This is a genomic window from Pseudomonas brassicacearum, from assembly GCF_003732265.1.
GTDB lineage: Bacteria > Pseudomonadota > Gammaproteobacteria > Pseudomonadales > Pseudomonadaceae > Aquipseudomonas > Aquipseudomonas brassicacearum_D.
Map to the genome: position 1 here is coordinate 1 of NZ_MOBK01000014.1, position 112,949 is coordinate 112,949.

General features: G+C 59.2%; 106 protein-coding genes and 2 pseudogenes. 59 read left to right on the forward strand and 49 right to left on the reverse strand.

All coding sequences use genetic code 11. The annotated features are described in order from the left end of the window. Positions 1-122 (reverse strand): annotated as a pseudogene (locus tag BK660_RS27770) (glutaminase); the annotation flags it as partial. 348 nt (positions 123-470) lie between these two features. Between BK660_RS27770 and BK660_RS27775 the strand changes: the two are divergent. The 3 genes from BK660_RS27775 to BK660_RS27785 are packed head-to-tail and all read left to right on the forward strand — an operon-like array spanning position 471 to position 2,001. Continuing rightward, the gene (locus BK660_RS27775) at positions 471-674 is read left to right on the forward strand and encodes an HvfA family oxazolone/thioamide-modified RiPP metallophore (protein WP_123436033.1); all 204 of its coding nucleotides are present in this window, start codon (positions 471-473) and stop codon (positions 672-674) included. Between the two features lie 57 nt (positions 675-731). Further along, positions 732-1,247, forward strand: coding sequence for an HvfX family Cu-binding RiPP maturation protein (locus BK660_RS27780; RefSeq protein WP_123436150.1), 516 nt, complete (start codon positions 732-734; stop codon positions 1,245-1,247). A 55-nt stretch (positions 1,248-1,302) separates the two neighbouring features. Continuing rightward, positions 1,303-2,001 (forward strand): dienelactone hydrolase family protein, encoded by a 699-nt coding sequence (locus tag BK660_RS27785; protein WP_123436034.1) that lies wholly within the window; start codon positions 1,303-1,305, stop codon positions 1,999-2,001. A gap of 72 nt (positions 2,002-2,073) precedes the next feature. Here BK660_RS27785 and BK660_RS27790 read toward each other — a convergent pair whose 3' ends face one another. Together BK660_RS27790 and BK660_RS27795 are read right to left on the reverse strand one after the other, a co-directional pair. Next, on the reverse strand, positions 2,074-3,042 hold the full coding sequence (locus tag BK660_RS27790; RefSeq protein ID WP_123436035.1) for a nitrilase-related carbon-nitrogen hydrolase: 969 nt from the start codon (positions 3,040-3,042) through the stop codon (positions 2,074-2,076). Positions 3,043-3,129: 87 nt separating this feature from the next. Then, the gene (locus tag BK660_RS27795; protein ID WP_123436036.1) at positions 3,130-4,068 is read right to left on the reverse strand and encodes a GlxA family transcriptional regulator; all 939 of its coding nucleotides are present in this window, start codon (positions 4,066-4,068) and stop codon (positions 3,130-3,132) included. 524 nt (positions 4,069-4,592) lie between these two features. On the opposite strand from BK660_RS27795, the gene BK660_RS27800 reads away from it, so the two are divergent. Further along, on the forward strand, positions 4,593-8,153 hold the full coding sequence (locus BK660_RS27800; protein ID WP_123436037.1) for a hypothetical protein: 3,561 nt from the start codon (positions 4,593-4,595) through the stop codon (positions 8,151-8,153). A gap of 39 nt (positions 8,154-8,192) precedes the next feature. On the opposite strand, the gene BK660_RS27805 is transcribed toward BK660_RS27800, so the two are convergent. The 3 genes from BK660_RS27805 to BK660_RS27815 are packed head-to-tail and all read right to left on the reverse strand — an operon-like array spanning position 8,193 to position 11,301. Continuing rightward, positions 8,193-9,272, reverse strand: coding sequence for a putative urea ABC transporter substrate-binding protein (locus BK660_RS27805; RefSeq protein ID WP_123436038.1), 1,080 nt, complete (start codon positions 9,270-9,272; stop codon positions 8,193-8,195). Between the two features lie 39 nt (positions 9,273-9,311). After that, on the reverse strand, positions 9,312-10,259 hold the full coding sequence (locus BK660_RS27810; protein ID WP_123436039.1) for a hypothetical protein: 948 nt from the start codon (positions 10,257-10,259) through the stop codon (positions 9,312-9,314). 1 nt (position 10,260) lies between these two features. After that, a complete protein-coding gene (locus tag BK660_RS27815) occupies positions 10,261-11,301 on the reverse strand; it encodes an isopenicillin N synthase family dioxygenase (RefSeq protein WP_123436151.1) in 1,041 nt (346 codons plus the stop codon). 321 nt (positions 11,302-11,622) lie between these two features. Between BK660_RS27815 and BK660_RS27820 the strand changes: the two genes are divergently transcribed. Next, positions 11,623-12,117: a PaaI family thioesterase gene (locus BK660_RS27820; protein WP_123436040.1), complete on the forward strand. Its 495-nt coding sequence runs from the start codon at positions 11,623-11,625 to the stop codon at positions 12,115-12,117. A 27-nt stretch (positions 12,118-12,144) separates the two neighbouring features. On the opposite strand, the gene BK660_RS27825 is transcribed toward BK660_RS27820, so the two are convergent. Beyond that, positions 12,145-12,765 (reverse strand): cell wall hydrolase, encoded by a 621-nt coding sequence (locus tag BK660_RS27825; RefSeq protein WP_123436041.1) that lies wholly within the window; start codon positions 12,763-12,765, stop codon positions 12,145-12,147. 139 nt (positions 12,766-12,904) lie between these two features. Between BK660_RS27825 and BK660_RS27830 the strand changes: the two genes are divergently transcribed. Next, entirely contained in the window at positions 12,905-13,756 is an 852-nt protein-coding gene (locus BK660_RS27830; protein WP_123436042.1) for a CAP domain-containing protein, read from the forward strand. Between the two features lie 31 nt (positions 13,757-13,787). Here the strand turns inward: BK660_RS27830 and BK660_RS27835 are convergent, their stop codons facing one another. Next, the gene (locus BK660_RS27835; RefSeq protein WP_123436043.1) at positions 13,788-14,024 is read right to left on the reverse strand and encodes a hypothetical protein; all 237 of its coding nucleotides are present in this window, start codon (positions 14,022-14,024) and stop codon (positions 13,788-13,790) included. Between the two features lie 200 nt (positions 14,025-14,224). On the opposite strand from BK660_RS27835, the gene BK660_RS27840 reads away from it, so the two are divergent. Then, complete coding sequence (locus BK660_RS27840) at positions 14,225-15,988, forward strand: L-lactate permease (protein ID WP_123436044.1); 1,764 nt, start codon at positions 14,225-14,227, stop codon at positions 15,986-15,988. A gap of 102 nt (positions 15,989-16,090) precedes the next feature. Next, complete coding sequence (gene yghX, locus BK660_RS27845; RefSeq protein ID WP_123436045.1) at positions 16,091-16,978, forward strand: YghX family hydrolase; 888 nt, start codon at positions 16,091-16,093, stop codon at positions 16,976-16,978. 172 nt (positions 16,979-17,150) lie between these two features. On the opposite strand, the gene BK660_RS27850 is transcribed toward yghX, so the two are convergent. Then, the gene (locus BK660_RS27850) at positions 17,151-17,939 is read right to left on the reverse strand and encodes a DeoR/GlpR family DNA-binding transcription regulator (protein WP_123436046.1); all 789 of its coding nucleotides are present in this window, start codon (positions 17,937-17,939) and stop codon (positions 17,151-17,153) included. Between the two features lie 126 nt (positions 17,940-18,065). Here BK660_RS27850 and BK660_RS27855 point away from each other — a divergent pair, with 126 nt between their 5' ends. Further along, positions 18,066-18,947, forward strand: a complete 882-nt coding sequence (locus tag BK660_RS27855; protein ID WP_123436047.1) for a serine hydrolase domain-containing protein — start codon at positions 18,066-18,068, stop codon at positions 18,945-18,947. 34 nt (positions 18,948-18,981) lie between these two features. Here the strand turns inward: BK660_RS27855 and BK660_RS27860 are convergent, their stop codons facing one another. Continuing rightward, the gene (locus BK660_RS27860; RefSeq protein ID WP_123436048.1) at positions 18,982-19,650 is read right to left on the reverse strand and encodes an ATPase; all 669 of its coding nucleotides are present in this window, start codon (positions 19,648-19,650) and stop codon (positions 18,982-18,984) included. Positions 19,651-19,822: 172 nt separating this feature from the next. Here BK660_RS27860 and BK660_RS27865 point away from each other — a divergent pair, with 172 nt between their 5' ends. The 4 genes from BK660_RS27865 (at position 19,823) to BK660_RS27880 (ending at position 22,645) form a co-directional block, all read left to right on the forward strand. Then, positions 19,823-20,299: a DUF2059 domain-containing protein gene (locus BK660_RS27865; protein ID WP_123436049.1), complete on the forward strand. Its 477-nt coding sequence runs from the start codon at positions 19,823-19,825 to the stop codon at positions 20,297-20,299. Positions 20,300-20,356: 57 nt separating this feature from the next. Further along, positions 20,357-21,265 (forward strand): alpha/beta fold hydrolase, encoded by a 909-nt coding sequence (locus BK660_RS27870; RefSeq protein ID WP_123436050.1) that lies wholly within the window; start codon positions 20,357-20,359, stop codon positions 21,263-21,265. A 170-nt stretch (positions 21,266-21,435) separates the two neighbouring features. After that, positions 21,436-21,684 (forward strand): hypothetical protein, encoded by a 249-nt coding sequence (locus BK660_RS27875; protein WP_123436051.1) that lies wholly within the window; start codon positions 21,436-21,438, stop codon positions 21,682-21,684. A gap of 220 nt (positions 21,685-21,904) precedes the next feature. Next, positions 21,905-22,645 carry a hypothetical protein gene (locus BK660_RS27880; RefSeq protein WP_123436052.1) on the forward strand — a complete coding sequence of 247 codons (741 nt, stop codon included), beginning with the start codon at positions 21,905-21,907 and terminating at the stop codon, positions 22,643-22,645. A 39-nt stretch (positions 22,646-22,684) separates the two neighbouring features. Here the strand turns inward: BK660_RS27880 and BK660_RS27885 are convergent, their stop codons facing one another. Together BK660_RS27885 and BK660_RS27890 are read right to left on the reverse strand one after the other, a co-directional pair. Beyond that, positions 22,685-23,488, reverse strand: coding sequence for a hypothetical protein (locus BK660_RS27885; RefSeq protein ID WP_123436053.1), 804 nt, complete (start codon positions 23,486-23,488; stop codon positions 22,685-22,687). Positions 23,489-23,678: 190 nt separating this feature from the next. Continuing rightward, positions 23,679-23,879 carry a YbdD/YjiX family protein gene (locus BK660_RS27890; RefSeq protein ID WP_123436054.1) on the reverse strand — a complete coding sequence of 67 codons (201 nt, stop codon included), beginning with the start codon at positions 23,877-23,879 and terminating at the stop codon, positions 23,679-23,681. A 47-nt stretch (positions 23,880-23,926) separates the two neighbouring features. Between BK660_RS27890 and BK660_RS27895 the strand changes: the two genes are divergently transcribed. From BK660_RS27895 to BK660_RS27970, 15 genes are all read left to right on the forward strand, one after another. Next, positions 23,927-24,142, forward strand: coding sequence for a hypothetical protein (locus BK660_RS27895; RefSeq protein WP_123436055.1), 216 nt, complete (start codon positions 23,927-23,929; stop codon positions 24,140-24,142). A gap of 154 nt (positions 24,143-24,296) precedes the next feature. Then, positions 24,297-24,902 carry an SCO family protein gene (locus tag BK660_RS27900; RefSeq protein ID WP_123436056.1) on the forward strand — a complete coding sequence of 202 codons (606 nt, stop codon included), beginning with the start codon at positions 24,297-24,299 and terminating at the stop codon, positions 24,900-24,902. Beyond that, complete coding sequence (locus BK660_RS27905; RefSeq protein ID WP_123436057.1) at positions 24,902-25,375, forward strand: copper chaperone PCu(A)C; 474 nt, start codon at positions 24,902-24,904, stop codon at positions 25,373-25,375. Before BK660_RS27900 ends, BK660_RS27905 begins: the two co-directional genes overlap by 1 nt. 122 nt (positions 25,376-25,497) lie before the next feature. Further along, entirely contained in the window at positions 25,498-25,923 is a 426-nt protein-coding gene (locus BK660_RS27910; protein ID WP_123436058.1) for a hypothetical protein, read from the forward strand. Between the two features lie 143 nt (positions 25,924-26,066). Beyond that, positions 26,067-27,413 (forward strand): flavin-containing monooxygenase, encoded by a 1,347-nt coding sequence (locus BK660_RS27915; RefSeq protein ID WP_404942961.1) that lies wholly within the window; start codon positions 26,067-26,069, stop codon positions 27,411-27,413. Between the two features lie 20 nt (positions 27,414-27,433). After that, positions 27,434-27,850, forward strand: a complete 417-nt coding sequence (locus BK660_RS27920) for a RidA family protein (protein ID WP_027925290.1) — start codon at positions 27,434-27,436, stop codon at positions 27,848-27,850. Between the two features lie 165 nt (positions 27,851-28,015). Then, positions 28,016-28,693 (forward strand): DUF1028 domain-containing protein, encoded by a 678-nt coding sequence (locus BK660_RS27925; RefSeq protein ID WP_123436060.1) that lies wholly within the window; start codon positions 28,016-28,018, stop codon positions 28,691-28,693. Beyond that, complete coding sequence (argE, locus tag BK660_RS27930; RefSeq protein ID WP_123436061.1) at positions 28,690-29,838, forward strand: acetylornithine deacetylase; 1,149 nt, start codon at positions 28,690-28,692, stop codon at positions 29,836-29,838. The genes BK660_RS27925 and argE overlap by 4 nt, the downstream gene beginning before the upstream one ends. 485 nt (positions 29,839-30,323) lie before the next feature. Continuing rightward, positions 30,324-31,739, forward strand: a complete 1,416-nt coding sequence (locus BK660_RS27940; protein WP_123436063.1) for a purine-cytosine permease family protein — start codon at positions 30,324-30,326, stop codon at positions 31,737-31,739. Between the two features lie 171 nt (positions 31,740-31,910). Beyond that, a complete protein-coding gene (locus tag BK660_RS27945) occupies positions 31,911-32,822 on the forward strand; it encodes a phospholipase D-like domain-containing protein (protein ID WP_148057469.1) in 912 nt (303 codons plus the stop codon). 7 nt (positions 32,823-32,829) lie between these two features. Then, positions 32,830-33,606, forward strand: coding sequence for a phospholipase D-like domain-containing protein (locus BK660_RS27950; protein WP_123436065.1), 777 nt, complete (start codon positions 32,830-32,832; stop codon positions 33,604-33,606). Between the two features lie 174 nt (positions 33,607-33,780). Continuing rightward, positions 33,781-33,999, forward strand: coding sequence for a PLD nuclease N-terminal domain-containing protein (locus BK660_RS27955; protein WP_123436066.1), 219 nt, complete (start codon positions 33,781-33,783; stop codon positions 33,997-33,999). 687 nt (positions 34,000-34,686) lie between these two features. Further along, complete coding sequence (locus BK660_RS27960; protein WP_123436067.1) at positions 34,687-34,971, forward strand: fructose-bisphosphate aldolase; 285 nt, start codon at positions 34,687-34,689, stop codon at positions 34,969-34,971. Positions 34,972-35,290: 319 nt separating this feature from the next. Next, positions 35,291-35,989, forward strand: coding sequence for an HNH endonuclease (locus BK660_RS27965; RefSeq protein ID WP_123436068.1), 699 nt, complete (start codon positions 35,291-35,293; stop codon positions 35,987-35,989). 2 nt (positions 35,990-35,991) lie between these two features. Continuing rightward, a complete protein-coding gene (locus BK660_RS27970) occupies positions 35,992-36,390 on the forward strand; it encodes a hypothetical protein (protein WP_123436069.1) in 399 nt (132 codons plus the stop codon). A 512-nt stretch (positions 36,391-36,902) separates the two neighbouring features. On the opposite strand, the gene BK660_RS33195 is transcribed toward BK660_RS27970, so the two are convergent. Then, a complete protein-coding gene (locus BK660_RS33195) occupies positions 36,903-37,601 on the reverse strand; it encodes a hypothetical protein (RefSeq protein ID WP_259698542.1) in 699 nt (232 codons plus the stop codon). 464 nt (positions 37,602-38,065) lie between these two features. Between BK660_RS33195 and BK660_RS27985 the strand changes: the two genes are divergently transcribed. Then, the gene (locus BK660_RS27985) at positions 38,066-40,096 is read left to right on the forward strand and encodes a hypothetical protein (protein ID WP_148057470.1); all 2,031 of its coding nucleotides are present in this window, start codon (positions 38,066-38,068) and stop codon (positions 40,094-40,096) included. Positions 40,097-40,279: 183 nt separating this feature from the next. On the opposite strand, the gene mauJ is transcribed toward BK660_RS27985, so the two are convergent. From mauJ to BK660_RS28015, 5 genes are all read right to left on the reverse strand, one after another. Then, positions 40,280-41,608: a methylamine utilization protein MauJ gene (gene mauJ, locus BK660_RS27990; protein ID WP_148057471.1), complete on the reverse strand. Its 1,329-nt coding sequence runs from the start codon at positions 41,606-41,608 to the stop codon at positions 40,280-40,282. Between the two features lie 328 nt (positions 41,609-41,936). Beyond that, a complete protein-coding gene (locus tag BK660_RS27995) occupies positions 41,937-42,485 on the reverse strand; it encodes a cupin domain-containing protein (protein ID WP_007946335.1) in 549 nt (182 codons plus the stop codon). Between the two features lie 409 nt (positions 42,486-42,894). Then, positions 42,895-44,178, reverse strand: a complete 1,284-nt coding sequence (locus BK660_RS28000) for an NAD(P)/FAD-dependent oxidoreductase (RefSeq protein WP_123436153.1) — start codon at positions 44,176-44,178, stop codon at positions 42,895-42,897. Positions 44,179-44,249: 71 nt separating this feature from the next. After that, the gene (locus tag BK660_RS28005; protein WP_123436072.1) at positions 44,250-45,740 is read right to left on the reverse strand and encodes an aldehyde dehydrogenase; all 1,491 of its coding nucleotides are present in this window, start codon (positions 45,738-45,740) and stop codon (positions 44,250-44,252) included. 195 nt (positions 45,741-45,935) lie between these two features. Beyond that, a complete protein-coding gene (locus tag BK660_RS28015) occupies positions 45,936-47,312 on the reverse strand; it encodes a glutamine synthetase family protein (RefSeq protein ID WP_123436074.1) in 1,377 nt (458 codons plus the stop codon). A 284-nt stretch (positions 47,313-47,596) separates the two neighbouring features. Between BK660_RS28015 and BK660_RS28020 the strand changes: the two genes are divergently transcribed. The 5 genes from BK660_RS28020 (at position 47,597) to BK660_RS28040 (ending at position 52,928) form a co-directional block, all read left to right on the forward strand. Continuing rightward, positions 47,597-48,358: a gamma-glutamyl-gamma-aminobutyrate hydrolase family protein gene (locus BK660_RS28020; protein ID WP_123436075.1), complete on the forward strand. Its 762-nt coding sequence runs from the start codon at positions 47,597-47,599 to the stop codon at positions 48,356-48,358. 370 nt (positions 48,359-48,728) lie between these two features. After that, positions 48,729-49,871, forward strand: coding sequence for a polyamine ABC transporter ATP-binding protein (gene potA / locus BK660_RS28025; RefSeq protein ID WP_123436076.1), 1,143 nt, complete (start codon positions 48,729-48,731; stop codon positions 49,869-49,871). 29 nt (positions 49,872-49,900) lie between these two features. Beyond that, the gene (locus tag BK660_RS28030; protein WP_170219144.1) at positions 49,901-50,782 is read left to right on the forward strand and encodes an ABC transporter permease subunit; all 882 of its coding nucleotides are present in this window, start codon (positions 49,901-49,903) and stop codon (positions 50,780-50,782) included. After that, positions 50,779-51,663 (forward strand): ABC transporter permease subunit, encoded by an 885-nt coding sequence (locus BK660_RS28035; RefSeq protein WP_123436077.1) that lies wholly within the window; start codon positions 50,779-50,781, stop codon positions 51,661-51,663. Before BK660_RS28030 ends, BK660_RS28035 begins: the two co-directional genes overlap by 4 nt. 167 nt (positions 51,664-51,830) lie before the next feature. Beyond that, positions 51,831-52,928, forward strand: a complete 1,098-nt coding sequence (locus BK660_RS28040; RefSeq protein ID WP_123436078.1) for a polyamine ABC transporter substrate-binding protein — start codon at positions 51,831-51,833, stop codon at positions 52,926-52,928. Between the two features lie 256 nt (positions 52,929-53,184). Here the strand turns inward: BK660_RS28040 and thpR are convergent, their stop codons facing one another. Then, positions 53,185-53,724: an RNA 2',3'-cyclic phosphodiesterase gene (thpR, locus tag BK660_RS28045; protein WP_123436079.1), complete on the reverse strand. Its 540-nt coding sequence runs from the start codon at positions 53,722-53,724 to the stop codon at positions 53,185-53,187. A 61-nt stretch (positions 53,725-53,785) separates the two neighbouring features. Here thpR and BK660_RS28050 point away from each other — a divergent pair, with 61 nt between their 5' ends. Then, positions 53,786-53,980 (forward strand): hypothetical protein, encoded by a 195-nt coding sequence (locus BK660_RS28050; protein ID WP_123436080.1) that lies wholly within the window; start codon positions 53,786-53,788, stop codon positions 53,978-53,980. Between the two features lie 14 nt (positions 53,981-53,994). On the opposite strand, the gene BK660_RS28055 is transcribed toward BK660_RS28050, so the two are convergent. Next, positions 53,995-54,348, reverse strand: coding sequence for a DUF1428 domain-containing protein (locus BK660_RS28055; RefSeq protein ID WP_123436081.1), 354 nt, complete (start codon positions 54,346-54,348; stop codon positions 53,995-53,997). A gap of 2 nt (positions 54,349-54,350) precedes the next feature. Then, on the reverse strand, positions 54,351-55,436 hold the full coding sequence (locus BK660_RS28060; protein WP_123436082.1) for a hypothetical protein: 1,086 nt from the start codon (positions 55,434-55,436) through the stop codon (positions 54,351-54,353). A gap of 425 nt (positions 55,437-55,861) precedes the next feature. Between BK660_RS28060 and BK660_RS28065 the strand changes: the two genes are divergently transcribed. After that, positions 55,862-56,131, forward strand: a complete 270-nt coding sequence (locus BK660_RS28065; RefSeq protein WP_123436083.1) for a hypothetical protein — start codon at positions 55,862-55,864, stop codon at positions 56,129-56,131. Here the strand turns inward: BK660_RS28065 and BK660_RS28070 are convergent. The 3 genes from BK660_RS28070 to BK660_RS28080 all read right to left on the reverse strand — a co-directional run bounded on the left by BK660_RS28070 (position 56,128) and on the right by BK660_RS28080 (position 59,121). Then, positions 56,128-56,766 carry a Vgb family protein gene (locus BK660_RS28070; RefSeq protein WP_123436084.1) on the reverse strand — a complete coding sequence of 213 codons (639 nt, stop codon included), beginning with the start codon at positions 56,764-56,766 and terminating at the stop codon, positions 56,128-56,130. The two genes, BK660_RS28065 and BK660_RS28070, sit on opposite strands and share 4 nt — an antisense overlap. Before the next feature lie 36 nt (positions 56,767-56,802). After that, positions 56,803-58,014, reverse strand: coding sequence for a helix-turn-helix domain-containing protein (locus tag BK660_RS28075; protein ID WP_123436085.1), 1,212 nt, complete (start codon positions 58,012-58,014; stop codon positions 56,803-56,805). A gap of 276 nt (positions 58,015-58,290) precedes the next feature. After that, on the reverse strand, positions 58,291-59,121 hold the full coding sequence (locus tag BK660_RS28080) for an AraC family transcriptional regulator (RefSeq protein ID WP_123436086.1): 831 nt from the start codon (positions 59,119-59,121) through the stop codon (positions 58,291-58,293). A gap of 135 nt (positions 59,122-59,256) precedes the next feature. Between BK660_RS28080 and BK660_RS28085 the strand changes: the two genes are divergently transcribed. From BK660_RS28085 to BK660_RS28095, 3 genes are all read left to right on the forward strand, one after another. Next, the gene (locus BK660_RS28085) at positions 59,257-59,775 is read left to right on the forward strand and encodes a carboxymuconolactone decarboxylase family protein (RefSeq protein ID WP_123436087.1); all 519 of its coding nucleotides are present in this window, start codon (positions 59,257-59,259) and stop codon (positions 59,773-59,775) included. A gap of 30 nt (positions 59,776-59,805) precedes the next feature. Continuing rightward, entirely contained in the window at positions 59,806-60,057 is a 252-nt protein-coding gene (grxC, locus tag BK660_RS28090; RefSeq protein WP_123436088.1) for a glutaredoxin 3, read from the forward strand. Positions 60,058-60,173: 116 nt separating this feature from the next. After that, complete coding sequence (locus BK660_RS28095; protein ID WP_123436089.1) at positions 60,174-60,605, forward strand: nuclear transport factor 2 family protein; 432 nt, start codon at positions 60,174-60,176, stop codon at positions 60,603-60,605. Positions 60,606-60,670: 65 nt separating this feature from the next. Here BK660_RS28095 and BK660_RS28100 read toward each other — a convergent pair whose 3' ends face one another. Next, complete coding sequence (locus BK660_RS28100) at positions 60,671-61,873, reverse strand: NAD(P)/FAD-dependent oxidoreductase (RefSeq protein ID WP_123436090.1); 1,203 nt, start codon at positions 61,871-61,873, stop codon at positions 60,671-60,673. A gap of 247 nt (positions 61,874-62,120) precedes the next feature. On the opposite strand from BK660_RS28100, the gene BK660_RS28105 reads away from it, so the two are divergent. Next, positions 62,121-62,690 carry an RrF2 family transcriptional regulator gene (locus BK660_RS28105; RefSeq protein WP_123436091.1) on the forward strand — a complete coding sequence of 190 codons (570 nt, stop codon included), beginning with the start codon at positions 62,121-62,123 and terminating at the stop codon, positions 62,688-62,690. Between the two features lie 49 nt (positions 62,691-62,739). Next, entirely contained in the window at positions 62,740-63,141 is a 402-nt protein-coding gene (locus tag BK660_RS28110) for a hypothetical protein (protein ID WP_123436092.1), read from the forward strand. A 12-nt stretch (positions 63,142-63,153) separates the two neighbouring features. Here the strand turns inward: BK660_RS28110 and BK660_RS28115 are convergent, their stop codons facing one another. The 5 genes and pseudogenes from BK660_RS28115 to BK660_RS28135 form a co-directional block, all read right to left on the reverse strand. After that, positions 63,154-65,583, reverse strand: a complete 2,430-nt coding sequence (locus tag BK660_RS28115) for an efflux RND transporter permease subunit (RefSeq protein WP_123436093.1) — start codon at positions 65,581-65,583, stop codon at positions 63,154-63,156. Between the two features lie 27 nt (positions 65,584-65,610). Beyond that, positions 65,611-66,559: pseudogene (locus tag BK660_RS28120) on the reverse strand (WD40/YVTN/BNR-like repeat-containing protein). A 137-nt stretch (positions 66,560-66,696) separates the two neighbouring features. After that, entirely contained in the window at positions 66,697-68,061 is a 1,365-nt protein-coding gene (locus BK660_RS28125) for a DUF1329 domain-containing protein (RefSeq protein WP_123436094.1), read from the reverse strand. A gap of 32 nt (positions 68,062-68,093) precedes the next feature. Next, a complete protein-coding gene (locus tag BK660_RS28130; protein ID WP_123436095.1) occupies positions 68,094-69,923 on the reverse strand; it encodes a DUF1302 domain-containing protein in 1,830 nt (609 codons plus the stop codon). A 353-nt stretch (positions 69,924-70,276) separates the two neighbouring features. After that, complete coding sequence (locus tag BK660_RS28135) at positions 70,277-71,326, reverse strand: AraC family transcriptional regulator (RefSeq protein ID WP_123436096.1); 1,050 nt, start codon at positions 71,324-71,326, stop codon at positions 70,277-70,279. 212 nt (positions 71,327-71,538) lie between these two features. Here BK660_RS28135 and BK660_RS28140 point away from each other — a divergent pair, with 212 nt between their 5' ends. Genes BK660_RS28140 through BK660_RS28150 form a run of 3 tightly spaced genes read left to right on the forward strand, consistent with a single transcriptional unit; the run spans position 71,539 to position 74,681 of the window. Beyond that, positions 71,539-73,200, forward strand: coding sequence for a GMC family oxidoreductase (locus tag BK660_RS28140; protein WP_123436097.1), 1,662 nt, complete (start codon positions 71,539-71,541; stop codon positions 73,198-73,200). Continuing rightward, entirely contained in the window at positions 73,169-73,525 is a 357-nt protein-coding gene (locus tag BK660_RS28145; protein ID WP_123436098.1) for a hypothetical protein, read from the forward strand. The genes BK660_RS28140 and BK660_RS28145 overlap by 32 nt, the downstream gene beginning before the upstream one ends. 37 nt (positions 73,526-73,562) lie before the next feature. Continuing rightward, positions 73,563-74,681 carry a CaiB/BaiF CoA transferase family protein gene (locus tag BK660_RS28150; RefSeq protein ID WP_123436099.1) on the forward strand — a complete coding sequence of 373 codons (1,119 nt, stop codon included), beginning with the start codon at positions 73,563-73,565 and terminating at the stop codon, positions 74,679-74,681. Between the two features lie 302 nt (positions 74,682-74,983). On the opposite strand, the gene BK660_RS28155 is transcribed toward BK660_RS28150, so the two are convergent. The 4 genes from BK660_RS28155 to BK660_RS28175 form a co-directional block, all read right to left on the reverse strand. Then, positions 74,984-75,535 (reverse strand): DUF2889 domain-containing protein, encoded by a 552-nt coding sequence (locus BK660_RS28155; protein ID WP_123436100.1) that lies wholly within the window; start codon positions 75,533-75,535, stop codon positions 74,984-74,986. Between the two features lie 2 nt (positions 75,536-75,537). Beyond that, a complete protein-coding gene (locus BK660_RS28160) occupies positions 75,538-77,319 on the reverse strand; it encodes an arylsulfatase (RefSeq protein ID WP_123436101.1) in 1,782 nt (593 codons plus the stop codon). A gap of 269 nt (positions 77,320-77,588) precedes the next feature. Then, positions 77,589-79,043 (reverse strand): coniferyl aldehyde dehydrogenase, encoded by a 1,455-nt coding sequence (locus tag BK660_RS28170; RefSeq protein WP_123436102.1) that lies wholly within the window; start codon positions 79,041-79,043, stop codon positions 77,589-77,591. Between the two features lie 10 nt (positions 79,044-79,053). Continuing rightward, positions 79,054-81,105 (reverse strand): alkyl/aryl-sulfatase, encoded by a 2,052-nt coding sequence (locus BK660_RS28175; RefSeq protein WP_123436103.1) that lies wholly within the window; start codon positions 81,103-81,105, stop codon positions 79,054-79,056. 379 nt (positions 81,106-81,484) lie between these two features. Here BK660_RS28175 and BK660_RS28180 point away from each other — a divergent pair, with 379 nt between their 5' ends. The 5 genes from BK660_RS28180 to BK660_RS28200 all read left to right on the forward strand — a co-directional run bounded on the left by BK660_RS28180 (position 81,485) and on the right by BK660_RS28200 (position 87,195). Beyond that, positions 81,485-82,270 (forward strand): enoyl-CoA hydratase/isomerase family protein, encoded by a 786-nt coding sequence (locus tag BK660_RS28180; RefSeq protein ID WP_123436104.1) that lies wholly within the window; start codon positions 81,485-81,487, stop codon positions 82,268-82,270. Between the two features lie 33 nt (positions 82,271-82,303). Beyond that, on the forward strand, positions 82,304-83,551 hold the full coding sequence (locus BK660_RS28185; RefSeq protein ID WP_123436105.1) for a thiolase family protein: 1,248 nt from the start codon (positions 82,304-82,306) through the stop codon (positions 83,549-83,551). A gap of 10 nt (positions 83,552-83,561) precedes the next feature. Further along, positions 83,562-84,719 carry an acyl-CoA dehydrogenase family protein gene (locus BK660_RS28190; RefSeq protein WP_123436106.1) on the forward strand — a complete coding sequence of 386 codons (1,158 nt, stop codon included), beginning with the start codon at positions 83,562-83,564 and terminating at the stop codon, positions 84,717-84,719. A 72-nt stretch (positions 84,720-84,791) separates the two neighbouring features. Then, complete coding sequence (locus BK660_RS28195) at positions 84,792-85,568, forward strand: SDR family NAD(P)-dependent oxidoreductase (RefSeq protein ID WP_123436107.1); 777 nt, start codon at positions 84,792-84,794, stop codon at positions 85,566-85,568. Positions 85,569-85,608: 40 nt separating this feature from the next. Then, the gene (locus BK660_RS28200; RefSeq protein WP_123436108.1) at positions 85,609-87,195 is read left to right on the forward strand and encodes a class I adenylate-forming enzyme family protein; all 1,587 of its coding nucleotides are present in this window, start codon (positions 85,609-85,611) and stop codon (positions 87,193-87,195) included. Between the two features lie 133 nt (positions 87,196-87,328). Here the strand turns inward: BK660_RS28200 and BK660_RS28205 are convergent, their stop codons facing one another. Both BK660_RS28205 and BK660_RS28210 read right to left on the reverse strand, forming a co-directional pair. Further along, the gene (locus BK660_RS28205; protein WP_123436109.1) at positions 87,329-88,180 is read right to left on the reverse strand and encodes a hypothetical protein; all 852 of its coding nucleotides are present in this window, start codon (positions 88,178-88,180) and stop codon (positions 87,329-87,331) included. 16 nt (positions 88,181-88,196) lie between these two features. Beyond that, positions 88,197-89,015, reverse strand: coding sequence for a DUF2092 domain-containing protein (locus tag BK660_RS28210; RefSeq protein WP_123436110.1), 819 nt, complete (start codon positions 89,013-89,015; stop codon positions 88,197-88,199). 320 nt (positions 89,016-89,335) lie between these two features. Here BK660_RS28210 and BK660_RS28215 point away from each other — a divergent pair, with 320 nt between their 5' ends. Together BK660_RS28215 and BK660_RS28220 are read left to right on the forward strand one after the other, a co-directional pair. Continuing rightward, positions 89,336-90,007, forward strand: coding sequence for a DUF3313 domain-containing protein (locus tag BK660_RS28215; protein ID WP_123436111.1), 672 nt, complete (start codon positions 89,336-89,338; stop codon positions 90,005-90,007). Positions 90,008-90,051: 44 nt separating this feature from the next. Next, positions 90,052-90,510, forward strand: coding sequence for a glycine zipper 2TM domain-containing protein (locus BK660_RS28220; protein ID WP_123436112.1), 459 nt, complete (start codon positions 90,052-90,054; stop codon positions 90,508-90,510). 9 nt (positions 90,511-90,519) lie between these two features. On the opposite strand, the gene BK660_RS28225 is transcribed toward BK660_RS28220, so the two are convergent. Next, positions 90,520-91,332 (reverse strand): transporter, encoded by an 813-nt coding sequence (locus tag BK660_RS28225; RefSeq protein WP_123436154.1) that lies wholly within the window; start codon positions 91,330-91,332, stop codon positions 90,520-90,522. A 228-nt stretch (positions 91,333-91,560) separates the two neighbouring features. Here BK660_RS28225 and BK660_RS28230 point away from each other — a divergent pair, with 228 nt between their 5' ends. From BK660_RS28230 to BK660_RS28240, 3 genes are all read left to right on the forward strand, one after another. After that, positions 91,561-93,174 carry an arylsulfatase gene (locus tag BK660_RS28230; protein ID WP_123436113.1) on the forward strand — a complete coding sequence of 538 codons (1,614 nt, stop codon included), beginning with the start codon at positions 91,561-91,563 and terminating at the stop codon, positions 93,172-93,174. A 77-nt stretch (positions 93,175-93,251) separates the two neighbouring features. Continuing rightward, positions 93,252-94,520 (forward strand): OmpP1/FadL family transporter, encoded by a 1,269-nt coding sequence (locus tag BK660_RS28235; protein WP_123436114.1) that lies wholly within the window; start codon positions 93,252-93,254, stop codon positions 94,518-94,520. Positions 94,521-94,570: 50 nt separating this feature from the next. Further along, positions 94,571-95,245: a DUF3313 domain-containing protein gene (locus BK660_RS28240; protein ID WP_123436115.1), complete on the forward strand. Its 675-nt coding sequence runs from the start codon at positions 94,571-94,573 to the stop codon at positions 95,243-95,245. A 150-nt stretch (positions 95,246-95,395) separates the two neighbouring features. Here BK660_RS28240 and ligD read toward each other — a convergent pair whose 3' ends face one another. The 4 genes from ligD to BK660_RS28265 all read right to left on the reverse strand — a co-directional run bounded on the left by ligD (position 95,396) and on the right by BK660_RS28265 (position 101,430). Further along, positions 95,396-97,975: a DNA ligase D gene (gene ligD, locus BK660_RS28245; protein ID WP_123436116.1), complete on the reverse strand. Its 2,580-nt coding sequence runs from the start codon at positions 97,973-97,975 to the stop codon at positions 95,396-95,398. Continuing rightward, positions 97,972-98,967, reverse strand: coding sequence for a methyltransferase (locus BK660_RS28250; protein WP_123436117.1), 996 nt, complete (start codon positions 98,965-98,967; stop codon positions 97,972-97,974). Before BK660_RS28250 ends, ligD begins: the two co-directional genes overlap by 4 nt. A 10-nt stretch (positions 98,968-98,977) precedes the next feature. Continuing rightward, the gene (locus BK660_RS28255) at positions 98,978-100,354 is read right to left on the reverse strand and encodes an iron-containing redox enzyme family protein (RefSeq protein ID WP_123436118.1); all 1,377 of its coding nucleotides are present in this window, start codon (positions 100,352-100,354) and stop codon (positions 98,978-98,980) included. A gap of 350 nt (positions 100,355-100,704) precedes the next feature. Further along, positions 100,705-101,430 carry a tellurite resistance TerB family protein gene (locus BK660_RS28265; RefSeq protein WP_123436119.1) on the reverse strand — a complete coding sequence of 242 codons (726 nt, stop codon included), beginning with the start codon at positions 101,428-101,430 and terminating at the stop codon, positions 100,705-100,707. A 261-nt stretch (positions 101,431-101,691) separates the two neighbouring features. Between BK660_RS28265 and pcsA the strand changes: the two genes are divergently transcribed. Beyond that, on the forward strand, positions 101,692-102,414 hold the full coding sequence (gene pcsA, locus BK660_RS28270; RefSeq protein WP_123436120.1) for a phosphatidylcholine synthase: 723 nt from the start codon (positions 101,692-101,694) through the stop codon (positions 102,412-102,414). A gap of 6 nt (positions 102,415-102,420) precedes the next feature. Further along, on the forward strand, positions 102,421-102,807 hold the full coding sequence (locus BK660_RS28275; protein WP_123436121.1) for a DUF488 domain-containing protein: 387 nt from the start codon (positions 102,421-102,423) through the stop codon (positions 102,805-102,807). Positions 102,808-102,937: 130 nt separating this feature from the next. Here the strand turns inward: BK660_RS28275 and BK660_RS28280 are convergent, their stop codons facing one another. Together BK660_RS28280 and BK660_RS28285 are read right to left on the reverse strand one after the other, a co-directional pair. Beyond that, the gene (locus tag BK660_RS28280) at positions 102,938-103,750 is read right to left on the reverse strand and encodes a class I SAM-dependent methyltransferase (protein WP_123436122.1); all 813 of its coding nucleotides are present in this window, start codon (positions 103,748-103,750) and stop codon (positions 102,938-102,940) included. A gap of 36 nt (positions 103,751-103,786) precedes the next feature. Continuing rightward, positions 103,787-104,056, reverse strand: coding sequence for a DUF4242 domain-containing protein (locus BK660_RS28285; RefSeq protein WP_123436123.1), 270 nt, complete (start codon positions 104,054-104,056; stop codon positions 103,787-103,789). Between the two features lie 181 nt (positions 104,057-104,237). Here BK660_RS28285 and BK660_RS28290 point away from each other — a divergent pair, with 181 nt between their 5' ends. Beyond that, a complete protein-coding gene (locus BK660_RS28290) occupies positions 104,238-105,230 on the forward strand; it encodes an AraC family transcriptional regulator (protein WP_123436124.1) in 993 nt (330 codons plus the stop codon). A 9-nt stretch (positions 105,231-105,239) separates the two neighbouring features. Here BK660_RS28290 and BK660_RS28295 read toward each other — a convergent pair whose 3' ends face one another. From BK660_RS28295 to BK660_RS28305, 3 genes are all read right to left on the reverse strand, one after another. After that, complete coding sequence (locus BK660_RS28295; RefSeq protein ID WP_123436125.1) at positions 105,240-106,451, reverse strand: cytochrome c biogenesis protein DipZ; 1,212 nt, start codon at positions 106,449-106,451, stop codon at positions 105,240-105,242. 151 nt (positions 106,452-106,602) lie between these two features. Then, positions 106,603-106,815 carry a hypothetical protein gene (locus BK660_RS28300; protein WP_123436126.1) on the reverse strand — a complete coding sequence of 71 codons (213 nt, stop codon included), beginning with the start codon at positions 106,813-106,815 and terminating at the stop codon, positions 106,603-106,605. A gap of 48 nt (positions 106,816-106,863) precedes the next feature. Then, complete coding sequence (locus BK660_RS28305) at positions 106,864-107,127, reverse strand: DUF2790 domain-containing protein (protein WP_123436127.1); 264 nt, start codon at positions 107,125-107,127, stop codon at positions 106,864-106,866. 307 nt (positions 107,128-107,434) lie between these two features. On the opposite strand from BK660_RS28305, the gene BK660_RS28310 reads away from it, so the two are divergent. Further along, positions 107,435-108,175 carry a response regulator gene (locus BK660_RS28310; protein WP_123436128.1) on the forward strand — a complete coding sequence of 247 codons (741 nt, stop codon included), beginning with the start codon at positions 107,435-107,437 and terminating at the stop codon, positions 108,173-108,175. Beyond that, a complete protein-coding gene (locus BK660_RS28315) occupies positions 108,172-109,482 on the forward strand; it encodes an ATP-binding protein (protein ID WP_123436129.1) in 1,311 nt (436 codons plus the stop codon). The genes BK660_RS28310 and BK660_RS28315 overlap by 4 nt, the downstream gene beginning before the upstream one ends. A 154-nt stretch (positions 109,483-109,636) precedes the next feature. Here the strand turns inward: BK660_RS28315 and BK660_RS28320 are convergent, their stop codons facing one another. The 3 genes from BK660_RS28320 to BK660_RS28330 form a co-directional block, all read right to left on the reverse strand. Next, entirely contained in the window at positions 109,637-110,386 is a 750-nt protein-coding gene (locus BK660_RS28320; RefSeq protein WP_123436130.1) for an HvfC family RiPP maturation protein, read from the reverse strand. Further along, positions 110,379-111,218 (reverse strand): HvfB family MNIO-type RiPP peptide maturase, encoded by an 840-nt coding sequence (locus BK660_RS28325; protein WP_123436155.1) that lies wholly within the window; start codon positions 111,216-111,218, stop codon positions 110,379-110,381. The genes BK660_RS28320 and BK660_RS28325 overlap by 8 nt, the downstream gene beginning before the upstream one ends. Positions 111,219-111,362: 144 nt before the next feature. Further along, the gene (locus tag BK660_RS28330) at positions 111,363-112,685 is read right to left on the reverse strand and encodes an acetamidase/formamidase family protein (protein ID WP_123436131.1); all 1,323 of its coding nucleotides are present in this window, start codon (positions 112,683-112,685) and stop codon (positions 111,363-111,365) included. Positions 112,686-112,949: the final 264 nt, after the last annotated feature.

A 112,949-nucleotide genomic window follows, 5' to 3' on the forward strand; every position in this document is an offset into this window, starting at 1 on the left:
ACGGTGCCGAGGGCAGGAATGTAGTCCGCCACCTTGCCCTGCCCGATCAGCGGCCGGACAGCGTCGAGGATCTCGTTCAACAGCGCTTGCATGCGAGGTTCCAAAGTCACGCCCCGTGGGATTGCGGGGACTCTGAGGCTAGACGCTGCGGGGCGACGGCGAATCACAGCGGCCCCTTCCAAATCCCCGATCCACCCTAAATCTAATGTGGGAGCGGGCTTGCTCGCGAATGCGGTGTGTCAGTCAACATCATTGTTTAAATGACACACCGCATTCGCGAGCAAGCCCGCTCCCACATTAGATATTTGGTGGCTGTGTATCACCGTGTGTACAAACCCGCCCCTGACACACCCCGCCCACAAAACCCCGCGCAAACGACACATCGCAGATACACCCGCTTGGTCAACTGCACCTGTCGATTGGCCAAGCCGATCAAAGCGCTCAACTCACTCACTGTACGGAGTATCACCATGTTCAAGCTCTCGACTTCTTCCCTGACCCTCGGCCTGCTCATCGCCGGTGGCCTGGCCCTGTCTAACGTCGCTTCGGCCTCCGAATCCGAAGCGTTCAGCATGAAACAGCTGGCCCACGGTTACAGCCAGGTCCAGGCCGACACCGCGGAAAAACCCGCCGAAGGCAAATGTGGTGAAGGCAAGTGCGGCGCCGCCGAGTAATCACCTTGCGCGGGGCACTCGATGCCCCGCATTCCTGACCTGACGGAGATCAAGCCCGTGAACACTTCAATCTCTTCGGCCGTGAAAGGCCTGCACCTGAACCTAGACCGTGCCGGTAGCTGGCTTGCGCCCCTGACCTTGCGGTTGTTTATCGCCTGGGAATTCTTTGAGTCGGGTCTGGAAAAATGGAACGGCGAGAACTGGTTTGCCGACATCCAGGACCGTTTTCCGTTTCCGTTCGACCAACTGCCGGCCACGCTGAACTGGGAACTGTCGATGTGGGCCGAACTGATTTGCGCCCTCGCGATTCTGGTGGGTCTGGGTACGCGGGTCTCGGCGATCATCCTGATCGTGGTCACGGTTGTCGCCACCGCCGCCGTTCACTGGCCGGCCGATTGGTCTACATTAAATGAGCTTGCCCAGGGTTACGCCATCAGCAATAAAGGCCATGGCAACTTCAAACTGCCGGTGATCTACCTCGCCGCCCTCCTGCCCTTGCTGCTCTCGGGTGCCGGCAAGCTGAGCCTCGATACGCTGTTGGCGCGAATTTTCTGGCGCCGTCACACTCGCTGAAATGCTACCGTGACACACTTCAACCTCCACCTCACTTGCGTAGACAGGAGCCACCATGAGCGTGACCACCCAATGGATCGAGATCGACAGCGACGACGGTAAATTTGGCGCTTACCTGGCCATTCCGCATACCCAGCGCGGCCCGGGGATCGTCTTGATCCAGGAGATTTTCGGCGTCAACGAGCACATCCGCTCGGTCGCCGAGCAATACGCCGCTGATGGTTATCTGGTGATCGCGCCGGACCTGTTCTGGCGCAGCGGCCACCGCATCGAGCTGACCTACGACGAAGCCGGCTGGAAACGCGCCGTCGAGTTGATGAACGCCACCGACATCACCAAGGCGCAGGCCGACATCAAACTGGCCATCGACGCGCTCGATGCCCAACCGGGGCTGGATGGCGGCATCGCTTCCATCGGTTACTGCTTTGGCGGCCTGTTGTCGTACCTCACCGCCACCAATGGTTTCGTGGATGTGGCGGTCGCCTACTACGGCGGCGGCATTCAGAATCACCTGGAACGCGCCGATGACATCCAGGTGCCATTGCTGATGCACTTCGGTGAACAGGACAGCCACATTTCCCTGGAAGCCGTGGAGCAAATCGCCGAACGTTTCGACACCAACGACAACGTGGAAATTGTCGTGTACCCGGACGCCGAACATGGCTTCAACTGCTCGCACCGCGACAGCTACAACCAGCGCGCAGCGGCTGAGGCGCATGGCAATACGTTGATCTTCCTCGGTCAGGAACTGTAAAACCGCCCTCAACGAAAAAGGCCCCTTCATCGATTGATGAAGGGGCCTTTTTTGTAGGTCGCGTTTACCCGATCACACTTCTTCCGGTTGACCAGTGACCGCCAGCGCCGGCTGAGCATTGCGCTCATGCACATGGCGATGCGGTGTGCGGTCGATGTTCAGGCTGAGGATTTCCGGACGGCTGTAGTGACCGCGGCCATCCATCTGACGCTTGCGGATCTCGATCTGGAACAGGTCGATGTCAGCAATCACCTCGCCTTCGCCTTCAGTCAGCGCGCCGACGACTTCGCCTTGCGGGTCGATGATCGCGGTGTAGCAACCGCCGGAGATCGGGCCGATATCGCACCCGGTGTCGGCCATGATTTGCGCTTGCTGTTCCGGGTACAACCACGCCGTCGAGTTGACCACGAAGCACGCCGATTCCAGCGCATGCATGCGGATGCTGACTTCCATCTGCCGGGTGAATCGCTCACCGGCGAACGAGCCGGGGTACATCGAGGCGTGGATCTGTTCGCCGTCTTCGATCAAGGCATAGCGGGCCAGCGGGTTGTAATGTTCCCAGCAGGCCAGTTGACCGATACGGCCGACGGCGCTGTCGATGGCGCGCAGGCCGGAGCCATCGCCCATGCCCCAGATCATGCGTTCGTGATAGGTCGGCGAAATCTTGCGACGTGCCTGGATCAGCGTGCCGTCGGCATCAAACAGCAGTTGCGTGTTGTACAGCGTGCTGCCATCGCGTTCGTTGACGCCGATGGACACGACCATGTTGGCTTCCCGGGCAGCCTTGCCGATTGCATCGGTGGTCGCCGACGGCACGACCACAGCCTGATCGAGCAACTTGTAGTGCTCGGAACCCATTTCGAAAGGCGACTGCACAAAGGAAAAGTACGGGTAATACGGCACGACGGTTTCCGGGAAGACGGCGAACTGCACGCCCTTCTCGCCGAGTTCGCGAATTTTGTTAACGACCTTCTCTACCGTGCCTTCACGGCTGTAGAGCACAGGTGCGATTTGGACGGCAGCGGCTTTTACGATGGTCATGGCGGTGATCTCACTGAGGGAATGGGCTTCAACGAGATCAAGATTACGTCAATCATATTCTGTCTTAAATGTCGAATACACCACCTTTCAGGACATGGCCCGATTCGCCCGCTGGATCACCTGTGGCGGTTGGCCGAAGGCGCGGAGAAAGGCCCGGCGCATACGCTCGCGGTCACCAAAACCGGTTTCGGTAGCGACCACATCGATGGCATGACGGCCGGTCTCCATCATTAACCGTGCGGCTTCCACGCGCAGATTTTCGATGGCTTTGGCTGGCGATTGGCCGGTTTCCGCATGGAACACCCGACTGAATTGCCGAGGACTCAAATTCGCTGCTCCGGCCAACTCTTCGACCGACAACGCGGATTTCAGGTGCTGTTTGGCGTAGGTCAACGCCGCCTGGATGCGATCGGTCTTCGGCTCCAGTTCCAGCATCACCGAAAACTGCGACTGCCCACCCGCGCGGCGGTGATACACCACCAATTGCCGGGCCACCGTGCGCGCCACTTGGGCACCGAGGTCCTTTTCCACCAGCGCCAACGCCAGGTCGACACAGGCACTCATGCCGGCGGCGGTCCAGAGGTTACCGTCGTTGATGAAAATGCGGTCCTCTTCGACCAGTACGTTTGGATACGCCCGCTGCAAGGCCGGCGCATGACACCAGTGCGTGGTCGCCCGTCGGCCATCGAGCAAGCCCGCCTCGGCCAGCGCAATCGCACCGGTGCAGATCGAGCCCAGGCGCCGGGTGGACTCGCTGGCACGGCGCAAAAACGCCACCATGCCCGGCGACGTGGGCCGGATCAGGTTGTCGCCCATCACCAGCAGCGTATCGAACACGCGCTGATCGAAGGGCTGGGTTTCCACGCCAAATCCGGCGGAGGTCTGCACCGTGCCGCCGTGCTCGGACAGCAGGGTAAGGCTGTACACCGGTTCTTCGGCGGTGTTGTTGGCCAGTTCGAAGGTGGCGCACATGGCGAGGCCGAGGACCTGGAAGCCGGGGTAGACGATGAGTCCGATGTGGTGCATGACGGTGCCTTTGACAAAAAAGGTGGCATGAGAGGTTTCAGGTCATTTGCCGACGACTTTACACCTGCACTGACTGCACCGGTCATATTTAAAACCATCGATCAGTTTATTCTTAGTGTATTACCCGCATTACAACTTTTCCTAGATGCACATCATCCTCCCGGTAGTTACAAGCAATTTAACAACTAACACTTCAAATGAGGAATGGATTATTTCGAAATTTAATATTGGATCCATAGCGCGGAATGGCATTAACCCAAAAAAACCGGTTAACTTAATTCGCTCCAACCAGGGGACTTTAGCGCCTCCCACCAGACTATGAACGCTCTCAATCCTGCGGGCTAGGCGCCTTGGCATATTCGTTACGCACTACCTCGCACGCCTTTGCTTTCATCATGACAACTTATACCTCGTACGCCACGTTTGCCCTTTCTGATTAACAGATTTATGCGGTGACAATACGGACTCTTTATTAGGTCTATACATAACCTTGAACACTCGGCCGACAATACGAGGTTTAGGCCATGGACAACAACAAAGACTCGGGCACCAACCTGGCGTTCTGGCTGCCCGGCGGCGCTGTTATCCTCAGCTTGGTATTGTCGACGCTGGCATTAACTCGCGAACCTTTCCTGGAACCTCGACCGATTGGTGCGCAATTTCAATCGCAACTACCAATTGAAGCTCGGTTATGGCAGGACCCGTTTGATGCTCTGGAACGCTATCGTAAAAAGCTTACGGACAGTGAGGAGGCCAAGCATCTATGCAACCCCGATATCATCCCGTTGCCTGAAGAGAAATCGACTCCCGACATCATGGTAGTTCTTGTAGAAGGGGGCCCATACGCCGATGAACTGGAGCGACGGCGGCGTATTCGGTATGCATTACTCGCAGGATTCAAAAACTCCCAACGGGTGCCAGATCAGGAGCAATACATACATTGCTTGAAACTTCAGCACGACCTGTCAATTGATCCCCTTGATAACGATCCACAAGCAGTAGATCTACCTTATGAAATGTTTATTTCCAATCAGTTCGACAGACCTGCTTCTGATGTTGAAGGGGGGCCACCACCTTCAGAACGAACGATTGTGTTCTGGCTAAAACAGGACTTGCTGACCTCACAACCGCTCCAGATGCTGGAAAAGCTGCGCAAGGATTTACACTTCAAGGCCTACAAGGCATGCGCTTCCGGAGGGTGCATCGAAGGAATCGACACCGCCACCCTGAAAGTTATCGGCCCTTCTACTTCAACTGTGTTGCTCGACATGTACCAAGAAGAGGCCAACTTCCAGGCTACAAAAAACGTAGAAATCTATTCGCCTCTGGCAACGGCAGATAACGAAGCGCTCAGGAAGAGCCTAAAACCCTTGAAAAAAGAAAAGGACAAGGACAAGGACAAGGACAAGGATGTGGCAGCGGACAAAAACACCACGACAGAAACGCAAAATAAAGAGGCAATGAAAATTCTGCGTACGGTCAGCGACGATGGCACCATGACCAAACTGTTGTTGGATGAGTTAAAGCTGCGAAGAGTAGATCCAGCCGCAGATATCCGCTGCAGTCAGGGCAAGCTGCGACGCGTCGGAACACCCTGCAACCGTGCTGCTTGGCTAAATGCCAACCGCATCGCATTGATTTCCGAATGGGACAGCTTCTACAGTCGCGCCCTGATCGAAAGCTTTAAGGACCAGGTTGCTCTTGATGCTCGCTTGGGTGACGACGAAAAAGATAAAAAAGGAGTAGTTGAACAGTGGGTATTGCGGTTCAGCTATTTGCGTGGCCTGGATGGTCGCTTGCCGGAGGAGCCCGCCAGCAGCGACAAAGCCACTAGCACCGACACCAGCAAAAATAACAAAAACAGTAGCCAAATCGATCTCAGCCCATTGGAAAAAGCTGACGGCAACTCCCAACTTGACTACTTGCGGCGACTCGCTGATCACATTGCACAGCAAGATGAAGACTATCGAAAGGCAGGTCAGAGCGGCATTGGCGCCATCGGGGTGTTGGGTGTCGACACCTACGACAAACTGCTTGTGCTGCAAGCGCTGAAAAGCCGGATGCCTTACAAACTTTACTTTTCAACTGATCTTGACGCACGCATGTTGCAACGCGGTCAGGCCGAAGCCACGCGCAATCTGATTCTCGCGGCGCCTTATGGACTGGCACTGACACGTGCATTGCAACAGGACATTCCACCGTTTCGAGACAGTTTACAAAGCTCGGTTTTTATATCGGTGCTTGCGGCATTGGCGCCACAGCCCTTCGTCGTCAAACGAGCGAAGTTTGACTACTCCAGATCGGAGCTGCTCTCGCCGGGGATATATGAGGTTGGGATCAGCGGCTTCATTCCACTGGCGAGCAATCTGACCGCTTCGCGCCCGGAAAGCTGTGCCGCTCCTACCCAATCTCAATCAAATCGAGGCATACGCCCCCACGACCTCATGGCATTACGCTGCCTTCAGGATCCATCACCCCCACCCTACCCGGAACCGTCCGACGCACTTCGAAATGGCTTCAAGAACACGCAGTCGTTTTTCTGGGCAGGACCACTGACATTCATGCTGCTGCTAACAGCTGCCTTCATCGTCTGGTGGTGGATCGAGGGTTCGCAAATCAAAGGAAAAACACCTTTCTCCTGGGTACGTGGTGTGCCAATGGCGCTGTATATCACTGCAGCAGCCTGCGCTTTCTTTGCCGCAAGGTTCTGGCATGCGGAACTCCTATGGGTCTGTTTCGCACTGATTTTGCTGGGCACTCTCACTTCAAAACTCGTCCGTCGATCCGAGCGACAGTTATCACTCACGAACAATTCACCTGTTGACCCGGACAGTGGTTTTTTTGACGCCTCGGCGTGGTACATCATCGTGCCATTGGTGATATTCGTCCTCGTGTTACTGCTCGGCTACCAGATGCGCAGTACATTGACGAAGGACGGTTTAGGCGAGCCAATGTTTCTATTCGAAGGAATCAGCGCCTGGCCAACCGTCGCACTGCGATTGCTCGCCGTATTGATTTCACTTTCGGCTGTGGCATGGGGTTGGCGCAACCTGAGGGTCAATAGATTCGAGATCGAAACGGCCTACCATTTACGGCCTCACATGCGTAAGTACCATCTGAGTTTGTGGGGGCAACTGCCACGTCTTGTTCGCGGAGGACAAAAAAGAACCCTCGGACAATGGTGCAAAGAGCTGGGGCAGTGCCTGTTTCTGGTTCTTTTCCCACTGTCGACCGCTAGCATCGACTGGTCAAAATCAAAATCGCTCGCCAGAGATCAAGCGAAGAGCACGGATGGTCGAACAATGATTTCCATCTCACGCTTCTGGGGAGAACATTGTGTATGCGGTACGTTCGGTGCGCGAATGGTGCGCGCCCTGCTCGCCACATGGATTTTCGTCGTGGTAACCAGCCTGCTCTTTGTTGTCTGGCCAATGGAAGGGATTCCCGTGCGTGACACTTCACCTCTCTGGAAGTGGACCTGGCTGATTCCGACTGTCGTGTTCCAGCTGCTGGTGTTCTGGGTGATCGACGCCAATCTCTTGCTGACCCGGTTTATCCGCCATTTGAGTAACTATCACGCCATCTGGCCAATCAGATTGCAAAATGAACATCAAGCCATATTCGGCATCGGAAGACACTCGTGCATCGACGATTGGGTGGACATACAACTGATTGCCAAACGTACCTCAGCGGTCAATCGACTGATCTACGCCCCCACAGTGGTGATGTTGATTCTGATTGCTTCGCGCAGCAGCGTTTTCGATAACTGGCCGACGCCACTCAGCATGATCATTTCATATGCGCTGACAGCACTACTGTTACTTGCCTCAGCCCTGTCACTGCGTCGGGCAGCAGAAAAAGCACGTATGGAGGCGTTACAACGCATCGACGCATATTTGTTGAAAAATCCCACTGATACTAAGGGCTACGATAAATTTCGGATGATTCGCGAGCGTATAGCGACGCTCAATACCGGTTCCTTCTCACGTTACTCGGAAGAACCATTGGTACGCGCGCTGTTGCTGTCGCTGACCGGCATCGGCGGCTCAGCCATTGTCGATGCCTTGAACTACGCCAAGTTCTGACCGCCAATAAGGGGGCGTTCCTCGAACGCCCCCGCCCGATCACAGTTGATTGGCCACCGCCATATTCACAAACTGCGTATCAAACCGCAGCTTGATGTTGTTCGTGTCACCCAGGGTCGAGCCATCGGCGAATTGCATGCCCACGGCATCGGCGCTGGTCGCGGCCTGACCGAGCAGGCCCTTGGCGAAGGAGAAGGTGCGGACCTTTTCCATGGTGTGGCGGATCGCGTCGGAATTGGCGAACTCAAACGCGGTGCCCGGCGTGTAGAACAGCATGGTTTGCGTCAGTTGATCCTCGTAGCCTTTGAGGTCGGTGCCCGAACGTTCAGCCATCGAGGTGCGTGCGGCGATCGCCTGGCCGTTGTCGCCGGACATCAGTTGCAGCGTTTCGAACCAGGCACCGACCAGCGCCTTGCCCAGTTCCGGGTTGGCCTTCAGGGTCTCGGTGTTGACCGCCATCATGTCGATGATCTCGCCTGGGATTTCCTTGGAGGTAAACACCTCGACCGCCGTCGGTGACTGTTTCATCACCGTGCTCAGTTGCGGGTTCCACAGCGCCGCTGCGGTTACGCCGGGGGTGGTGAACGATGCCACGGCATCGGCGTCCGAGGTGTTCATGATCTTGATGTCCCGCTGCGACAGGCCATGAATATCCAGTGCGCGGGACATCAGGTAGTCGGAGACCGACAGCTCCACCAGATTGACCTGCTGGCCCTTGATGTCGGCGAAGGTCTTGCCGTGTTTGAGCACGATGGCATCGTTGCCGTTGGAATAATCGCCGAGGATCAGGCCGGTGGTGTCCACGCCGTTGGCACTCGGGATGGTCAGGGCGTCCATGTTGGTCATGCCGCAGGCATCGAACGCGCCGGCCGCGTATTGGTTGATCGACTCGATGTAGTCGTTGAGCTGCACCAGTTCGATCTTGATCCCGTACTTCTTCGCCCACTTGTCGATGATCCCGTGTTCACTGGCGTAACCCCAGGGCATCCAGCCGGAATAGATCGACCACGCCACCTTGAACTCCTGCTTTTTCTCCGCCGCCGAAGCGCCGAACGCGAGACAGGACACGGCCAGCAACACCGCTGCGAAACGGTAAAACACGCACGAGAATGCCTTCATGGAAACCTCACGGGTTATGAAATGGGTGACGCGTTGATGTCAAACGAGCGGCTGGGTGTAGCGGCTCAAGGTCGGGGATTCACGTTCGTACCATTGCGCGGCGCTGGCGGTGAATCCGCTGGTTTGTGCGTAGCTGATGTCGGGTTCCAGGGTGTCGATGACGAACAGCCGTTCTCGGGCAACGCCCTCGACGGTGATCAATTGCGAGACGTGCTTGCCGTCGGCCCGCCGCTCGAAACCCTCCAGCGAAATCAATGGCTGACCGACACGGCCAGCGCAGGTAGAAAGCGTCACTTTGTAGCCTGCTTCGAGAGAACCTTCGGCAATCGATGTCTCGAAGTTGAACGCGCGCTTGAGCCACTGCGGGTCTTCACCGTGGCGGGCGACCAGATCCCGCAGCGGCTCGCCCTCAGGACCGGACTCGAGCGGATCAGCCCGCCCCAGCACCATCGCCGCATGCTCACCACAGACGATCAAGCCACCGCCACGGTGATGCACAAAACCGTTTTCGACTTCTCGTTCCTCCAGCAAGCGCAAGCCGATCAAGACACCCGGCTTTGATAACTGAAGTCGCCAGTCTTCGACATAGGCACCGCTGGGGGCAAACTCGATCATGCAGTTGCCGATGCGCTTGAGCACACCGGGCTCGGGCCAACGGTTATGCAGCTGAAACGAGGTGTCGGTGTGCCAACTCAACACGTCGCCTTGCCATGAACACAACGCTTCCCAGCCTTCGTAATTGGCCAGGGTCTGCAACTCTTCGGCGCTGTATTCCAGCAGCGGTTTGGCCGGCACTTGTTGGCCTTCCAGCGGCAGGCGCAAATCGATGGTGAAGTGGCGGCTTTGAAACCAGCAGACGTGGGTGCACACGTCGGTCAGGCCGTCAGCGAAACTGATCGACCGGCGTTTGTAGAAGCCGAGCATCCAGTCCGGTACGCCACCAGCGGCGGGTTGCGGATATTGGGTAACAAGATCCAGCAGATTCATTTCAAACCTCCCCGGCCATGGCGGCGCGACCGAACGAGGACAACCCCTTGGCGCCGTCAGGCAAGCTCAACTCGCCGGCGGCCAGTCGCTGCTTGAGGTAACGGAAGGTTTGCAGGGTTTGCGCGTAGAGGTGATCGCCGCAGACATGCGGCCCATAACGGCTGGGGGTTTGCAGGTCGAGCAACTGCGCGATGGGCTCGATGAGCGTGTCGTAGTCACAGGCGCAAAACATCGGGAAGGCGTAGCGTTCCTGAGCGACTTTGCGCACCCGGTGAGCGGTGGCGACGTAACGGCCGTTGCTCAGCACTTCCATCATGTCGCCGATGTTGATCACAAACGCACCGTCCACCAACGGCACGTCGATCCACTGCCCTGCCCCGTTCAACACTTCAAGGCCCGGTGCGGTCGGCAGCAGGATGGTGAAGCATTCGTAGTCAGTGTGCGCGCCTATGCCAGGGCGATCCACCGGGGCATTCGGCGAGAAGGGATAGTGGATCAGCCGAAGTTGACTCGGCGGGTTGTTCACCCGTTGGCTGATGGCGTTTTCCGGCAGGCCCAGCGCCAGCGCGAAGCCACGAAACAACGTGAGGCTGAGGTTGAACACGGCGTCGTAGTAGGCCTTGATGTCGTCCTTGAAACCCGGCAAGACCGGCCAGCGATTGGGCCCGAGCATCGGCCGTCGCCCTAATGCCGGCGCGTAATCGAAGCCGACGTCGAAGGCTTCCTTGTGGTCGATAGTTCCCTCGACAAATTGCTCCTCACCTTCGGGCACATAGCCGCTGTGGTTGCTCGACAGTCCAATGTAGTCCTGCATCTTCTGCTCGTTCGACTGGGCGAAATAGTCCGCTGCCCGTTGCTTGAGCCGATGGATGATCTGCGGGTCGATACCGTGACCGGTCACATAGAGAAACCCGGCCTGCGAGGCGGCGTCGCCCAAGGCACTCGCCGCGTTTATACGTTCGGATTCGAGGCTCGAAAACAGCCCGCTGATGTCCACTAGGGGCAAGGTTTCGAAGGCTGAATGAGGGGTAATTCGAGGCATGGCCGCCATAAGTAACCTCCTGATGATTAGTCAAAATGTCACCTGGTCGTCCAGATATCGCAGAGCCGTGAGGCCTCCGGGTCGTCCCGGATCAATCGCACCGAAAAAGGTGCGCTAGGACAGCAGCAATGTGCATGCCACGTTTGCACGTGGCCTGCATCACAGCGCTATCTCGTTGATTTGAAAGCACCGGCTCCCATTCGGGGAAGCTGGGGGCGCTCGGCGTGCGATGTTAAACAGGCACCAGGATGGCGCAATGGACTTCCCCTCGTTCCGGCGTTTTAATCGCAGGCGGACTTCAAGGCACAACAAGGGATCACTATGCTCGATATCTCCATGCAGGACCGCGCCGCACCGGATGGCGTGTGCTACGGCTGCGGCAGCCGCAACCCTCACGGGTTGCACGTCAAGAGCCACTGGCACGAGGACGGCGTGCACGTCGTCGCCGAGCACCTGCCCGAGGCCAAATACTGTGGCTGGCCGGATCTGGTGTATGGCGGCTTGATTGCGATGTTGGTGGATTGCCATTCGAACTGGACGGCCATGGCGTATCACTACCGGACCGAAAACCGCGAGCCGGGCTCCCAGCCGCGGATCGACTGCGTCACCGGCAACCTGGGCATCAAGTTCATCAAACCGACACCGATGGGCGTTGCGCTGACTTTGCGCGCCAGGGTCGAGGGCGACGTCGGGCGCAAGACTCGCGTCATCTGCGAGGTGTACGCCGACGGCGTGCTCACGGCCGTGGGCGACTCAGTGTTTGTCCGGGTCGATACCGGGCAACTGGCCGCCGCAGCGCATGGTCGTGAGGTTTAGGTGTTGTGAGCCTCAGGGTCGGCCGAGCTACTTCGCCGACCCGTCATGGGGCTTGTAGAACACGAACAAACCGATGCTCGCCGTTTTGATGTACTTCTTGGCCCAGACCGGTTTTACCGTCTTGTCATGGAAATACATCGCGCCGCCGGTGTGATCCGGCAGTTGCTTGTTCAGCGCCTTGCGCGCGATTTCCTTGGCCAGCGCATATTGGGTTTCTTGCTGGGCAGTGTCCGGTTTCCCGTCGCACCACCAGGAGAACTGGCAGCTTTTGGTTTCGGAACCTTGCTTGACCACTGCGCACACCGTATCGGGAAAACCCTCGTGGCCGAGGCGGTTCATCACCACGTTGGCCACCGCTTCCATGTCGTCCGTGTCCTTGCCTTTGGCTTCCCAGTAAATGGAGCGCGCCATGCAGGTAATCGCGTCGTCCAGCGGCGCCGTGCCGGCCGGGTCGACGGCCTGGACTTCGGACTGGGTGATGGCCTCGGACTTGGGCACCGGCACATTGCTGCTCTTCTCGGCAGCCTTCTGCTCAAGCACCTGCGCCTTGTCTTCCGCGACCTCCTTTTTTTGTTGTTGATCGTCGGCCATGGACTGACCGGCAAGTAGACAAAGGGCGAGAAACGCGGCGATCCAATTCAAGGACATGGTGCAAGCACTCAAGGGGGTGTTGATTCAGTGTAGTAGCCAAATCATGTCAACTACTGACCAACAAACTGCAAAAACCCATTGCCTTGTACGGGGGGAATTCGCGCATCATGGGCGCAGTCCGTCCAAGGGGGTTTCCATGCACGTCTTTTCATCCGCTATGCGCTTGTCGGGGTTGTCGTTGGGTCTGGTGCTTGCCACAACGGCCATGGCGTCCGATGAATCGCAACTGGCCGATTCGATCAACGCCTTTCGCAGCCTGCCGCAGAGTTGCGCCGGTCAGGTCTCGCCGGAGTTGCCACCGTTGACCAGCGATCCGCGCCTGATTTTGCCGGCCAGTGGGCAGGTCGACTTGCAGCAGGCCATGGTGCGTGCGTCGTACCCGATGCTCCATGTGCAAGCGATATCCCTGACCGGCCCGCGTGATGCGCAAGCGGCGATGATGGCGGTCCAGGAAAGCTTCTGCCAGGTGGTGCTGAACCTGAAATTCGTCGACATCGGCGTCAGCCGCCAGGGCAACGACTGGCGCATCGTACTCGCCCGCCCGCTGTTGACCGCGCGCCTGGGTGATGCCGCCGCCGAAGGCCAGAAGCTGTTGGTCGAGCTCAATGCCGCGCGCAGTAAACCCCGTCAGTGCGGCGCCCAGCCCTTTGCCGCGACCACCCCGCTGGCCTGGAACGCCACCCTCGCGTCCGCCGCCGAAACCAACTCGCGGGCCATGGCCAACGGCAACTATTTTGATCACAAGGACCGCGACGGTCGCACGCCGGGGGATCGCGCGGAACTGGCGGGTTATGTCTATCAGCAGATCGGCGAGAACATTGCCGCCGGGCAAGACACCGTGCGCAAGGTGGTCGACGGCTGGCTGGCCAGCCCCGGTCATTGCGCCAACCTGATGAACCCACAGTTCCGTGAGCTCGGCGCGGCTTACGCGAACGATCCAAAAAGCGATGCCGGCATCTACTGGACGGCCATGTTCGGTACGCAATAAGGACGATGACCAGAGCGGTGACGAGCCGTTCTTACAACGTTTGCTGACTGTTGCCGATGGTCTTGGCTTTTTCGATGGCCCAGTCCATCGCCGCCTCCATGTCCAGCAAGTGCGGGGACGGATGGTGGTCCTCTTCAATCACCGAGCCATCCGGCCGGTACACACCGATGAGCATTTTCAGGGAGCCGTCCTTCAGTATCTCGGCCGTGACCTTGATCGAGCATCCGTTGGAAAGCGTCTCCTTGTGTTCCTCATGGCGTTCAGTCATCGCTGTCTCCCCCGCGTGGTGGATGGATCGAGTCCGGCATCCTTCTGAGCGTAGTAGAAGTTCGCCCGGGGTCATCGCCGGCCATGGTTCGTTTCAATGGCAACGAACCTGCCGAGACAGCGGCGTAATGCCACCTATACTGCATTTCACCAACCCCGCCCGGGGCCTGCGCTACTTACAATAAAAAGCAGAGGTGGAACATGGTCTGGCAGCAAATCTACGATCCCTTCGGTAACCCGGTCATCTCAACCCTCATGGCCGCCGTGCCGGTGGTGGTGATGCTGGCCTCCCTGGCGTTTTTCCACATCAAGGCGCACATGGCGGCGCTGCTCGCGCTGGCGTCCGCCCTGCTGATCGCGATCTTTGCCTTCGGCATGCCGGCCAACATGGCGGGCTCGGCGGCGTTATTCGGCGCGGCCAACGGCTTGCTGCCGATTGGCTGGATCGTGCTCAACATCATCTTCCTGCACCGACTGACCACCGAGAACGGCTCGTTCAAGGTGCTGCAGGATTCCCTGGCACGCATCACCGACGATCGACGCCTGCAATTGCTGCTGATCGCCTTCTGCTTCGGCGCGTTTTTCGAAGGCGCGGCCGGCTTCGGCACACCCGTGGCGGTGACCGGTGCGATTCTGATCGGGTTGGGCTTCTCGCCACTGGCCGCCTCTGGCCTGGCCTTGATCGCGAACACGGCGCCGGTGGCGTTCGGCGCGCTGGGTACACCGATCATTACCCTGGCCAAAGTGACCGGGCTGGACGAAATGGAACTGTCGATGATGGTCGGTCGACAACTGCCATTCTTCTCGGTGCTGGTGCCGTTCTGGTTGATCTGGGCGTTCGCCGGTTGGCGCAAAATGCTCGAGATCTGGCCGGCGATCCTCGTGGCCGGGGTCAGCTTCGCGGTCCCGCAATTCCTCGTGTCCAACTACCACGGGCCGATGCTCGTCGACGTGATCGCCGCATTGATTTCCATGGCCTGCCTGACCGGTTTCCTCAAGGTCTGGAAACCGGCCACGGTGCACACCTCGGCCGCCCTGACCGGGCGCGTCGACAACTCGAAAATCGATGCCGAACATGAGCAGGCACCGGCGGCCGGCGGGACCTTTTCCGGCGATGCGAAACCGGCGGTGATGCGCGCCTGGATGCCGTGGATCATCCTCACGATCTTCGTCTTCGCCTGGGGCACCCAAGGTTTCAAAAACATGTTCGATACCCGTCCGGCGATCGATCCGCAAACCCAGTCGGTCAAGCTCGACCCGCAGGGCAAACCAATGCGTGAAGCCAACCCGGTTTTCGCGCCAGCCCTGACCTTCACCACCTTGCACCAGCAAATCGAGAAGGTGCCACCGGTGGTGCCGGCACCGAAAACCGAAGAGGCGATTTACAAATTCACCTGGTTCACCGCCACCGGCAGCGGCATCTTGCTGTCCGCCATCCTCGGCGGGCTGCTGATGGGCTACTCGATCCCGCAACTGGCCCGCCAATACCTGCGAACGCTGTGGGTGGTGCGCTACTCGCTGATCACCATCGCGGCGATGCTGGCCCTGGGTTACCTCACGCGTTACTCGGGACTGGACGCGACCATGGGCCTGGCCTTCGCCGCGACCGGTATTTTCTACCCGATGTTCGGCACCCTCCTCGGCTGGCTCGGCGTGGCGTTGACCGGCTCGGACACCGCGTCCAACGTGTTGTTCGGCGGCTTGCAACGAGTCACGTCCGAACAGCTCGGGATCAGCCCGGTGCTGATGGCGGCGGCGAACAGCTCTGGCGGGGTCATGGGCAAGATGGTCGACGCGCAGTCGATTGTGGTCGCGTCCACGGCAACACGCTGGTACGGGCATGAGGGGGAGATTCTGCGGTATGTGTTCTTCCACTCGATCGTGCTGGCGATTCTGGTCGGCGGGCTGGTGACGTTGCAGGCGTATGTGGCGCCGTTCAGTCACATGGTGGTGGGTGGGCATTAGTCCCCTCGGCACACCGTTTGCCACAACCCGGACGAATGGCCCGGGTTGTGGGCCAAACGCTGCTTTACTGGTTCAAATCCTGAACCTAAGGAAAGCGCCCCGATGGATCGTCTCACCGCCAAAGACTTCGCCCCCGAACTGCTCGAACTCTACGACTACTACGTCCATGGCAAGATCAACCGCCGAGAGTTTCTCGACCGTGCGGCGTTGTTCGCCTTGGGCGGTTTGACCGCCAGCGCACTGCTGGCGTCCCTGAGCCCCAACTACGCGCTCGCCGAACAAGTGGAATTCACCGACCCGGACATCCTGCCCGAGTACATCACCTACCCCTCACCCAAAGGCCACGGCAATGTGCGCGCGTATCTGGTGCGCCCGGCCAAGGCCAGCGGTAAAGTCCCGGCGGTGGTGGTCGTGCATGAAAACCGTGGGCTAAATCCCTACATCGAAGACGTCGCCCGACGCGTCGCCAAGGCCGGGTTCATCGCCCTCGCCCCTGACGGTTTGAGCTCCGTGGGCGGCTATCCCGGCAACGATGACAAGGGCCGCGAACTCCAGGCGAAAGTCGATCCGGAAAAGCTCATGAATGATTTTTTCGCCGCCATCGAATGGCTGATGAAAAATGACACGACCACCGGCAAAGTCGGCATCACCGGCTTCTGCTACGGCGGCGGTGTCGCCAACGCGGCGGCCGTGGCGTATCCGGAACTGGCGGCAGCCGTGCCTTTTTATGGCCGTCAGCCAAAGGCTGAAGACGTGCCCCGGATCAAGGCGCCCTTGCTGCTGCATTACGGTGAGCTGGACAAGGGCATCAACGAAGGATGGTCGGCGTATGAAGCGGCGTTGAAAGCCTCAGGCAAAACCTATGAGGCTTACATTTATCCGGGCTGTAATCATGGCTTTCATAACGACTCGACGCCCCGCTACGACGAGGCCGCCGCGAAACTGGCGTGGGACCGTACGCTGGCGTGGTTTCACAAGTACCTGGCTTAGGTATCAATTCCTTCGATCTTTTACATCACGAAGCCGAATTTTTTATTTGCCCACGGCTTATTCAAGATGTCGCCATCTCGGATAAGTCGGACGACACCCCCATGAACCTGAATTTTGCCTTTGCCTGCTTCATCGTCGTGTCGTTCGCGATTGCGCTGGGGCATGCTTGAACTCAAGCGTCGACCTGAACCACTTCAATGCCCAACCGTCGATAATCCTCAACATTGCCCGACGCCACCTGTTGCTCGGTAATCAGCGTGTTGATGCGATTGCACGGCGCGACCACGAACGGTTCCACCGCCCCCAGTTTGTCCGCCATGGTCACCGCCACCACGTGTGATGCGCTGTCGAGCATCGCCTGCTTCACCGGCACCTCATCGAAATGCAACGAGCTGATGCCGACGTCCGGGTGAATCGCGCAGACGCCGGTGAACAGCAAGTCAGCCTTGATCCCTTCAATCAGTCGCAAAGTTTCCTGCCCGCTGGCCGACATCGTCGCGGGGTTGAGTTGCCCACCGGCCAGGATCACTTTGATGCCTTTGTAGTCGGCCAACGCGATAGCGATCATCGGCGACGCGGTAATTGCCGTGATGGAAATCTCCGCCGGCAACGACCGCGCGATCTGCAGCGTGGTGCTCCCTGAATCGAACAGCACAATCTGGCCATCCTGCACCCGGCGCGCGGCGAGTTGGGCCAGGCGCGTTTTCACCTCATCGGTTTCACCGACCCGGGTGAAGAAATCCTTGCCCGTGTCTTTAGGACGCGGCAACGCCCCGCCATGCACCCGTTGCACCAGTCCTGCACTGGCGAGCTCTGACAAATCGCGGCGGATGGTGTCTTCGGACACCGCAAAATGCTGGCTCAACTCAGAGGCCATGACCTTGCCGTCGCGCTCAAGGATCAGGAGGATTTTTTGCCGGCGCACGGAAGGTAGCTCGGATGCAGCGTGCTGATCGTGCATGTTTATGCCTGTTTTTGCGTGTTTGTGCGAGATTAGCCAAGCCACCGGAAAAACACAATCGAGGCGGTGATTGATGAGGTTTCTGGCAAACTCCCATGGTGCCTTCGCCCAGAGCAGCCATCACCCATGCTTTTCGCCCTTGTCTCAAACGGTTCAACACTTACGCCTGCACACCCGCAGGTAACGGTTCCCTGGTGGAGTTTCACCAAGACCGTGCTCAGCGCCGCCGCGCTGTCGCTGGTGCGGGATGGCCTGTTCGACCTGGAAGAAACGCTGCCGGAAGGACCGTTCACCTTGCGCCAAGTGCTGCGGCACGAAGCCGGGCTGGCGGATTACGCAGAGTTAGCGGAATACCACGCCGCCGTTGCGCGGCACGAAACACCGTGGCCCGCCGAGGAAATGCTGCGCCGACTGGACGCTACCCGGTTGCGCTACACACCCGGTGACGGCTGGCGATATTCCAACGTTGGCTACCTGTATGTGGCGAAACTCATCGAGCGCCTGACCGGTCTTGCACTGGAGAAGGCACTGAACCGACTGGTTTTTGCGCCCCTCGGTTTGTCAGGTGTACGCCTCGCCAAAACGCCTGCCGATCTGCAGGCCGTGAACATGGGCACCGCACAAGCGTACGACCCGTGCTGGGTTTATCACGGCCTGCTGGTCGGTCCGCTGGATCAAGCCGCGGCTTGTCTGGATCGTCTACTGGCCGGCCAGACCCTACCGCCGGCGTTACTGCGCGAGATGCATTCGGTTCGTACGCTTGGCGGGCCGATCACCGGGCGTCCGTGGATTGCGCCGGGTTACGCGCTGGGCCTGATGCAAGGCGCGGTCGAGGGTGGATTGGTTTTGAGCGGACACACCGGCGGCGGACCGGGCAGTGTGATCGCGGTTTATCGATGCGGTGAAGGTGACAACACCGCGAGTTGCGCGGTGTTTGCTGAGGGTGGCGCCGAAGGGGCTGTCGAGGCGCAAGCCGTGAGTCGCTTGATGAACGCGGTGATTCAATAGTCCCCGATTCCACTTTGCACGCCGAACGTCGAAGTCAGTTACTCGCCACCTGCGCCACGTTGCCCGAGGTCACCAGCGCCTTCAGCGAAGCATCAAACTGCTTCAGCGCAGTCACCTGCAATTGGGTTTGCCGGTCGATTTGCGCGGCAATTTCCGGGGCCGCTTTGCCGTGCACCCAAACGGAAGGCATTTGTTGTGCGCGTGAGCCTTCGGCCTGGCCAATGTACTGCAGGTTCGCATCGTAGAACTTGGCCATGAAACGCGCTTCGACCTGCGTATTGCGCTTGGACACCAGGCGGCTGTAGGTGTCCAGCATCACCACCACGTCGGGGTGGGCTTGCACCAGTGCATCGAGGTTGTCGTAGACCGTCACCGAGCCGAACTGTTTTTGCAGCGAGCCTATGAGCCAGTTGATCGCAAGTTTCGGATCGGAGCTGTTGACGAACGCACTGCTGATACGCGAATCCAGCTGCGGGTTCTTCGCGCCGTTCACCGCCACCGCATGGTATTGCTCGAGGTATTGCAGGGTGTTGACGGTGTTTTCGCTGTAAAGCACACCCACCGATTGGGCGTGTTGCAGGCTGGCTGTGCTGTCGGCTACAGGGGGGAAATGGCAAGCCGAATCAGCCGCGTAGGCCGGCACGGTGGCGGCGACGCTGCCGGTGAAGACGGCGATAAAAGCCAGCAAGGTAGACATTCTCATCGCACAGGTTCCTTCAAAGGCGAATTCGGTATGTGCCTATCCTCCTCCCATGGCGAAAAAACAGAACTTGCATTCGTTGATGGTGATTATTGATTAATCGAATGGTTGGACGATGAGCCTCGGTCTACGCTGTTCTGACGCGCCTTTTCCCTGTCGCCCATGGAGCCCACCTGTGAACCGGATGCCTTCTGCCGCCCTCTTGTTGACCGTGTTATTTGCCCTGTCGAACCCAGCCTCTGCCGATGCGCCGGCCCTGAATGAAGCGCGCACCTTGGTCGCCAAAGCGCACATGGGCAGCAATCTCCCGGTCATCGCCCTGTCGGCGGCGCAGGGCACGGTGTCCTGGTCGGTAATTGCCGAGAAGCTGGGGGCTGATGACACCAACCGCATCGTGTCCGAGGAAATCTCCGCGTTGCTGCCCAAGTACCAACCGGAATGGGACGAGAACCTGGCGCGGGCCTATGAGAAGTCGTTCTCCGAAGAAGAGCTGTCATCACTGGTCGCCGATGGACCCGCGTCGCAATACGTGGAAAAGGTCAAAGCCCAACAAGCCACCGTCGCTGGGGATATGCGTTCGACGTCGGAGCCGATTGTGATGGCGCTGGTGACGGAAGCGCTGAAGGCGACCATGGAGAAACGCGTGCCGTAAAGCGGTCTACGCTGCTTCAGGTACGCCACTTCCCACGCGTACTTGGGAGAGACCACTATGCTGCGCACCTTGCTGACCGCTTCGTTATTGCTTGCATTCAGTCTCCCGGCACTGGCCGGGGTTACGCCGTTCCCCGCCGCTTTTCATACGCAGGACATCAGCGTCGAAGGCGTAAAGATCCATGTGCGCGTCGGCGGCAAGGGGCCAGCCGTGGTGATGCTGCATGGTTTCGGCGACACCGGCGATATGTGGGCGCCCCTGGCGGCGGACCTGGCCAAGGACCACACCGTCGTGGTGCCGGACTTGCGCGGGCTGGGTCTGTCGGCGATCCCGCAGAGCGGCTATGACAAGAAGACCCAGGCCGGCGACGTCCGTGGCGTATTGGCCGCGCTGGGCATCGAGCACTCGGTGGTCATCGGCCACGACATCGGCACCATGGTCGCCTTCGCCTACGCCTCGCGTTATCCGCAACTGACCGATCGCCTGGTGGTGATGGATGCGCCGGTGCCCGGCATTCCGCCCTGGAACGACATCGTCCGTTCGCCGATGCTCTGGCATTTCGACTTCGGCGGACCGGACGCCGAGCGCCTGGTGGCGGGTCGTGAACGCATCTACCTGGACCGCTTCTGGAACGAGTTTGCGGGCGACCGCAGCAAAGTCGATGAAGCCACCCGCCAGCATTACGCCAAGCTCTATGCCCGTCCCGGCGTGATGCACGCGGCCTTCGCGCAATTCCGCAGCATTCGTCAGGACGCCGTGGACAACGAAGCGTCAATGAAGACACGGCTGACCATGCCGGTGCTGGCCATCGGCGGTGAAAAATCCTTTGGGGCCAATGAAGCCATCGTGATGCGCAACGCCGCGGACAACGTCACCGAAGTGGTGATCCCGGGCGCCGGGCACTGGCTGATGGAGGAAGCGCCGACAGCGACCATTCAGGCGATACGCGCTTTCATTGCGCCGTGATACGCCATTGATACGTGGCTGATTCCGGCGATCTCCACGCTGTTACCTTAGCGACCGTGTTGTCACTTCTGCGGGGCCTGGCCGGCCAATAAAGTAGTGCCTTCGGTGTGCCGGCTCGGGTTTTCCGCCCGGCTGCCCGCCGATCCCCCCATCACGGAAGAGGTGACACCATGTATTTCGTCATTGTTGAAAAGAATCAAAGCAGCGTCCCATCGGAAGCCGATCTGAAAAAGGCCATGGTCGAGTCCGGCGGCAAGCCAGGTGAAGTGACCGGCGACAATGCCCGCCGAAAAATGACCTATATCGGCGAGGTCAGTCAGACGGTGTTCGAGAACAAGCTGATCGAGGTCGCCAAGGGTAAACGCACCAGCTGGAACTTCACCTTTGCTGACGCACCGGTGAGTGCGGCGGCGCACTGAGGCCACGGCGGGGCGGTCGAAGGGCCGCCCCGCTGTTGCATCGTTTGATACTCCGCCGTTACACACGCTGTTACCTGCCGGGCTGAAACCGGGTTGATGCGCCCTCTGACTGTAACGCCAAGACACTTCGCCGCCCCGCTCCGCCCGCCTAGAGTGAAGCCGTCAATGTGCCAATGAGCCATTGATTGCCCGACACACCACACCAAGGAATAGGGAAACCATGAGCAAATCCATTGCAGTAAGCGAGCAGCAACAAACACTTCATGACAACGTGCAGGCCGCCGTCAAATCGCTGCTGGCCGCGCCCACGGCCTTGAAAAGCACTGACTACAGCAAGGTCCTGATGTCGACGCTGGCGGCGACTCAAAAGTCGGTCAAAATCCAGATTGCCGCCGGCGACCTGACCACGCTGAAGCAATCAGGCTACAAGTTGTGTTTCGCCAAGAAGGTCGGTAACGAAGCCTTCAACGTGGTCTGGCAGTCCTATGTTCAATACCTGAGCAACAACACCTTCAGCTGGACCCCGCAGTATCAGCTGTTCGGTTCCAATACGTTCCAGGCCAACGTGCAAGTGGAAGTCTCGACCAACATCGTCACGATTGGTCTGGGTCAACAGTCAATACTCGACAATTCGGGGTTGATGGGCCCGGCGACGACCGGCGGCCCTGACACGGCGATCACTCTGATCAACAATTACGGCAACATCCACCCTGGCGTCAGCCAATTGTCCACCGGCATCGATGGCAAGCAGGTCAGCACGCCGATCTATGTGGCCTCCAACCCAGTGGTCCTCGGCTCCACGGCGCTGAACCCGGTCGAAACCATATTGGTATGGTTCGAACAGAACGTGCAGACCAGCACCATGTTCAGCACCTCGCGCTCTCAATCCGTCGAAATCGACCTGACGTTCGACAACAATGCCGCCCGCCTCTACTCCGGAGGCAGCTGGACCGTCGTGTAAAACCTGCATCCGGGGCAACCTTGCGGTTGCCCCCTCTACTCAGGCGTCACTGCCACCACGGGCGAAATACCCGGTCAATGAACGGCAGATCGACTCCGCCAGATCTTCCTGGGTGGCGATGCCGTAAGGTCGATTGCGATCAAACTGTTCTGACCAGCGAATCCGCCCCTGCGCGACATCAATCAGGCGCACAGAAGCCCGAACCCGGGTCGACTCAACCCGCACACTGCCCTCCAGCGAATAATGGCCGCGCCCGGCCCGCACCAGGTCCGAGGCTTTGACGCTGCTGCGCGGCACCTTCATCAATACGTGGTTGCCACGGTTTTGCGTCTGCTCGAACGATTCGAACAGCCTGCAGCTCAACTCTTCACACAAGCCCCGGGCAAAGTCGTCGCCGTCGCGAGTAATGCAGGTGAACGGCTGAATCTGCAACACCGGGTGGCGCGTCGCGATTGTTTTGGGCCGCAGCCGTTGACAGGCGAGGCGATAACATCCGGCCGGAATACTCAGGTGTACAGGGTCTTGCTGACCGCTGCTGGCGTAATGCGCCGCGAGTTTGCGGCGCAATCGCCCCACCTGCACGCGCACCACCGGATCGTCGCCGGTGCAGTAGATCGCCGGATCACGGTGAAACACCGCCAGGCCGATGGCGTGCTCGGTCAGTGCAATGTTCGGATGTTGAAGGTCATGATCGACCAGGAAGCGCAACAGGTCGCCCATCCGCCTGGACTTGGCAAACACCGGGCTGGCCAACAGTTGTGCCAACACCCGCTGCATTTCTTCACGATCCAGCGGCTCGGGAACACCCTCGGCACTCGAATTGCCAACGTGCTTGATCACCATTGCCTGCCTCCGTGCAGGTTACCGACAATCGCTCGCCACCTCTTTTGAGGTGGAATTGATACTGAAGTCGTACTCCTTGACCCTCTACAACGCCCCCGCAGGGGAAGGCTCGGACGCTGCAAGGTCGAAGCTTAGCAGCCGTAACGCAACGGCGAGGAGATTGTGCTGAACGCGGCGATCACGCAGGCGTTCAGCAGCAACGCGTGGTGCATTGCTTGCCGCCGTAGCGGGCTTCCTGGCGCTCACGCAGAAACATCGAATGGCTCAAGACGGGCTGGTCCGGGTATTTGAGCGCCATCAGGGCGACGTAGTTGTCGTAGTCGGGGACGCCGACCATCAAACGTGCGCCCTGGCTGAGGAATCGGGCGGCTTGTTGCAGTTTGCGGTACATGGCAATGGTCTCTTTGTGGTGGTGGGCAGCCCCATGAAACCGCACTTATGTATCTGCAATGTGTCCGCACCACCGCGACACCAGACTTCAACGCCGTCCCTGTAGCAGCTGACGAGCAGCGCGAGGCTGCGTTCGGCGGCGAAGTCGTCGTGAAATCAGACAATGCGGTGAATCAGGTACACCGCGTACTCAGGGTTTACGACGACTTCGTCGCCGAACGCAGCCTCGCGCTGCTCGTCAGCTGCTACAGGGATCGCGTCTGATCTGTAGTTTTTTGCTGGTTCTGGCTCTGTGCTGCCACCCGCGCCGGTCCGACAATGACCAGCAGACCGCTACAGTTTGTTAATATCCACGCGCTTTTTTCGTCTGATTCATCAGCCGCCCAAGATTTCACGTCGCTACACAGGATTTTCCCCCATGAGTACGTTGTATACCCGTCGCACTGTCCTGCGCGGCATGAGCCTGTTGAGCCTCGGCCTGCTGGCCGGTTGTGATGACAGCAGCAAGCTGTCGTTCAAGTACGGCAAGGACCTCAGCGACAAGATCATGGGCCGCACCTTCAAGCTCAAGGACGTCGATGGCGAAACCCGGATGCTGACCAGCTATCGCGGGATGATGCCGATGATTTTCTTCGGTTTCACCCAATGCCCGGCCGTGTGCCCGACCACCCTGGCCCGCGCCGCCCAGGCGAAAAAACTGATGGGCCGCGATGGCGAAAAGCTCCAGGTGATTTTCATCACCCTCGACCCTGAACGCGACACGCCGCAAATGCTCGACACATACGTCAAATCCTTCGACCCGACGTTCGAGGCACTGCACGGCACGCTGGAAGAAACCGCCGCCACCGCCAAGGAGTTCGGCGTGTTCTTCGAAAAAGTCCCGAACGGCGACAGCTACACCCTCTCCCACACCGCGACCAGTTACGTCTTCGACTCCCGGGGCAACTTGCGCCTGGGCCTGTCCGCGTCCCTTACCGCCCAAGAGTGCGCAGAAGACCTGCTCACCGTCATGGAGGTCTGCTAATGACTGCAACATCCTTCAAACGCATCAAACAACTGGCCTTGGGCCTGTCGCTGATTGGCCTGGCGTTCCAGGCCTCGGCGCAAACCGAAGTCCACGACGCCTGGGTCCGAGCGACCGTTGCCGGCCAACCGTCCACCGGCGCCTTCATGACCGTGCAAGCCGACAGCGACAGCACCCTGCTGAGCGTTCGGTCGCCGGTGGCAAAAACGGTACAGATTCACCAAATGAGCATGAAAGACGATGTGATGAAAATGGGCATGGTCGAGTCTGTCGCGCTGCCGGCCGGCAAGCCTGTGACCTTCGATCCCCACGGCTACCACGTGATGCTGATTGACCTGACCGCTCAGGTGAAGGAAGGCGATAAAGTCCCGCTGACCCTGACCGTGAAAAACGCCAAGGGCGAGCAGGAAACCATCGAAGTGCAAGCCGAAGCGCGGGCACTCGGCACGATGGATCACAGCAAGATGCACTAAGGCCCTGGCCTGATGGCTGCAGCGGATCAAAAATCGAATTGAACCCTGCGGCCCATCGCGTTTTCGAAATCCTATAGCGCCAAACTTCGACGAAGTCAGGCGCCATTGGAGAGGAAATCCCGATGAACACCCGACTTCTGCTTCTGATCGTTTGCCTGAGCCCTGCGCTGACCATGGCTGAAAGCTGTGACGTCCAGACCCGCTCCCAAAGCCCTTCCGTGCCGGTGGTTGAATCCCATAGCTGCTATGAGTACGACGGCATGCCGGTCAACGCCATCGACTGGTCGTGCAGCAACGAAAGCAAAGACATGCTGACCAGCACCAAGAAAAAGGTCGAGCAGTGCGACGACCACTACCAGGCCACGTGCATCGCCACGCTGAGCCAGGAATCCCTGGCTAACCCGCACTCCACCAGCAAAGACAAAAACAGCACCTCGCTGAACATCCCCGACAACGCCCAGGTCACGACGTACTACTACAGCGCCGAACACTTGAGCCAGGCAAAGATTGACTGCGAATCGGGCGGCGGACACTGGAAAGCGCACTAGCCATTCGACACGCCTCCCGCAAAACCCGCTGCCCAGGCGGGTTCGGGCGCTCTGCCTCAGTTATTTATACTCAAATGCCAGCTTAATAATATTTTACCGATACCAGGGTGATCCCTAGTCTTGACCCCAAGAGATGGCAGGCCATTAGCGACCTGAATCCCACTTCGAAGGGTAAAGAGATGATCACAGAAAAAACAAAAACAGACACGCTGATCGTTGGCGCCGGTCAGGCTGGCGTGGCCATGAGTGAACACCTGAGCAAACTCGGCGTGCCGCACCTGGTGCTGGAGCGCAACCGCATTGCCGAGCGCTGGCGCACCGGGCGTTGGGATTCGCTGGTGGCCAATGGTCCGGCGTGGCACGACCGTTTTCCGGGCATGGAATTCGATGACCTGAGCCCCGACGGCTTCGCCCCGAAAGAACGTGTCGCCGATTACTTCGAAGCCTACGCAAAGAAATTCAACGCCCCGGTGCGCACCGGCGTGGACGTGCTGAGCGTCACACGCAATGTCGGCCGCCCAGGCTTCACCATTGAAACCTCCGACGGCGTAATCGAGGCCAACCGCGTGGTGGCGGCCACCGGGCCGTTCCAGAAACCGGTTATCCCGCCGATCGCACCTAAAGATCAGCCGTTCATTCAGATCCACTCGGCGGAGTACCGCAATCCCGAGCAACTGCCGGAAGGCGCTGTGCTGGTGGTCGGCGCCGGTTCGTCGGGGGTGCAGATCGCCGATGAATTGCAGCGCTCGGGCAAGCAGGTTTACCTCTCGGTCGGCGCCCACGACCGCCCGCCTCGCGCTTATCGCAACCGGGATTTCTGCTGGTGGCTGGGCGTGCTCGGCGAGTGGGATCAGGCGGCGATGAAACCCGGTCGGGAACACGTGACCATCGCGGTCAGCGGTGCCCATGGCGGCAAGACCGTCGACTTCCGTGGCCTTGCCCATCGCGGCATGACCCTGGTCGGCCTGACCCAATCGTTCAATGGCGCCATGGCGACGTTCCAGCCGAACCTGGCCGAGAACCTGGCACGCGGTGATGAGAACTACCTGGCCCTGCTCAACGCCGCCGACGCTTACATCGAACGCAACGGCCTGGACCTGCCGGAAGAACCTGAAGCGCGTATTACCTTCCCTGATCCAGCGTGCGTGACCCATCCGATTCTTGAGCTCGACCTGGTCAAGGCCGGCGTGACTTCGATCATCTGGGCCACCGGTTTTGCCACCGATTACAGCTGGCTGAAGGTGGGTGCGTTCGACGATAACGGCAAGCCGCAGCATCAGCGTGGCGTGTCGAGCGAGCCCGGTGTGTATTTCCTCGGTTTGCCGTGGCAGTCGCGTCGTGGATCGTCGTTCATCTGGGGCGTTTGGCACGACGCGAAATATGTGGCTGATCACATCGCCATCCAGCGTTCGTACCTCGACTACCACGTTGCGGCGCAGCGTCAGGCTGAAGCCATGCCGGTCGCCCACAAAACCACTGTCAGCGCTTAAGACTTTTTCAGGAGCTTCACATGGCCACGCCAACCCACACCCGTATTCGCATGTTCAACACCAAGGAAACCTACCCGAACCAGAGCCTGGACAATGATTTGTGCCAAGCCGTGCGGGCCGGTAATACCGTTTATGTTCGCGGCCAGGTTGGCACCGATTTCGAAGGCAAACTGGTGGGGCTGGGCGACCCGCGTGCGCAGGCCGAGCAGGCGATGCGCAATGTTAAACAGTTGCTGGAAGAGGCTGGGAGTGACCTGAGTCACATCGTCAAAACCACGACTTACCTGATTGACCCCCGGTATCGCGAGCCGGTTTATCAGGAAGTGGGCAAGTGGCTGAAGGGTGTGTTTCCGATTTCGACCGGGTTGGTGGTGTCGGCGCTGGGGCAGCCGCAGTGGTTGATGGAGATTGATGTGATTGCGGTGATTCCTGAGTAAGGAAGTAGACCGAGTCGCGGCCTTCGCGAGCAAGCCCGCTCCCACACTCGATTTGTGTCGTACACAAATTTTGTGTCCACAGGAGATCAAATGTGGGAGCGGGCTTGCTCGCGAAGAGGCCCGCCCAGACGACCACTTTGCCAAGGCAAACCAAGGAGCAAAACCATGACCTTCTCCATCGCCGCCCGTTGCCCCGAAACCGGTCAGTTCGGCATCGCGATCAGTTCCTCCAGCATCGCCGTCGGCGCCCGTTGCCCGTGGCTGCTGCCGGGTGTCGGCGCGGTCTCGACGCAAAACATCACCCTGCCCTCACTCGGCCCCGAAACCCTCGCCCTGATGGAACAAGGCCTCGCACCGGCCGAGGCGCTGGACAAAGTCCTGACCCGCAACGGCTACAGCCAATACCGGCAAATCACCGCCATCGACCACCTCGGCCGCACCGCGCATTTCAGCGGCGCACAAACCCTGGGTAACCACAACGCCGTGTCCGGCGAACACTGTGTGGCGGCCGGCAACATGCTCGCGGAGCGCTCGGTGATCGAGGCGATGGTCGAAGCGTTCGAGCACGGCGAAGGTCAACTGGCCGACCGCTTGCTCGCCGCGATGAAAGCCGCGATTGCCGCCGGCGGTGAAGCCGGGCCAGTGCATTCGGCGGCGATGATCGTCGTGGGTGAATTGACCTGGCCAATCATCAACCTGCGGGTCGACTGGGCCGACGAAAACCCTATCGGTGAGCTCGAGAAATTGTGGGACGCCTATCGCCCACAGGTTCAGGACTACATCGACCGCGCCCTCGCCCCGGACAAATCCCCTGGCTACGGCGTCGCCGGAGACGACCGATGAGCCACAGCCGCGAGTTTTTGCAAACGCTGGTGGCGTTCGACACCACCAGCCGCGAGTCCAACCTGCACCTGATCGAGTTCGTCCGCGACTACCTCGCGGGCTTCGATGTGCCGTGCGAACTGGTCTACAACGAGCAACGCAGCAAAGCGAATCTGTTCGCCACGATTGGCCCGGTGGATGTGCCGGGCATCGTGCTGTCGGGGCACACCGATGTGGTCCCCGTCGACGGTCAGCCGTGGACCGTTGCGCCGTTCGAACTCACCGAGCGCGACGGCAAACTCTACGGTCGCGGCACGGCGGACATGAAAGGCTACATCGCCTGCGTGCTGGCCTTGGTGCCGTCGCTGGTGAAGGCCACGCTGCGCATGCCGGTGCACATCGCGCTGTCTTATGATGAAGAAGTCGGCTGCCTGGGCGTGCGTTCGCTGCTGGCGGAACTGGAACAGCGTCCGGTCAAACCGATGCTGTGCATCATTGGCGAACCGACCGAGCTGAAACCGGTGCTCGGGCATAAAGGCAAACTGGCGATGCGTTGCGATGTTCACGGGCAAGCCTGTCATTCGGCGTACGCGCCGCTGGGGGTCAACGCGATTGAATACGCCGCTGAATTGATCGGTGAACTGGGGCGGATTGGTCAGCGACTGAAGGCGCCGAAGCTTCACGATGCGCGGTTCGATCCGCCGTTCAGCACGGTGCAAACCGGGGTGATTTCGGGTGGCAAGGCGTTGAACATCGTCCCCGCCGATTGCCGCTTCGACTTCGAAATCCGTGCCCTGCCCTCGTTTGATCCCAATGATGTGGTGCAGGAATTGAAGGTCTATGCCGAGCAACAGGTTCTCCCGCGCATGCGTGCCGTGAGTGAGCAGAGTGAGATCCGCTTCAGCGAGTTGTCGGCGTACCCCGGTCTAGTGACGGATGCGCACAGTGAAGCTGCTGAGTTGATCGCCGCTTTTTCCGGTTCCAGGGAGTTCGGCACCGTGGCGTTCGGCACCGAGGGCGGCCTGTTCGACGCAGCAGGCATCCCCACCGTCGTCTGCGGCCCCGGCAGCATGGACCAAGGCCACAAACCCGACGAATTCGTCAGCCTCCAACAACTCACCGCGTGCGATGCGATGCTGCAACGGATGCTGCAATCGATCAGCTGAATCGCAATTCCACATACACCCCCCCCTGTGGGAGCGGGCTTGCTCGCGAAGAGGCCGTGTCAGCCAATATCAATGCAGCTGACCCACCGCTTTCGCGAGCAAGCCCGCTCCCACAATTTTGCATTCACAACGATCCCCTTGTAGCAGCTGGCGAAGCCTGCGTCCGGCTGCGCAGCAGTCGCAAAACTTGACGACTCGGTGCATCCGGAAAGACCGCGTGCGCAGGGTTTACGACTGCTTCGCAGCCGAACGCAGGTTTCGCCAGCTGCTACAGGTTGCGCGATGCTTTGACGATCCCGATCCCCTGTACGCCCACAGATTTCCAGCGACCAACCGACATACATTTTTTAACGTCTATACCCACAATCTTACTAATTTATCTCTCCCCGCCCACCGCCCATCATCAACTCCAACAAGAAAAGCGCAGCCCTCGTGCGGCGCTCACCGAAGTACGTCCACGTACTCACATTGCCTTGGAGTTCGTCATGGTTACCGCTGCAACAACCTCCGCCCCGCTCATTGAAAAACACACCATCGGCTACGTGCCGCCCGAAGATCGTCACGGCAAAACCCGTGACCTGTTCACCCTCTGGTTCGGCGGCAACATCGCGCCGCTGCCCATCGTCACCGGCGCCCTCGGCGTGCAAATGTTCCACCTGAACCTGGTGTGGGGCATCGTCGCCATCCTCGTCGGCCACCTGGTTGGCGGCGTGCTGATGGCGCTGCACTCGGCGCAAGGCCCGCAGATGGGCATCCCGCAAATGATCCAGAGCCGTGCCCAGTTCGGCTCCCTCGGCGCGTTGCTGGTGGTACTGATTGCCGGCGTCATGTACATCGGTTTCTTCGCCTCCAACATCGTCCTCGCCGGCAAGTCCCTGCACGGCGTGGTCGACAGCGTGCCGGTGCCGGTCGGCATCGTCATCGGCGCCCTCGGTTCCGGCATCATCGGCATCATCGGCTACCGCTTCATCCACGTGCTCAACCGCATCGGCACCTGGGTGCTCGGCGCCGGTATCGTGCTCGGCTTCGGCTACATCTTCACCCACGTACAAACCGCCGACTTCCTCACTCGCGGCAGCTTCAACCTGTCCGGCTGGCTCGCCACCGTGTCGCTCGCCGCGCTCTGGCAAATCGCCTTCGCGCCGTACGTCTCCGACTACTCGCGCTACCTGCCCGCCAACGTCCCCGTCGCCGCCACGTTCTGGACCACCTACCTGGGCACCGTGCTCGGCTCCAGTCTCTCGTTCATCTTCGGCGCCGTCGCCGTCCTCGCCACGCCGGTCGGCATGGACACCATGGATGCCGTCAAACTCGCCACCGGCTCCATCGGCCCGCTGATGCTCGTGCTGTTCCTGCTCAGCGTCATCAGCCACAACGCCCTCAACCTCTACGGCGCCGTGCTGTCGCTGATCACCCTGGTGCAAACCTTCGCCTACCGCTGGATCCCCACCGCCAAAAGCCGTGCCGTGCTCTCGGTCATCGTCCTCGCCGCGTGCTGCTTCGCCGCCGTCGGCGCCTCCGCCAACTTCATCGGCCACTTCGTCGACATGGTGCTGGTGCTGCTCGTAGTGCTGGTGCCGTGGACCGCGATCAACCTGATCGACTTCTATGCGATTCACAAAGGTCAGTACGATATTGGTTCGATCTTCAAGGTCGACGGCGGGATCTACGGCCGGTACAACCCGCAGGCACTGTTGGCCTACGCGATTGGCATCATCGTGCAGATACCGTTCATGAACACGCCGCTGTATGTCGGGCCTATTTCCGAACACATCAACGGCGCAGACTTGTCGTGGATAGTCGGCCTGCTGATCACCTCACCGCTCTACTACTGGCTGGCCAACCGCGACAGCGCGTACAAGCGTCGCCTATCGACAGGAAAACTCGCCAACAGTATGTAAACCGCTAGACGCCGAGGGCAGACCACGACGTGCTCTGCCCTCCTCGCCATACAAATGTCACGAAGCCATCGCCGACTTGCTCTACGCTGAATCAGGCCAGATAACCTCGCGTCACACACTCGAGTACTTACCATGACTGATTTCATCGCAAGGACGATCGACGGATTCACCATGAAACTTTGGCGCGGCGAGCGCACCTGCCTGATCGGCTTCGACGTCGAAGCCCCCGCCGCAACCTTCGTCGGGTTTGCCATTGAGTGCAAATTCCCCGGCGCCGCGGACTTCACCCCCCTGCCCAATCGCATCGCCTTCGAGTACGACAAACCCACCGCAGAAGCCGTCAGCGGCGCGCGCAAGTTCTCGTCGCTCACCGCACCGTTCCAGAAATTTCGCTGGATTCACTTTCCCCACGAATCCGGGCACGGCACGTTCGTCTACCGGGGCACCCTGATGCACATGCCCGCAGACGGCCAACTGGTTGCCGGCACGTCCATTGAACTGACGATTGATTTGGACCCCGTCAGCTACGAAGGCATCGTCGATATCGGCTTTACCCGCGGCTTCACCTCTTCCCAGGCGTTTGTTGATCGCGTGCCCAAAGGCATGAACGTCAATGAATACGGGAAGAGCCTGATTCCATCGAAGACCGAAGACAGTCTCGACCACAAGAAAACCGACCCGGCAATCTATGAGTGGCTGGGTTTTGAAGCCGTCGACATGATCTTCGGCTTGCTCAACGAAGTCCTTGAGGACAAGACCACCACGCTCGATGTGCTCGCCTATGACCTCAACGAGCCCGACATTGTCGGTTCATTCGAAAAACTCGGCAGTCGTCTGCGAATCATCATCGACGACGCGGGCGATCACCACGCACCTACCAGCTGCGAGACAAGAGCCGCCATCCGCCTGGCCGCATCCGCTGGCGCGGCCAACGTCCACCGCACTCATTTCAAAGGGCTGCAACACCATAAAGTGCTCATCGCCCGTCGCAATGGCGTGCCCTACAAAGTCCTGTGCGGTTCCACCAACTTCAGCTTTCGCGGCTGCTACGTCCAAAAACAACAATGCGCTGCTGTTCTCTGAACCGGCGGTGGCCGCGCTATTCGGTCAAGTCTTCGACGCCTCTTTCGCAGACCCGGACCACTTCGCCGCCAGCGACCTGGCCAAGAAATGGCACGTCATCGAAACCCAAGGCCCGCGCCTGCACTTCTGTTTTTCACCCCACGAAAGCGCAAACCTCTCACTTGGCCCGTTAGGCGGCGCAATCGACCAAGCCACGAGTTCGGTGCTGTTCAACATCGCCTTCCTCAACCAAATCGTTTCGGGCCCCACATTCGATTCAATCACCCGCCTCTATAAACGGCCGATCTTCAGCTATGGCGTCAGCGACAAACCCTCGGGCATGAACGTGACCAAGCCCGATGGCACCTCGGCTGAAGTCGATTTCGAATACTTGGCCAAGAACGCACCGGAACCCTTCCGCAGCGAATGGGCAGGCGGCAGCGGCGTCTCCGTGCACAACAAATTCGTGGTCACCGACTTCAACCTGCCCAGCGCCAAAGTCTTCACCGGCTCCTCGAACCTCTCCGTTGCCGGTGAAGAACACAACGGCGACCACCTGATCCTGATCGAAGATCGCCGAATTGCGCTGGCCTACGCCATTGAAGCGCTGCTGGTGTTCGATCACCTGCACTTTCGCACCGACATGAAAAAAGCCTTCGAACCGGCCGCTGGAGGCGTTGCCGGACACCCGCCACCCATGACGCTGCGCAAACCCACCGCCATCACCGGCCAGCCCGCCTGGTTTGAGGATTACTACGTCCAGGGTTCACAGAAAGAACGAGACCGGCAGTTGTTCTCTCACTGACGACAAGCGCTGGCCTGTAAACCTGTGGGAGCGAGCCTGCTCGTGATGACGCACTGACAGCCAATATCCATTTGCCTGACAGCCAGCCACCGCGAGCAACGTCTCGTCTCCCGAAATTTAATGAACCCTGCCGACCACCACCCGCCTAACGAAACACTATCTGGAGGGTGACCCATGCAAATCGAAACAATCTGGATCGTACTGACAGCCGTTCTGTTGCTGATCGAGTTGTGGGCGATCAACCGGGTGCGCAAAGCCCAGGGCAAGTCGAGCAACAAACTGTTATGGATCGTGATGATCGTGTTTGTGCCACTGTTTGGGGTGATCGCGTGGGCAGTCGCGGGACCGAAACACACCGAACACAACCCGCATGCGCCGCAGGCTGGGCAATGACGTCGGAGCGTTTGCGCTAAAGATCTGGAAACTGCGCGTGATTCCAAACAACAAAGCCCAGACAACCTGAGCTTTGTTGTCCCCCCAACCACAAGCCCTCTGTAGGAGCTGTCGAGTGAAACGAGGCTGCGATCTCTTGATCCCGACGTCCGAATTTCGCGTAGGAAACAACCCTCTACACCGAAGGACCTAACCCCCCTCACCCGAAGACCGCACCCCACTCCCTACAAAGCGCTTAAACAACACCAAATCCCGTAACAACCAGCGAAGCCTGCGTACGCCTGCGCTTCCGCCGTAATCCCGGCGCGGACGGCTCTGGTGACACTAAACACGTAGTGATTTCACGTCTGCTATTCAGTTGGATGCTGCCTGGGACACAAGCGGGAAACCCGGTTTTGCGTCCTACACGGCCGTTTGCAGGCGGTAAAAACGATGCCTATATTCGACCCGTCGCTGACCGCAGTTAGCGATAGGGTTTCGCAGCCCTGAAGAAGACGACACACCGCTAAATGACAACTGTGGCAAACTTCGCCACCGTAACGTTTTATGGCGGCTGTGTGTGGGAGACCTTCGGGTCTGCCGGTTCTTTTGGTTCTTCTCCCGGTCTGCGAACCCGCACATAGCTGCCACCCATTTGTTTCGCAGCAGAAAGGTGGCGCTTCATAATCCATTGAAGAGCTCATCCTTATGTCCACAAATACTCCGCCCCGCCGCTTCACCCCCATGTCCCAACTCGCCACCGAATACCCCGTCCTGCTCATCGACTACGACGCTCCACTGCGCGAACTCCACAACTGCGTCAGCGAACGCCTCAACGCCGTCCTCAAATACCTCAACCTCATGGCCTGCACCAGCCTCCCCGACTACGCCGAACACGACATCAACACCGTCACCAACATCGCCCGGATTCTGGTTCAGGATGTGAGCGATGTGTTCCGGGTGATTGAGCAGCGTGGGTTTGATGTGCCTTAGGACCAGTGACTGCATTTGGCCGAAAAAAAACCGCATTACTGCGGTTTTTTCTGCCTCCCGGAAACCGAGTAACATTGTCAATAGCGTCAATACATCGATGTAAGTCCACCCAAACGCATGCGCAGGAACGACCACACTAGCCAATGTTCAAATTTGGTCACGCCCTCTTCCACTGTCGTAAGCTTGGTGGCACTCTGCCAACCCATAGGTAGGCTATCGAGCTATGAACACAACTCATCCCACCTAAAGATCAGCCCCCATGTTTTCTTAAGTCCATGAAACCAAACAAAGCGATCAAAAAACTGGAGCTATCAGCAACATGGCAATAACGGAAAAATCAATAAAATTATTATGGTCAAATGCAGCCGGCCGATGTTCCTTTACTGATTGTGATGAACGGCTAACAGTAGAGCAAGCAGCTAGTTCAGCTCCTCATACACTCGGAGAGATGGCCCATATCAAGGGCAAAAACACAGGTTCAAATCGGTATGATGAGCATCAAACTGATATGCAGAGAGATGGCTACGAAAATCTGATCTTATTGTGTCCGAACCACCATACGTTGATAGACAAAGCAGAAAACGAAGAAAAATATTCTGTTGAAATGCTTTTGGAAATGAAAATCCTTCATGAAGCCTGCATCTCAAGCCGATTAACCTCAGTGAACATTACTAACATTGAGGATCTAAAAACTGAGATTTCTATTTGTTTGGCAGAAAATCGCCAAGCATGGCTTCAATATGGACCACTTTCAGAAAACGCCCAAAAAAGTCCGAATAACGAAAAGCTTTACGCACTATGGCTTTCTGAGCGACTAACAACCATCGTTCCCAACAACAGAGTAGTTACTAAACTTATTAATAAGCATAGAAAACTATTCCACAGATCAAACCAGCACATTATTAGCCAATTCCTGTCGCATGCAACGAGCTACGAAAAATGGGTGAATGATGAAGTTCCATATCAAGCTGTACTACGTTTTCCAATAGAGTTTGAAAATTTAATCATGGAGGGCTGAATATGGCGGCTAAAAACAAAGATTTTCCTTGGATGAGTCACTCCCGCGAATACCAATTCTTCGAAGATAGAATGCATTCACATAGCAAGGTTTCAGCAGTCAGCAAAGTCAACGGTGGACTTTACGACATCACACTAAAAAACGGGCAGAAATTAAGAACTTTTATTTGCGAATGCTACAGCTATGGCTTAGCCGAATACTACGAATCAGTCCAAAACCTAGGCCAGTTAGATATTATAGTGATAAATTCCAACTGGTGTGGTTACTCCATGGAAGCAAAACTTCATTGCCAAGAGATAAAAGTTGGACTTTTCGATATTCGCGGATTGATGGCTGCGTTAAATCAGCCCAAACACTGGGAATACCTAACGCAATACGAAAGGGAAAACCTCAACAATTGAAACCAATCTCTAACGAAGTATTAAGAGTTTACGGATTTGGTTCTTACTTTAATGGAAGCATGAAATTTAATGATATTGACATATTGATAATTCACGAAAAAGCGGAATATGATTCATGTCAGCTCGCCATTCTGTGCAAGCAGAAGCTTCGCTCAAACATTGAAAATTCCGACGTAATCATTCTTTCCAAGCCCGAAGAAGTGCAACACTCATTTATTACGAAGAGTAATGCGAAAAAAATCGGAACTATTTGTGCTCGTTCGATAGAAGAAGACATCAATTGTATTACAAAAAAAATATCCGAAAACAACAAATCAAACTAACTTTAAGCATCTAGACCAAAAGAGGTGACAGACGTACTTATTTAAATAAATCTGCCACCTTTCTTGTGTCAATTTTTAGTAAAAAAGAGACACATCTATCACCTTACTTCTGAATTGTTTCCGAAATCGACAAAGCTCCAATGCACGTCGCCCCGCAAAAAACATTTACACAGACCATACCTGCTTTATTTAGACTATTTCAACTTTAAGTGAAACACATGACTCTATCTGCTGCACGATTTTGGTTGGCGCAATCATAAACAACAGCATCTCCACCATGTATAGCTTACCGCTTTCTCCAAAGACCGATTTTGCCAATTGAACTAGCAATTTACAATAATCGTGATAAGCATTTATATATGACCGATAAGTTACGTCACGCTTGCTTAACCTAAATATAGTTTGTATATCATATTTGGCAATTTCACCACCACGACCAGCGGGCTGAGGAAAAAGCTCTGGCTTTTCAGTGTGGTTAAACAGCAACCAATTTAACGTATATATTGCACGCGAATCATAGATTGCAAATCTGTCAGGATGTATAAATGACGCCACCTTAGAAAGCGAAGAAATACAATCAAAGTTGAATTTCGTGAGTCTCTCACCTTCAACCTCGGTCAAGAATTTTAATATTCGTTTGTTATTTTTCTCATGCTGTTTAAAAGAACCAATTCCGCCCCATATCTGAATCAACCAATAGTGATTATCAAGGCTTTTATCGCTCAGGATTGCATGGCTACAATTTTCTTTAAGATACACATTCCTTGAATATTGATCGACGATATCGTCTGGGATGTAAAACGGGCAATTTTCGGGTACTTTCCACTCAAACTTATTTATAGGATTTTCAACCGATAGTTGTTTAATAATTTTTTCCAATCTATCCACGCTTTTATCCATCCCCTTTTTTCTTTCTATACCGACTCGACATCTGCTGCGCGAATCCGTTTGGTGACTGCCGGCGAAACAAAAAAGGCCGAGAGCAGCCCTCCACGAAGGACCGCTATGGGTCGATAGTCACGAAGGGCTGCTGTCGGCCAGAAGCGGACATTCGAAAACGTCTACGAATCTAGGGTCGACTCATTTCCCCTCAAAACAGATGACTCAAAAGCATCGTCCCACTCCCTTCTCGCCACCACCCTCGCCTTGTCGTTTTCCTGATATGAATCTCAAAGGAGCGAGAGCCACTCTCCAGTGCCTGCTGATATGGTGGCATTCTGCTAGAGTGGTCGGCAAGCAGTAAAAGGTCATGGCAGCCACCCGATTCTGTATAAAAAACCGCATGATCTACGATTACGTAATTTGTTCTTAAACAATTATAAATCTACAACTCAATAACTAGAGAAGTCAAATTGCAGAGTTTCAAAGAAAAAGTCAGAGCTAAAACAATTCTTGGCCCTACTGAACGAAAGTTCACAATGGCGTCATGGCAAAAGGCGTGGGAAAACGAAAAGACTCATAGCGCTGAAGATCAACATTTGTTTGAGGGAGGTGAAATTTTTCATGTGATATTCAGCGAAATTAGAACGAAGCTCGGCTCCCTTTACAACGACGAGGCTCCTGCAATATCTCAATCCATGCACCTTGAACTGCTTAGTGCAATTTCCAATCGAGATGTATCAGTACTAAAAAGAATACAGAAAACAGGTCCAAGGACCGGGCAAAGTATTCACAGTGTTTCAAGCAAAGCTAATCGATTTGGGATCGAGATATCTTTAGAAGAAATTGCTCACGGTGCTGTTGATGGGTTTGAGCTCGCCATTCTGGAAAGCTTCAAAGCACTCAAAAACAATCCAATGATTTCACCTGGAAAAAATCCTATTTCCGTGCTGGACTTCGTTAAAATGGAAGCCGACCTTTCTCAATTATACGGAATGTACGATCAGTACTGGAAAGCTCTTTTATGGGGTGATTACGAGTTCGCTCTATGCGGTAAAAGCAGTAATGTTTATGAGATCCGCCAGCTACCCACTGATAGGGAGGTATCTTACGAGCTAACAAGCGTGCGCAAAAATAGACTCGCCATGCAGTCTATAATGCTTCACAACGATCCCATGATAATTAAACTTAATGACCATGATTCGTACATTGTACCAGTGGGCTCAGGAAAGAAAAAAACGCTCAATGCCTCTTCATTGAAGCATGCGTCCGATGATATTAGGTTTTTCAACTCGAAAATTCAAAGCGAGATACTAAGTCTCGCTGACAGCTTCCCAAACAGCCTCATCGAGGCCCGATTACCTGCCGGTTTCTCAATCAAGGAGGCTTTGGATGTTTTTAGACTTCTTATATTGTTATCCAAACAGTTCGAAAGTAAATACCCTGCAGATGACAGTGTATACAATCACAAAAAGCTGACAGAATTCAGCTCCAAAGCCAGGAAGCAGGACTTGCTACTGGCCATCATCAAAGCCTCGGGAATTAAACACCCCAAAGCCAAGCTAATATTAGATTTCATCATTCTTAACGATCATACCAGAGATCTATGGAGCCATCCGATTCTGGAAGTCTCACGCGACAAATTGATTTTTTTAACCAGTGCCTTATCAACCCCTATTCTAGTTCGAGTTGTTGAACATTGGCTTGCTGAACTTGCTGTGAAACTCACAGTTAAAGGTACGCATTACGAAGAGATCTCTTTGAGTGAAATAAATGAAGATTTGCGCTCTAATAAATTTCTGCCTCATTCTATTTCAGCATTTTCAAAGCGATTAAAACTTAAATCAGGTGCTGAAGAGGAGATTGATTTAATTTTAAACCTTGGCAGCGTAATCGTAATTGGCGAGGCTAAGTCAATTGTCACTACAGACTCATCCATCTCCTATTTTCGCACTTATGACACTCTAAAAGGGGCTGCCGACCAAGCGAGAAGAAAATCTATTTTCTTCGAAAGCAACATCCAAGAACTTTTTGATGCCTTTGGCTGGAACTATGACTCAAGCATCCAATATCAAATTCTTCCAGTAGTATTGAACAGTAACAAAATCCATTCTGGCTTCCCCATTAATGGCATTCCAGTTGTGGACGAGCAAATTTTCTCAAGATATTTTAGCGCAAATACATTCCCACTGATTACGGTCAAGCGCGACGATGGACTCCGTCATGTGGGATGGTTCAAGTTATACGAAAATTACGAACAACTTCAAAACAACTTCAGTTCCTATCTGATGCACCCACCACAACTTTCAGAAGGTCGTGAAAGCCTTGTTTATAAAACGATGGAAACCCCACAACTCAGTAACTCCTCAGCAAAAATACTGTACAAAAGGATGGTCCCTGGCAACTTCCCAATAGAGCGTAAAATTTACAAGCGCTACCCGTTACCCCTTCATGTAAGCGAGGATGTAATGACACGCTTGATGGAAATGGCTACTGTCATTTAGTGTGCAGAAATAGTAAGGATCAATCGAAAGGGGCCAGATTTATATTTAAGATAATAAACCCGTCCCCTTTTTGTACTTTTTGCGCCATTGCAGTCAGTCGCAAGTGCCACAATCGACCCGATACGGGGTGCTGTTGGACTTTTGTCAGCCAAGTAGTGACCGACGATCGCTGCGCCACTAAATTCACACATTTCCCCCGCCGTTTTCTCGCCGGAATTTTTCAATCACTTCGTCAATTGCTTTGTCAGGATCAGGAGGAATAATGTTCACTGGGATAACGACTTCACAGTCAATCGGCTCGATATTTCCACATGTCAGTTCTGCCACCCCATTGCCTAGCACCTTGTAGAAGAATGTCGCATAAGCTCTTACGTCCTCTTCGTTCGGTGAATACTCAGCATACAGTAGCCCTCCATCCTCAAGATTCGTATGGACACGACCACTTCGATAGTCGAGAAAGAAAATTAGCAGGACCGTTTTTCGTTCATTTATAAGAACTATTTTGACCACGCCGTCTTGCACAGCATCGACGTGCATCGTCATGTTTTCAAGTCCAGGAATCGGCCCGTCCGGCCACAACCCAACGGAGACCAACTGACCTTGCAATCCATCTACACTCTCTGGCGTCAGGCCGCTCATCAAGGTCTCTAGCGTGGTCTCGGGCAGCATAGGATTCCACGGCGCAATACGATTCCTGGATCTGTACAATGAGCGCGAGTCGGGCACTTTCAGTTCATCACGAATATATATACGAGCTAGTTCCTCCATAATCACTAAATCTGACGAAAGACGCCGTCTATCTGAGGGAATATCGGGGTCAACAATTTCACCTTCCAGGGACGCGTGAGCAACTGCACATCGTCCGCTATCGTAGAGATGGCGGCTGACATCGACTCCCTCACTGCGCAATTCTGCTACTCGTTTCGCCGCTCGATCTGTAAGCTTTTCTATATTCTCTTTGATCCAAGTGACTTTCTTCTTTCCCTCCGAAAACTGGGACTCAATTACCTTGTAGAAGCTGAGGAAAGCATAACTGTCATGTACTTCGTCGAGTCTCTTACCTTCACGCCAAAATGCTAGTGCCTTGCGTATATTTTCTTGATCGATGATCGGCATGTGATTGCAATTGAACGATCTCGTTCCTGCTATACCCAACGAAGAAAAAACTGTTCTTGGATTGCCATACAAATTTGCATGAGTACCCCAAATGTATCCAGATACTTCAACATACCCTCCTAGGAACCAACTCAGGATTGATGTAAAACGATAAACTTTCGTTATCGCTTCATCAGGGTTGTTGTCATCGCATGCAACCGTGATCCCTGGCGGGGAGGGTCTTTCACCCTGTGAGCTTCCGCGAAGAAAGTACTCGTCACCGGCGTATTGCACGCAGACGTCTAATGAAGGCCATGCAATGGAGGAAGCCACACCCGCCGTCAACCATCCCATTCGGCTAGTAAGCTTCCGCATCACCTCGTCACCGAAAGTATGTAAAACGTATGGCGTTTGCATGCACTTCCCCCTGAATCAAATATTCGAAAACACTCTAGAGAATAGACTCATGTCATTAGGGTGCGGGCATCGGGGTTTATCCCTCCAGGCCGACCTGAATCCCTCCTCCTTGGTAGACGCTGAATGACTGCATTTGGCTGCCGATTCCTGCCCGTCATGACAGGCAGTAGTCGACCCTTGGCAGCCGTTCGAGCGGCCGGATGCGTGGTGCAGTTATGAAATGAAGCCCATTTACTTTGAAAAACCCTGTACCGCGGTTTTCATTGGCAGTGGTGTCGACCGCAGACGCGGCCTTCGGCAACTGCCACAGGATGGCGTCTATTTTGAATCAGAAGTTCGCAGGGGTATTGGCGCTGATGATTTCCGCTTCATCCTGGCCAATATTGCGAAACTTGTGCGGCAGGGTTGTCGGGAAGTAGTAGCCGTCACCCGCATTCAGCACACTAATCTGCCCATCAACCGTCAACTCAACCGTCCCCCGCGTAACCAGCCCACACTCCTCCCCTTCCGAATGCACTATCGGCTCTTCCCCCGAACTCGCCCCAGGCGCGTATTGCTCGCGCAACAGCCGCATCTGCCGGCTCGGCACCGAAGCGCCAATCAGCAGCAACCGCAGCCCATGACGCCCAAGATCCGGCTGTTCATTGGCGCGGAATACGTATTGGTGCTCGCGCGGTGGTTGGTCGAAGGTAAAGAAGTCCGCCAAAGACATGGGAATGCCTTCGAGCAGTTTTTTCAGGGAGCTGACGGAGGGACTGACGCGATTCTGTTCGATCAGGGAGATGGTGGCATTGGTGACGCCGCTACGCCGGGCCAGCTCGCGCTGGGAGAGTTTGTAGCTTTCGCGTACTAATTTGAGTCGTGAGCCCGTGTCCATGACAGCCTTATGCGAAGAATACTTAAGGGTTATGGGGGTGGATGGCGGGCGACTTTTGGCCGCGAGAGTACCGCTTCCCTGTCCCGGAAATTTGAAAGGCGGGTATTAAATCACGTTTGGGGGTGTTGCTCAGCAGGTTCGATAACTGGTTAGTGAAAAAGCTGAGGGTGCTCATGTCGGCCGGTTCTGCTGTGTGGGTTTTGGGGGTGTCAGGAGGGATTGATGGTGGCTGATTTGGCCTCTTCGCGAGCAGGCTCGCTCCCACATTTGGTTTGGGGTGTTATGGGCACCGGTGATCTCCTGTGGGAGCGAGCTTGCTCGCGATGGCGGTGTGTCAGCTACATCGATGGTGGCTGATATGGCCTCATCGCAAGCAGGCTCGCTCCCACAGTTTGATCGGTGGTGTGAGTCAGATCCCGAACCGGTCGCGCAGTGCGTAGTACGCGGCGCCCATGGCGGTGAGTGGGGCCTGGAAGGTGCGGCCGCCGATCATTGGCATGTGCGGGAGCGAAGCGAAGGCGTCGAAGCGTTCGGCGTCGCCGCGGATCATTTCCGAGATGAGTTTGCCGGCCAGGTGCGAGCAGGTGACGCCGTGGCCGCTGTAGCCTTGCATGTAGTAGGCGTTTTTCTCGATGCGGCCGAATTGCGGCATGCGCGACATGGTCAGCAGGAAGTTGCCGGTCCAGCGGTAGTCGATCTTCACATCCTTCAGTTGCGGGAAGGTCTTGAGAATTTTCGGCTTGATCAGTTGTTCGATGTCGTCCGGTTCACGCGCGCCGTAGACCACGCCGCCGCCGTACAGCAGGCGGTTGTCGGCGGTGAGGCGGTAGTAGTCGAGCAGGTAGTTGCAGTCTTCGACGCAGTAGTTGTTTTTGATCAGGCTGCGCGCAACCTTTTCCGACAACGGTTCGGTGACGACGATTTGCGAGCCGCACGGCATGCTTTTGCTGGTCACGCGATTGTCGAGGCCCTGCGGCAGGTAGGCGTTACCGGCGATCAGCAGGTACTTGGCGCGGACCAGGCCTTTGGCGGTGCGCACGGTGATCGGTTCGCCGTAGGTGATTTCCACTGCGGCCGATTGTTCGTAGATTTTGCCGCCCAGGCCGATGATGGCCGAGGCTTCGCCGAGGGCCAGGTTCAGCGGGTGGATGTGGCCGCCCTGCAGGTCGAGCAGGCCGCCGACGTAGGCATCGGAACCGACTTCACGCTTGATGTCAGCCGTGTCGAGCATTTTCAGGTTCTTGTTGCCGTAGCGCTCCCAGCTCTTCTTCTGCTCGGCCAGGCCTTTGAGTTGCTTCTTGTTCATCGCGGCAAAGATGCCACCGGGCTTGTAGTCGCACTGGATGTCGTAGTGTTGTATGCGCTGACGAATGATGTCGGCGCCTTCGAAGATCATGCTGCCGAGAACTTCGGCGGTTTTGTCGCCGTAGCGTTCTTCGATGACATCGACGTCGCGGCTGTAGGAGTTGACCAGTTGGCCGCCGTTACGACCGCTGGCGCCGAACCCGACTTTGGCGGCTTCGAGGACGGTCACGCTGTAGCCCGCTTCCGCGAGGAACAGGGCCGAGGACAAACCGGTGTAGCCGGCGCCGATGATGCAGACGTCGCAGTCCACCGCTTGTTCCAGCACCGGGAAATCACCGGTGAAGTTGCGTGTGGCGGCGTAGTAGCTGTTTACGTGGGTTTGTTTCACAGAATCTTGTTTCATAGCGTTCTCCGATGGCCACCGGCAGCGTGCCGGCGACCGTCGCTTTTTTATAGGTATTAGAGCTTGATCCAGGTCGCTTTGAGCTCGGTGTATTTGTCGAACGCGTGCAGCGATTTGTCACGACCGTTACCCGACTGCTTGTAGCCACCGAACGGCGCGGTCATGTCGCCGCCGTCGTACTGGTTGACCCAGACACTGCCGGCGCGCAAGCCGCGAGCGAAGGTGTGGGCCTTGCTCAGGTTGCTGGTCCAGACACCGGCGGCCAGGCCGAAAATGCTGTCGTTGGCGATGGCCAGGGCTTCTTCAGCAGTGTCGAAGGTGATCAGCGACAGCACCGGGCCAAAGATTTCTTCGCGGGCGATGGTCATGGCGTTGGTCACGCCGTCGAAAATCGCCGGTTCCACGTACAGGCCGCCGGTGCTTTCGAGGGTGCGGCTGCCGCCGGCGATGAGTTGCGCGCCCTGGTCTTTGCCGACCTGGATGTAGCGCAACACGTTGTCCAGTTGACGCTGGTCGACGACCGCGCCGACGGTGGTTTCCGGGTCCAGGGCGTGGCCCGGTTTCCACGCTTGCAGCGCTTCCACCAGCAGCGGAATGAATTGCTCGCGAATCGAACGCTCCACCAGCAGACGCGAACCGGCGGTGCAGACTTCGCCCTGGTTGAAGGCAATCGCACCGGCCGCCGCTTGTGCTGCGGCGCGCAGGTCCGGCGCGTCGGCGAACACCACGTTCGGGCTCTTGCCGCCGGCTTCGAGCCAGACGCGTTTCATGTTGCTTTGCCCGGCGTAGATCATCAGTTGCTTGGCTATCGCGGTGGAGCCGGTGAAGGCCAGCACGTCGACGTCCATGTGCAACGCCAGCGCCTTGCCGACGGTGTGGCCGTAGCCCGGCAGAACGTTGAACACGCCTTTCGGGATGCCGGCGTCCAGTGCCAACTGCGCAATGCGAATGGCGGTGAGCGGCGACTTTTCCGACGGCTTGAGGATGAACGAGTTACCGGCAGCCAGTGCCGGAGCGAACTTCCAGCTGGCCATGATCAACGGGAAGTTCCACGGCACGATGGCAGCGACCACGCCCGCAGGTTCGCGGGTGATGAGGCCGAGCTGGTCGTGCGGGGTGGCGGCGACTTCGTCGTAGATCTTGTCGATGGCTTCGGCGCTCCAGCGGATCGCGTTGGCGGTCGCAGGAATGTCGATGTTCATCGAGTCGTTGATCGGCTTGCCCATGTCGAGGGTTTCGAGCAGGGCCAGTTCTTCATGATTGGCCAGGATCAGATCGGCGAAGCGGATCAGAATGCGCTTGCGCTCGGCCGGGGCGAGGTTGGCCCAGACGCCGGATTCAAACGTGCGGCGCGCGACGGCGACGGCCGCATTGGCGTCGGCTTCGTCGGTGCTGGCGACGTTGGCCAGGAAACGGCCGTCGACCGGGCTCATGCACTCAAAGGTGTCGCCGCTGAGTGCCGGGCAGTATTGGCCGTCGATGAAGGCACGGGCTTCGATGGTGAGGGACTGGAAGCGTTGTTCCCAGTCGCTGCGAGTGTTTGTCATGGTTGTGACTCGACGCAGAGGAATAAATGATCGTCAGTTAAAACTTGAAATGCAATCCCCTGTGGGAGCGGGCTTGCTCGCGAAAGCGGTGTGTCAGGCGACATAAATGTTGACTGTGCTGCCGTCTTCGCGAGCAAGCCCGCTCCCACATTTGATGGGTGGTGTACGCGGAGAGTGCGTACACCCACAGGTCCATCAAACGGTGTGCAGGTACCAGTTGTACTCAAGGTCGGAGATGGAGTTCTCGAACTCGGCCAGCTCGCTTTCCTTGCACGCCACGAACACGTCGATGTACAGCGGGTCGATGTAACGGGCCATGACTTCGCTGTCGTCCAGCTCGCGCAGTGCATCGCGCAGGTTGTTCGGCAGGCTCTGCTCGTTCTGCTCGTAGCTGTTGCCTTCCACCGGAGCGCCCGGTTCGATCTGGTTGGTCAGGCCGTGGTGAATACCGGCCAGCACCGAAGCCATCAACAGATACGGGTTGGCGTCGGCACCCGCCACCCGGTGTTCGATGCGCACCGAGTCCGGCGAACCGGTTGGCACACGCACCGCCACGGTACGGTTGTCGATGCCCCAGCTCGGGGAGTTCGGCACGTAGAACTGCGCGCCGAAACGACGGTACGAGTTGACGTTCGGGCAGAGGAACGCCATCTGCGCCGGCAGGGTCTCGAGCACACCGCCGATCGCGTGTCGCAGCGCGGCGTTCTGCTCGGGATCCTCGCTGGCAAAGATGTTGTTGCCTTCTTTGTCGAGAATCGAAATGTGCACGTGCAAACCGTTGCCCGCCTGACCCGGATACGGCTTGGCCATAAACGTGGTGTCCATCTCGTGGTCGTAGGCGATGTTCTTCACCAGACGCTTGAGCAACACCGCGTAGTCGCAGGCCTTGATCGGGTCGTTGACGTGATGCAGGTTGACTTCGAACTGCGCCGGGGCGCTTTCCTTGACGATGGCGTCGGCAGGGATGCCCTGCTCTTTCGCGCCTTCGAGGATGTCTTGCAGGCAGTCGACGTATTCGTCGAGGTCGTCGATCAGATACACCTGAGTCGACACCGGACGTTTGCCCGATACCGGCGAACGTGGCGATTGCGGACGACCGTTCACGTTGTCCTGGTCGATCAGATAAAACTCGAGTTCGAAGGCTGCGCAGATGGTCAGGCCCAGGTCATCGAACTTGCGCACGATATTGGCCAACACTTCTCGCGGGTCGGCAAAGAACGGCTGGCCTTCGAGTTCGTGCATGGTCATCAGCAACTGAGCGGTCGGGCGCTTCTGCCACGGCTCAATGCTCAGGGTACCGGGGATGGGGAAGCAGATTCGGTCAGAGTCGCCGATGTCCAGACCCAGGCCGGTGCTTTCCACCGTGGAACCGTTGATGTCCAGAGCAAACAGGGACGCCGGCAGGTTAATGCCTTTTTCGTAGACCTTATGAAGACTGGTGCGCTCGATGCGCTTGCCGCGCACCACGCCGTTCATATCCGCAATCAGAAGGTCGACGTACAAAACCTCAGGATATTTCTTAAGGAATGCGTTTGCTTCGTTGAGTTGAACGGCACGCAGAGGGACCGACATGATGCACCTATTTTTTAGCTGTTAATTATTATGTTCACTACCCTTTCACGAGCCCAGTCAACCCGAACGGCAAAGTGAAGTCAATAGCGAACACTTAGCCCTTCAACCTTTATTTTGGGGCCTTTTATGGGCACGAGAGTGCCAGATCAGTCCTGCACACCACGTAAATGCTGAAGATCGGACGTGTGGCGTTTAGAATTTTTTACATGAGAGTTGTTAATTAAAATCAACAAGGCTAAGCTCCGGAAAAGCTCGTTCAAGTGTGAAACTTCGAGGTGATAAAAATGGCATTCAAGCCATTGATCGGCGTTACTGCATGCGTCAAACAGATTGGCCTGCACCCCTACCACATCAGCGGCGACAAGTACTTGCGTGCTGTCAGCGTCGCGGCGTTGGGGCTGCCTGTGGTCATACCTTCCCTGGGCGAATTGACTGAAATCGAGGATGTGCTCGCGCATCTCGACGGTCTGCTGCTGACCGGCTCTCCTTCGAATGTGGAACCTTTCCACTATCAAGGCCCGACCAGCGCTCACGGCACGGATCACGATCCGGCGCGGGATGCCACGACCCTTCCTTTATTACGTGCGGCCATTGCGGCCGGCGTGCCGGTGCTCGGCATCTGCCGGGGCTTCCAGGAAATGAACGTGGCGTTTGGTGGCAGCCTGCACCAGAAGGTCCACGAACTGCCGGGCATGCTCGATCACCGCGAGGCGGACAGTCCTGAGCTGGCGGTGCAATACGCACCGGCCCATGCGGTGACTGTGCAACCGGGCGGCGTATTTGAAGCCCTGGAGTTGCCGACGGAGTTCATGGTCAATTCGATTCACAGTCAGGGCATCGACAGACTCGCCCCCGGCCTGCGTGCCGAAGCGATTGCGCCGGACGGTTTGATCGAGGCGATCTCGGTGGAGCACAGCCCGACGTTTGCCGTCGGCGTGCAATGGCACCCGGAATGGCAGGTGCTCAGCAATCCTCCTTATTTGAGTATTTTCCAGGCGTTCGGCGATGCGTGCCGGCGACGGGCCGCGCTGCGTAAAAGCCGCTGACTGAATAAACAAACAACCGATTACTGCCCCCGCGAGTCAGACGGGCGTGCCTTTGCGCGCCCGCCCCTCGCGACAGCAACACTGCGATAACAACAAGTACTACCAGGCAGCCAGGACGGCGGCGCCGAATAAGCCCGATGGGTATGGACGATGTCAGTGAGCCAGGTGCAGTCCATGTGGGAGCGGGCTTGCTCGCGAATGCAGGGTATCAGTCGACATCATTGTTACCTGACACACCGCTTTCGCGAGCAAGCCCGCTCCCACAGGGGATCTTCGCTGATCTGACTGACATCGTCCGCCCCCAGGCTTGCAATCAACTATTAAGTCAGGCCGCGTTGGCCCGACGACTGAAACCTGTTGGGAGTTTCACATGGCAAACGCCTCCAGCACTTACAGGAAGGCTCTTGAAGGTCACCAGACATCGAAAAAGGTGTTGTTGAAGGTCGACCGCGTCACCAAGAAGTTCGACGAAACCTGCGCAGTAGACGATGTCTCGCTCGAGATTCATCAAGGCGAAATCTTCGCCCTGCTCGGCGGCTCCGGCTCCGGTAAATCGACCCTGCTGCGAATGCTCGCAGGCTTCGAGCGCCCGACCGATGGGAGGATTTTCCTCGACGGCGTGGACATCACCGACATGCCGCCGTACGAGCGGCCGATCAACATGATGTTCCAGTCGTACGCCTTGTTCCCGCACATGACGGTGGCGCAGAACATCGCCTTCGGCCTCAAGCAGGACCGTTTGCCCGCCATTGAAATCGACGCCCGCGTCGAAGAAATGCTGCGCCTGGTGCACATGACCCAATACGCCAAGCGCAAGCCGCATCAACTGTCGGGCGGCCAGCGTCAGCGTGTGGCCCTCGCCCGCTCCCTGGCCAAGCGTCCGAAGCTGTTGCTGCTCGACGAACCGATGGGCGCACTGGATAAAAAGCTGCGTTCGCAGATGCAACTGGAGCTGGTTGAAATCATCGAGCGCGTCGGCGTGACGTGCGTGATGGTGACCCACGACCAGGAAGAGGCCATGACCATGGCCCAGCGCATCGCGATCATGCACCTGGGCTGGATCGCGCAAATCGGCAGCCCGGTCGACATCTATGAAGCACCGGTCAGCCGCATGGTCTGCGAGTTCATCGGCAACGTGAACGCCTTCGACGGCACCGTGGTGGAAGACCTTGAAGGTCACGCGATCATCCACAGCCCGGACCTGGAACAGAAGATCTACGTTGGTCACGGCGTCAGCACCTCGGTGCAGGACAAGTCGATCACCTACGCGATCCGCCCGGAAAAAATGCTGGTCAGCACGGTCAAGCCGGAGAACCGCTACAACTGGTCCAAAGGCAAAGTGCATGACATCGCCTACCTCGGCGGTCACTCGGTGTTCTACGTCGAACTGCCAAGCGGCAAAGTCGTGCAGTCGTTCATGGCCAACGCCGAACGCCGCGGCGCGCGTCCGACCTGGGACGACACCGTCTACGTGTGGTGGGAAGACGACAGCGGCGTGGTACTGCGCTCATGAAAACACTCAATCAGCAGTTCATGCGGCTGATGCCGAGTGGTCGAAAGCTCGTCATCGGGGTTCCCTTCCTGTGGCTGTGCCTGTTTTTCCTGTTGCCGTTCTTCCTGGTGATGAAGATCAGCTTCTCGGAAGCGGCACTGGCCATTCCTCCTTACTCGGAGATCTACACCTACGCCGAACAGAAGTTTCAGCTGTTCCTCAACGTTGGCAACTACCTGTTGCTGACCGACGATGAGCTGTACCTCTCGGCCTACCTCGGCTCGTTGAAGGTCGCGTTTTTCAGCACGCTGATGTGCCTGGTAATCGGTTTTCCGATGGCCTACGCCATTACCAAGGCCAACAAGGAAACGCAAAACGTCCTGATGCTGTTGATCATGATGCCGACCTGGACCGCGATCCTGATCCGCGTTTACGCGTGGATGGGCATCCTCAGCAACAACGGCCTGCTCAATGCGTTTTTGATGTGGACCGGGCTGACCGATCACCCGATCGAGATCCTCAACACCAACACCGCGGTCTATATCGGGGTTGTTTACGCCTACTTGCCGTTCATGGTGTTGCCGCTGTACGCCAACCTGGTCAAGCACGATCAAAGCCTGCTGGAAGCGGGTTCAGATTTGGGTTCTAGCAACTTCAACAACTTCTGGAAAATCACCGTGCCGCTGGCCAAGAACGGCATCATCGCCGGCTGCATGCTGGTGTTCATTCCGGTGGTGGGTGAGTTCGTGATTCCGGAACTGCTGGGCGGCCCGGAGACCCTGATGATCGGTCGCGTGCTGTGGCAAGAGTTCTTCAACAACCGCGACTGGCCGGTGGCGTCTGCCCTGGCGGTGGTGATGCTGTTGATCCTGATTGTGCCGATTCTGCTGTTCAACCGCAGCCAGGCCAAAGAGATGGAGGCACGGGGATGAAACGTTTCGGTTTTTCAAAAATGATGCTGGTGTTCGGCCTGTCGTTTATCTACCTGCCGATGCTGATCCTGGTGATCTACTCGTTCAACGCCTCGAAACTGGTGACGGTGTGGGGTGGCTGGTCGTTCAAGTGGTACGCCGGCCTGCTCGACAACACGCAACTGATGGGCTCGGTGGTGCGCTCGCTGGAAATCGCCTGCTACACGTCGGTGGCCGCAGTCGCACTCGGTACGCTGGCGGCGTTTGTGCTGACTCGCGTGACGCGCTTCAAGGGTCGTACGCTGTTCGGCGGCCTGGTGACGGCGCCGCTGGTGATGCCGGAAGTGATCACCGGTCTGTCGCTGTTGCTGCTGTTCGTGGCGATGGCGCAGTTGATCGGCTGGCCGCAGGAGCGTGGCATCGTCACGATCTGGATCGCCCACACCACGTTCTGTGCGGCGTATGTGGCGGTGGTGGTTTCCGCCCGTTTGCGTGAGCTGGACCTGTCCATCGAAGAAGCGGCCATGGACCTCGGGGCCAAGCCATTCAAGGTGTTTTTCCTGATCACCATTCCGATGATTGCGCCTTCGCTGGCAGCCGGCGGCATGATGTCGTTTGCCTTGTCGCTGGATGACCTGGTGTTGGCTAGCTTCGTGTCCGGACCGGGTTCGACGACCTTGCCGATGGAAGTGTTCTCGGCGGTGCGTCTGGGCGTGAAGCCTGAGATCAACGCCGTGGCCAGCCTGATTCTGCTCGCCGTTTCGATCGTGACCTTCATGGTCTGGTACTTCAGCCGCCGCGCTGAAGCCACCCGTAAACGTGCGATCCAGGAAGCGATGGACCAGACCGCCAGCGAGTCGTGGAAGCAACCGAACAAGCAAATGGCTGGAGCAACGGCTTAAAGCCGTTGTTGAGTTAACTGTGGCGAGGGAGCTTGCTCCCGCTTGAGTGCGCAGCACTCACAAAGTTGGCAAGGTGCCAGAATTTTTGGGGCCGCTGCGCAGCCCAGCGGGAGCAAGCTCCCTCGCCACAGGTTTTGTGTTCTAAATAAAAGAATGGAGTTGTACCGATGAAAATGTTTGGCAGGACTCTGCTGACACTGTCCTTATTGTGCGCGATGGTTACCGGCGCCCAGGCCAATGACAAGGTACTGCGCGTCTACAACTGGTCGGATTACATCGCCCCGGACACCGTCAAGAAGTTCGAAGACGAGACCGGCATCCGCGTGACCTACGATGTGTTCGACAGCAATGAAACCCTTGAGGCACGCTTGCTCGCAGGCAAATCCGGCTACGATATCGTCGTGCCATCCAACAGTTTCCTGGCCAAGCAGATCAAGGCCGGCGTCTACCAGACGCTGGACAAATCGAAGCTGCCGAACTGGAAAAACCTCAACCCGGTCCTGCTGAAAAACGCGTCCGCCAGCGACCCGGATAATGCTCACGCCTTCCCGTACATGTGGGGCTCGATCGGCATCGGTTTCAATCCGGCCAAGGTCAAGGAAGTGCTCGGCGCCCATGCACCGACCAACTCCTGGGACTTGCTGTTCAAACCGGAAAATGCGGAAAAACTCAAAGCCTGCGGTATCAGTTTCCTCGATTCGCCAACGGAAATGCTCCCGGCTGCCCTGCACTACCTGGGCTACCCGGTGAACTCGCAGGACAAAGGCCAGATCGCCGAAGCGGAAGCGCTGTTCATGAAGATTCGCCCTTCGGTGGCGTACTTCCATTCGTCGAAGTACATCTCCGACCTGGCCAACGGCAACATCTGCGTGGCAGTCGGTTACTCGGGTGACGTCTTGCAAGCCAAGGCCCGCGCCCAGGAATCGGGCAACGCGGTGAAGATCGACTACAGCATCCCGAAAGAAGGCGCCGGCAGTTTCTATGACATGGTCGCCATTCCTCGGGACGCGGCGAACGTCGAGAACGCCTACCTGTTCATGAACTTCCTGATGCGCCCGGACATCATTGCCGAGATCACCAACAACATCGGCTACAGCAACGCCAACGCGGCGGCGACGCCGTTGGTGGATGAAGCGATTCGCGATGATCCGGGATCGTATCCGCCGCAGGATGTGATGGCGACGTTGTATGCGATTCCGGATATGCCGATCGGGATTCAGCGGGTGATGACCCGGGGCTGGACGCGGGTCAAGCTCGGGAAGTAATCGCTGAATCCGAGACCACCATCGCGAGCAGGCTCACTCCCACATTTGATCTGTGGTGGACACACATTTTGTGCCCGACACATCACCCCTTGTGGGAGCGAGCCTGCTCGCGATGAGGCCATCACTGGCAACACAAAATTCAACTGTTTCCGTTCCCGCAGCGCCTTACCACCGCTGCCCGCTCCCTGCAGCAGAACGGCCTCACCTGGCTTCCTCGGTTAAGGTGAATTTGGGCGCCCTCCTCGGGCGCCTTTTTTTAGACGGGCACCAGCGGCCATTCGGCCAACGCCCGATAACGCCCCTTATGCGATTCAAACAACACAAAGTGATCCGCCCGCAGGAAAAATTCCGGCGGCGTCGCGGACTCAGGCACCGGCAGCCGATAGTCACGCATCAAGGTCAAATGCGGCCGAAACTCCTTCGCCGTCTCCTCCAGCCCAAACGGCAACATCGCCTGCTCCAATGCATACACCAGCCGCAACAACTCCGGCGGCGCCTGCTCCGGCGCGAGCACCAACACTCCGGCCCTGCGCCAGACCTCCAGCCGATCAAGCACCACCCTCAACGCCACGCCCGGCACGTGAACCTTGGCGGCAACCGTGCAGATCTCGCCGATCTGCGCCACGCCGACCGCGCCCAGAAACAACAACGTCAGGTGAAAGTTATCCGCTGGCACCGGCCGCCCGCTGCGCAGTTCAAGCGCGCTGCGCCACTGGGCAATCGCCTTGCGTTGCTCGGGCGGGCAGTTCAGGGCAAAAAACAGCCGTTTGAGCGGTTCATGGGATTCGTCGCTCATGCCTGGCACCTCCTGACATGCACGTTATAGTTGAACCAACCGAAAACAACGGGAGGGGGCCATGCGGCAGATCATCAGCAAAGAGCCATGGTGGGCAATGCCACCGCAACCGGGGCAGGATGAGTCCGAGCTGGAATGGGGCTGGCTGGTTCACTATAGCGAAGGTGAGCCACGTTTCGAGTTCGTCAGGGAGCGGCCGACGGACAACGAGATCCATAATCGCAAGAGTTGCCGGATCACCCCGAGCGCAGAGTGATCCGGGAGGTCGTGTCAGGACTGATAGAGGATGTTGAAGCCGCCGAAGATCATGCGCTGACCATCGAACGGCATTGCATTGACGTCCGGTTGCATGCGCGGGTCGGCCATCATTTTCTGCATGCCGGCGTTGCGGGTCGCCTTGTCTGGCCAGATGATCCAGGAAAACACCACGGTTTCATCTTCCTTGAGTTTCACCGCCATCGGAAAAGAGGTCACTTTGCCGTCCGGCACGTCGTCGCCCCAGCATTCAACAATGCTCAGGGCGCCGTTCTCCTTGAAAATCGTGCTGGTGATTTCGGCGTGCTTCTTGAACTGCTCGCGCTTGGCGGTCGGTACGGCAATCACACAGCCATCGACGTAAGACATGGTCATTCTCCTGAGGGGGGTTGAGGGTCGATCTGCTGGTTAGTCGATTGCGTCGGGCTCCAATCGACGTCACCGCCTGGCGAACCGACCGACGGTGGCGCGGCGCTCGCCGCCAGGTTGCCCTCGATTTGACCCGCCATGTACAACGTCCCCGCCATCACGCCGGTCGTCGGATTCTGCACCAGCTTCAGCCAGGCCTTGTCGAACGTGTTGCCCAGGCTGCTGCGAATCAGCGCCTCGCTGTCGGGCCGGTCGGCGGCTTGAATCAGTGCACGAATCCCGGCCACGCCGACGGTGATCAAGCCTCCGGCCAGTTTCCCCGCCGCTGCGGCGACCGCGCTGGCAGCCCCGCGCGGGGCCATTTCGGCTTCCATGCGCTGACTGGCACGCTTGGCCACAGGCGCCATGGCGGTGTCGGTCGAACCGACGCCTTTGTCACCGCCGGCCTTGTGGATCTTGTCGATCAGCGCCGCGTAGGCCGGCAGCGAGTTCAAGGGGTCCGTATGGACGACCTGATAGAGCGAGGCATTACGCGCCGGTGGCGGCCCGAGGGCGATGGCGGGGATTTTCTGGATGCGCCCGTTGAGCTGGGCCATCGGTATGCCGTGACGTTTGGAAGTTTTGTGCAGCTCTTCCTGAAGAATGTCCACGTAGAACGCCGTGGCCTGGCCGAGAATCGCATCGGGATCAATCTCGACTGCGACCGGCGCCAACACCCGCTGCTGGTATTGCTCGAGCAAATACTCCGCCAGGCGCTTGGCCGAGGCATCCTGCTCGCCCTTGGCGCTGATGGTGTACCAGCTGACCTTCATCGACAGCCATTCCTGGGTCCAGTAACTGCTGAACCAGGGGATGAAGTTTTCTTCGGTCAGTTGGTAGACCCGCGTGCGCCAGTAATCCATGGCCCCGCGCGAGTAGATTCGGGTCTGTTCGGTGGCCGATTGCGAGGCTTCGACGATTTCGCGATCCACCTGATGCCACGTGCTGTCGGGTACCACCACGACCACCTCCACCACCGGCGCGCGCACAGGCATGGCGCAACCCGCCAACACCACCAACACGGCGACGATCAGCGAACGCAGGTTCAAGATCGCGGTTTCCTACAGTCGCCCTTGGGCAGAATGCCCGGAACTCACAGGCCTATAGGTTTGAGTATAGGACTCGGCAATTGTTCGCTTGTGGTTCGTGGTGCACTTTAGGCCGCCTTCGCGAGCAAGCCCGCTCCCACATTTGACCGCATTCCCCTGACACAACTCGATCAAATGTGGGAGCGGGCTTGCTCGCGAAGGGGCCCGAAAGAACACCATCACTAATGTTGATATACACCATCGCGACGAATGCCTTCCGCAATAAAACCGCCTGGAGCACCATCACCCCATCACAACGCAACGCCCACATCGGAGGGCCACATCATGTTGATCCATCTCCTGACCTGCCTGGCCCTGACGGCCGTTACGCTGACCCTGTTTTCCCGTTTCTTCCTGGACATCGGTCAGACCGAGGAGCAACCATCATGATTCACTCCGTCAGCCTTTGCGTGAGCTTCCCGGTGTTCGGCACCAACTACTACGCGCAGGAATTCGTGTCGCGCAAAGAGCTATCACTGGTGTTTGACGAAAGTTTCGAAGCGTTACTGATGCCAGCAGCAGCCAACCACTTCAACAACGAAGTGGTCGGCCTCAACGATCAGTTCCGTTTTCTCAATGACGTGCTGGTTGAGCACTTGCTGGAGATCGAACTGGCCCGGAGCGCGCCCCACTCGTCGCGTCAGTTTACGTTCTAGGAAGTCACGGGCCGGCGCACGGCCCGTACTTTGCCGCTGTTGCCCCCGCCACAGAAAAACCGCTCGCCACCATCCGACTCAAGGCCTGACACCCCCACCCCTGGCGGCATTTCGACGGCCTCCAGGACTTTACCGGTGGTCGGGTCAATCCGCCGCAATTCGCTCTGATCTTCCTCCCAAGTGCCGTGCCAGAGATCGCCGTCCACCCAGGTCACGCCGGTGACAAAACGGTTGGACTCGATGGTGCGCAGAATGGCCCCGGTATCGGGGTCGATCTGATGGATCTTGCGCGCCCGATACTGACCAACCCACAGCGTGCCTTCCGCCCACGTCAGCCCCGAATCGCTGCCACCGCCGGGCGCCGGAATCGTGGCGAGCACGCGGCCGCTTTCGGGATCGATCTTGTTGATGTGTTCCCCGGCAATCTGGAACAAATGCTCGCCGTCGAAGGCGGTTCCGGCGTCTGCGGTGATATCCAGCGAACGCAGCGGCTTGCCACTGTCCGGGTCGAGGGCGTTGAGCTTTTCGCCGGAAGCGAACCAGACATGCTGGCCGTCAAACGAGACGCCGTGCACGCTGTCGACGCCGGGAAACGGGCCGTATTCACGGATGATTTCAGCGGTTGAACGTTTCATGGTTGCATCCTCTTCACTGGGTGTGTGGAGTGGAGCCTAATCACCCGGCAACAAAGCCGTGAGTAACAAAGTCGTCGCGAATCCCGGCATCGGTGGCGTCATCCAGCGACGAGCGCGGCCACGACCAAACGCCTGGACTTTGCCGGCGACCGCCAGCGAATCAAGCGCCCGTTGCACGCTGCGCTGACTCGTACCCAGCGCCAACGCCAGCGCAGAACTCGACCACGACTCGCCATCCGCCAGAAACGCCAGCAGCGCCGCGTGCTGCTCCTCGACCGGCCGTGCCAGCACCACGACGTCCGGCGACATCAGTGCAAAACCGCGTTTTGTCGCGGTGATCCCGGCCAGCGGTCGAAGCGCCGCACGCAGCCGTCCGACTTCAACGCGCAACCGCGCACGGTGGGATTCGTCACTGAGTTTCAAGCGGAAAGCACAGGCGATGAGTGTTTCGCGGGTGACATCGGCAGGCCAGGCTTCGGCCAATGCTCGCGCGAGGGTAAACAACACCGGGCGCCTGGCCAGCGACACCGACATACCAGCGCCGCGCACCGAGTATCGACAGGCGTCGACTACCAGCGACGTTGAGGTGAGCAGCGTTTCAACTTCATCCAGCATCAGCGGTCGCGCCTCGCCGCGGCTGATTAACCGGGCGGCAGGGGCGTTCAGGACGTGAGCGACGTTCTCGACTTCCGCGCTCAACGCCGGGATCCCCGCCTCGCCGGCGAAGCGCCCGGCCCTTTCCAGCGCAGACCGCGCCTTTTTGATCTCCAGCCGGCGCATGGCGATGCCGGCCACCACCAATTCATGGGCGGCGCGCAAGGCCGGCGGCAAGGGCGCAGGGTCCAGCTGGGCGAGCCGATCCTCGACCTGATCGAGATGACCGATCAGCAATAAACGCCGGATCTCCAGATACCGCGCGTGAGCCGCGTTCACCCAATCGCCATGGGCCTGAAGCGTTGCCCGCGCGGCGTCGAGGGCTTTTTCCGGCCAGCTCAAATCGCGAGAAGCCAGGGCAATTTCGGCCTCGGCCACCACGCAGCGGGCTCGGGCCATCGGCTCTTTTGGACCAAATGCGCGCGCCGCCCGTTTGACCAATGCCTTGGCCCGCTCCAGATCGCCGAGCTGGGCCATGGCGATACCGCGCAATGCCAGCGCCGGCGCATCTTCGCGTAGGGCCACCCGGTTCAACGCCCCGAGGGGATCACCCGCCGCCAGTGCGCGGGCGGCGGCGGTGATCAGCGAGTCCATGTGAATCGCGCCACGGTGGTCACTCCCTTCGTTGGATGTCCGCTGGTTAGTCTATCTCACGATCCTGAAACCCTGTGGCGAGGGGGCTTTTGTGGAAGGAGGTTTTTTGTGGCGAGGGGGCTTGCCCCCGTTGGAGCGCGCAGCGGTCCTGAAATGGTTAGGGCTACCACCCATTAGAACCGGTGTGATTTTGCGGTCGCTGCGCAACCGAACGGGGGCAAGCCCCATCGCCACAAAAGCCCTCTCATCTCAGGGGTGAGGGCCAGCTTGCAAACGTCACCGCGGACGTTTGCCGGCCTGTGTCCATTCTCGCGGGCTGACCCCGGTTTTGCGGCGAAACGCCCGGGCCAGTGCCGAGGGGCTTTCGTAGCCGACTTCATCGGCGATCAGCGCAATCGACTTGCCTTCGCGCAACCGCTTCTGCGCCAGGCTGATGCGCCAGCTCACCAGATAGTCGACCGGGGTCTGCCCCACCACTTGACGAAAATGCTCGGCAAAGCTGGCGCGGGACATGTTCGCCGCCGCCGACAGTTCGGCCACGGTCCAGGATTTTTCAGGTGCGTCGTGCATCAGGCTCATGGCCCGTGCCAGACGCAAATCGGCGAGGCCGGCCATCATGCCGGGGCTCTGAGCGCGGTCGCTGAGGATATGCCGCAGCAGCTGGATCACCAGCAATTCGAACAGTCGATCCATCATCGCTTCACGGCCACAGATGCCGCCGAAGGCTTCGCTGAACAGCCAATCCAGAGTACCGGCCATCGTCGGAAGGCTGTCGAGCTTGAGCAGCAGGAAATCCGGCAGCGCGGCGGCCAAGGCATTGCCGGCACCGCCGTCGAAATCCAGTGTTGCGCACACCAGTTGGGCGCCCGAGGCTTCGCTGGCGAATAAACGGTGGCGATAAGGTCGCGGGAAAAAAATCAGCGTCGGCTCGGTGAGCACCTGGTCGGGCTCCTCGGCCAGTTTCAGCGTCACTTCGCCGGCCTGCAATAGGTGCAGATGCCCGGTTGACTGGTCGCCATCAAACACCACGGAGCCGCAAAAATGCCCGCTGTAGAAGCTCCCGGCACTGACGCCAAAGTGGGTGAGTAACGTGGACAAGCGATCCATGGCACGGCTCCCGGGCGAATATCTGGACGATCTGTCGCATATCCTCGACGATTTGCACCCTAAAGGCCAGCGCCGCCCCATAGCATAGACCCCGTACCCAGCGCACACCGCGCTTGAATCGACGGAGCAATACCCATGAGCCGCATCACTGCCCTGAGTCTCGAACACGCTACTGACACTACCCGCCCACTGCTGGAAGGCGTACAGAAAAAAATCGGCTTTTTGCCGAATGTCTTCAAAACCCTCGCGCACGCCCCTGCAGTACTCGCGGCCTACCTGCAACAAAGCGCGACACTGGGCAAAACGTCCCTGAGCGCGACGGAAAAAGAAGCGATCTTTTTGGCCACCTCGCAAGTCAACGGCTGCGATTACTGCCTGGCGGCGCACACGTTGTTCGCCGGTAAAGCCGGGCTCTCCGCGCAAGACATCCTCAGCGCCCGTCACGGCCAACTGAATGCCTTCGCCACCCTCGCCCAACAAATCACCGAAAGCCGTGGCCATCTCAGCGTTGAACAACTCGACGCCGCACGCGCGGCCGGCATCACCGACGCCAAGATCATTGAAGTGGTGGGCCATATCGCGGCACAAACCCTGACCAACTACCTCAACAACCTCGCCCTCACCGAGATCGACTTTCCCGCCATCGATGCGTGAACACGGGCAATAAATTCAGGAGTATCGACAATGAACAGCGTGACGATCTACACCACCGACACCTGCCCCTATTGCCGCAACGCCAAGGCGCTGTTGGCCAGTAAAGGCATCACTGCGCAGGAAATAAACGTCCAGTCCAGCCCCGGCAAATTCGCGGAGATGCTTAGCCGCAGCGGTCGTCGCAGCGTGCCGCAGATTTTCATCGGCGACACCCATGTCGGTGGCTTCGATGACCTGGCCAAGCTGGACCGTCAGGGTGGTTTGCTGTCGATGCTGGCCTGAAACCCGCTGCCCGTGCACGACCTTGAACAAGGGTCGTGCCGGGTATTCTCTAAACGCTTTAGAGGTTGTACGATGACCGACGAGTCACCCTTTCCCATAACAACAAGGAAACACCTATGAAGAACGTCAAACTGCTGGTCGGTTTTCTATGCCTCTTCAGTGGCTATGTCGCCGCCGCCCCGGCACCGGGCGAGAAGGAGGTCGCCAGCGCCGTCGACCATCTGACGCAAGCCATGCTGCACAAGAACATTTCCGAACTTAAAACGCTGACCGCCGAGAACCTGACCTACGGGCATTCCAGCGGCAAGGTTCAGGACAAGAACGACTTCATCGCCGACATCGAAACCGGCAGAAGCGCCTTCAAAACCCTTGAAATGCAAAACCAGACCATCAACGTTTCCGGCGACGTAGCGTTGGTGCGCAATCATTTCTCGGCCCAGGCACTCAAGGGTACCGAAGTGATTCCGACCGAAATCGAGAACTTCCAGATCTGGCAGAAGAAGGATGGCAAATGGTTGCTGGTCGGCCGCCAGGCTTTCCGCATCTAGCTTTCCATATACAAAAAAAGATCCCGCTCAAGGTCACCTGAGCGGGATTTTTCATTGGGGCGCTATCAAGCCACCGGAATCATCGGATCCGCTGCGGCCAACGCGGCGGCACGGTCGGCTGCCGGTGGGTAGATCCACACGGTGTTGATCTGCGTCTTCAGGTTTTTGCCTTCCTGCTTGACCAGTTTGATTTGACGATCCCAACCCTCGGTATAGACCGCGCCCCAGGCGCCCAGGTCCAGGCATGTCACGTACTTGGGTTGGCTGTACGGCGTCGGGTCCACGCCCAGAATCTGCGCCGCCACGTTGTTACCGGCGTGACGCCCCAGCGAGATGGCGTGCTGGCAGGTCATCATCGCGAAATTGCCGATATCGTCGCAGGCCGCGTAAGCCACATCACCCGTGGCAAAGATGTCGTCCTGGCCAATGACTTTCAGATGGCTGTCCACGTGCAGACGGCCTTGGCCATCACGCTCGGCAGGGATTTGCTCGGTCAGCGAGCTGGCGCGCACACCGGTGGTCCAGATCACGGTATTGGCCTCGATGCGCTGACCGTCGGCCAGGGTCACACCGTCCGCATCGACCGCAGCTACCGACGACTTCACGCGCCATTTCACCCCCAGTTCAGCGCTCGCCTCGGCAATCGACTGGCTGATTTCGGCGCCCATCGAAGCCCCGATCTTTTCGCCACGGTCGATGATGATCACTTCAATGTCGGCGCTCTCACCGAGGATTGCCCGCAGACGCGCCGGCATTTCAGTCGCCGTTTCAATCCCGGTGAAACCGCCGCCGGCCACCACCACGGTGTTGCGGGCTTTGCTTTCTGGCTGGTTTGCCAGGGATTTGAGGTGGTTTTCCAGACGCATGGCCTGTTCGATCTGGTCCACATCAAAGGCATGTTCGGACACGCCCGGAGTGTTCGACTGGGCCAGACGGCTGCCGGTCGCCAGAACGAGTTTGTCGTAGCTGACGGCCTGCAGGGTGCCTGAAGCATCAGTGTAGCCGACACTTTTCTGCTGCACGTCGATGGTCTCGGCGGCGCCCTTGATGAACTTCACACCGACGGCATCGAACAGCTCACCGATGGGTGCCGCCAGTTGATGAGCGTTCGGTTCGTAGAAGCGCGGACGCACGCGCAGCTCGGCCTGGGGCGCCAATACCGTGACCTCGACGCCGTTGTGATCATGAAGGTCGAACAGACGGGTTGCGCTCAACGCCGTCCACATGCCGCCGAAGCCTGCGCCGATAACCAGAATGTGCTGTTTCATTGTTTTAACTCCGAGAATGACCAAAGACTGAGCTCGTTGCCGAGCGGACAACGGCGACTATAGTTATCCGAGTTTACATGTGCAATATCCTTTTTACGATGGCTGCCATCATCCACTTCAATACCTCGAAAATCCCGCCAACAGCTTTTATCTATAAGCAACACGGGGCAGATAGCGATCAGCATGGATTGTTGCCCACCTAACCATCGGCTGTTAACATTGGCGACTCATTCAGTCGGAGATCCCGATGTCTCTTTACAGTGCGGGCGTTGAATACGGCATTCACTGCCTGATTTTTTTGGTAGGCGATTACGGCGACAGCCGTGAGGCGAGTGTGCGCGACCTCGCCGAATTGCAAGGCGTGCCGCTGGATTACCTGGCCAAGATCTTCACCCGACTGGCCAAGGCCAAATTGGTGGTCGCCACCGAAGGCGTGCGCGGCGGGTTCAAACTGGCCCGGCCGGCGGACGAAATCAGCGTGCTGGATATCGTCAACGCCATCGATGGCAAGAAACTGATCTTCGATTGCCGCGAGATTCGCGGGCGTTGCGCCTTGTTCGACGGAACCCCGCCGCCGTGGGCCCTCGACGGCCCTTGCGCGGTGCACGCGGTGATGATGACCGCGCAAAAACGCATGGAAGAAGCGCTCGCCCAGCAGACCATTCTCGACCTCGCCAGAAGAGTCGGGCGCAAGGCCCCGGCCGAATTCGGTGAGAAGCTGAACACCTGGATGAGTGATCGACGGGAAAAGAAAACCGCCAGCAATGTGGCGGTCGAGGACGGGCAGATCATCCCGACGACTGATCTCTCGGACTGACGATTCAGCTATGGGCAAACCGGATTGGAGCGCTCTATGATTAGGGCCCATGACGACCCCTGTTTCGATCCGCTCACCCTGCCCGCCCGGCGCCTGCACCTGCGGGCGTGACCCGCTGCTGGAAACACCGGGCGCGGACGTGCGTATCCTGTTTCTGACCCGCCCGGAAGAAAAGCGCCTGCTCGACCGCCTGGAAAACCTCCAGAGCCTGGCCGACCTCGAACGCCTGCAACAGCGGATGTTCGAGCAGCTGGGCATCCGCGTCGAGATTGCCCCCAGCTTCAATGAAGTGCGGACCATGCGCGGCATCGGCATCACCCTCGGCGAGCAGCCGGGACTGTGCCGCAAAACCCGCCAGTCGATCCCGGCCGCCATCCGCCGTGGCCTTGAGAAAAGACCGGAAATCGCCTACGACATCCTCAACGCCAACGACCTGTTGCGCGACGCCTGACCGGGCCCCGGCCTATTTCACTTTGCGCAACAGGAAGTGCGACAGCGCCGGGATCAGCACCAACGCCCCGACCATGTTCCAGATGAACATGAACGTCAGCAGAATGCCCATGTCGGCCTGGAACTTGATCGGCGACCAGGCCCAGGTGATGACACCAGCGGCCAGGGTAATCCCGACCAGCGCCACCACTTTCCCGGTAAACGCTACGGCGTTGCGATACGCCTCGGTCAGCGACATCCCGGCACGTTGCTGCGCCAGTTGCACGCTCAACAGGTACAACGCGTAATCCACGCCGATCCCCACACCGAGCGCAATCACCGGCAGCGTGGCGACTTTGACGCCCATGCCCAGCCAGACCATCAGCGCTTCGCACAGGATCGAGGTCAGCATCAGCGGCACCACGGCCACCACCACCGCACGCCAGCTGCGGAAGGTGATGAAGCACAACACAATCACCGCGCCGTACACGTACAGCAGCATGGTGCGGTTAGCGTCACGCACGACGATGTTGGTCGCCGCTTCAATCCCGGCACTGCCGGCAGCGAGCATGAACTGGCGGTCACCGTTGCTGTGTTCGCGGGCGAAGGTTTCGGCCACTTGCACCACGCGGTCAAGGGTTTCGGCCTTGTGATCGGACAGGTACGCCACGATCGGCATCATCGAGCAATCGTTGTTGAACAGGTCCGGGCTGCTGACCGAGGCCTGCTGCGCGCCGTAGTTGAGTACGTCCTGATTGCGCGCGATGGTCAGCATTTTCGGGTTGCCTTCATAGGAACCCGCCGTGATCTGGCGCACCGCGTTGGTCAGCGACACCGTGGTTTGCACGCCCGGAATCTGCTGCAACAGCCAGGCCAGGCGATCGGCTTCCACCAGCGACTGGTATTTCAGGCAGCCCTCGCTCGGGGTCTTGAGCATGATTGCGAACTGGTCGCTGGACAGCGAATAGTTAGTGGTGATGTAGGCGTTGTCACGGTTGTAGCGCGAGTCGGATCGCAGCTCCGGAGCGCCAGGGTCGAGGTCACCGATCTTCAGATGATGGCTGACGACAATCCCGCCCACCGCCAGCACAGCCGCCACGCTCACCGCGATGGTGGCCCAGCGGCGCTCGGTGAACTTGTCGAGGAAACTCCACAGCGCGCCGATGCCTTTGCCACGCAGCTCTTTGTTCTCGGCGCGCAAACTGCGCTCGGCGGCCTTGCGGCTCACGCCCCAGTACGAGAGCAATACCGGCAGCAGCACCAGATTGGTGAAAATCAGCACCGCGACACCGATGCTCGCGGTGATGGCCAGGTCCTGAATCACCGGAATGTCGATCAGCATCAACACCGCAAAACCGACGGCATCAGCCAGCAATGCCGTGAGGCCGGCGAGGAACAAGCGCCGGAACGTGTAACGTGCGGCGACCAGTTGATGAGTGCCACGGCCGACGTCCTGCATGATCCCGTTCATCTTCTGCGCGCCGTGGGACACACCGATGGCGAACACCAGAAACGGCACCAGAATCGAGAAAGGGTCCAGCGCAAAACCGAACAGCGCGACCAACCCTAGCTGCCAGACCACCGCGATGACCGAGCAGAGAATCACCAGCGCGGTACTGCGTACACAACGGGTGAAGTAGAAGATGATGGCCGTGGCAATCACCGCCGCGGCGCCGAAATACATCATCACTTGCATCAGGCCGTCGAGCAGGTCGCCCACCAGTTTGGCGAAGCCGATCACGCGGATCTTGATCGGGCCTTTGCCCTCTTCGTCCGACACGCGAACGCTGCCTTCGAATTCGTATTTGTCGCGCAGTTTCTCTTCCAGCGTTTTGGAGAACTGGTGGTAATCGATGGCCTGCCCGGTGACCGGGTCTTTCTCCAGCAGCGGAACAAAGATCATGCTCGACTTGAAGTTGTTGCCGATCAGGCTGCCGACAATCCCCGAGCGGGCGATGTTCTGCCGCAGCTGCGCCACGCTTTGCGCCGAACCGTCATAGGAATCCGGCATCACCGGGCCGCCCTGGAAGCCTTGTTCGGTGACCTCCGTCCAGCGCACCGCTGGGGTCCACAGCGACTTCATCCAGGCGCGGTCGACGCCCGGCGTGACGAACAGTTCGTCGTTGATCTCTTTCAGGGCGTCGAGGTAGTGCGGATCGAAAATATCGCCGTTGCTGCTCTCCACCACCACCCGCACCGCGTTGCCCAGGCCACGCAGGGCCTGACGGTTTTCCAGGTAGTTTTTGATGTACGGCTGGCTCTGCGGGATCATCTTTTCGAAGCTGGCATTGAGCGTCAGCCGGGTCGCGGCGAAGTGGCTCAGCGCAATCGTCACCAGCAGACAGGCCAGCACCACCCACACGCGGTTGTTGAAGATCAGCCGTTCCAGGGCGTTACCGGAGCGCACGTCGAAGCCCTTGAGCTCGCGGATAACCGGCATTGTTTCGGATTCGTAGTGACCCATCTTGGTGTTCTCTTTGTGATGCCGGGCTTATTCGAGAGGCAATTGGCGCAGGCCACGGGTGCCTGCAAGCACCAGCGAGCTGCCATTGGCCAATTGGGCGGCAGCCACCGGGGCCATCGTGGTGGTGGGTTGAAGATGAAAACTTGCGCCGTCGTCGCTGCTGACCAATACATGGCCGGCCTGACTGACCAGCACGATGCGGCCATCGGCCGTGACGGAGCTGGCGGTGATGCTCAGGGGCAAGCCCAGTTCGATTTTGTTCCAGGTCACGCCACTGTCAGTGCTGCGAAATACGTTGCCGCGCAGACCGAACACCAGCGCCGCACCCGGCTTGCCGGTGATGCCAAAAAAGCTGCCGTTGTACGGTGTCGGCATCGCGTTGAACCGGCCGCTCGCACGGTCCAGTTTCAGGACCAGGCCTTGTTCGCCAACGATGAACAAATCGTCGCCTACCGGGCGCATCGCGTAGAGGTTCAGGGCGCTCGGGTTGTCGGTGCGATCGAGCAACGGCGTCCAGTGGCGACCGCCATCGTCGGTGCGCAGAATCAGGTTGGCTGGCGAGTTGGTGCTGGTAGTACTCGAGCAGGATCGGGCCGACCTGACGGCCGTCCAGTTGCCGGGTCCAGGTCTGGCCCGCGTCGCTGCTGTGCAGGACCACGCCGTCGTGACCGACCGCCCAGCCCTGTTGGGGTGTTGGAAAATTCACGGCAACCAGGTCGGAACTGACCGGTACTTGCGCCTGTTGCCAGTGTTGACCGGCATCATCGGAATAGAGAATGTGGCCACGTTGGCCCACGGCAACCAGACGGTCACCGGCGTGGGTCAGCCCGGTCAGCGTCGACCGTGCGGCCAGCTCGCTTGGCAGTGCCGGCGTGTCGAGCACATCGGCAAATTCGCCGGCGAACACCGGACGGGTGAACGGCACGGCCAGGGCAGCCGACAACGCGGCCAGCAGGAACCACTTGATCATCGTCATTATTATTATCTCGGTGCACACCACGGTTCCCTTGTGGGAGCGAGCCTGCTCGCGAAGGCGGTTTATCATTCAACACTGATGTCGACTGATACACCGCCTTCGCGAGCAAGCCCGCTCCCACATTGGATTGCGGGGGTTTAGCGGATGCCGGCGCCAGCCAGCGATTCAGCAGACCACTGCGCCTTCGACAGCGGATCGATGTACTTCAAGCCACCGTAAGGACCGTAGAAACCGTTGACGTTGTAGGCACCGGAGATCAGGTCGTAGGTCATGTGGTTGATGGTGTCCGGAGCCTTCACGTCGTAGCTGTAGGTCAGATGGGCAAAACCGCCACGGTAGAGCTGACCACGGGCGTCATACTCGTCGGAGGCCAGGGCGATCCAGGTGTCCTCGTCGAGGTAGAACGTGCGTTTGCTGTAGATGTGACGCTTGCCCGGTTTGAGCGTGGCTTCCACCACCCACACCCGGTGCAGCTCCCAGCGCATCAGATCCGGATTGACGTGGTTGGCCTTCATCACGTCGGTCGCGTCTTTGTGGTAGCTCAGCTTGTAGGTGTTGTACGGCACATACATTTCTTTCTTGCCGACCAGCTTGAAGTCGTAACGGTCCATCGCACCGTTGAACACGAAAGCATCGTCATAGGTCGCGGCGCCGACAGTACCCGGGTTTGGTGTGTCATAAGCCAGGTCCGGTGCCAGTTTCACGCGGCGTTGCCCTGGCAGGTATTGCCAGGCGCGACGCGGTTGTTGCAACGGGTTGACCGAGTCCATCAGCAGCAGCGCTTCACCGGCACGACGTGCAGGGCCGGTGTAGGTCAGCTTGATCTTGTAGTACGTTTCATCGGAGGTCACCGGCCCCGCCGGGCGCGACGGAGCAAAGAGCGGGTATTCAATGTTGAACACGCCCGTGGAGCTCAACGAGGCAGTACCGGAAGAGTCGACGTTCCACGAGTCGTACTTGTTGGTCATTGCCACGCCTTGATAGCGCTGCAAGTGGTTCCACATGGCTTCGTAGCCGTCAGCGGGGATCGGGAACGGTACGCCCGGCAGGGAGTTTTCCAGACCCAGGCCGCCATCGGTGGTCTTGGCCGTCACAGCGTTTTTCGCGGTGTTGTCCATGACGGCCTGAGGCATGGCGACGCTGCGGTGAGTCGGGTACACATCAAGGCGATACGATGGGTAGCGGGTGAGCAACGCCTGTGCGGTCGCGGTGAGTTTGTCTTTCTGTTCCGCCAGTTCTTTGCCGGTGATGACCAGGCGTGGTTTGTCGGCACCGAATGGGTCCGGACGGAACGAGTCGCCGGTTTTGAAGTCGGCCGGGATCGTGGTCAGACCGCCGGTGTACGCCGGAATGAGACCGTCGGCGCTGGCCGCTTTCTCGGCACCGATTGCCGTCAGGCTGGTGCCCAGTTTGGCTGCCTGGTCGGCGCTGACCGCCGCATGGGCGGAGCCGACGACGGCCAGCGCCAGGGCGGTGGCTAATATCGATTGAGCAAAATTCATGGGGTGTCTCCTGTTAACTCACAGCACTCGGATCAGAGGGTGGTTTTGAAAGTGAAAGTGACCATGCCGCGATCCTTGAGCTGGGCCACGGTACCGGCAAACGCAGTGGTCTGGCCGGGCACGCAGTTGTATTGACCGTTGGCACCGGGCGCGGCGCCATCGCCATGGACGGAAGCGTTGCCGGCAGAACCACAGGTGTCGAAATCGCCAAAGTTGTCGACGTACTTGAGGTCGAAGCGGTACTGGCTGTGCACATCCATGCCGACGCCGACCGAGTAGCTGCCGGTGCCTTTGTTGCCGCCCAGTTGCACGGACGACTGGCCCGCGAGGCCGACGTTGTAGGTGACTGGCATGAACATATCGATGCCGGGGAACACCTGGTACCAGGTCGGGTTGAAGTTCATACCGACGATGTAGTTGTCCTTGGTGACCTTGTCGACGCCGTTGTACCAGTCCTCACCTTTGAACAATTGCTTGTTTTCGGTCACGTCCAGCCAGCGGCTGTAGGCGAGTTCAACCAGCAACGAGGAGGAATCCCAGAGCGGTGTTTCGCCGAAGGTGGTCAGGCCATTCAACACCGCGTGTACGGTGTTGCCGCGTGCCACGCCATTTTCGCCATCGAAACTGCTGATGAACCCTGGGGTTCCGCGTGCGCCCAATGTCGGGTTGACGGTGGCCGGAACGCTGGACAGCGGCATGTTGTGGCGATAGTTGAGGTCGAAACCAACACTCACGCCCGCAATGTTTTTGGCCAGACTGAAACCGTAGACATCGATGTCATCCACGTAGAACTGGTTGTAGCTGCCGACCGTACCCGAAGCGATTGCAGCCGGTGTGACAGCACCCGGTTGCAGCACCAGATTGGGCAGGATGTCCGAGGTCTTGCGGTAGTAGACACCCATGGTGCCGTCCAGCCATGCCGGGCTCCACTTGGCCATCAAACCAAAGTCGCCGCTGTTGCTTGGCGTGAAGGTATGACCGTTGGACAGACGCAAATACTGGTTCGCACCCAAGGGTCCGGCAACGCCGAAGAACGGGTTCTGGGCCGCAATCAAGGACAGGTTGTGGCCGCCACTCTGGATGCCATCGTTGAAGCCCAGATAGGTGCCCGACTCAGGCAAGCGTGCGGCGTTCCAATCGAGGAAATACTGCGCGGAGAGGGTCAGTTCCGGATTGACGGTGAAGCTGGTGGACAGCTGATTACGCGGGATGAACAGCTCTTTGGCTTCGGTGCCCGGCACGGCGAGGGCCTTGGACAAGTCCAGGCCCGATTGGCCATAGTTGTTGCCGTGGGCAAAGGCCAGAACGCTTTCACCCCAATAGACCGTGTGTTTACCGGCCTTGCCACTGAGCATCGACTCGTCGCCGATTTCGGTGCTGCCGAACACAAAGGCGTCCAGGATCTCAGAGGACGGGCCGTTGTAATAACGGTCGGCATAGCCGCTCTGGTGCTTGGAATCAGCTTTGCCGTCATTCATCTGGTTGGTTGACGGATTGTAGCTGCCGATATCGTCATAGGCATGGTCGTACCAGCTGTTGGCGCTGACCCGAAAGCCCATCTTTTTTTTGTACACCACGTCCAGTTCAGACATGACGTCGAGACGCTGGGCGACCGGGCTGCCGGAAGAAAAGTTGCGGTCGCCGTCGTTGTTGTTCCACGCGTTGGCCAGCTTGCTGTTTGGTGCCTCTACGCGCTGGGCGTAGTTGAATTTCAGGGTGTTGTCGAAACGAACCGTCAGGTCCTCGTTACCCGTATCGAATTCAACCGCCTGCGCCGGCGCCATGCCCAGCCCGGCGAGTACCGCCGAGGCCAGCAGCCCGCGCCGCAGATTTGGATGGCAGATCTTATTGTTGTTATTCATCTAGCGTGCTCGCCTTCTCTGTGGTTTCACGAAAAGTCATTCAAAAAATGCCGACTTTGGTGGAGTGCCCTGCTCTAGGGAGCACTGACCATTCGGTCGAGACTGTTGTATCGCGAGGGGTGGGGGGGTCGCCGGTCAATTGGGCCAAATCATCGGTCAGCGCAACTTTCCGCTCACTGTGGCGAGGGGGCTTGTCGGAACGCCGCATCGCCCCGTTGGGCTGCAAAGCAGCCCCAAAATCTCTGATCGCACCTAGGATATTGTGAGAGCTACGCACTCACACGGGGGCAAGCCCCCTCGCCACAGGGATCACTCCTACAGAGGAATTGTTGTTTGTCTGGGGGGGGTGTGTTTCAGAGTTGCAGGCGGAAATCCGTGGGCGACAGCCCGGTCCAGCGCTTGAACGCGCGGGTGAAGTTGCTGGTGTCACTGAAACCCAACAGAAAGGTGATTTCAGTCACCGGCCGCGATGCCTGGCTCAGGTAGCTGTACGCCAGCTCCTTGCGGGTGTCATCAAGCAGTTGCTGGAAATGCGTGCCACGCTGGGACAGTTTGAGCTGCAGCTTGGTCGGACTCATGTGCAGCGCGCCAGCAACCCTGTCGCGGGTGCAATCGCCGTCCGGGAGGAACTCGATGATCTTCTGGGTCACGCCGGTGATCACATCGTTTTTGTCCAGGCGCGCAAGGTAACTGATGATGATGTTGTCGTTGACCTGGGCCAGTTCCGGGCATGAACCGCTGAGCGGATAGACCATATCCGCCTTGTGAAACACCATCAGGCTGCTGGCCTGCCCGAACAACACCGGCGACCGGTACAACGTTTCGTAGGGCCCGCCGCCTTCGTGGGGCATGGGGCGACAGAACTCCATCCGTACCGGCTTGAGTTCCTGCTTATAGAGCAGGCGCATGGTGCGGATCAGAAAGCCGAAAAACGCATCCTCAGTCTCGTAGCACAACTCCAGCAGATGATCGCAGCGGAACAGCACCAGGTCATCCAGCTGTGTGACATGGACCTTGGCAACCTGGGACACCAGGCGAAAATAACGCTCCAGGCGCCGGCAAAAATCCAGCAACGTGCCGCTGGCCGCCAGTGAATAGCCCAACGCATGCAAGTGCGTCAGATGAATATGCTTGGCCACCGTCAGGCCGAAATACGGGTTGTTGGTCACATCGACGCAAGCGCGGTACAGCTTGGTCATGGTCGCGACCGGCAAGCGGGTCATCGGATCGGTCGCCACGCCCAGCGGAATGCCCATTGCGAGGAAAATCCGCTTGCTGTCGACCCCACTGGCGTCCAGCGCGCGGGCGATGGCCACGGTGTAACTGCTGATGGTGGTGGGCTGCAATGCTTCTTCACGCAACAATGTTTCGGTGCCGGGCGTATCCATTTTCGAACCTGACATGGGCCTGCCTGTTGGGGATGCGAAATCCGATACTCGCCCCCGCCCGTCCATCGGTCAATGCTCGGTGACAGGCATTTTCACGATGTTCCAGTGCTTGGCGCGATAGTCACCTGCCCCACTGACCAGCGAATTGATTCTATTGACCGGTACAGCGCCGGCCTTATACCCACAATGCGTTCATGCGATGCATCAAATAACAAGAGAAGAACAGCATGAGCCAGAACGCAGAGTTCGATTACATCGTAGTAGGCGCGGGCGCGGCCGGTTGCGTGGTTGCCAGTCGCCTGTCGGAAGATCCGTCGATTTCCGTCTGTCTGCTCGAGGCCGGCGGCCCCGATAGCCATCCGCTGGTGCATATGCCGGCCGGCGTCGGGGCGATGGTGCCGACCTCAATCAACAACTGGCAGTACCAGACCGTGCCGCAGCCGGGCTTGAACGGCCGCGTCGGCTATCAACCTCGGGGCAAGACCCTGGGCGGCAGTTCTTCGATCAACGCCATGGCCTATCACCGTGGCCACCCGCGCGATTTCGACCGCTGGGCTGCCCTGGGCAACCCCGGCTGGAGCTATGAGGAGGTGCTGCCGTTCTTCAAGCGCGCCGAGCACAACGAACACTTCAAAGACGAACTGCATGGCCAGAACGGCCCGCTCAATGTGCGCTTCCATTCCTCGCCCAATCCGTTTGGCGAAACCTTTGTCGAGGCCGGAGTACAGGCGGGTTATCCGCCCTGCCCCGACCAGAACGGCGCGACCATGGAAGGCTTCGGCCGCGTACAGGTGATGCAAAAGGACGGCCAGCGTTGCAGCGCGGCCAAGGCCTACCTGACTCCCAACCGGCATCGTCAGAATTTGCACATCGAAACCCACGCCCACGCCACGCGCATCCTGTTCGACGGCAAGCGCGCGGTGGGCATCGAGTTCGTGCAGAACGGGGTCAAACGCACCTTGCGCGCGCGGCATGAGCTGATCGTCAGTTCCGGCGCCTTCAACTCACCTCAGCTGTTGCTGTTGTCCGGTGTCGGGCCCACCAGCCAACTGCTGAAGTTCGATATTCCAGTGGTTCACGAACTGCCAGGGGTCGGCCAGAACCTGGTGGATCACATCGATTACGTGCACTCCTATCGCGTCAAGTCGCGCAACCTGATCGGTCTTTCTCTGGCCGGGGCGTGGGACATTGCCAAAGCAGCAATCCGCTACTGGCGTCGGCGCAGCGGTCCGCTGACCACCAACTTCGCCGAGGCCTGCGCCTTCGTCAAAACCTCGCCGGAACTGGCCCAGGCCGACATCGAGCTGGCGCTGACCATTGCCATGTTCGCCGACCATGGCCGTACGCTGTATCGCGGTCACGGGCTGAGCCTGCATGCCTGCCTGCTGCACCCGAAAAGCGTCGGTCAATTGACCCTGGCGAGCGCCGACCCGATGGTCGCGCCGCTGATCGACCCGGCGTTCCTGACCCACCCCGACGACATCAAAACCCTGATCGCAGGCTACCGCATCATCCAGAGAGTCATGGCAACCCCGGCGTTCAAGGCGATCAGCCCGACGGACGTGATTGACGCGCCGATGAACACCGACGCCGAAGTCGAGCAGGTCCTGCGCAACCGTTCCGACACCCTCTATCACCCGATCGGCACCTGCAAAATGGGCGCCGATGAGCTGGCGGTGGTGGATGCCCGATTGAAGGTGCATGGCCTGGAAGGTTTGCGCGTGGTCGACGCCTCGATCATGCCGACTATCATTGGCTGTAGCACCACCGCCGCGACGGTGATGATCGGCGAAAAAGCCGCCGAGTTCATTCGTCAGGACCGCGCTGCAAGCGCCTCTCTTTCCTCGAAGGACGATCATGAATCCAGTACGCAGCCTTACCCCGCATAAGCTGCTGGTGGTTTCAGCGGTGATCGAACTGGCGACCGGTGTGGCGTTGCTGCTCACGCCGGGGCTGGTCAGCCAACTGTTGCTGGGCATCGCAACGGACGCTACCAATCTGATCGCCCGTTGTTTTGGCATCGCGTTGATTGCTCTTGGCATCGCCTGTTGGCCACGACCGGTCAACCCTGCCGCGCTGCGTTCGATGCTGTTCTACAACGGCGCGATTGCGTTGTACCTAGCGTACATCGGCTTGCTGGTCGGCGGCGGCTTATTGCTGTGGCCGGCGGTGGCGTTGCATGCCGTGCTGAGCGCGTTGTTTTTGCGTCGTTAACCTCCCCTCATTTAAAAACATCCAAAGGAGTACGCACATGGGCGTATTGGACGGCGTTCGTATCGTCGAAATTGCCGGTATCGGACCGGGGCCGTTTTGCGGCATGTTGCTGGCGGACATGGGCGCCGAGGTGATCCTGGTGGAACGCGCCGGCAAGGGCGGCGACATGCTCGACCTGGGCAAGCACGCCATCGTCAATCGCGGCAAACAGTCGATTGCCCTCGACCTCAAGGACCCCGACGCCATCGAGGCGGTGCTGCGCCTGATCGAGGGTGCCGACGCGCTGATCGAAGGCATGCGTCCCGGCGTCATGGAGCGTCTGGGTCTTGGCCCCGACGTGTGCCTGGCGCGCAATCCGCGACTGGTCTACGGCCGCATGACCGGTTGGGGCCAGCACGGTCCGCTGGCCCAGGCCGCCGGCCACGACCTCAACTACATCGCCCTGTCCGGCGCCTTGTGGTTCAGCGGCGAAGCCGGCCAGCCGCCGATGGCGCCGCCGACGTTGGTGGGTGATCTGGGCGGCGGTGCGTTGTACCTGGCGATGGGCATTCTGGCGGGGATCATCAACGCCAGCACCAACGGCGTCGGCCAAGTGGTGGACGCGGCGATTGTCGATGGCAGCGCCAACCTGATGAACCTGTTGTTGTCCGCGCACTCCGCCGGTCAACAGCCACTGGAACGCGGTCGCGGGTTGCTCGACGGCGCCCATTGGGCCCGCACGTACGCCTGCGCCGACGGTTTGTTCGTCAGCGTGCAAGCCCTTGAGCCGCAGTTCAACGCCTTGCTGTTCAGCAAGCTGGGATTGGGTGACGACCCGGACTTCAAGAGCCCGTACGATCCGCGCCAGTGGGGGCCATTGCGCAAGCGCCTGGAAGCGGTGTTTGCCAGCCAGCCGCGCCAGCACTGGATCGACCTGCTGGAAGGCACCGATGCGTGCTTCGCCCCGGTACTGACACCGGCCGAAGCCCTGGACCATCCGCACATGGTCGAACGCGGCGTGTATTCGCGCACGGATGGCGTGTTGCAAGCGGCACCCGCGCCACGGTTTTCCACGACGCCTTCGGCTGCCGGCAAGGTGCCGGTTCGTGGCGAACACAGCACAAGCATTCTGCGCAAGGCAGGCTTGAGTGAAGAGCAGATCCAGCGATTGATCTGAATAATCGGGGCCAAAGGCCCCGAGTTCCACCATCCCCTGTGGGAGCGAGCCTGCTCGCGATAGCGGAGTGTCAGTCAACATAAATGTTCCTGACCCGACGCCATCGCGAGCAGGCTCGCTCCCACAGGTTTTGCGTTTTAACTGACAGACATCTGGCTCTTTTAGCCCGCCGTTTTAAGTGGGCCAGGCACTAACCGTGGCGAGGGAGCTTGCTCCCGCTGGGTCGCGAAGCGGCCCCTCTTCACCCAAAAAATAGAAGGGGACTGCTGCGCAGTCCAGCGGGAGCAAGCTCCCTCGCCACATCAGTCTTTCAGAAACACCGCAATTGGACTGTCCTCTCGCAACGCATGACAGGTGTTGAGCAACGCCCCCCTGGCATTGCGATAAGCATCGACATCCGCCGGCGTGCGCGGCGCGACCAATGAGCGCGCCATAGGAATGGTCTGGAACGCCGTGGTCGCGATCGGCAGCAACAACTCGGTCAAATGCACGCAACCGCCGATCCCGCCGAACAGCTCCTTGATCCGCCGCGAAAACCCCGGGCCGATGCGCTCACCTATCAACTTCTGATAACCCGGCATTGCCCCGCGACACTGGCTGGTGGGCACGTCCGGCATCGTTACCTGCACGTCCTGCACGATGAAGTCATCGTTCAGAGTCAGGCGTATCCACATGCCGTGGTACGTCTGGCCCGTTTCGACGGCGCGGCCTTCTGCAAGCGTCACCGGATGAGTCTTGCTGTCGCTCAGCCGCCCTTCGATATCCCACAAGCCATCGGCACGCAAGAATCCCTGGCACTCCACCGTGCGCCGGTGAATCAACCGGCGGCCGGATTCATCGAGTTTGTCAGTCATATTCAAGCTACCTGCTTGCGGCGACGACGACGACGGCGCCACACCAGCACGCCCACCAGCAACACCAGCACCGCCACCACGGGTGGCGCGGCAGCCCTGAGCTTGGGAATGACCACGTGTTTCAAGGCATACAACTGCCCCTGGTGCATGTAGTCATAACCGACTGGCATCGGCAGCACGCCATTGACCCGGGCGTACTCGGCGTAGTCGGCCTGCATGGCCACAAAGCGCTCGGGCATTTGCAGTTGCAGGTCGTTGACCTCACCGGGATCGGTGACGATGTTGTAGAGGTGCCATTGCTCGTTGCCCACGGGTTTGAGGCTTTTGACCAGTTTGTAATCGCCTTTGAACAGTGCAGCGCTGCCTGACAACTCATAGCCGATGGCCTGGTCTTCGGGGTGCACGCGGTCCGTGGCGCCGGTGAGTACCGGCACCAGGCTGTTGCCGATCATCGGTTCCACGGATCGCCCCTGAAACTGACCGTTCTGCACCGGCACTCCGGCCACTTCCAGCAAGGTCGGGGCAATGTCGGTGACATGGGTGAAAGCTTTGGTGATGTGATTGCTCTGGCTACCGGGGATACCGGCAACGATCAACGGCGTACGCAAGCCGCCCTCGCCGGCAAAGAACTTGTAGCCGCTCAACGGCGACGCAGCGGCGCTGGCCCAACTCGGGCCGATGCTGGTGAAGGCACCCTTGCTGCCCAGGCGATCGAGCTGACGGGTGTAGTTCATTTCCAGCCACAGCCGCAGGGCGGGGATGGCGTACGGGTCGGTGGGTTCGCTGCCGTTATCGGACAGGAACACGAACACGGTGTTGTCGTATTCGCCGGTGTCTTTCAGGTGCTGGATGAAGCGGCCGATTTCCTGGTCCATGGTTTCCGCCATGCCGGCGTAGACTTCCATGCGTCGCGCTTCGTAGCGTTTGTCATGTTCATCCAGTGCGTTCCAGTCAGCGGTACTGGCCATGGTCTGCATGCCGACACCCGCCGGGATCAGGCCCAGTTCCACCGCCTTGTCGCGGCGCTCGTTGCGCAATGCGGTCCAGCCAGCGTCATAGCGTCCCTGGTACTTGTCGATGATCGCCTTGGGTGCCTGGACCGGCACGTGGTTGGCCTGAAAGCCCAGGTAGGCGAAAAACGGCCTGCTGTCCTGCCGGTCTTTCTCGATGTATTCCAGCGCCTTGTCAACGATGAAGGTCGAGGAGTAATAGTCCTTGGGCAGATGCGCCGGATGGCCGTTCTCGAACCAGGCGGCCTTGTCGTACAGCGGCGCGTACGGTCGTTCTTCCCAGTTGTCCGAGCCGCTGTCGGCCTGGATGAACGAGCGGTCGAAACCACGGTTGTTCGGCAAGCTGTCCGGGGTTTTGCCCAAGTGCCATTTACCGGTGATGTAAGTGCGGTAACCGCCCTCCTTCAGCCGGCTGGCGACGGTGATCGCATTGTCGTTGAGCACACCGCTGTAACCGGGTTTGCCCAAGTGTTCTTCGGGCATGGTTTCCGGCATATTGCCGACACCGTTGCGGTGGTTGTCGACGCCGGTCAGCAGCATCGAACGCGTCGGCGAGCAGGAGGCCGTCACATGGAAATCGGAAAAGCGCACGCCTTCGCGGGCCAGGGTGTCGATGTTCGGCGTGGCGATTTCGCTGCCGAATGAACCGACATCACTGTAGCCCCAGTCGTCGGCGACCAGCACCACGATGTTCGGCTGTTTGGGGGCGGCGAAACATTGGGTGCCGAAGGTCAGGCAACACAGGGCCAGGGCAAGCGGCTTCAACGGGAGCATTCGCGGGTTCCTTTGTTTTTGTAGGAGTGAGCCTGCTCGCGATAGCGGTCTGTCAGTCAACATCTCTGTTGAATGTTCCGGCCCTATCGCGAGCAGGCTCACTCCTACAGGGGGAATTTCGTCTGTCACAAAAATCTATGTCCCACTGCGATCAAATGTGGGAGCGGGCTTGCTCGCGAAAGGGCCATCACATTCAATAAAGATGTTGACTGACACGCCGCCTTCGCGAGCAAGCCCGCTCCCACATTTTGATCTGTGTGTGGCTTGGGTCAGGGTTTCAATAGAGCGCCGATGACCCGGCGAAACAGTCGGCCGTACGGCGGGCGCAACAACCCCATCACATCAACCCGTGGCGGCGTGAACACCGAGCGCTCCAGGCTGAATGCCTTGAACCCGTATCCACCCCGATAACGACCAAACCCCGAATGCCCACACCCACCGAATGGCAAGTCAGTCTGAAACAAGTGCTGCATCACTTCATTGATGCACGCCCCCCCGGAATGGGTACGTTCCAGCACATGCTTCGCTTCCGCGCGGTTGTCACCGAAGTAATACAGGGCCAGGGGCCTTGGATGCGCATTGATGTATTCAAGCACTTCCTTGATATCGCGATAGCCGCGAATCGGCAGCAACGGGCCGAACACTTCTTCCTGCATCACCCGCGTCGAGTCCGGCGGATCAACCACCAGGGTCGGCGCGATCTTGCGTGAAGCGCTCAAGTCCTCGTTAGCCGGATTGACCTCGATCACCCTGACACAGTGTTCACGGGCGTCTTGCAGACAGGCTTGCATCCGCTGGTATTGCCCGGGCGTCGCCATGGCCGTGTAGTCCGGATTGTTCAGCAGCGTCGGGAACAGGCGCTGCATTTCGACCTGCATGAAGGTCAACAAGCGCTCGAGGTCGTCCTCGTGCACAAACACATAATCGGGGGCGATGCAGGCCTGCCCGGCGCTGACGCCCTTCCCGCCCCAGATGCGTTTGGCAGCGTTTTGCAGATCGGCGCCGCGACCGATGATGGTCGGCGACTTGCCGCCCAGTTCCAGAGTCAGTGGTGTCAGGTTTTCCGCCGCCGCACGCATCACCAACCGCCCGACCCGCGGGCTGCCGGTAAACACCAGGTGATCCAGCGGCAGCGCGGAAAACGCCGCGCCCAACTCGGCACCGCCGATAAAACCGGCCACTTCGGTGTCGTCGAACTGCCTGGCCAGCAATTCGATCAGCAGGCTGGCCGTGGCCGGCGACTGATCGGAAAACAGCAGAATCGCGCGGTTACCCGCCGCCAGCGCTTCGGCCAATGGCCCCAGCGCGATGGCAATCGGAAAATTCCACGGCGAGATGATGCCGATCGTGCCCAGCGGCTGAAAATGGATTTCAGCCTTGGCGCCCAACCAGCCGCTGCCCAGTTCGGCTTTACGGCGCTGCGGACGCATCCACTGGCGCACGCGATCACGCGCATATTTCAGGCCCTGTACCGGCAACAGCACATCCGCCAGCAGCGACTGATCGTGACTGCGCCAGGTGAAGTCCTTGGCCAGGGCGTCGCAGAGCGCTTGCTGGTTGTCCAGCAACAGGTTGATCACCCGGTTGATCCGCTCGATGCGCAGTTCGGCGGACGGCGGCCCCTCGGACAACGAGGCAGCCTGTTGACGGGCAAGCACCGCCGCGACCCGCGCCGAGGCCGGTACGAACAGCGCGTGCGCTTCATCAGCGAGAGGCAAGTTCATGGTCGTCATCCTATTGTGCAGGCGCATTGGGGCCGATCAATTCAAAGTCGGGCGAGAATTTGTCCAGCGAGCCCAATACGTCATAGACCGCGATCTTGCTGCCGTCGATCTTCAGCTGACCTTTGATCACCGCCTCAATCGGCGACAGCTTCTCCGCGAGAATGGCGTTCAGCGTTTCGCGAGTCAGGGACAGCGTGGCGTCGGCCTTGTCGGCGTTGTAATCAGGGACATAGGTCAACGCCGAGTTCTCCAGGTTGAGCATGTAGCGCTTGCCGTCAGGCCCGACATCGGTGAAGTTCCAGTTCAGGACAATGTGCTTGCCCTCGACATCCGGCGCCTTCAGGCGCACACCCAGGTAATCAAAAATGTTGTCGATAGTTAGCGAGCGCAGCATGTCCGGGCTGGCGGTGCGCAATGGCGAGGCGATTTTCTTGCCGCCGCTGCGTTGTTCCATGGCGGCCGCCAGGTAGCTGTTGCGTTCCACGGCCGACTCGGCCTGATAACCCAGTTGTTCCAGGGCATCGGCAGACAACTCGCGCGCGGCCTTGTTGTCCGGTTCGGCGAAGATCAAATGGCTCATGGCTTGCGCCACCCAACGGTACTGACCGTTGGCAAAGTCGGTGCGGGCATGGGCCAGCACGGCGTCGGCACCGCCGCCATACTCGACGAATTTCTTGCCGTAATCACCGTCGGACAAGGCATCCATGTTGGCTGGATTGGCGTCATACCAGCCCATGTATTGCTGATACACCGCCTTGGAGTTGCGCTGCACCGAGCCATAAAAACCATGGGTGAAGGTTTCACTGGCCAGGCTCGCCGGCACGTGGCTGCGCATGTATTCGGCAATCTCGACCGGCTTGTAGCCCTTGTTGATCAGGCGCAACGACTGGTCGTGCAGCCATTTGTACATGTCCCGTTGCTTGGACAGGTAGTTGACCACGCGCTCCTGGCCAAACACCGGCCAGCCATGCTGCCCCACCAGAACGTCGGCGCCGGGTGCGAACTGATGCAGCGCCTGGTTAAGGTATTTCGACCAGGCCAGGCCATCGCGAATAGACGCCCCGCGCAATGTCAGCAGTTGATGCTGGGTCGGCAGCGCCAGCTCACCGGTATCGAGCACTTTGAATTGCGGGAAGTAGTGGATGAACTCGGCTGGTGCTTCGGTGCCGGGTGCGAGCATGTTGACGATTTCGACGCCGTCGATGGTCAGGGTTTGCACCGGCTGGTCGAGTTCGAGAGTCGGCGGGATCAGGGTGATCGTGCCGTTGGACAAGGCCTTGGCGCCGCCGAGGTCAATCTGGCCCTGGGCGCTGCGTGGCAAGGTGGTGCCAAACTGGTACTCGGCACGACGGCTCATGGCGTTGCCGGCCATCACGTTCTCGGCCACCGCGTGTTCCATGAAGCCTGCCGGGGCAATGATCTGCACCTTGCCTGACTTCACGTCCGCTTCATCGACGATGCCTCGAATACCCGCGAAGTGATCGACGTGGCTGTGGTTGTAGAACACCGCGACCACCGGTTTGCGCGGCCGGTGCTGGTAATACAGCTCCAGCGAAGCGTGCGCCACCTCGGTCGCCAGGTTGCAGTCAATGATGATCAGGCCGGTCTTGCCTTCGATGATCGTCATGTTGGTCAGGTCGAGACCGCGCACCTGATAAAAACCGTCCGTGACCTTGAACAGCCCGTTGGACATGCTTTTGCGCGCCTGCTGCCACAGGCTCGGATTGACCGTGGCCGGCGCATTTGCGTTGTCGAGAAATTCGTAGCCTTTGAGGCTGTAGACCACGTGACCGTCGGCGGCGGTGGTCTCGGCGTCCGGCAGGCTGGCGATGAAACCGCGCTGGATGTCCGCTTCTACCAGCGGATCAACAGGCGGCATGCTGTGCGCGGTGTTCGCGTTGGCGGCGATGGTCGCCTCCGTCGCGGCTTTCTGGCCGCCCTGCCCGGCGCTGTTGTCGACCGCTTGCAGATGAAGGCCGCTTTGACCTCGCGACCATTGCAGCCCACCGACAATGCTGGCGGCCAACACTGACACCGTCAGCACTACACGGATTTTCTTCATCGCACGGTCTCTCTCTAATTGTTGTTCGAATACCGTTCCGATGGTGCAAGCAAGGCGCCCGGCTTGCTGGTCTTCTCAATCAATTCATCTGTCTTCACAGACCAGCCAACCCCCAATGTCACTGACTCATGAGGACCCACTGTGGGAGCCAGCCTGCTGGCGATAGCGGTCTGTCAGCCAACATCAATGTTGAATGAAAGACAGCCATCGCCAGCAGGCTGGCTCCCACAATGGATTGTGGTGGCTTGAGTTTCTGCGACAACCCTCTCCCCCTGCGGACAACCGCTTTCGTTGCAATGACCTGCGACAGCACCGCTTGCGTTCCTACTATCGGCCCATCAACAACGCCAATAGAGCGCAAACAATAAGGGGAGTTGTCATGAGTGATGATGTGCTGCTGTATGAAATCGTTGGCCCGGTGGCCCGCTTGACGCTCAATCGCCCACGAGCGATGAACGCGTTGAACCTGGCGACCCTCGCCGAGCTGGAACGCTGCCTCAACGACATCGCGCTCAACGATGAGCTGCGGGCGGTGATCCTCACCGGCACCGGCCCAGCCTTCTGCGCCGGCGCCGATCTGAAAGAAGTGTTGGCCGGCAGCAGCCTGCCCGCTGGCGAAGCCGACTTCCTCGACCGCGCCAATCAGGTCTTCGGTCAACTGCGTAACTTCCCCAAACCAGTGATCGCCGCCCTCAACGGCGTGACCATGGCCGGCGGCCTGGAACTGGCCATGTGCGCCGACATCGTGGTCGCCGCGCAATCCGCGACCCTGGCTGACGCCCATGCCAACTTCGGCGTGTTCCCTGGCGCTGGCGGCGCTGCCGTCCTGCCGCGCCTGATCCCGTTGAACATCGCGATGTACCTGCTGATGACCGGCAAATCCCTCTCGGCCACTGAAATGCAAGGCTACGGCCTGGTGTGCGAAGTCCACGCCGACGAAGAACTCGCCGAAGCCGCCGTAAAGCTCGCCAGGCAGATCGCCAAAAAGAGCCCGATCGCCCTGCGCCGCATGAAAGAAGTGGCTCGCGCCACGGCGGACAAATCTCGCGACGACGCCTTGCAGCACGAGCAAGTGGCGCTGCGCCAACACCTGCGCACCGCTGATTTCCAGGAAGGCCTGCAAGCCTTCGGCGAAAAACGCGCACCGAACTTCAAGGGCCGCTAGGCCACCACGCCCCCACACCTGCAGGAACAGACAATGAACGATATTTATGTAGTGGGCGTTGGCATGACGCCGTTTGGCCGATTGCTTGACCGCAGCGTCTACGACATGGTCGACGAAGCCGTGGGCCTGGCGTTGAAAGATGCCGGCGCCACCACCGAAGACGTCGGCTCGGTGTACTACAGCACCATGACCAACGGCATGCTGCAGGGTCAGACCGGTATTCCCGGCCCGATTGCCATGCGTCGTATCGGTATCGAAGGCGTACCGGTGTTCTCGGTCGAGAACGCCTGCGCTTCCGGCTCTTCGGCCTTCAACCTCGCCACCCTGGCCTTGCGTGCCGGCCAGTGCGACATCGCCCTCGCCGTCGGCGCCGAGAAAATGAACGTTCCGGACAAATCCAAGATGTTCGCGGTGTTCGATGGCGGCTGGGACGTGTCCACCGTCGAGCAGAACAAAGAGACCTTGCTCGCCATGGGTGAAGGCGTCGTACCGCCGCCGGGCACCGTTTCCGAGCGTCCGTACAGCGTGTTCATGGACGTGTATGCCGCCATCGCCCGTAACCACATGCTGCGTTACGGCACCACTCAGCGGCAGATCGCGGCTGTCGCGGCGAAGAACCACCAGCACTCGGTACACAACCCGCTGTCGCAGTTCCAGCAGCCTTTCAGTATCGACGAAGTACTGGCCTCGCCAGCAATCTGCTACCCGCTGACCACCCTGATGTGCTCGCCGATCAGTGACGGCGCGGCGGCTGTGCTGCTGTGCAACGCCGATGGCCTCAAGCGTTTGAAAAACGCCGGCGACCGTGCCGTTCGCGTACTCGCCAGCATCGTGCAGACCGGTACCAACCGTGGTCTGGATGAGCCGGAAAAAATCATCGCCCACCTCGCGGCGAAAAAAGCTTACGCCCAGGCCGGTGTGAATCCGTCCGACGTCGACGTCGCGGAAGTCCACGACGCCTCGGCCATCGGCGAAATCCTCAACGCCGAATCGCTGATGCTGGTGCCGTTCGGCGAAGGCGGCCCGGCTGCCGAGCGCGGTGATTTCACCGTTGGCGGCCGCATGCCGATCAACCCGTCCGGTGGTCTGGAATCCAAGGGCCACCCGATTGGCGCCACCGGCCTTGGGCAGATCCACGAACTGGTCACCCAATTGCGCGGTGAAGCCGGCAAGCGCCAGGTCGAAGGCGCACGCATTGCCATCCAGGAAAACGGTGGTGGCCTGTTCGGCATCGAAGAAGCCGTGGTCGCCGTCACCATCCTCGCTAACAAGAATATCTAAGGAGCCCCCCATGGGACACGTCATGCGCACCCCGGAACAACTCGAAGCCGTCGAGAGTTTCCGTCGTTTCCTGGCCGACAAGATCGACCCGGTGTTCAACAAGGAATACCGCGACAAGTTCATGCCGAAAGAGAAAATGGCCGAGATGATGCGCCAGCTCTCCGAGTTCGGCATGGTCAGCGGCGCCGTCAGCGAGGCCCATGGCGGCCTGGGCCTGGACTGGCCGACCATGACCATGCTGTTCGAAGAAGTCGCTGCCTGCTCGGTCGACCTGTCGACGCCGGTGGTCATCAACTCCTTCGGCGCGCAAATGCTGGAAAAACTCGCCCCGGATCACATCCGCGAACGTTACCTGCCGGGCCTGGTCAGCGGCGATTCGTTCGTCAGCGTCGGCATCTCGGAACCGGACGTCGGCTCCAACGTGCTGGAAATCAAGACCCGCGCCCGTCGCGACGGTGACGACTACATCATCACCGGCGAGAAAACCTGGATCAGCAACGGCTCGTACTCCGACTTCCTGATCTGCACCTGCCGCACCGGCGATGACCCACGCAAGGGCCTGACTCACTTCCTGCTCGACCGCAAAGAACACCCGTACGAAGTGCAGAACATCCACAAGATGGCCTGGAACAGCCAGTCCACCGCGCAGATCTTCCTCAACGACGTGCGCGTTCCGGCCAGCAACATCATCGGCGGCGAAGGCCAGGCCCTGAAAAACACCCTGTCGTTCTTCGAGCGCTCCCGCGTGTTCGTGGCCGCTCAAGGCCTGGGCATCGGCCGTCGCGCACTGGAAGAAGCCGTGCGTTACGCCAAAGAGCGCAAGCAACACGGCAAAGTGATCGCCGGTCACCAGTTGATCAGCGGCATGCTCGCGGAAATGGCCACCAACGTTGACGCCGCCCGCCTGCTCACCTACCGCGCCGCCGAGATGATCGGTTCCGGCATCCCGGCCGAAATGGAAGCCGCGATGGCCAAGTACTTCGCCTGCGAAATGGCGGTGACTGTCGCCCGTCAAGCCGTGCAGATCCACGGCGGCGCCGGTGTGACCACCGACTTCCTGGTCGAGAAACTGGCCCGCGAAGCCATCATCGTGCCGATTCCGGAAGGCACCTCGCAGATCCAGCAACTGATCATTGGCCGCGCCCTGACCGGGGTCAACGCGTTCTGATCAACCGTTCGTTCCACTCCTAACAATAACAACCCGGTCCCATTGGACCGGGCAGCGAACAAGGACACTTTCATGCGTATTCAAGACAAAGTTATCGTAATCACTGGCGGCGCTTCGGGCCTGGGCCTGGCGACTGCGCATTACATGGCCGGCGAAAAAGGCGCCCGCGTGGCGATTTTCGACCTGAACATCGAAGCCGGCGAAAAAGCCGTGGCCAGCATTGGCGGCGATCGCGCAATGTTCGTGCAAACCGACGTCAGCGACGAAGCCTCGGTGCAAAACGCCGTCAACGCGGTGATTGCCAAGTTTGGTGCAATCCACGTCTGCATCAACGGCGCCGCCGTGCCGAACGGTTTCAAGGTCCTGGGCCGCGAAGGCAAGGCAGCACCGCTGTCGAAGTTCGCCTTGGCGACTGCGATCAACCTCAACGGCGTGTTCAACGTCATGTCCAAGTGCGCCGAGCACATGGCTAACAACGAAGCCGAAGCCGGCGAAGAACGCGGCGTGGTGATCAACGTGTCGTCCGGCGCTGCCTATGAAGGCCAGGTCGGTCAGTGCGCCTACGCGGCCACCAAGGCTGGCGTGATCGGCATGAACATGCCGGCCGCCCGTGAACTGGGCGAGATTGGTGTGCGCGTCAACGCCATCGCGCCGGGCCTGTTCCTGACCACCATGGTTGCCGGTCTCGACGAGAAGATTCTCAACTCGCTGAAAGAGCAGATGGAATCGCCGAAACGCCTGGGTGACATGCGTGAGTTCGCACATTGCTGCGCGTTCCTGATCGAAAACGCCTACGTCAACGGCGAGACCATCCGCCTGGATGCCGCCTCGCGCATGCGTGCCCGATAACTCGCCCTACGGTCTTCTGGAGCTATTGGAGCGGTCCACCATGAAAATGAACTTTAGCCGGGTCATGCGCTTGCTCGCGTTGCGTCATCGCGACCAGGAAGCCATCGTCAACATCGAGCGCAATCGGCGCTACACCTACGAGCAGTACCACCTGCTGACCAACCGTATCGCCGATGTCCTGCGCTCGATGTTGCACGTGCGCGCAGGCGAACGCTTCATGCTGATCCTGGAAAACGACAACCTCAGCCTGATGATGTTTCCCAGCACCTTCAAGCAGGAAGGCACGGTGGTCATGACCAACCTGCGCGATCCGCTCGAAGAGCATTCGCGTCAGGTCGATCTGGTCAATCCTCGCGTGGTGTTTATCGAAACCCGCTTGCTGGACAGCTACTACGGCATGTTGCGCCACCGTGGTTGCGAGATCGTGGTGATGGACCCGCCCACGGCCGAGCAAGCCAGCCTGCCGGGCGTTCACAGCTTCTGGTCGTTGGTGGACGCCGCGTCCGATCTCGACAACGATGTGAGCCTCGATACCGACGAGCACATTTGCATGTTGCGCTTCACCGGTGGCACCACCGGCAAGGGCAAGTGCGCGATGTATTCCATCGACAACTGGATGGCCTGCCGTGACGCGGCGTTCATCAACACCGATCTGGGCTTGAATAGCGCCACTCGGCTGTTGCATGTGTCGCCGCTGTCCCACGGCACGATCATGCTGTTCTTCCCGACGTTCTACGGCGGTGGCACCAACCTGACCATGAACCAGCTGGACATGGAAGCCTGGCGCCAGCAAGTCGAAAAGGAGCGTGTGACCCACTCGTTCCTGGTGCCGACCGTGCTGTATCGCTTGCTGGAAATGCAACGCGCCGCACCCAAGGACTTCTCCTCGCTGAGTACCTTGATCTACGGCGCCGCACCGATGAGCCCGGACAAACTGGGCGAACTGGTGGAATGCTTCGGGCAGATTTTTGTCCAGGGCTACGCCGCCACCGAAGCACCGATGCTCATCGCTGCGCTCGACAAAGCCTCGCACCAGCCAGGCAATGCCACCTCGTTGCAACGCTTGTCGTCGGCCGGTCGTCCGACCCCTGGTGTCGAAGTGTTTATCGCCGATACGGACGGCACGCCGTTGCCGATCGGTGAAACCGGTGAGATCCGCATTCGCTGCAAAGCGGTGATCAAGGGTTACTACGAGAATCCGGAAGCAACCGCCGCCGAATTCGAGGACGGTGCGTGGAAATCCGGTGACCTGGGCTACATCGACCACAACGGTTTCCTGTACATCGTCGACCGGCTCAAGGACATGATCATCAGCGGCGGTTTCAACGTTTATGCGGTGGAAGTCGAAGCAGCACTGGCGGCACATCCGTCGGTACTGATGGCGGCCGTGGTCGGTATTCCGCATGCCGAATGGGGCGAAGCGGTGCATGCCGAAGTCATCCTGCGTCAGGGCGAATCCGTCACTTGTGAAGAGTTGATTGCCCAGACCCGCACGCGACTGGGCGGCTACAAGGCGCCGAAAACGCTGGTGTTCGTGGATGAGTTGCCGCTTTCGGTGGTCGGTAAGGTGCTGCGCCGGCAAGTGCGGGAAAAGTACTGGAAGGGATCGTTGCGCAACGTCAGCTGAACCTCAGCCAACGAACATCCCCTGTAGGAGCGAGCCTGCTCGCGATGGCGTCCGTACATTCAACATTGATGTGACTGACAGACCGCTTTCGCGAGCAGGCTCGCTCCCACAGGGGTTGGTGGTGGTTGGAGAATCAAGGCGCTGGCACCACGGTGTAGAAAACACCGTTGGCGCCATAGGCAGGTCGCAGCCAGGAAGTGCCGCATTCGTAGAATGTGCCTTGGGTCATCGTGCGCAAGCCACATCCCGCTGGCAGGTTGGCAAAGGTCGCACCGATGGGCATTGTCGGCGGTGCCGTGGCCACCATCCCGGCGTTATAGCCCGAGCCGTAAGCGTTGGCATTGGCATTCTGTTCGGCCGCCGTCGCTACCGTCGCCCCCACCACCGCACCCGCCGCAGCGGCAGCTGCCGGATTCACACCCTCGTTGTAACCACAGTTATAGCAACCGCTGCTGGCCACCACTGCAGTTGGCGGATGGTAGTAGGCCGTTCCGTAAGGAACCGGATGGTAAACGTCCGTGGTCGTGCCATATCCCGGCGGATGGTAAGCCGTCGTGCCATAGCCATCGGAGTGGTAGCCCGCAGCAGTAGCACCGTTTTCACCTTGCGCGTGCCAGGCGCCCTCCCCGCCGGAAGCCGTTCCGCCTTCTGCACCCGTACCGTGCCAGGACCCTTCGCCACCGGAGGCAGTCCCCCCGGCTTCAGTTCTGCCGCTCCAGCTACCCTCGCCACCGGACGCTGAACCGCCTTTATAACCGGACCCGCTCCAACTGCCATCACCGCCGGAAGCCGAGCCGCCGCGATTGCTTTCGCCACTCCAACTGCCACCGCCGCCCGACGCCGAGCCGAAATCTCCGGAGTGACTCCATGAGCCACCACCGCCAGAAGAATGGCCCCAGGCCGACGCGCGCGACCAGGCTGCCGCCTCGTTACAGGTCAGTGCCCCAACCAAAAGGCCAGCGAACATCAAGGTAGATCTGTTCATGATTCAGCCTCCTCGTTCAGGGGTTTGCCACGGGCTCTTTAACGCCTTTCGGGGCGCTCAGGCCGCGCGGCGGGGCAAATTGAATCCGATGAGCCGTCTCGATATGGTCAGGCTTGAAAAAATCCGCCGACATATCCGAACTGAGCTTCCAGTCACTGAACTCGACCTGATGCCGGGACTGGGTTGGGTCCTCGAGAAACACTGCGCGCAACATGCGCGGCAGCTTGTCTTCAGTACCGATCCAGGCCTGGACGAACACACTGTCGTTCGTATAAGCAATCACATCGGTGGTGGTATCGCCGACCACCGTGGATTGACCGATGTAAAACGCCACGCGCATGTCCTCGGCCAAATCTTTATAGGGGTCCGCGACGATGACGTCGGTAAACGGGAAATAGATCGCGGCCCGTCGGTACGCAGCCTCTAGCGTCGCATCGATGGTCGGTGGCGCATCCGCTTGTGCGAGCAGATTGTCTTTGCGTTCATAGGCATAGGCTTTCTTGCCATCGTAATAGAACTCGGTGGGCGGGCCATCGCCCGAGGTCAACACTCGCAGGCGATCCGGGCGCTGCAGGTTGACCAGCGCCACCGTGCTGTAAGCCAGGGGCGGCCCCAGACGACTGGGTTTTTCGTAGGTGGTGACCGCTTTGAAACTCAGGCCCTGAGTGCCGGTCAGCCGGGCGCTCATGGCTTTGAGAATATCCAGCGCCTTGGGCTCCAGTTGCGTCGCGGGTGCGTCGGTGGCTGGCGCCTGTGCGGCAAACAACGGGGTCGCGAACGCAGCGATAACAACGCTGAGCGAGAGCCAGCGGACATGTTGTTGGAGCGTGGGCATCGGTTGTTCTCCGCAGAGAGAGGTCAGGCGTTGAACGCCTGGCGACGGATATGACGTCGCAACGAATTCATCTTCCGATGAACACGCTTCGATGATTCATGCCTTGCACCGGTTTGCAGTCATGGGCTCCGGATACATCAGCAAAGCTCAGTTTTGTGGCATTCGCCATTCCATCGAGAAGAATTCGGACGATTCCCGGCAGGATTCATCGGCGCACAAGGCATTGCGCTGGAAATTTCAGCATTGCTACCTACGCTCTCCGCAACGCTATTGAGATTTCTACCGAACAGTTCGACTTTCTCCATGGAGCACACACCACCATGAATCCGTCCCGAAACCTCCTTATCGGCGCCGCGTTGGCCGGCCTTCTGCTCGGTGGTTGCACCTCCAAGGTCACCGAGTCGACGCAATACTCCGGTTTCCTGTCGAGTTACAGCGATCTGAAGGAATTCGATACCCCCAGCGGGGGCAAGGCCATGCGCTGGATCAGCCCGTCGTGGGACTCGAACGCCTACGACACCGTGGCCTTCAACAAGCTGGAGTTCTACCCCGCGCCCAAACCCAATGAGCGGGTCAACCAGCAGACGCTGACCGATATCCAGAACTACATGACCAGCAAAACCAAAGCCACGCTGGGCACCAAATACCGGGTGGTCACCAATCCGGCGTCAGCCGGTTCCAGGACCTTGATCCTGCGCGCGGCCATCACCGGGGTCAGCGCCTCGAACGAGGGCATGAAATGGTATGAAGTGGTGCCCATCGCGGCTGTCGTCGGCGCGACTCAAGCGGCCACCGGTCACCGTGACCAGGACACCGAGCTGTATATCGAGGCTGAGTTCGTCGACGCCAGAACCAACCAGACCGTGGGCCGAGTCGTGCGCAAAGTGTTTGGCACCACACTGGAAAACGAAAGCCAGCAAGTCACGGCCAAGGATTTCAAAGTGGCGATCGACAAGCTGAACGCGGATCTCTGGGCGTTCATCCGCAGTTGAGACCTGTTTGAACTGTTGTTTACGACCCTGAAGAGGTACACAGCATGAAAGCAATCCTGTCCTGGATGACCGTCACGATGGCGGCTGTGTTGATCAGCGCCTGCTCAGCCGTGGGCTCAACCGATGGCGGTGCCGGCGAGATCGAGATTCGCTCAGGCAAGATCGAGCAGATCACGCTGACGCAGATGCAGACCAATCACGACAGTGGCGTCGGCGCCGTACTCGGTGGCCTTGGCGGTCTCGGTATCGGCAGCCTGATCGGTCATGGCACCGGGCGCGATGTCGCCATGGTTGCCGGTGCGCTGGCCGGTGCGGTCGGCGGCAATTACGCCGAGAAGAAAAAGTATGACCAACCGGTAGAAGCACAACAGATCATCGTGCGGGTCAGAAGTGGCGTGCTGGTGTCGGTGACCCAGCCGATCAATCCGTCCTTGGGTAAAGGCATGAACGTGTATATCCAGGGCTCAGGCAATGACGCCCGTGTGGTACCGCAAGGCAGTTAATGCGCGACCTCACTTGGGAAACAGCAACGTAATCGCCGCGCGTAGTCCCCAGCCGCGCGCACCATCTTCAGGACTGTCGGCCCAGTAGCGCGGGCCGACTTGAAGGGTCAGTGGCTGGCCTCCCAACTTGAGCAACTGAGTCACCGTGGCGTTGACCGGGACCGCCCATTCCTTGGTCTGCCAGTTGTAGATCGATTCGGTGTTAACGCCAAACGTGGTGTAGGTGTGCGTGGTGTACGACCAGAAGGGTTGCAAGTACGTCTGGTTGACCTTGGCTGCATTGGACTGCTCGCCGCTCAGGCTCCAGATGTGATTGGCGAGGATGCCCCGGGTCCAGCCGTTAGATTGTTTCAACGCCACGACGGTCGGCCCGGCACCCCACTGCCGACTGCTCAACAACCTGTCACTTCCCGTGGGAATCAGCAACGCCGGCCCGGCGCCGAGAATCCAGCCGCTGGCCGTCGGCTCCTTGGGCGAAAAGAAAAAGCTTTGGGTCACATCGCCAATGCCGGACTTGTCCGCCGCGCCGTCTGGCGCCAGGCCATGCTGGTCAATCACCGGCAGGATCGTGCGGGAGATCAGGTTCCAGTGGTCATTCAATTCGAAGGGCAGCACCGGCTGGATATTGGTCACGCTGTGCATGCCCTCCCCGGTGGGTCCCATCTTCTGATCCCAGGTGTACTGGATCGGCAGGCTGTACATGGCCGCGACCGGATTCAGCGATTTTTTCACCAGTTCGGCGTCCTCCTCCGCGTGAACACTCCCCGCCCCGAGGAACAGGGCACACGGCAACAGGTAATGCGCAGTTCGCAGGCTCGGCATGTTCAAGCACCCCAGTGGTTTGAGCATGAGCAAAGCGCAGTTTTATGGCGCTCGCCATTCAATCGCTGAACAAATCGAAAATTCCTGGAAGGTTTCGCGTCTTTTTAGATAGCTATTTCTGGATATTTCGCAGTTTCTACCTACGCTCTTCGCGGGGGGATCCAACATTTCAGGAGAAGCCGGGGAGCTTCTTTTCAGCGTGCTCACAGCGGTACACAGGATCTCGACATGAACCGGAAAAAAATATTCTCCGCACTCGCCACACCCATACTGTTGTCCGCAATGTATATCCCCGGTATGTCTTACGCCGCCGATAAGCCACCCAACATTTTGGTGATCATGGGCGACGATATTGGCTGGTCCAACATCGGCGTCTACAACCAGGGCATGATGGCCGGTCGCACCCCCCATCTCGACCAGCTCGCCAATGAGGGCATGCGTTTTACCGATTATTACGCCGAGGCCAGTTGTACGGCCGGGCGCGCCAACTTCATCACCGGTGAACTGCCGATCCGTACTGGCATGACCACCGTCGGCCAGGCCGGGTCGCCCATCGGTATTCCCGCCGAAGCCGTGACCATCGCCACCGCCCTGAAGTCCATGGGTTACGCCACCGGCCAGTTCGGCAAGAACCACTTGGGCGATTTGAACGAATTCCTGCCGACCGTCCACGGTTTTGACGAGTTCTTCGGTTACCTCTATCACCTCGACGCCATGGAAGACCCGGCGCACCCCAACTATCCGAAGGAACTGCTGGACAAGGTCGGTCCGCGCAACATGGTCCACAGTTGGGCCACCGCCACCGATGACAGCACCGTCATGCCACGCTGGGGCAAGGTCGGCAAACAGAAAATCGAAGACGCCGGCACCCTGTATCCAGAGCGGATGAAAACCGTCGACGATGAAATTCGCGACAAGACCTTCACCTTCATCGACAAGGCCAAGCAGGACAACAAACCGTTCTTCGTCTGGTTGAACCCGACCCGCATGCACATCGTTACCCACCTCTCCGACAAGTACGAAGCCATGCGCAATGCAGAAAACGGCTGGTCGGAACAGGAAGCCGGCATGGCACAACTCGATGACGTCGTTGGCGATGTCATGGCCAAGCTGAAAAAAGACGGGCTGGATGACAACACCATCGTCATTTTCACCACCGACAATGGCGCGGAAAACTTCACCTGGCCGGACGGTGGTACCACCCCGTTTGCGATGGGCAAAGGTACGGTGATGGAAGGCGGTTTCCGGGTACCTGCCATCGTTCGCTGGCCGGGCAAGGTGCCGGCTAACACGGTGGGCAACGGCATCATGTCGGGGATGGACTGGTTCCCGACTCTGGTCGCCGCGGCAGGCAACCCGAACATCACCACGGAACTGCTCAAGGGCAAACAACTGGGCGACACGACCTACAAAGTCCATTTGGATGGCTATGATCAGACACCAATGATTACCGGCAAAGGCCCGTCAAACCGGCATGAAATCTTCTACTTTGGAGAGAGCGCGTTGGGTGCAGTGCGCATTGATGATTACAAGTATCGCTTCATTGACCAGCCTGGCGGATGGATGGGGGCCAAGGTACCGATGGATGTACCGATCCTGACCAACCTTCGTCTCGACCCGTTCGAACGCATGGGCTGGCCGGAAAATCAGTCAGCACAGGGCTCCCAACAGTACTTCGACTGGTTCAAGTTCCAGTTCTGGCGCTTTGTGTTTGTCCAGCAACAAGTGGCCAAACTGGCTGAAACCGCGATCGAGTTCCCGCCGATGCAAAAAGGCGCGAGCTTCAACCTCGATTCGGTCAAGGCCAAGATCGCAGCGGCTCGGGCGGAGATGGCCAAGTAGGTTCAGCGAATCACGGGCGGCCGCACTGGCCGCCCGTTTTCTCTGACGGACGTTTATTGACGCAATAAGGAATTGGTATGCAGATAAAAACCTCCGCCCTCCCCGCCGCCACCGTGCTCGCCCTGTGCTGCCAGCAAGCCTGGGCCGGCGGCATCATGCTTTACGAAATCGGCACGGACAACACCGGCCTGGCCAATGCCGGCGCCGCCGCCCGCGCTCAAGGCCCCTCGACCATCGCCAGTAACCCGGCGGGCATGAGCTACCTGCCAGGCACGCAGATCACCGGCGGTTTGCAAGTGCTTTACGGTGACCTGTCCTTTGATCGCGATTCCGGAACCAACACCCCAGGCAGCGGCAGTGGCAACGCCCTCGACCCGATTCCTGGCGGCAGCTTCTTCATCACCCATGAACTCGACGATCACTGGAGCGTCGGTTTCGGCCAGTACGGCGATTTCGGCCTGGCAGTCAATTACGACAACGACTGGTCCGGGCGCTATTTCACGCAAAACTCCAGCCTGCTGGGTTTATCGCTGGTGCCCAGCGTAGCGTATCGCTTCAATGAGCAATGGTCGGTGGGTGTGGGCGTCAAAGCCATGTACGGCATGTTGCAGGCGGATACCGCCATTGATCGAAACCCTCTGGGTTTCGACGACCGCACCGACGGCCAGTACAAATACAAGGACGGCACGTGGGGCTACGGCGCTAACGTCGGGGTGATCTATGCCCCGCAAGTCGGGACGCGCATTGGCCTGACTTATACCAGCAAGGTCGATCTGGATTTCGAAGACCGGCTGAATGTGAAAGGCGACGGCCGCCTGCTGGATCGCATCAACAACACCAATACCAAACTCGACATGACGGTGCCGCAAACCGTCACCTTGAGCCTGTATCAACAACTGGACCGGCAATGGGCGTTGCTGGCTTCGGCCAACTGGCAGGACTGGTCGCAATTCGGCGAAATCGGGGTAGAGGTCGAAACCACGGCAGCCGGGGCGCAATCGACAACGATCGATGCCCACTTCAAGGACACCTGGCACCTCTCCCTTGGCGCGCAATACCAGGCCACCGAGCAATGGCTGTGGAACGTCGGTGTGGCGTACGACAGCAGTGCCGTTTCCGACAGCAATCGCAGCGTCATCGTGCCGATGAACGAAAGCTGGCGCATTGCGACAGGAGCCACCTATGCTCTTAACAAAGACACCGACGTGAACGTCAGTTGGGCCATGGTTTGGCTCGGTGACATGCCCGTCGACCAGACCAAAACCGTTTCGGGCACTCGAGTCTCTGGTCAATTCGACAATGCCTGGATACAAGCGCTGACCGGGAATATGACTTGGCGTTTTTGATGTGTAGTTAATGAAAAAAAAATGACTCAAACCATGGAGTAAAAACCACTATGAATCTGTCCCGAAACCTGTTCATCGGTGCGGCATTGACCGGCGTCTTGTTGAGCGGTTGTACCTCAAAAGTTACAGAGAAGGAGCAGTACTCCGGCTACCTGTCCAGTTACAACAACCTGCAAGAAGTCGAAACGCCGAGCGGTGGCACGGCGATGCGCTGGGTGAGCCCGTCGTGGAACCCGAATGCGTATGACACCGTGGCGTTCACCAAGCTGGAACTCTATCCAGCGCCGAAACCCAATGAGCGGGTGAATCAGCAGACGCTGACCGATCTCCAGAGCTACATGACCAGCAAAGCCAAAGCCACGCTGGGCACGAAGTACCGGATTGTGCCCAACACCGCGGCAGCACCGGCGGGTTCTAAAACGTTGGTCATGCGCGCGGCAATCACTGGGGTCAGCGCTTCGAATGAAGGCATGCAGTGGTATGAAATCCTGCCGATCACAGCGGTTGTAGGGGCGACACAAGCGGCCACCGGTCACCGCGACCAAGACACCGAAATGTATATCGAAGCCGAATTGGTCGACGCCAAAACCAATCAGACCGTGGCCCGAGTGGTCCGCAAGATATTCGGCAAATCCCTGGAAAATGAAAGCCAGAAAGTCACCGCCAAGGATTTCAAAGTGGCCATCGACAAGCTGACCTCTGATCTCCAGGCGTTTATCAGGTAATGCCAGCCAGTTAAGCCGTGACACTGAACCTGTGGCGAGGGAGCTTGCTCCCGCTGGGTCATGAAGTGGCCCCAAAATATGGGCCTGCTTCGCAGTCCAGCGGGAGCAAACTCCCTCGTCACAGGTAATCAGCGCGGCAACCTCCTCCGATTATTTTTTCATCCCCACCCGCCGTCGCATCTCGGCCGTAATCGTCTGCCGGGTTTTCTTCAGGTTCGCCCATGGCTCGTGACCTACTTCGGCCAGGCGTTCATGCACGTTGTGCACGTTCCATTGATTGCCACCCTTGAGCTCGGCCACCTCTTCGCGAAAGATCGGCACCGATACCGGCAGCCCTTCGCGGGTGCGCACCGCGTACGCGCAAATGGTGGTGGCGCCCAGACCATTGCGCAGGTAATCGATAAAGATCCGCCCTACCCGATTCTTCGGTCCCGACACTGCGGAAAAACGCTCCGGCAAGAGCTTGGCCATGTGGCTGACAATCGCATGGCTAAAGTCTTTCACCTCGTCCCAGCCGAGCTTGCGGGTCAGCGGCACCACCAGGTGAATGCCCTTGCCGCCGCTGGTTTTGAGAAACGCTTTCAACCCCAGCTCATCAAGCACCGATAGCGTCAGTTGAGTCGCCTCGACCATGCTTTTCCAGGGCAGCGCCGGGTCCGGGTCGAGGTCGAGCACGAAGCGATCGGGCCGGTCGAGGTTGTCGGCGGTGGCATTCCAGGTGTGCAGTTCCACGGTGCTCATCTGCACCGCGCCGATCAGCGCTTCGGCGTTGTTGATGATCATCACCGGTTGGCCGGTCAGCTCCTTGTCCAGTGTCGTGATACCTGGAATGGCCAGGCGCTCGGCGTTTTTCTGGAAAAACAGTTCGCCGGCGATACCGTCCGGCGCACGCACCAGCGCCACGGGACGGTCCTTGAGCTCGGGCAGAATCCACTCGGCAACGCTGGCGTAATACTCGGCCAGTTGCACTTTGGTGGTGCCGCTGGAGGCGTCGATGACTCGGTCGGGGTGGGTGATGCGCACCTTGCCTTCGCCCAGACCAATCTGGGATGGCGCGGGAGACTCGGTTTTCTTTTTCGCCGCAGCGGCGGTTTTTTTCTCTGGGGTTTTCACCACGTTCGGGCGCTCCTCAGTGATGCTCTCAGCGGGTTTGTCATCGCGCAGGCCATGGAACACCGCATGGCGCACCGAGCCGTCCTTGGTCATCTCGGCGAAGGCCACTTCCGCCAATAGCGTGGGTTTGAGCCAGTGCACACCCTTGGCGTCGAAACCGGTCGGTGGATTGACCACCGCCGGTTTCTTCGCCAGCAACGGTTTCAACTGCGCGTAGATGCGCTTGAGGGTCGTCTCGTTGAACCCGGTGCCGACCTTGCCGGCGTAACGCAATTTGCCGCTGTCACGGTCATGCAAGCCGAGCAGCAATGCGCCGAACGCGTTGCGAGACCCTTTCGGATCGGTGTAGCCGACCACCACGAACTCCTGGCGATGCTTGCACTTGAGCTTGATCCAGTCGCTGCTGCGCCGGGACACATAAGGCGAGCCCAGACGCTTGCCGATCAGCCCTTCCATCTGCATCTGGCAGGCGCTGTTGAGCAAGGCTTCCGGCGCTTCGCCAAACGAATCCGAGAAGCGCAGCAGCGGGTCGTGATTGGCGTTGAGCACAGTGGACAGCGCCACCCGGCGTTCTTCGACCGGCACCTCGCGCAGGTCCACGCCGTTGAGGTAAGGCAGGTCGAACAGGTAATAAAGGATGTTGGCGCTGGCACCGGAATCGAAGGCGTTTTGCAGCGCCTGGAAGTCCGGCACGCCTTGCTCGTTGGCCACCACCATTTCACCGTCGAGCCAGGCCGATTCAAGCCCCAGCGCCGCGAGCGCTTCGGCTTGTTTGGGCAATTTGTGGGTCCAGTCGTGACCGTTGCGGGTGAAGAGCTTGATGTCGTCGTGATCAATGCGGGCCATGATCCGGTAGCCGTCGAACTTGATCTCATAGCTCCACTCGCCGTCCGGGGCCTTCTCAACCAATGTGGCCAGCTCGGGTTTGAGCTGGTCTGGCAGAGGGGCTTTATGGGCGCCGGTCAGTGGCGCCGATTTTACTTTGGGCACGGCCTTGCGCGCGGGTTGCTTGACGGCTTTGGGTTTAGCCGACGACCTGGATTTTTTGGCGACGATGGTCCGGTCACTCAGCACACTGTCGGGCTCGGCCGCGACCACGTCGTAATCGCTCTCGGGTTTGGCCGCGCTGTCCTGGTGCTTGATCAGAAACCACTGCTCCTGCTTGCCCGGCATGTGCGTGCGTACGAGATTCCACAGACCGCCGAGCTTCTCGCCTTGCAGTTCGAACTTGAGCTTGCCCTTGGCGTAGGCCTTGGCCGGATCCTCCTGTGGAATCCACACGCCACGGTCCCAGACGATCACATCGCCGGCGCCGTAATGTCCTTCGGGGATGCTGCCTTCGAAGGTCGCGTAGTCCAGCGGATGGTCTTCGACGTGGACCGCCAGGCGCTTGACCTTGGGGTCGAGCGACGGGCCTTTGGGCACCGCCCAGCTTTTCAGGGCGCCATCGAGCTCCAGGCGAAAGTCGTAATGCAGGTGCGAGGCGTCGTGCTTCTGTATGCAGAATTGCAGTGCGTGGTCTTTCGCGTTTTTTTTGCCCGTGCTTTTTTTCGCGGCGGGTTCAGAGGTCGCCGAGAAGTCGCGCATGCGGTTGTAGTCGTCGAGGTTCCTGTTCATGGCGCACCCGCTGCTGACTCAACAATCCCCCCGTTGCCGGGGCCGCCCCGCGTGACGACCAGCGCCACCACGGCAATCCGTTCCACCCGTTGATAGCCAGGCGTCAGCAATTCTTCGCCGAACACATCGGGATCGAGTTCGCGGTAGGTCCAGCCGAACATCGGCGACTCCAGACGCGGGGTCAGCGCCTGGAGGAAAGGGTCGTGGCCATCGATCATCGCCACCCCGGTGTACAGCACCAAAGAGCCGCCGGGGGCCAGTCGATTCAGGGCTTGCTCGACAATGCGCAGCGACAGTTGCGCTCCGTGCGCCCCGCCGCCATGTCGGTACGCCCGCTCGGCCGGGTCGGCCATGTAGGGCGGGTTGGCGACGATCAGGTCGAACTGACCGTCGACGTCTTGCAGCACATCGCTGGCCTCGACGCTGACATTGGCCACCTCGGCGAGCGCGGCATTGATCGTGGTCAGGCGCAGCGCCGCCGGGTTGATGTCCACGGCGAGCACTTGCGCTTCACGGCGTGCGCGGGCAATTACAATCGCACCGACGCCGGCACCACAGCCGATGTCGACAGCGCGGCGGATCGGGGCGAAATTCTGTTGCAGATGGGCATGGATCAGCTGCGCAAACCGGTAGGTGTCCGGCCCGAAGAACACCGCGTCCGCCGCGTCAGTGGGAAAGGCGGAATGCACAAACAGCAGGTCATCCAGGCTCGACCAGCGCACCCGGCTTTTCAGGTGGCCATTGCCTTCCTCGAGCACGCCCGCTCGTTGCAACTGCAGCTGCTCATCCTCCGACAACAGACCGGGCTCGAACGGCTGCGACCAACCGAAGACATCGCGCAGGGTCTGGGCCTGTCGGCCGAAGGCGCGATCCAGCACCCGTTGATGGGTCAGCGGTGTCGGCGTGATGAATCGATAACCGTCGGCCTGCAAACGGCGTCCCAGTTGCAGTAATGCCAGGTCGGCAGCGCTCAGGTGTTCTTCCTGATTCATGTAAGGCTCCTTAACGAAGGCTGGACTTGAGCTCGATGAAGCGACGCGTGGCCAGCAGGCCGGCGGGATCGGCATGCCGCTGCGCCGACAACCACGGGATCAGCACCTGCATTTGTTCACCAGCGGGAAGGCCCTCCAGTGCGGATTGCAGGCTCTGGACATCCGGATCGCTGGTCGGCAACTCGGGTTCCACGGCATCGTGGTTGCTGCGGCGATAGGCCGGTGGTGGGCGCTCGGGTGTCCAGTCGCCGGCAATCCAGTCGTGCAGCAGCTGCTTTTCATAAGGGCTGAACACCCCGAACATGGCCGCGCCATCGCCCTCGATCAACTGCCAGAAACGGCTGGCTTGCGGATCCTGGTGGCGCTTGATCCAGCCCTTGTTTTCCAGGGCGGTGAGGAAACCAGGCAACTGCTCGGGCGCCGATAACCATTGGTTGACGGTCTTGCCTTCAAATCGGCAGTAGTCGGAATGCATGTGCTGGCCGAACGGGCGTTTGCGTTCGAGCATATTCAGCACTTCGCGGTAGAGGTCGAACGACTCGATGATCGCCCGACTGCCCTGCCCCAGATCATTCAGCCGATAACCCAGCGCGACCCGCTGCAAAAATTCCTCGCGATCAGCTTCCAGCGGCATCAGTTGCGATACGGCCTGCACGGCTTTGTGCGCATGGCCGGTGCTGGCGTTGTCGATGGTCACATGCAGCGTGAAGTAATACGGATCGATGCCGAGCTCGGTGAGCTCATAGGCGCTGATCAACAGATGCAGCGGCAGTTGTTCATAGCCCAGGTTATAGCCGATTACCTCGGGCAGGTATTCGTCAGCGCACTCACCCAATGCCAGCTGGATCGCGCCTTGCAGGTAGCGCTCGTCGGCGATGACACCGCTGTCTTGCAAGCCCAGTTCGGCTAACAACCGGCGATAAATCACCACATGATTTTGCGCCGGGTTGCCGTCGCCCAGTTCTTCCAGATAGGTGCAGATCAGCCCGTCGAAACGCGGATCGCGCCAGTGTTGCAGCAACCCGGACAGCCAGGCGCCGTCCACCAGTTTGGTCGGGGCAACCGCTTGCAGGAAAAACAGGGCATGGGCCTTGTTGCTGAAGTACTGCCGCCCGCCCCCGGCCTTGCGGGCCTTGAGGTAGTCGGCGTATTGGCGGGCCACTTCGGCAAAGTGCTGCTCGACAAAGTCTTGCAGGGCCGCCAGGTCGTGGGGCATTGCCTGCGGCAGGTCTTGCGCCTGCTGGAGTTGTGCGTGGAGAAATGTCCGCGCAAGCGGCTGGGCGGCGTCGCTCAACAGCAAGTGCTCGTAGGTTTGTTTCAGGCTGCCAGCGGCAGTCATTGCCTGCTCATGGGCAGGCCGGGAGTGAAGTCGTGTCAGGGCAGTCATGGGCGCATCTCTCGGTCTATGGCCAGTGGCAGGACGTTCAAGCAACACGTCTCTACATCAGCAGAGCGACGACGCCGGAGAAAAATTCAATTGGCGTTGAAATTGCCCGGACAGACGGACTTGCGAGTGCCGGAGGATTTACCACGGGTATTGGAGATCGCAGAGGCTTATGGCGTCAGGTTTCTGGTTTGGCGAGACTCGAGTCAGACGGTTGACCGCGTTATCGTTCTTCGCGAGCAAGCCCGCTCCCACATTCGACCAAGTTCTACCTGTAGCACGCGGTTAAATGTGGGAGCGGGCTTGCTCGCGAAAGCAATCTCATGAACAACACAGTTTTTATGGCTGTTCCGTCAGGCACCTCCACCCTTGGCCTGTTGCTCCAGATGCACCTGCAGTTCAGGCTCTATCTTCAACGCCCCCGCCAGCTCATCCAGATAATTACGCTCAGCCTCCCCCTGATCATTCACCAGCATCACACTCGCCAGATACATTTCCGCCGCAATCGCTGGATCGGTCGCCGACACCGCCACATCGTTGGCATCCAGCGGCCGGGCGACCTCTTCATCCAGCCATTGCTGAAGGTCCGGGTCATCGGTGTGTTTGCCGATTTCCGCGCTGATCATCCCCTTCTCGGCGTCATCAATCCGGCCATCGGCCTTCGCCGCCGCAATCAAGGCGCGCAGCACCGCATGGCTGTGGTCCTCGACTTCCGGGCCGGACAACAGATCCACCGTGCGCGGCGCCTGTTGCGGGGCCGAGGCCTGACTGCGCTGCCAGGCCTGATACGCCTGAAAAGCCATCATCCCCAGCGACGCCAGCGCCGCATAGTTGGTGCCGCCACCGGAACGCGTCTGGGTCGAGCCGCCCATCGGTGAACCGCCGCCGAGCAAACCACCGAGCAATCCACCCAACCCGCCTCCGCCACTGCTGGAACCCGTGCCGCCACCCATCAAACCGCCCAGCAATCCGCCAAGGCCGCCGAGCGGATCTTGCGACGAAGCGCCACCGCCGCCCTGTTGCGCCCTCGAGCCCTGGCCGGCCCGCAGTAATTGTTCGAGCAAATCGCTGGTGTTCATGACGACGTCCTCATCAAACGAAAGTGACCCAGTCAGGCAACGATAGACCTCGCCCGCCAATGCGCCACCACCGTTGGGCTGACATGAAACCTGTTCACCCCAATGAATACGCCGGTTTTTTCCGGGGTATTGGCTAAGATTTACTGATGGTGAACCTTATTCCCGATTTTCCGGTCGATACCTGCAACCCGACCCGGTTTGCCGACACCCCCACTTGAAGGGGTGATAACAGGCTTGCTTCACTTTTTGGAGAACGCCCCCGTGATTTCGACCTTACACCTTGCCAGGCTCAAAGCATGGGGCGCCCATGGTTTTACCGCCACCGGTGTAGTAACTGCCTTCCTCGCCACCCTGGCATTGCTGGAAAACCAGCCGACCCACTGCCTGCTGTGGCTGGGTGTCGCGTTGATCGTCGACGGGCTGGACGGCGCACTCGCACGCAAGGTCAACGTGCAGTCGGTGTTGCCCAGTTTCGATGGCTCGATCCTGGACTTGGTGATTGACTACCTGACCTATGTGTTTATCCCGGCGCTGTTCATCTATCGCTACATCCCGCTCCCGGACTACACGCTGCTGCTGTCCGTTTCGCTGATTCTGGTGTCGTCGCTGTTCTGCTTCTGCAACGTCAACATGAAGAGTAAAGACAATTACTTCCAGGGCTTTCCGGCCGCGTGGAACGTGGTTGCGCTGTGCCTGTACATCATCGCGCCGTCGCCGTGGATCACTTTACTGACCGTCATTGGCCTGGCCTTGCTGACTGTCACCCGGATGAAGTTCCTGCACCCGTTTCGCGTGCGCCGCTTCATGCCGATCAACATCGCCGTGACGGCGATCTGGCTGCTGTGCAGTTTGTCGCTGGTGATCAATCATCCGGTGATCAACCCGATGGTGATGGGGCTGTGGTTGCTGATGTCGGCGTATTTTTTGGGGATTTGCATCTGGCGCACGGCACTGGAATGGTTTGACGGCTCGCGTCACTCGTAGTCCGCCATGGCCATTCATATCGTTCGACTCGGCTCACCGCGCATGCCCGATGAAGGCCTGCGCCTGGGCACGGTCCGCCGCCCGCCCCGAGGCGTACCGAAGGCCGAGTTTGCCAGTCGTGATTTTTATGATGTGTGGCAACCGCTGCTGTCGCCCAGCGCGCAATTGGTCGCCGAGGCCAAAGTGGCCGCTGATGACAAGGCCTGGGACGCGTTCAAACGCAAGTTCAAGGCTGAAATGAACCACCCCGCGCCGAGCCAGCTACTCGACCTGCTAGCCGCCCTCTCCCATCAAACCTCATTGGCCCTGGGTTGTTACTGCGAGGCAGAAGCGCACTGCCATCGCTCGGTATTGCGCGAACTCCTGACAGCCCGAGGCGCCAGCATTCAGTAAATCTCATAAACACCACAAAACCCCTGTGGGAGCGGGCTTGCTCGCGAAGGCGGTGTGTCAGTCAATGTAGATATCGACTGATCCGCCGCCTTCGCGAGCAAGCCCGCTCCCACATTAGATCTACGCCGAATCAGCGTCTTGTGATGACTACTTCGAGGTATTCACTGGGCACCACCAGCGAATGCTCTCCCGCCCGGTTCATCCGGTTCAGCAGCTCGGTCAGGTCCTGCTCGAACGCCTTGGCGCCGTCGGGCGGCAGCGCGGCGAAAGCTTTGTGGACCGGCCCGTACCAGTTACGGAAGATGTCGATGAAGTGCGCCGCCGAGCGATAACGGAAGTTGAACGTGCGGCGCGTCACCTGGACCAGGAAGTTGCGTTCATCGAAGTGTGTGTGCAACCAGGCTTCCGTGCCCCAATTGGACGGTGGCTGTGCCCCCGGCGGTGGCGGCAGGTGCCGGCCCAGGGTCTTGAATACCTGCCCGACAAAGCCTTCCGGCGTCCAGTTGGCCAGGCCGATCCGCCCACCGGGGCGGCAGACTCGCGCCAGTTCTGCGGCCGCTTTGGGCTGGTCGGGCGTGAACATCACGCCGAAGGTCGACAGCACGGCATCGAAGCTGGCGTCAGCGAACGGCAACGCTTCGGCGTCGGCCACCTGGAAGGTCACTTCCAGGCGTTCTGCCCTGGCCCGGTCTTCGCCACGTTCCAGCAACGCGGCCACGTAGTCAGTCGAGGTGACGTTGCAGCCCCGGCGTGCGGCGGCGAGCGTCGCGTTGCCGTTGCCGGCAGCCACGTCCAGCACCCGCTCGTCACAGAGCAGGTCGCAGGCTTCGGCAAGTTGCTCGCCGACAATCTGCAAGGTGGTGCCGATGACGGCGTAGTCGCCGCTGGCCCAGGAGGCCATCTGGCGGTTTTTCAGGGCAGTGAGATCAATCGGTGTACTCATGAAGTCTGCTCCGTACGGATAGCAACCGACCGCGGCCTATTCCGCCGTGGTGGGATCGATAATGCTTGCCACTTGGGAAATACGACTGGCCGGGAAACCACTGCGGGTCGCGTGTTCTTTGATGAGCGCTTCGCTGGGTGAGATGTACACGCAGTAGAGCTTGTCACCGGTGACATAACTCTGAAGCCACTGCACCTCTGGCAATTCGCGCAACACGTTGCAGGACTTTAGCGCGGCGGCTTTCAAATCCCGTTCTGACAGTGTTCCAGCGCCGGGGATCTCGCGTTCTATGACGAACTTAGGCATGGCAACCTCTCATTTTTGTTATTGATGACAGGGTCGGTAGTGGCCCTGTGAGTGAACTATCACCCCGGCGCACGCCGGCGTCCTGCCCGATCGTCGGCCAACCTTGTCCGATCGTCCGGAGGTTGGCCGCCTTCCGGCGACAGGCTCACAATCAATGCGATCTCTACACCGGAAAACCGCCATGGACGCCCTGTCCCAAACCTTGCGGGTCGTGCGCCTGGTCGGCGCTATTTTCATCAATGCCCGATTCACCGCGCCCTGGTGTTACCAGTCGCCCAGCGCCGACACGGCGGCGCCGTTTCTGGAACCCGGCGCCGAACGCGTGGTGATCTTCCACCTGATCACCGAGGGCGAGTGTTACGTCGAACTCGGGGATGATCCGCCGCTGTTGCTGACGGCTGGCGACGTCGTCGTGTTCCCGCAAGGTGACGCCCATCGCATGTGCTCCAAACCGGGACTTCCGCCCGCCAAAGGTGCGCGGCTGGACGTGGTGCTGGCGCGCCGTCCGCGGCAATTGAGTTATGGCGGAGGTGGTGCGGTCACGCGCTTGGTGTGCGGTTATCTGGCGTGCGATACGCGACTGGCCGGCATGTTGCTGACCGGGCTGCCAGCGGTGGTCCGGGTCAACGTGCGCGGCTCGAATGCCGGCATGTGGCTGGAATCTTCGGTGCGTTACGCGCTGGCCGAAGCTCGCTCGCCAAGGCCGGGTGGCGAAGGCGTGCTGGCGAAACTGGCCGAGGTGTTGTTCATCGAAGTGCTGCGCCTGCACATGAACGAACAGGGCGAAGGTCGGACCGGCTGGCTGGCCGGGGTCGGAGACCGGATTGTCGGTGCCGCTTTGAATGCACTGCACAACACACCCTGCCACACCTGGACGCTGGATGAACTGGCGCGTACGGCCGGCACCTCACGATCGGTGCTGGCCGAGCGCTTTCAACAATTGGTGGGGAGTTCGCCGATGCAGTACCTGACGCAATGGCGGATGTTGCTGGCGGCCAACCTGTTACGCAGCAGTAACAGCTCATTGATGCGCATTGCCGAAGAAGTGGGTTACCAGACCGATACGGCGTTCAGTCGGGCGTTTCGTCGCGAGTTCGGTGCACCACCGGCCGCATGGCGGCGCAGTCAGGCGAAAAAGTCAATGGCCCACGGCGCGGAGCCTGTGGGCCATTGATTGGATCGCTTACGCTGCCGGGGCTTTCGCCTCTTGCAGCAGTTGCTGGATCATCTTCTCCTGCGTCTCGTAGCTGCCTTCGCCGAAGTGGGTGTAACGCACCTGGCCCTTGGCGTCGATCAGGTAGTGAGCGGGCCAGTACTGGTTATCGAAGTTGCGCCAGATCGCGTAGTTGTTGTCGATGGCCACCGGGTAGGTGATGCCGAGCTTTTTCACCTGGTCCTTGACGTTGTCGATGATCCGTTCGAAACCGTATTCAGGGGTGTGCACACCGATCACTACCAGGCCGTCCTTCTCGTATTTCTTCGCCCAGTCCTTCACATACGGCAGCGTGTGCTGGCAGTTGATGCAGTCGAAGGTCCAGAAATCCACCAGCACCACTTTGCCTTTCAGCGATTCGTTGGTCAGGGCCGGCGAGTTGAGCCATTCGACGGCGCCGTTCAGCGACGGCATGGCGCCTTGGGCGTTGTCCATCGAGGAGTCCGCTTTCACTTTGCTGACGAAGTAGTCGACCACTTTCGGCACGGTTTCCAGCACGCCTTTCTCAAGGCTGCTGACGCCTTCGGACGAGGTGCCGGCCAGCAGGGTTTTGTCAGCGCCGGTGGAAATCACGGCCGCAGCCGCCAGCACCGCAACACCTGCACCCTTGCGCAGCCAACCGGTGACCGGTATCGACGCTTTCAAGCGATTGACCAAGCCGCGACCGGCGAAGATCAACGTCCCCAGAGACAGCGCGCTGCCCAGACCGTACGCCAGCAGCAACAGACTGGTCTGCGCATTGGCGCCTTGCAGCATGGCACCAGTGAGGATCACACCGAGGATCGGCCCGGCACACGGTGCCCACAACAGACCGGTGGCCACACCGATCATTACCGAACTCAACGGGCCGGACATTTTGCGGGTGTCGGGATCAAGGCGATTGCCCAGTGCCACGAACGGACGGGCCATCCAGTCACCGATCCGGGCCGAAATCAGCGACAGGGCAAACAGCACCATCACGAACAGCGCGACATGGCGACCGGTGTTGTTGGCTTGCACCACCCACTCACTGCTGACCACCGCCAGGCTGGAGATCAGGGCGAACGTCAGGACCATGCCGCCGAGAGTCAGCAGGATGGAGGAACGGGTACGTTTGACCCCGGCGAACAGGAACGGCACGACCGGCAGGATGCAGGGACTGAGGACGGTCAATATGCCGCCCAGGAAAGCGATGAGAAACATGGGATCACCTTGAAATAATGAAGGGCGACAGTTCACACAATCCCTGTGGGAGCGAGCCTGCTCGCGATAGCGGTGTATCAGTCGGCATCATTGTTGTCTGACACACCGCTATCGCGAGCAGGCTCACTCCTACAATGGGGCGGTGGGGTTATCAGGCAGTCTGGCTATCCAGTTGCTGCCCCTGGGGCGTGCGGCTATAACCATCCTCGGCCAGAAATGCGTTGGAATCCTTGTGCGCCACCGGCGTCAGCTGGAAGCAGGTGGCGCTGCCACAACTGTTCTGTTCAACAGCGGCGTTGGCATGGGCGGCGGCGCCGGCGACGGAGAAAGCAATGGCGGTCAGGTAGCGGCTTACGTTGTTCATGATGGTCTTCCTGTTTCAAAGGGGGTGGGCAATGGGTGAACGCAGCAATCAGTTGTCCGAGTTGCAGCTGTCAGCCACTTTGCGGTAATCAAGAACCTGGGTTTTGTTCTGCGAATCCAGGTACGTCAGTTGCGCATCCACCACGCCACAGACCGGGGTCGCGTTCTGTTTCAGCGACACGACCTTCTTGATGTCCAGATGGGTGCCGTAGGTGTAGGTTTTGGCTGTAACGTCTGCTTCGGCACGGGCCGACAAGGTGCAGATGTTCAGGGCTGCAAACAGGCAAGCGGCGTAGATGGCTTTAGTGTTCATGGCGGTTTCCTCAAGGCTTCAATGGGTAGGTCGTTCAATTGAGCCGAGGCGGTGTGGTTTGCCTCGTTGGAACCTATTAGAAGCCTGCGAGGTATCTGGTCTGTGTCGAGAACAGACGCGTATAAATCGGTACGTATCAAAGCCGCCCCCTGATACACAGCGATACAAAACCCCTGAAAAACCGTGTTTTTGCGTCTGCGTGTATCCGCCGCCAAGGCAGATACACTGCAATACAAAGGGTGGCGGGCAAGCGGGCCAAGGCTCGATAGACTGCGTGGCATCCCCCACTTACAGAGGCAAGGCCCCCATGGAGCACGTCGATCACATTCTCATCGTCGACGATGACCGCGAGATCCGGGAACTGGTAGGCAACTACCTGAAGAAGAACGGCCTGCGCACCACCGTCGTCGCTGACGGCCGCCAAATGCGTGCCTTCCTGGAAACCACGCCGGTGGACCTGATCGTGCTCGACATCATGATGCCCGGCGACGACGGCCTGATGCTCTGCCGCGAACTGCGCGCCGGTAAACACAAGGCCACGCCGGTGTTGATGCTCACCGCGCGAAACGACGAAACCGACCGCATCATCGGCCTGGAAATGGGCGCCGACGATTACCTGGTCAAACCCTTCGCCGCCCGCGAGCTGCTCGCCCGCATCAACGCCGTGCTGCGCCGCACGCGCATGTTGCCGCCGAACCTGGTGGTGACCGAAAGCGGCCGGCTGCTGGCCTTCGGTCGCTGGCGCCTGGACACTTCGGCCCGGCACCTGCTGGACGAGGACGGCACCATGGTCGCGCTGAGCGGCGCCGAATACCGGTTGCTGCGGGTCTTCCTCGATCACCCGCAGCGGGTGCTCAATCGCGATCAACTGCTGAACCTGACCCAGGGCCGCGACGCCGACCTGTTCGACCGCTCCATCGACTTGCTGGTCAGCCGTTTGCGCCAGCGTTTGCTCGACGACGCCCGCGAACCGGCCTACATCAAAACCGTGCGCAGCGAGGGCTACGTGTTTTCGCTGGCAGTGGAAGTACTCGGTGCGCCCTCATGAACCTTGCGATTCGCTGGCCCCGTACCCTCGCCTCGCGGCTGTCGCTGATCTTCCTCGTCGGCTTGATCCTCGCTCAGGCGCTGTCCTTCGGCGCGCAGTATTACGAGCGTTACGAAACCGCGAAAAACACCATGCTCGGCAACCTCGAGACCGACGTCTCGACTTCCATCGCCATCCTCGACCGCCTGCCGGCCACGGAACGGGCGAGCTGGCTGCAGCAACTGGAACGGCGCAACTACCGCTATTTACTGGATGAAGGCTCGCCGGGCACGGCGATGCGCGACACGCCGATTGCCGTGACGTCGATCAAGGACGCTATCGGCAAGGACTACCCGATGACCGTGACCGACATCCCCGGCCCGATCAAACACTTTCAGGTCCACCTGAAACTGGCCGATGGCAGCCCGGTGACCATCGACGTGCGTCCGTCGATGGTGCCGCTGTCGCCGTGGTTGCCGTTCGTGTTGCTCGGGCAATTGGCGTTGCTGATCGCCTGCACATGGCTGGCCGTGCGCATCGCCATTCGCCCGCTGACACGCCTCGCCCAAGCCGTGGAAACCCTCGACCCCAATACTCACGCCGTGCACCTGGACGAAAAAGGCCCGACCGAAGTCGCCCACGCGGCCAAGGCGTTCAATGCCATGCAGGCACGCATTGCCGCGTACCTCAAGGAACGCATGCAACTGCTGGCGGCGATTTCCCACGACCTGCAAACCCCTATCACCCGCATGAAGCTGCGCGCCGAGTTCATGGACGACTCGGTCGAAAAAGACAAACTGTGGAACGACCTTGGCGAGATGGAACACCTGGTGCGCGAAGGCGTGGCGTACGCGCGCAGCATTCACGGTTCTACCGAAGAAAGTCGGCGTACCGACATGGACTCATTCCTCGACAGCCTGGTGTTCGACTATCAGGACATGGGCAAAGACGTGCAACTGGGCGGCAAAAGTGAAGCCGTCATCAATACTCGACCCCATGCGTTGCGCCGGGTGTTGGTGAACCTGACCGACAATGCCTTGAAGTTCGCGGGCGCGGCCGAACTGAAGGTGGAAAGTAAAAACGGCAGCCTGTCGGTGAAAGTCATGGACCGCGGGCCGGGCATTGCCGAAGAAGAGCTGGCACAGGTGATGGAGCCGTTTTACCGGGTGGAAAATTCACGTAACCGCAGCACTGGCGGCACCGGTCTTGGGTTGGCGATTGCCCAGCAACTGGCGCTGGCCATTGGCGGTTCTCTGGTCTTGAGTAATCGCGAAGGTGGGGGGTTGTGTGCGGAGCTGAAGTTGCCGATTCGGTCTGTCAATCAGTAAACCTGTGGGGAATCTTCAGGCACACCCCTTAAAACTGTGGGAGCGAGCCTGCTCGCGAAGGCGGAGTGTCAGTCGATAATTACGTTGGCTGGCACACCGTATTCGCGAGCAGGCTCGCTCCCACAGGGTTAATGCGGTGTTTGGGTAATGGTGGTCAACCGACCACCCCTTCCCAATGCATCTGACGCAACAATGCTGTACCGCTCTCCATGAACTCCGCCGAACCGCTCGCCCCCGCCTCGACCGCCAAGCCTTCCAGTTGCGCACGTCCATCCAGCTCGGGAAACTCCCCGATCCGTTGCAACAACCGCCACGCCAACGGGCTCAGTTCGGAAAACTTCACGCTCCAGTCCTCCGCCCGGCGCACCAGCAACAAGGTCGGCTGAGCCGGTGCTGCCTCGGGTTGAAAATCCGGCCCGACCAACTGCACCGGCCAGGCATACGCCAGCGGCCACGCCAGTGGCGAAACCTGCAACGGCCGCGCCAGGATCAACGCCGCATCACTCGGCGCCAACGGCTCGGCATCGGACTGCTGCAACGCCATCTCCACCCATTCGTAATGCGCCAGTTCCACCATGAACGGCGGCCAGGTGCCCTCGCCCAATGCCTGCGGATCTGCCGCGAGAAACTCGATAAATTCCTTGGCGATCTCGCCGAATTTCGGGGTCTGCGCGCGGTAATCCCGCAGGAAAATCCGCACCAGCGTGCGCCACTGTTCATCACCGAGAATCTTGATCAGCACCGGGAACGTCCCGCTGAGCAACGTCGACAAGTTGGCGAAAATCAGGTCGCGATACACCTGGGCCCGCGCGATATCCATTTCGCCGGGGGGTGCGAAATGCTCGGGATCGCGCAAGTAGCGGCCCAAGGTGGTTTGCTGTTCAAACAGGCTCGGCTTATCCACGGTTCATCCCCTCGGTTTGCAAGCGGCGAATGGTCTGCAATTCGGCCACCAGTTCAGAAAATGCCGGGAAGTTGAAATCCCGTTCCAGCAGTGTCGGTTGCGCGCCGAACCGGGCATACGCCTGAGCCAGCAACGACCAGACCACCGGTTTCACCGAGGCGCCGTGGGTGTCGATTTTCAAGGTGTCGGATTCGTCGAAGTGCCCGGCCACGTGCATGCCCACCACCCGGCCTGAATCGATAGTGGCCAAAAAGGTCAGCGGATCAAAACCGTGGTTGATTGAATTGACGTACACGTTGTTGACGTCGAGCAGCAGGTCGCAATCGGCCTCACGCAACACTGCGTTGGTGAAGGTCACCTCGTCCATGTCCTGCTGTGGCGCGGCGTAATAGGAAACGTTTTCCACCGCCAGGCGCCGGCCGAGAATGTCCTGGGCCTGACGGATGCGTGCCGCCACGTGGCGCACCGCTTCTTCGGTAAAGGGCAACGGCAACAGGTCGTAGAGATGGCCGTCATCGCTGCAATAGCTCAAATGCTCGCTGTACAACGGCACCTTGTATTGGTCGAGAAACACCCGGACTTCTTGCAGGAACCCGACGTCCAGCGGCGCCGGTCCGCCGAGGGACAACGACAAGCCGTGACAGGACAAAGGGAATCGCTCGGCCAGGGTACGCAGCGCATGGCCGTGGGCGCCGCCAATGCCGATCCAGTTTTCCGGAGCGACTTCGAGAAAGTCGAAATCGCCGGTACGGGCGGCCAGAAGGTCTTTTATTAAGCCGCGACGCAGGCCGAGCCCGACGCTGGCCTTGGTAAGTGTGGAAGAGGTCTGCATGGTGTCGATCTCAATGATTGCCATAACGGAATCACAGTTAATCGAAGCGCTGTATCGGGGCTGTGTTCGGTTGCGGCAGAAATTCGGGGGGGATGTATCAGCAGCGGGTCTGTACACACTTCGGTACAGACCCGTGGATGGACGTTACGCCAGGTCGTATTTTTCGCGCACCAGGTGCCCGATGCCGATGCGGTCCAGCACGGTCATCGGGCACAGGAACGTCACGCGCACGGTGCCGGGCAAACGGCTGATGTCGATGGAGCCGGTGATGGTTGCGCGGTTGAGCACCTCGTCATACGGCAGGCCGGTGACCGAGGCTGCGCGCTTCAGGCCGTTTTCCACGGCGACGTTGAGGTTCTCGCCACTGCCAATAAAGGTGATCGGACCGCTCTGCTCGATCTCGTGCTGGCCCCAGCGCTCGCCCAGGTCACGGACTTTCTGCCGCTGTTCGGCCGTCATCGGCCGGGCCATGGGCGGCAGGTCATCCAGGTTTTGCAGGAGGATCGGGCCTTCCAGCGTCAGGTGCTTGATCACTTGCACCTGCACTTCGGTTTCCCCGGAGCAATCGGTGGCGTGCCCGGCGATCTCGCCGTTGCCCTGCTGGGCATGCATGTCGCCCATGTACAAGCCGGCGCCGGGCACTTTCACCGGACAGATCAGCACGCAGCCTTCGCGGATCGAGTTGGTGTCCATGTGACCGTCGGTTTTCGCCGCGTGCAGCTCTTCGCGGGTCATGCCGAAACGGTGTGGCGCGTTGATCAGGTATTGGCCGAAATCGGCGCAATTGTGCGAGTCCGGCAGGTCACGGGACGGCGTGGTGCCGATGTTGCCGAGAAACGGGCGCATGTGCGCGGCGACGCCGGGGATGTCGGCGCGGGCCAGCGACAGGATCGAATGCTGGGCGGCGAATTCCGGCAGTGCCGACATCTCGGAGGCATTGCCGGCCAGGCGATTGGCGACGTCCTGATTGACGGTCAGGCTGACCTGGTTTTGCGCATCGAACACGATCACGTAACCGTGGCTGAAACGAAACGCGCTGACTTCGGCACCGCAGTTGTTGCAACGAATCGAGTCTTCGCCGATGCCTTCGACGTGGCTGGCCGGGTGGTCGGTGCCGCACTTGGAGCAGAATTTGGAGACGAACGGGTCGCCGTTGTAGCGCCCCTCGACAAAACTCATGACCCCGGACGACGTCGCCAAGGAGGTCACGCGCATGCTTTTGATCTTGATCGCCACCGCATCGCCGACTTCGGCGCCGGCGATGGCCACCGGTTGCGTGACTTCGTGGCCGCCTTCGAACGCCGGCGTGATCATCGGCCCCCAGCAGCCCGGCGGCGTGCCGGTGATCAGCGTGCCACCGTCGGCCAGCGGCCCGAGCATGGGCTCGCTTGGGCCGATGATGCCTTGGGTGTAATGGTCGACGCGCAGGCGATTGACGGGGGTGGTTTCAGACACAAGCGTAGTCATCAGGGGGTTCCCTTCACGGATTGAGAATGCCTGCGCGGAACCGGTGTTCGGGCGCTGGATGGCTTGTACAGTTCATCGCAGGTTTGTATCCGGGCTGTGTTCGGCAATGGCCGGCAGTGGCTGAAACTGTATCGGGAGCGGGTTTAGATACAGTGCGATACACACCGCCATTTCCCCCTGGAAACACAAATCCCTTGTGGGAGCGGGCTTGCTCGCGAAGGCGGTGCGTCAGTCGATATTTATGGTGACTGACACACCGCCTTC

Bases quoted from the DNA above. Each gene is read 5' to 3' on its own strand.
- BK660_RS27775 (WP_123436033.1), top strand. From the start codon at position 471: ATGTTCAAGCTCTCGACTTCTTCCCTGACCCTCGGCCTGCTCATCGCC.
- BK660_RS27785 (WP_123436034.1), top strand. From the start codon at position 1,303: ATGAGCGTGACCACCCAATGGATCGAGATCGACAGCGACGACGGTAAA.
- BK660_RS27790 (WP_123436035.1), bottom strand. From the start codon at position 3,042: ATGACCATCGTAAAAGCCGCTGCCGTCCAAATCGCACCTGTGCTCTAC.
- BK660_RS27795 (WP_123436036.1), bottom strand. From the start codon at position 4,068: ATGCACCACATCGGACTCATCGTCTACCCCGGCTTCCAGGTCCTCGGC.
- BK660_RS27800 (WP_123436037.1), top strand. From the start codon at position 4,593: ATGGACAACAACAAAGACTCGGGCACCAACCTGGCGTTCTGGCTGCCC.
- BK660_RS27805 (WP_123436038.1), bottom strand. From the start codon at position 9,272: ATGAAGGCATTCTCGTGCGTGTTTTACCGTTTCGCAGCGGTGTTGCTG.
- BK660_RS27810 (WP_123436039.1), bottom strand. From the start codon at position 10,259: ATGAATCTGCTGGATCTTGTTACCCAATATCCGCAACCCGCCGCTGGT.
- BK660_RS27815 (WP_123436151.1), bottom strand. From the start codon at position 11,301: ATGCCTCGAATTACCCCTCATTCAGCCTTCGAAACCTTGCCCCTAGTG.
- BK660_RS27820 (WP_123436040.1), top strand. From the start codon at position 11,623: ATGCTCGATATCTCCATGCAGGACCGCGCCGCACCGGATGGCGTGTGC.
- BK660_RS27825 (WP_123436041.1), bottom strand. From the start codon at position 12,765: ATGTCCTTGAATTGGATCGCCGCGTTTCTCGCCCTTTGTCTACTTGCC.
- BK660_RS27830 (WP_123436042.1), top strand. From the start codon at position 12,905: ATGCACGTCTTTTCATCCGCTATGCGCTTGTCGGGGTTGTCGTTGGGT.
- BK660_RS27835 (WP_123436043.1), bottom strand. From the start codon at position 14,024: ATGACTGAACGCCATGAGGAACACAAGGAGACGCTTTCCAACGGATGC.
- BK660_RS27840 (WP_123436044.1), top strand. From the start codon at position 14,225: ATGGTCTGGCAGCAAATCTACGATCCCTTCGGTAACCCGGTCATCTCA.
- yghX (WP_123436045.1), top strand. From the start codon at position 16,091: ATGGATCGTCTCACCGCCAAAGACTTCGCCCCCGAACTGCTCGAACTC.
- BK660_RS27850 (WP_123436046.1), bottom strand. From the start codon at position 17,939: ATGCACGATCAGCACGCTGCATCCGAGCTACCTTCCGTGCGCCGGCAA.
- BK660_RS27855 (WP_123436047.1), top strand. From the start codon at position 18,066: ATGCTTTTCGCCCTTGTCTCAAACGGTTCAACACTTACGCCTGCACAC.
- BK660_RS27860 (WP_123436048.1), bottom strand. From the start codon at position 19,650: ATGAGAATGTCTACCTTGCTGGCTTTTATCGCCGTCTTCACCGGCAGC.
- BK660_RS27870 (WP_123436050.1), top strand. From the start codon at position 20,357: ATGCTGCGCACCTTGCTGACCGCTTCGTTATTGCTTGCATTCAGTCTC.
- BK660_RS27875 (WP_123436051.1), top strand. From the start codon at position 21,436: ATGTATTTCGTCATTGTTGAAAAGAATCAAAGCAGCGTCCCATCGGAA.
- BK660_RS27880 (WP_123436052.1), top strand. From the start codon at position 21,905: ATGAGCAAATCCATTGCAGTAAGCGAGCAGCAACAAACACTTCATGAC.
- BK660_RS27885 (WP_123436053.1), bottom strand. From the start codon at position 23,488: ATGGTGATCAAGCACGTTGGCAATTCGAGTGCCGAGGGTGTTCCCGAG.
- BK660_RS27890 (WP_123436054.1), bottom strand. From the start codon at position 23,879: ATGTACCGCAAACTGCAACAAGCCGCCCGATTCCTCAGCCAGGGCGCA.
- BK660_RS27895 (WP_123436055.1), top strand. From the start codon at position 23,927: ATGTATCTGCAATGTGTCCGCACCACCGCGACACCAGACTTCAACGCC.
- BK660_RS27900 (WP_123436056.1), top strand. From the start codon at position 24,297: ATGAGTACGTTGTATACCCGTCGCACTGTCCTGCGCGGCATGAGCCTG.
- BK660_RS27905 (WP_123436057.1), top strand. From the start codon at position 24,902: ATGACTGCAACATCCTTCAAACGCATCAAACAACTGGCCTTGGGCCTG.
- BK660_RS27910 (WP_123436058.1), top strand. From the start codon at position 25,498: ATGAACACCCGACTTCTGCTTCTGATCGTTTGCCTGAGCCCTGCGCTG.
- BK660_RS27920 (WP_027925290.1), top strand. From the start codon at position 27,434: ATGGCCACGCCAACCCACACCCGTATTCGCATGTTCAACACCAAGGAA.
- BK660_RS27925 (WP_123436060.1), top strand. From the start codon at position 28,016: ATGACCTTCTCCATCGCCGCCCGTTGCCCCGAAACCGGTCAGTTCGGC.
- argE (WP_123436061.1), top strand. From the start codon at position 28,690: ATGAGCCACAGCCGCGAGTTTTTGCAAACGCTGGTGGCGTTCGACACC.
- BK660_RS27940 (WP_123436063.1), top strand. From the start codon at position 30,324: ATGGTTACCGCTGCAACAACCTCCGCCCCGCTCATTGAAAAACACACC.
- BK660_RS27945 (WP_148057469.1), top strand. From the start codon at position 31,911: ATGAAACTTTGGCGCGGCGAGCGCACCTGCCTGATCGGCTTCGACGTC.
- BK660_RS27955 (WP_123436066.1), top strand. From the start codon at position 33,781: ATGCAAATCGAAACAATCTGGATCGTACTGACAGCCGTTCTGTTGCTG.
- BK660_RS27960 (WP_123436067.1), top strand. From the start codon at position 34,687: ATGTCCACAAATACTCCGCCCCGCCGCTTCACCCCCATGTCCCAACTC.
- BK660_RS27965 (WP_123436068.1), top strand. From the start codon at position 35,291: ATGGCAATAACGGAAAAATCAATAAAATTATTATGGTCAAATGCAGCC.
- BK660_RS27970 (WP_123436069.1), top strand. From the start codon at position 35,992: ATGGCGGCTAAAAACAAAGATTTTCCTTGGATGAGTCACTCCCGCGAA.
- mauJ (WP_148057471.1), bottom strand. From the start codon at position 41,608: ATGCAAACGCCATACGTTTTACATACTTTCGGTGACGAGGTGATGCGG.
- BK660_RS27995 (WP_007946335.1), bottom strand. From the start codon at position 42,485: ATGGACACGGGCTCACGACTCAAATTAGTACGCGAAAGCTACAAACTC.
- BK660_RS28005 (WP_123436072.1), bottom strand. From the start codon at position 45,740: ATGACAAACACTCGCAGCGACTGGGAACAACGCTTCCAGTCCCTCACC.
- BK660_RS28015 (WP_123436074.1), bottom strand. From the start codon at position 47,312: ATGTCGGTCCCTCTGCGTGCCGTTCAACTCAACGAAGCAAACGCATTC.
- BK660_RS28020 (WP_123436075.1), top strand. From the start codon at position 47,597: ATGGCATTCAAGCCATTGATCGGCGTTACTGCATGCGTCAAACAGATT.
- potA (WP_123436076.1), top strand. From the start codon at position 48,729: ATGGCAAACGCCTCCAGCACTTACAGGAAGGCTCTTGAAGGTCACCAG.
- BK660_RS28030 (WP_170219144.1), top strand. From the start codon at position 49,901: ATGCCGAGTGGTCGAAAGCTCGTCATCGGGGTTCCCTTCCTGTGGCTG.
- BK660_RS28035 (WP_123436077.1), top strand. From the start codon at position 50,779: ATGAAACGTTTCGGTTTTTCAAAAATGATGCTGGTGTTCGGCCTGTCG.
- BK660_RS28040 (WP_123436078.1), top strand. From the start codon at position 51,831: ATGAAAATGTTTGGCAGGACTCTGCTGACACTGTCCTTATTGTGCGCG.
- thpR (WP_123436079.1), bottom strand. From the start codon at position 53,724: ATGAGCGACGAATCCCATGAACCGCTCAAACGGCTGTTTTTTGCCCTG.
- BK660_RS28050 (WP_123436080.1), top strand. From the start codon at position 53,786: ATGCGGCAGATCATCAGCAAAGAGCCATGGTGGGCAATGCCACCGCAA.
- BK660_RS28055 (WP_123436081.1), bottom strand. From the start codon at position 54,348: ATGTCTTACGTCGATGGCTGTGTGATTGCCGTACCGACCGCCAAGCGC.
- BK660_RS28065 (WP_123436083.1), top strand. From the start codon at position 55,862: ATGATTCACTCCGTCAGCCTTTGCGTGAGCTTCCCGGTGTTCGGCACC.
- BK660_RS28070 (WP_123436084.1), bottom strand. From the start codon at position 56,766: ATGAAACGTTCAACCGCTGAAATCATCCGTGAATACGGCCCGTTTCCC.
- BK660_RS28075 (WP_123436085.1), bottom strand. From the start codon at position 58,014: ATGGACTCGCTGATCACCGCCGCCGCCCGCGCACTGGCGGCGGGTGAT.
- BK660_RS28080 (WP_123436086.1), bottom strand. From the start codon at position 59,121: ATGGATCGCTTGTCCACGTTACTCACCCACTTTGGCGTCAGTGCCGGG.
- BK660_RS28085 (WP_123436087.1), top strand. From the start codon at position 59,257: ATGAGCCGCATCACTGCCCTGAGTCTCGAACACGCTACTGACACTACC.
- grxC (WP_123436088.1), top strand. From the start codon at position 59,806: ATGAACAGCGTGACGATCTACACCACCGACACCTGCCCCTATTGCCGC.
- BK660_RS28095 (WP_123436089.1), top strand. From the start codon at position 60,174: ATGAAGAACGTCAAACTGCTGGTCGGTTTTCTATGCCTCTTCAGTGGC.
- BK660_RS28100 (WP_123436090.1), bottom strand. From the start codon at position 61,873: ATGAAACAGCACATTCTGGTTATCGGCGCAGGCTTCGGCGGCATGTGG.
- BK660_RS28105 (WP_123436091.1), top strand. From the start codon at position 62,121: ATGTCTCTTTACAGTGCGGGCGTTGAATACGGCATTCACTGCCTGATT.
- BK660_RS28110 (WP_123436092.1), top strand. From the start codon at position 62,740: ATGACGACCCCTGTTTCGATCCGCTCACCCTGCCCGCCCGGCGCCTGC.
- BK660_RS28115 (WP_123436093.1), bottom strand. From the start codon at position 65,583: ATGGGTCACTACGAATCCGAAACAATGCCGGTTATCCGCGAGCTCAAG.
- BK660_RS28125 (WP_123436094.1), bottom strand. From the start codon at position 68,061: ATGAATTTTGCTCAATCGATATTAGCCACCGCCCTGGCGCTGGCCGTC.
- BK660_RS28130 (WP_123436095.1), bottom strand. From the start codon at position 69,923: ATGAATAACAACAATAAGATCTGCCATCCAAATCTGCGGCGCGGGCTG.
- BK660_RS28135 (WP_123436096.1), bottom strand. From the start codon at position 71,326: ATGTCAGGTTCGAAAATGGATACGCCCGGCACCGAAACATTGTTGCGT.
- BK660_RS28140 (WP_123436097.1), top strand. From the start codon at position 71,539: ATGAGCCAGAACGCAGAGTTCGATTACATCGTAGTAGGCGCGGGCGCG.
- BK660_RS28145 (WP_123436098.1), top strand. From the start codon at position 73,169: ATGAATCCAGTACGCAGCCTTACCCCGCATAAGCTGCTGGTGGTTTCA.
- BK660_RS28150 (WP_123436099.1), top strand. From the start codon at position 73,563: ATGGGCGTATTGGACGGCGTTCGTATCGTCGAAATTGCCGGTATCGGA.
- BK660_RS28155 (WP_123436100.1), bottom strand. From the start codon at position 75,535: ATGACTGACAAACTCGATGAATCCGGCCGCCGGTTGATTCACCGGCGC.
- BK660_RS28160 (WP_123436101.1), bottom strand. From the start codon at position 77,319: ATGCTCCCGTTGAAGCCGCTTGCCCTGGCCCTGTGTTGCCTGACCTTC.
- BK660_RS28170 (WP_123436102.1), bottom strand. From the start codon at position 79,043: ATGAACTTGCCTCTCGCTGATGAAGCGCACGCGCTGTTCGTACCGGCC.
- BK660_RS28175 (WP_123436103.1), bottom strand. From the start codon at position 81,105: ATGAAGAAAATCCGTGTAGTGCTGACGGTGTCAGTGTTGGCCGCCAGC.
- BK660_RS28180 (WP_123436104.1), top strand. From the start codon at position 81,485: ATGAGTGATGATGTGCTGCTGTATGAAATCGTTGGCCCGGTGGCCCGC.
- BK660_RS28185 (WP_123436105.1), top strand. From the start codon at position 82,304: ATGAACGATATTTATGTAGTGGGCGTTGGCATGACGCCGTTTGGCCGA.
- BK660_RS28190 (WP_123436106.1), top strand. From the start codon at position 83,562: ATGGGACACGTCATGCGCACCCCGGAACAACTCGAAGCCGTCGAGAGT.
- BK660_RS28195 (WP_123436107.1), top strand. From the start codon at position 84,792: ATGCGTATTCAAGACAAAGTTATCGTAATCACTGGCGGCGCTTCGGGC.
- BK660_RS28200 (WP_123436108.1), top strand. From the start codon at position 85,609: ATGAAAATGAACTTTAGCCGGGTCATGCGCTTGCTCGCGTTGCGTCAT.
- BK660_RS28205 (WP_123436109.1), bottom strand. From the start codon at position 88,180: ATGAACAGATCTACCTTGATGTTCGCTGGCCTTTTGGTTGGGGCACTG.
- BK660_RS28210 (WP_123436110.1), bottom strand. From the start codon at position 89,015: ATGCCCACGCTCCAACAACATGTCCGCTGGCTCTCGCTCAGCGTTGTT.
- BK660_RS28215 (WP_123436111.1), top strand. From the start codon at position 89,336: ATGAATCCGTCCCGAAACCTCCTTATCGGCGCCGCGTTGGCCGGCCTT.
- BK660_RS28220 (WP_123436112.1), top strand. From the start codon at position 90,052: ATGAAAGCAATCCTGTCCTGGATGACCGTCACGATGGCGGCTGTGTTG.
- BK660_RS28225 (WP_123436154.1), bottom strand. From the start codon at position 91,332: ATGCCGAGCCTGCGAACTGCGCATTACCTGTTGCCGTGTGCCCTGTTC.
- BK660_RS28230 (WP_123436113.1), top strand. From the start codon at position 91,561: ATGAACCGGAAAAAAATATTCTCCGCACTCGCCACACCCATACTGTTG.
- BK660_RS28235 (WP_123436114.1), top strand. From the start codon at position 93,252: ATGCAGATAAAAACCTCCGCCCTCCCCGCCGCCACCGTGCTCGCCCTG.
- BK660_RS28240 (WP_123436115.1), top strand. From the start codon at position 94,571: ATGAATCTGTCCCGAAACCTGTTCATCGGTGCGGCATTGACCGGCGTC.
- ligD (WP_123436116.1), bottom strand. From the start codon at position 97,975: ATGAACAGGAACCTCGACGACTACAACCGCATGCGCGACTTCTCGGCG.
- BK660_RS28250 (WP_123436117.1), bottom strand. From the start codon at position 98,967: ATGAATCAGGAAGAACACCTGAGCGCTGCCGACCTGGCATTACTGCAA.
- BK660_RS28255 (WP_123436118.1), bottom strand. From the start codon at position 100,354: ATGACTGCCCTGACACGACTTCACTCCCGGCCTGCCCATGAGCAGGCA.
- BK660_RS28265 (WP_123436119.1), bottom strand. From the start codon at position 101,430: ATGAACACCAGCGATTTGCTCGAACAATTACTGCGGGCCGGCCAGGGC.
- BK660_RS28275 (WP_123436121.1), top strand. From the start codon at position 102,421: ATGGCCATTCATATCGTTCGACTCGGCTCACCGCGCATGCCCGATGAA.
- BK660_RS28280 (WP_123436122.1), bottom strand. From the start codon at position 103,750: ATGAGTACACCGATTGATCTCACTGCCCTGAAAAACCGCCAGATGGCC.
- BK660_RS28285 (WP_123436123.1), bottom strand. From the start codon at position 104,056: ATGCCTAAGTTCGTCATAGAACGCGAGATCCCCGGCGCTGGAACACTG.
- BK660_RS28290 (WP_123436124.1), top strand. From the start codon at position 104,238: ATGGACGCCCTGTCCCAAACCTTGCGGGTCGTGCGCCTGGTCGGCGCT.
- BK660_RS28295 (WP_123436125.1), bottom strand. From the start codon at position 106,451: ATGTTTCTCATCGCTTTCCTGGGCGGCATATTGACCGTCCTCAGTCCC.
- BK660_RS28300 (WP_123436126.1), bottom strand. From the start codon at position 106,815: ATGAACAACGTAAGCCGCTACCTGACCGCCATTGCTTTCTCCGTCGCC.
- BK660_RS28305 (WP_123436127.1), bottom strand. From the start codon at position 107,127: ATGAACACTAAAGCCATCTACGCCGCTTGCCTGTTTGCAGCCCTGAAC.
- BK660_RS28310 (WP_123436128.1), top strand. From the start codon at position 107,435: ATGGAGCACGTCGATCACATTCTCATCGTCGACGATGACCGCGAGATC.
- BK660_RS28315 (WP_123436129.1), top strand. From the start codon at position 108,172: ATGAACCTTGCGATTCGCTGGCCCCGTACCCTCGCCTCGCGGCTGTCG.
- BK660_RS28325 (WP_123436155.1), bottom strand. From the start codon at position 111,218: ATGCAGACCTCTTCCACACTTACCAAGGCCAGCGTCGGGCTCGGCCTG.
- BK660_RS28330 (WP_123436131.1), bottom strand. From the start codon at position 112,685: ATGACTACGCTTGTGTCTGAAACCACCCCCGTCAATCGCCTGCGCGTC.